57 protein-coding genes, 1 tRNA gene and 1 pseudogene (2 of these 59 running past the window's edge) are annotated in these 115,343 nt (G+C 46.9%); 39 read left to right on the top strand and 20 right to left on the bottom strand.

The window, feature by feature from the left end:
* The 8 genes from MKX30_RS04625 to aspS form a co-directional block, all read left to right on the top strand.
* Nucleotides 1-7,110 carry the 3' portion of an amino acid adenylation domain-containing protein gene (locus MKX30_RS04625; RefSeq protein ID WP_341062488.1) on the top strand. 4,029 nt of this gene lie to the left of the window's left edge, so the window shows 7,110 of its 11,139 coding nt (coding positions 4,030-11,139); the start codon falls outside the window, past its left edge; the stop codon is at nt 7,108-7,110.
* Nucleotides 7,094-26,800 carry an SDR family NAD(P)-dependent oxidoreductase gene (locus tag MKX30_RS04620; RefSeq protein ID WP_341062487.1) on the top strand — a complete coding sequence of 6,569 codons (19,707 nt, stop codon included), beginning with the start codon at nt 7,094-7,096 and terminating at the stop codon, nt 26,798-26,800. Before MKX30_RS04625 ends, MKX30_RS04620 begins: the two co-directional genes overlap by 17 nt.
* A 50-nt stretch (nt 26,801-26,850) precedes the next feature.
* A complete protein-coding gene (locus MKX30_RS04615; protein ID WP_341062485.1) occupies nt 26,851-40,236 on the top strand; it encodes an SDR family NAD(P)-dependent oxidoreductase in 13,386 nt (4,461 codons plus the stop codon).
* 31 nt (nt 40,237-40,267) lie between these two features.
* On the top strand, nt 40,268-49,138 hold the full coding sequence (locus MKX30_RS04610; RefSeq protein WP_341062484.1) for a type I polyketide synthase: 8,871 nt from the start codon (nt 40,268-40,270) through the stop codon (nt 49,136-49,138).
* Between the two features lie 60 nt (nt 49,139-49,198).
* Nucleotides 49,199-50,074, top strand: coding sequence for an SDR family NAD(P)-dependent oxidoreductase (locus MKX30_RS04605; RefSeq protein ID WP_025718361.1), 876 nt, complete (start codon nt 49,199-49,201; stop codon nt 50,072-50,074).
* A gap of 61 nt (nt 50,075-50,135) precedes the next feature.
* Complete coding sequence (locus MKX30_RS04600; RefSeq protein ID WP_071558497.1) at nt 50,136-51,089, top strand: acyltransferase domain-containing protein; 954 nt, start codon at nt 50,136-50,138, stop codon at nt 51,087-51,089.
* Nucleotides 51,090-51,120: 31 nt separating this feature from the next.
* On the top strand, nt 51,121-53,394 hold the full coding sequence (fabD, locus tag MKX30_RS04595) for an ACP S-malonyltransferase (RefSeq protein ID WP_341062483.1): 2,274 nt from the start codon (nt 51,121-51,123) through the stop codon (nt 53,392-53,394).
* Nucleotides 53,395-53,458: 64 nt separating this feature from the next.
* Nucleotides 53,459-55,228, top strand: a complete 1,770-nt coding sequence (gene aspS, locus MKX30_RS04590; protein WP_341062482.1) for an aspartate--tRNA ligase — start codon at nt 53,459-53,461, stop codon at nt 55,226-55,228.
* Between the two features lie 184 nt (nt 55,229-55,412).
* Here aspS and MKX30_RS04585 read toward each other — a convergent pair whose 3' ends face one another.
* Nucleotides 55,413-57,356: a serine hydrolase domain-containing protein gene (locus MKX30_RS04585; protein WP_068941447.1), complete on the bottom strand. Its 1,944-nt coding sequence runs from the start codon at nt 57,354-57,356 to the stop codon at nt 55,413-55,415.
* A 257-nt stretch (nt 57,357-57,613) separates the two neighbouring features.
* Here MKX30_RS04585 and MKX30_RS04580 point away from each other — a divergent pair, with 257 nt between their 5' ends.
* The gene (locus MKX30_RS04580; protein ID WP_023989381.1) at nt 57,614-59,674 is read left to right on the top strand and encodes a glycosyl hydrolase 115 family protein; all 2,061 of its coding nucleotides are present in this window, start codon (nt 57,614-57,616) and stop codon (nt 59,672-59,674) included.
* A gap of 167 nt (nt 59,675-59,841) precedes the next feature.
* Here MKX30_RS04580 and MKX30_RS04575 read toward each other — a convergent pair whose 3' ends face one another.
* A complete protein-coding gene (locus tag MKX30_RS04575; protein WP_175405281.1) occupies nt 59,842-60,024 on the bottom strand; it encodes a hypothetical protein in 183 nt (60 codons plus the stop codon).
* A gap of 10 nt (nt 60,025-60,034) precedes the next feature.
* A complete protein-coding gene (locus MKX30_RS04570) occupies nt 60,035-60,289 on the bottom strand; it encodes an MFS transporter (RefSeq protein WP_023989379.1) in 255 nt (84 codons plus the stop codon).
* Between the two features lie 91 nt (nt 60,290-60,380).
* Here MKX30_RS04570 and MKX30_RS04565 point away from each other — a divergent pair.
* Nucleotides 60,381-61,258, top strand: a pseudogene (locus MKX30_RS04565) (LysR family transcriptional regulator).
* Nucleotides 61,259-61,344: 86 nt separating this feature from the next.
* Here MKX30_RS04565 and glpK read toward each other — a convergent pair.
* From glpK to MKX30_RS04545, 4 genes are read right to left on the bottom strand one after another with little or no spacing between them, the layout of a single operon-like run.
* On the bottom strand, nt 61,345-62,862 hold the full coding sequence (gene glpK, locus MKX30_RS04560) for a glycerol kinase GlpK (protein WP_341062479.1): 1,518 nt from the start codon (nt 62,860-62,862) through the stop codon (nt 61,345-61,347).
* A gap of 12 nt (nt 62,863-62,874) precedes the next feature.
* Nucleotides 62,875-63,810 carry a transketolase family protein gene (locus tag MKX30_RS04555; protein ID WP_023989377.1) on the bottom strand — a complete coding sequence of 312 codons (936 nt, stop codon included), beginning with the start codon at nt 63,808-63,810 and terminating at the stop codon, nt 62,875-62,877.
* A 2-nt stretch (nt 63,811-63,812) separates the two neighbouring features.
* Nucleotides 63,813-64,658, bottom strand: coding sequence for a transketolase (locus MKX30_RS04550; protein WP_341062478.1), 846 nt, complete (start codon nt 64,656-64,658; stop codon nt 63,813-63,815).
* 54 nt (nt 64,659-64,712) lie between these two features.
* Nucleotides 64,713-66,176 carry an L-fucose/L-arabinose isomerase family protein gene (locus MKX30_RS04545; protein ID WP_023989375.1) on the bottom strand — a complete coding sequence of 488 codons (1,464 nt, stop codon included), beginning with the start codon at nt 66,174-66,176 and terminating at the stop codon, nt 64,713-64,715.
* Between the two features lie 311 nt (nt 66,177-66,487).
* Between MKX30_RS04545 and MKX30_RS04540 the strand changes: the two genes are divergently transcribed.
* From MKX30_RS04540 to MKX30_RS04490, 11 genes are all read left to right on the top strand, one after another.
* The gene (locus tag MKX30_RS04540; RefSeq protein WP_023989374.1) at nt 66,488-67,558 is read left to right on the top strand and encodes a LacI family DNA-binding transcriptional regulator; all 1,071 of its coding nucleotides are present in this window, start codon (nt 66,488-66,490) and stop codon (nt 67,556-67,558) included.
* Nucleotides 67,559-67,600: 42 nt separating this feature from the next.
* Nucleotides 67,601-69,550 carry a BglG family transcription antiterminator gene (locus MKX30_RS04535; protein WP_028540520.1) on the top strand — a complete coding sequence of 650 codons (1,950 nt, stop codon included), beginning with the start codon at nt 67,601-67,603 and terminating at the stop codon, nt 69,548-69,550.
* Nucleotides 69,551-69,728: 178 nt separating this feature from the next.
* A complete protein-coding gene (locus MKX30_RS04530) occupies nt 69,729-70,088 on the top strand; it encodes a PTS lactose/cellobiose transporter subunit IIA (protein ID WP_023989372.1) in 360 nt (119 codons plus the stop codon).
* Nucleotides 70,085-70,384 (top strand): PTS sugar transporter subunit IIB, encoded by a 300-nt coding sequence (locus MKX30_RS04525; RefSeq protein ID WP_023989371.1) that lies wholly within the window; start codon nt 70,085-70,087, stop codon nt 70,382-70,384. Before MKX30_RS04530 ends, MKX30_RS04525 begins: the two co-directional genes overlap by 4 nt.
* Nucleotides 70,385-70,428: 44 nt before the next feature.
* Complete coding sequence (locus MKX30_RS04520; RefSeq protein WP_076159405.1) at nt 70,429-71,838, top strand: glycoside hydrolase family 1 protein; 1,410 nt, start codon at nt 70,429-70,431, stop codon at nt 71,836-71,838.
* A 45-nt stretch (nt 71,839-71,883) separates the two neighbouring features.
* Nucleotides 71,884-73,188, top strand: a complete 1,305-nt coding sequence (locus MKX30_RS04515) for a PTS sugar transporter subunit IIC (protein ID WP_341062477.1) — start codon at nt 71,884-71,886, stop codon at nt 73,186-73,188.
* A gap of 71 nt (nt 73,189-73,259) precedes the next feature.
* A complete protein-coding gene (locus MKX30_RS04510) occupies nt 73,260-74,546 on the top strand; it encodes an apiosidase-like domain-containing protein (RefSeq protein WP_075154429.1) in 1,287 nt (428 codons plus the stop codon).
* A 123-nt stretch (nt 74,547-74,669) separates the two neighbouring features.
* Nucleotides 74,670-75,329, top strand: coding sequence for an S-layer homology domain-containing protein (locus MKX30_RS04505; protein WP_341062475.1), 660 nt, complete (start codon nt 74,670-74,672; stop codon nt 75,327-75,329).
* Between the two features lie 274 nt (nt 75,330-75,603).
* Nucleotides 75,604-76,272 carry a uracil-DNA glycosylase gene (locus MKX30_RS04500; protein ID WP_279832453.1) on the top strand — a complete coding sequence of 223 codons (669 nt, stop codon included), beginning with the start codon at nt 75,604-75,606 and terminating at the stop codon, nt 76,270-76,272.
* A gap of 16 nt (nt 76,273-76,288) precedes the next feature.
* On the top strand, nt 76,289-76,711 hold the full coding sequence (locus tag MKX30_RS04495; protein ID WP_023989366.1) for a hypothetical protein: 423 nt from the start codon (nt 76,289-76,291) through the stop codon (nt 76,709-76,711).
* Nucleotides 76,712-76,831: 120 nt separating this feature from the next.
* Complete coding sequence (locus tag MKX30_RS04490; protein WP_028540525.1) at nt 76,832-78,718, top strand: Ig-like domain-containing protein; 1,887 nt, start codon at nt 76,832-76,834, stop codon at nt 78,716-78,718.
* 69 nt (nt 78,719-78,787) lie between these two features.
* Here MKX30_RS04490 and MKX30_RS04485 read toward each other — a convergent pair whose 3' ends face one another.
* On the bottom strand, nt 78,788-79,090 hold the full coding sequence (locus tag MKX30_RS04485) for a hypothetical protein (protein ID WP_013310964.1): 303 nt from the start codon (nt 79,088-79,090) through the stop codon (nt 78,788-78,790).
* 387 nt (nt 79,091-79,477) lie between these two features.
* Nucleotides 79,478-79,672 (bottom strand): hypothetical protein, encoded by a 195-nt coding sequence (locus MKX30_RS04480; RefSeq protein ID WP_013310963.1) that lies wholly within the window; start codon nt 79,670-79,672, stop codon nt 79,478-79,480.
* 140 nt (nt 79,673-79,812) lie between these two features.
* Between MKX30_RS04480 and MKX30_RS04475 the strand changes: the two genes are divergently transcribed.
* Nucleotides 79,813-80,250: a NucA/NucB deoxyribonuclease domain-containing protein gene (locus MKX30_RS04475; protein WP_023989364.1), complete on the top strand. Its 438-nt coding sequence runs from the start codon at nt 79,813-79,815 to the stop codon at nt 80,248-80,250.
* Between the two features lie 5 nt (nt 80,251-80,255).
* Here the strand turns inward: MKX30_RS04475 and MKX30_RS04470 are convergent, their stop codons facing one another.
* Nucleotides 80,256-80,408: a hypothetical protein gene (locus tag MKX30_RS04470; protein WP_023989363.1), complete on the bottom strand. Its 153-nt coding sequence runs from the start codon at nt 80,406-80,408 to the stop codon at nt 80,256-80,258.
* A gap of 114 nt (nt 80,409-80,522) precedes the next feature.
* Between MKX30_RS04470 and MKX30_RS04465 the strand changes: the two genes are divergently transcribed.
* From MKX30_RS04465 to MKX30_RS04435, 7 genes are all read left to right on the top strand, one after another.
* Nucleotides 80,523-82,343 carry a sensor histidine kinase gene (locus MKX30_RS04465; protein ID WP_316243933.1) on the top strand — a complete coding sequence of 607 codons (1,821 nt, stop codon included), beginning with the start codon at nt 80,523-80,525 and terminating at the stop codon, nt 82,341-82,343.
* Entirely contained in the window at nt 82,318-83,943 is a 1,626-nt protein-coding gene (locus tag MKX30_RS04460) for a response regulator transcription factor (RefSeq protein ID WP_023989361.1), read from the top strand. Before MKX30_RS04465 ends, MKX30_RS04460 begins: the two co-directional genes overlap by 26 nt.
* A gap of 136 nt (nt 83,944-84,079) precedes the next feature.
* Entirely contained in the window at nt 84,080-85,762 is a 1,683-nt protein-coding gene (locus MKX30_RS04455; protein ID WP_160789540.1) for an extracellular solute-binding protein, read from the top strand.
* Nucleotides 85,763-86,006: 244 nt separating this feature from the next.
* Nucleotides 86,007-86,897 carry an ABC transporter permease gene (locus tag MKX30_RS04450; protein WP_025718416.1) on the top strand — a complete coding sequence of 297 codons (891 nt, stop codon included), beginning with the start codon at nt 86,007-86,009 and terminating at the stop codon, nt 86,895-86,897.
* 27 nt (nt 86,898-86,924) lie between these two features.
* Nucleotides 86,925-87,803, top strand: a complete 879-nt coding sequence (locus tag MKX30_RS04445) for a carbohydrate ABC transporter permease (RefSeq protein WP_023989359.1) — start codon at nt 86,925-86,927, stop codon at nt 87,801-87,803.
* A gap of 28 nt (nt 87,804-87,831) precedes the next feature.
* The gene (locus MKX30_RS04440; RefSeq protein WP_341062474.1) at nt 87,832-89,919 is read left to right on the top strand and encodes a beta-galactosidase; all 2,088 of its coding nucleotides are present in this window, start codon (nt 87,832-87,834) and stop codon (nt 89,917-89,919) included.
* 102 nt (nt 89,920-90,021) lie between these two features.
* Entirely contained in the window at nt 90,022-91,074 is a 1,053-nt protein-coding gene (locus MKX30_RS04435) for a glycoside hydrolase family 53 protein (RefSeq protein WP_028540530.1), read from the top strand.
* A 96-nt stretch (nt 91,075-91,170) separates the two neighbouring features.
* Here MKX30_RS04435 and MKX30_RS04430 read toward each other — a convergent pair whose 3' ends face one another.
* The 4 genes from MKX30_RS04430 to MKX30_RS04415 all read right to left on the bottom strand — a co-directional run bounded on the left by MKX30_RS04430 (nt 91,171) and on the right by MKX30_RS04415 (nt 97,657).
* Nucleotides 91,171-92,934 carry a methyl-accepting chemotaxis protein gene (locus tag MKX30_RS04430; RefSeq protein WP_341062473.1) on the bottom strand — a complete coding sequence of 588 codons (1,764 nt, stop codon included), beginning with the start codon at nt 92,932-92,934 and terminating at the stop codon, nt 91,171-91,173.
* A gap of 325 nt (nt 92,935-93,259) precedes the next feature.
* Nucleotides 93,260-94,219: an AEC family transporter gene (locus tag MKX30_RS04425; RefSeq protein ID WP_341062472.1), complete on the bottom strand. Its 960-nt coding sequence runs from the start codon at nt 94,217-94,219 to the stop codon at nt 93,260-93,262.
* A 98-nt stretch (nt 94,220-94,317) separates the two neighbouring features.
* Complete coding sequence (locus MKX30_RS04420) at nt 94,318-96,036, bottom strand: NAD-dependent malic enzyme (protein ID WP_023989354.1); 1,719 nt, start codon at nt 96,034-96,036, stop codon at nt 94,318-94,320.
* A 379-nt stretch (nt 96,037-96,415) separates the two neighbouring features.
* Nucleotides 96,416-97,657: a nitrate/nitrite transporter gene (locus MKX30_RS04415; RefSeq protein WP_069080023.1), complete on the bottom strand. Its 1,242-nt coding sequence runs from the start codon at nt 97,655-97,657 to the stop codon at nt 96,416-96,418.
* 419 nt (nt 97,658-98,076) lie between these two features.
* Here MKX30_RS04415 and nirB (MKX30_RS04410) point away from each other — a divergent pair, with 419 nt between their 5' ends.
* Both nirB (MKX30_RS04410) and nasC read left to right on the top strand, forming a co-directional pair.
* Nucleotides 98,077-100,251, top strand: coding sequence for a nitrite reductase large subunit NirB (gene nirB, locus MKX30_RS04410; RefSeq protein WP_341062471.1), 2,175 nt, complete (start codon nt 98,077-98,079; stop codon nt 100,249-100,251).
* Nucleotides 100,252-100,337: 86 nt separating this feature from the next.
* A complete protein-coding gene (nasC, locus tag MKX30_RS04405) occupies nt 100,338-102,518 on the top strand; it encodes an assimilatory nitrate reductase catalytic subunit NasC (RefSeq protein ID WP_341062470.1) in 2,181 nt (726 codons plus the stop codon).
* A gap of 127 nt (nt 102,519-102,645) precedes the next feature.
* Here the strand turns inward: nasC and MKX30_RS04400 are convergent, their stop codons facing one another.
* Entirely contained in the window at nt 102,646-103,719 is a 1,074-nt protein-coding gene (locus tag MKX30_RS04400) for an anthranilate phosphoribosyltransferase (protein ID WP_023989350.1), read from the bottom strand.
* Nucleotides 103,720-103,738: 19 nt separating this feature from the next.
* The gene (locus MKX30_RS04395) at nt 103,739-104,341 is read right to left on the bottom strand and encodes an ANTAR domain-containing response regulator (RefSeq protein WP_023989349.1); all 603 of its coding nucleotides are present in this window, start codon (nt 104,339-104,341) and stop codon (nt 103,739-103,741) included.
* 446 nt (nt 104,342-104,787) lie between these two features.
* On the opposite strand from MKX30_RS04395, the gene nirB (MKX30_RS04390) reads away from it, so the two are divergent.
* Both nirB (MKX30_RS04390) and nirD read left to right on the top strand, forming a co-directional pair.
* Nucleotides 104,788-107,220 (top strand): nitrite reductase large subunit NirB, encoded by a 2,433-nt coding sequence (nirB, locus tag MKX30_RS04390; protein WP_028540536.1) that lies wholly within the window; start codon nt 104,788-104,790, stop codon nt 107,218-107,220.
* Between the two features lie 12 nt (nt 107,221-107,232).
* The gene (gene nirD / locus MKX30_RS04385; protein ID WP_025724005.1) at nt 107,233-107,562 is read left to right on the top strand and encodes a nitrite reductase small subunit NirD; all 330 of its coding nucleotides are present in this window, start codon (nt 107,233-107,235) and stop codon (nt 107,560-107,562) included.
* Nucleotides 107,563-107,852: 290 nt separating this feature from the next.
* Here the strand turns inward: nirD and MKX30_RS04380 are convergent.
* Nucleotides 107,853-107,924, bottom strand: a tRNA-Val gene (locus MKX30_RS04380).
* 141 nt (nt 107,925-108,065) lie between these two features.
* On the opposite strand from MKX30_RS04380, the gene MKX30_RS04375 reads away from it, so the two are divergent.
* Both MKX30_RS04375 and MKX30_RS04370 read left to right on the top strand, forming a co-directional pair.
* On the top strand, nt 108,066-108,509 hold the full coding sequence (locus MKX30_RS04375) for a GNAT family N-acetyltransferase (protein WP_023989346.1): 444 nt from the start codon (nt 108,066-108,068) through the stop codon (nt 108,507-108,509).
* A gap of 90 nt (nt 108,510-108,599) precedes the next feature.
* Nucleotides 108,600-108,836 carry a DUF3892 domain-containing protein gene (locus MKX30_RS04370; protein ID WP_023989345.1) on the top strand — a complete coding sequence of 79 codons (237 nt, stop codon included), beginning with the start codon at nt 108,600-108,602 and terminating at the stop codon, nt 108,834-108,836.
* Nucleotides 108,837-108,958: 122 nt separating this feature from the next.
* Here the strand turns inward: MKX30_RS04370 and MKX30_RS04365 are convergent, their stop codons facing one another.
* Nucleotides 108,959-109,717, bottom strand: coding sequence for an MBL fold metallo-hydrolase (locus tag MKX30_RS04365; protein WP_341062469.1), 759 nt, complete (start codon nt 109,715-109,717; stop codon nt 108,959-108,961).
* Between the two features lie 201 nt (nt 109,718-109,918).
* On the opposite strand from MKX30_RS04365, the gene MKX30_RS04360 reads away from it, so the two are divergent.
* Together MKX30_RS04360 and MKX30_RS04355 are read left to right on the top strand one after the other, a co-directional pair.
* Nucleotides 109,919-110,476, top strand: a complete 558-nt coding sequence (locus MKX30_RS04360; protein WP_023989343.1) for a hypothetical protein — start codon at nt 109,919-109,921, stop codon at nt 110,474-110,476.
* 79 nt (nt 110,477-110,555) lie between these two features.
* Entirely contained in the window at nt 110,556-110,861 is a 306-nt protein-coding gene (locus tag MKX30_RS04355) for a DUF1292 domain-containing protein (protein ID WP_007431055.1), read from the top strand.
* A 105-nt stretch (nt 110,862-110,966) separates the two neighbouring features.
* On the opposite strand, the gene MKX30_RS04350 is transcribed toward MKX30_RS04355, so the two are convergent.
* Nucleotides 110,967-112,442 (bottom strand): aminotransferase class I/II-fold pyridoxal phosphate-dependent enzyme, encoded by a 1,476-nt coding sequence (locus MKX30_RS04350; protein WP_013310938.1) that lies wholly within the window; start codon nt 112,440-112,442, stop codon nt 110,967-110,969.
* Nucleotides 112,443-112,629: 187 nt separating this feature from the next.
* On the opposite strand from MKX30_RS04350, the gene MKX30_RS04345 reads away from it, so the two are divergent.
* Entirely contained in the window at nt 112,630-113,913 is a 1,284-nt protein-coding gene (locus MKX30_RS04345) for an MFS transporter (protein WP_023989342.1), read from the top strand.
* Between the two features lie 25 nt (nt 113,914-113,938).
* Here the strand turns inward: MKX30_RS04345 and MKX30_RS04340 are convergent, their stop codons facing one another.
* Complete coding sequence (locus MKX30_RS04340; protein WP_025724011.1) at nt 113,939-114,571, bottom strand: YktB family protein; 633 nt, start codon at nt 114,569-114,571, stop codon at nt 113,939-113,941.
* A 279-nt stretch (nt 114,572-114,850) separates the two neighbouring features.
* On the opposite strand from MKX30_RS04340, the gene MKX30_RS04335 reads away from it, so the two are divergent.
* Nucleotides 114,851-115,343: the 5' portion of a hypothetical protein gene (locus MKX30_RS04335; RefSeq protein ID WP_339200343.1), read on the top strand. 107 nt of this gene lie beyond the right edge of the window; only the first 493 of its 600 coding nucleotides appear in the window; its start codon is at nt 114,851-114,853; its stop codon lies beyond the right edge, outside the window.

Raw genomic sequence — 115,343 nt, 5'->3', positions numbered from 1 at the left:
TTAACAGAGCAGGACAAACTACTTGCGGTGACAACGTATTGCTTTGATATAGCGGGACTGGAATTATATCTGCCTTTGATTAAGGGGGCTCAATGCTATATTTGCAGCTCCAAAAACATAAAGGATGCCGAAAGACTTAAGCGGGAAATTCAAAGAATAAAACCGACAATTATGCAAGCTACTCCTGTGACTTGGACCCTGCTCTTTCAAGCCGGCTGGAAGAACGAAGAGAACATGAAAGTTCTCTGCGGAGGGGAAGCCCTTTCGGAAACGTTGAAATCTTATTTTGTTCATAACAGCTGTGACGCATGGAATATGTTCGGTCCGACTGAAACCACAATTTGGTCTACAATTCAAAAGATCGACGCTGATAAGCCTATTTCGATCGGTAAGCCTATTGCAAACACCCAGATTTACATTTTGGACAAACATCTTAGACCTGTGCCTGTTGGTCTTCCGGGAGAGCTTTTTATTTCGGGCAGCGGATTGGCCAGAGGCTATTGGAACCAGCCAGAGCTTACGGCTGAAAAGTTCATAGACAACCCATTCAATCCGGAAACCAAGCTCTACAGAACTGGAGATTTATGCAGGTGGCTTTCGGACGGCTCTATTGAGTATGTGGGACGGATGGATTATCAAGTGAAAATTCGCGGGTTTCGGATCGAGCTGAGTGAAGTTGAAGGTCAGGTCAGAACATATCCAGGAATCGATGATTGTGTCGTGATTGCCAAGGAACAGGAGGGAAATAAGCAGCTTATTGCCTACTGTTTGCTGAACAATTCCGAGTCCGGTAAGCCTCCTCTCGATCCGAAGGAAGTGCGAAACTATTTAAAAACTTTCTTGCCTTTTTATATGATACCAGCATTTTTTATAGAGCTAGATAAGCTGCCTTTGACCCCTAATGGGAAAATAGATCGAAAAGAATTAATGAATCGCAGGATCGAGTTAGCAACAACAAGAAAGATCCATTTACCACAATCGGATGTTGAACATCAGGTTCTAGTGGTGTGGAAAAAACTTCTGAATGTTGATGATCTAAGTACAGATGATGCTTTCTTTGACGTAGGCGGGAATTCTTTTTCAGCAGCAGAGATGATCGGAAGGGTCAAGGAATTGTTGGAATGCGATATTTCGGTGACAGCATTGTTCAAGTATCCGACAGTTAAGGAACTCAGTGCCTACATTACAGAAACAAGAAGCGAGAATGTTGATTCTCAAACGGAACAATCACATACACCGGAACAAACAGATACAGCTGAAAATACAGCCTTACCGAAAATGGATTCAGGCGAAGATGACCTCAAGCCACCCTACCCAGATTACTTTGAGGATAGTCTCGCAATTATAGGGATTTCATGTCATTTTCCAGGGGCCAAAAACCATGCCGAGTTTTGGAGCAATTTGAGGGCAGGGGTGGAGAGTGTCCGCTTCTTTTCCGAGGAAGAATTGGTTGGATTAGGGCTGGAAAAAGAAATCGTCGGGAATCGAGGCTATGTTCCCGGACGATGCACAATTGAAGGAAAAGAGTATTTCGACCCTGAGTTTTTCAGCTTATCACAGAAAAATGCAGAGTTTATGGATCCTCAAATGAAATTGCTGTTGCAGCATTCATGGAAAGCCGTTGAGGATGCTGGCTATATTAGCAAAGAAATTCCTGAAACCAGCGTGTATATGTCGGCAAGCAGCAGTTTCTATCAAGCATTTATCCCAAATTTGGCGTCGCAATCACCTAATGTCCTGAAGAACGCGGATGAATATGTAACCTGGATTTTAGCACAGGGTGGGACAATTCCTACTATGATCTCTCATAAATTGGGATTTAAAGGTCCGAGTCTGTTTGTGCACTCGAACTGCTCTTCCTCATTAGTAGGATTGCGTCTGGCTTCGCAAAGCCTGTTATCCGGTGAAGCCAAATACGCTTTAGTCGGAGCATCCACGATCTTTCCTTTTACCAGTGTAGGCTATGTGCATCAACCCGGCTTGAATTTTTCCAGTGACGGACATATTAAAGCCTTTGACGAGTCGGCAGATGGAATGATTGGCGGAGAAGGGGTTGGGGTTGTTCTACTGAAGAAAGCGCCAGATGCCATTAGAGACGGTGACCATATTTACGCGCTTTTACGGGGAGTAGGTGTGAACAACGATGGAACCGACAAATTAGGGTTTTATGCCCCAAGTGTCAAAGGTCAGGCTGAGGTTATTCAGAAGACGATAGAATCAACCCGAATTCATCCCGAATCTATCAGTTATATCGAGACGCATGGAACTGGAACAAAATTGGGCGATCCTGTTGAATTTGCCGCCTTAAATGAAACGTACAGGCAGTATACAACCAAAAAACAATTTTGCGGTATTGGATCGGTCAAAACCAATATCGGGCATCTGGATACTGCAGCAGGTTTGGCGGGGTGCATTAAAGTTGCTTTAAGCTTATACCATAATGAGATTCCTCCTTCACTTAATTACGAAAAACCAAACTCTGATATCAATTTTCCTGATTCACCCTTTTATGTTGTTGATAGTCTCCAAAAATGGGAGAAGGCGTCGTCTCCTCATCGGGCGGCGTTAAGCTCCTTTGGAATAGGCGGAACTAACGCTCATGCCATTTTTGAACAATTTGCAGTCAATGCTGAATCAGAACGATTTAAAGATAGTTCTGTGAACGAAGAAGCTGTCTATCTGATTCCATTATCTGCAAGGCATCATCATCGGCTTAAAGTGTATGCACAAGAGCTTTCAGATTTTTTGATAGCTTCTGAAGACATTAATTTGTCGGATGTATCCTTTACGCTTCAGACAGGACGAATGGCAATGAAAAACCGGGTAGCTTTTATCGTAAAGAATACGAGCGAGCTGGTACAAAAGCTCCAATCGTTCACGAATGAACAAGAACCTATCGAGGACTGCTGGAGGGGAGAAAACAATCAGTCAAAAGATTCAGTGCAATTATTTGAACAGGAAGAAGTTTTCAAGGAATTAATGAGCAAATGGATTGCAAATCGTGAAATGAACAAGCTGGCAGAGTTGTGGACCAAAGGCTTCTATATAGATTGGCGATTGCTATATTCCAATGTCATACCGAAAAGAATAAGTCTACCTACGTATCCTTTTGCTCAGGAGCGCTGTTGGGCTCCTGAGGTTGAGGCCGGAGCAGTAAGAACCGAAACAGTGGATGCGCCTGCGATTAGCCGTACACTGCTATTTGAGCCTGCCTGGAAGGAGCAGGACGTACCACTGGAAGCCGAAGCCCCTGACTATGATTGGCGAATGGTCTTGCTTTGTGAGCCGGAAGAAGCTTTGCACGAGCGACTCGAAGCGAGCTTGAATGGAGCTGCGCAGGTGCTTGCCTTTCAATCCGGAAAAGGCCGGGTCGATGAGCGGTTCCAGGCCTATGCTGTTCAGGCCTTTGAGAGCATCCAAAGTATGCTCAAAGACAAGCCGAAGGGAAGAGTATTGGTCCAAATTGTGGTGCGGAACGCCGGGGAAGGACGGCTCTTTTCGGGACTTTCGGGACTGTTGAAGACAGCCCGTCTGGAAAACCCGAAATTCGTCGGGCAGCTGATCGAAGTGGATCAGGGAGAACAGGCGGAAGGTATCCTGGCGAAGCTGGAGGACAACAGTCGAAGCCCGATGGATGGCTGGATTCGCTATGAGGAAGGTCAACGGAAAACCGCTTTTTGGAGCAGGCTCGAAACATCTGGGCAAAAAGAGGAGCTTCTATGGAGAGATGGTGGGGTCTATCTGATCACCGGCGGCTCCGGCAGTCTGGGGCTACTGATTGCAGAAGAGATTTCCCGGCAGACGCGAGCAGCGACCTTCATTTTGACGGGGCGGTCGCCGCTGGACCAAGACAAGCAGACGAGGCTGCAGGAGCTGGAGGCTTCAGGGGCCAGCGTGGTGTACAGGCAAAGCGATATCACCGATAGGAAGACGGTTATCGATTTACTGAACAGCATCGAGCAGGAATATGGGCGTGTCCATGGGATCATCCACTGTGCAGGGGTGATTCAAGATAACTTCATCATCAAGAAAACAAGGGAAGAATTTATAGAAGTGCTGGGACCGAAGGTGAGCGGACTGGTCCATCTGGATGAGGAAAGCAGTGGCCAGAACCTGGACTTCTTTGTGCTCTTTTCTTCCATATCGGGTAGCCTGGGCAATCCGGGACAGGCTGATTATGCGACCGCTAATGCCTTTATGGATGCATACGCCGAATACCGGAACGCACTGGTAGGGGCCAAGCAACGGCGGGGACAGACGTTATCTATCCGCTGGCCGTTATGGAAAGAGGGCGGAATGCGGATCGATGCGGATTCGGAACAGATCATGACGCAAAACATGGGCATTACAGCCATGCAGACCTGGTCGGGAATGAGGGCGTTGTACCAAAGTTTGGCCTCCGGCAAGGAGCAGGTGATGGTCATGGAAGGGGAGCCCGAGAAGATCGAGACCTACCTGACGAAAGCCTTCTCACAGGCCGGTGTCCGTGCCATCCAGGCAGCTGTACCTAACCAGGCAAGCGTACCTATGCTGGATGCAGGCTTGCTCTACGACAAAACCTTGCATTGTCTCAAGGTGCTGTTTGGAGAGGTGACCCGGCTGAGCGTCAGCAGCATTGAAACCAATGAACCGCTGGAAACCTATGGAATCGACTCGATCATGATTACCCAGCTCAATGCCAAGCTGGCGGGCTTCTTTGGAGAACTGTCCCAGACGCTGTTTTATGAGTACCAAACCTTGCGTGCTTTGACGGAATATTTTGTGGCGGAATACCCGCAGGAGTGTATGCAGTGGACCGGGATGAGCCGTGACATGCAGCCTGTAGAGGAAATACTTGCGGCACCGCTGTATGCCGAGGAAGAAGCCGTGCCGGCTGAGGCAAAGGCGGAAGCGAAGCCTGTCCGAAGCTTGGCCGGGTCTGCTCGTGCGGAAATGCGTGAACCGATAGCGATCATTGGGATGGCTGGAAAGTATCCCTGGTCCAGAGACATGAACGAATATTGGGAAAATCTAAAAGCAGGGAAGGACTGTGTCACCGAAATCCCGCGTGAGCGCTGGACGATGGAAGGGTTCTTCCATCCTGATCCACAGGAAGCGGCGGTGAATGCAAAAAGCTACAGCAAGTGGGGGAGCTTTATCGAAGGTTTTGCAGAATTCGATCCGCTGTTTTTCAATATTTCGCCACGGGAAGCACTCGGTATGGACCCGCAGGAAAGGCTGTTCATTGAAGCCTGCTGGGAAGCACTGGAGGACGCGGGCTATACTCGGGAGCAGCTTGTGGTGCGGCATAACCGCCAGGTAGGCGTATTTGCCGGAATTACTAAGACGGGCTACGAGCTCTATGGGCCGGAATTATGGAAGAAGGGAGCGCAAATATTTCCCCAAATATCCTTTAGTTCGGTAGCAAATAGGATTTCGTACCTCTTTAATTTGCAAGGGCCAAGCATGCCGATCGATACGATGTGTTCGTCCTCGTTGACTGCGATTCATGAAGCCTGTGAGCATCTGTACCGCGGAGAATGCGAAATGGCTATTGCAGGCGGAGTAAATCTGTATCTCCATCCGCTCAGCTATGTCGGACTTTGCGCCAACCACATGCTGTCGATAGATGGGCAGTGCAAGAGCTTCGGCAAAGGAGGCAATGGATTTGTCCCTGGAGAAGGCGCGGGGGTCGTCCTATTAAAGCCGCTGTCCAAGGCGATCGCTGATGGGGACCTCATCCATGCGGTGATCCGGGGGACAAGCATCAACCATGGAGGCAAGACCAACGGCTATACGGTGCCGAACCCGACAGCCCAGGGGGAACTCATCCGAGCGGCACTGGAGCGAGCGGGGGTACATGCGCGGACGGTCAGCTATATTGAAGCTCACGGGACAGGCACGGAGCTGGGAGACCCGATAGAAGTGACGGGTCTGACCCAGGCATTCAGGAAGGATACGCCGGATACGGGATTCTGCGCCATAGGCTCTGTGAAGTCCAACATCGGACACTTGGAGGCGGCAGCGGGCATCGCCGGGGTTGGGAAAATCATCTTGCAGATGAAAAACCAGACACTGGTTCCCAGCCTGCATGCCCAAGAATTGAATCCGAATATCCATTTCGGTCAGACGCCGTTCGTCGTCCAGCAGGAGCTGGGGGAATGGAAGCGGCCGGTGGTTGAGATCGATGGAGAGACGCGGGAATACCCAAGGATTGCCGGGATTTCATCGTTTGGAGCGGGAGGCTCCAATGCACATGTCATCATCGAAGAGTACATTGCAGAAGAGAGGGTGCCGATGAGCGTTACGGCTCAAAAGCCTGCGATCATCGTATTGTCGGCCAAAAATGAAGAACGACTGAAAAAGCAGGCCGAGAGATTGCTAGCCGTTATACGGGAAGGACAGCTCAGCGAAAGCAGTCTGGCCGATGTGGCATACACGCTCCAGGTGGGACGCGAGGCCATGGAAGAGCGCCTGGCAGTGATTGCAGGGTCTATGCAGGAGCTGGTGGACAAGCTGGAAGGATTCCTGGAAGGACGGGACGGAATCCCTGAGTTGTACCGGGGCCAGGTCAAACGGAATAAGGAGGCGCTGACGGCGCTGGTAGAAGATGAAGACATGGAGAAAATGATTGCTGCCTGGATAGGGAAAAGGAAATATTCGAAGGTTGTTGATCTCTGGGTCAAGGGACTAGCAATGGATTGGAACATGCTTTATGGGGATGCCAAGCCGCGGCGAATCAGCCTGCCGGCCTATCCTTTTGCGAGAGAGCGGTACTGGATCACGGATATTAAAACTAAATTGGCTTCCATTGAATCTGCAGATGCTGTAAAGCCAACAGATTCGTTCATTGCCCAAAAGACACTTGCCAAAACGGCAAATGTTTCGGAAATGAATAAGGAAGACATCGATGCTTCAAATGCCAAAGCTATTCCTTCGTATATCCAAAACATCCAGAGTCATATTTCTGCCAGTGTGAAAATAAAGAAGATGCCAGATCTTTCTTACCTAGCGGCTGCATACGAGACAATGTCCTCGACTACAGTCGACAGCAAAGCTTACTCGGAACAGGACGGAGCGACACGAGGGGCTGAACGGGAATGGAGGCTTACAGATGAAGGAAATGAATGATATCTTATGCAGGCTGTTATGGAGCCATTTGCGCTTGATGGGATTATGTCCATATGCGCAAATGGAAAAGAAAGCTATGATCGCAGATTTTAAAACAAAAACCGCCTTACTGAATTTATACGATCGTTGGCTTGAAGAAAGCATAGAGATTTTGGTACGGAATCAGTATTTGTATTGCAATGGAGAGTCATATAGCGTAGCGGGTACCGCTTCGGTCGATCTGCAGGCTGTATGGAAGGAGTGGGAATGGAAGAAAGGGGCATGGCTGAAAAATCCGGATCTCTCAGCCTGGGTATTTTTGGTAGAATCAACCTTGCGCAAACTGCCGGAAATTTTAACCGGGAAAATACCAGCCACCGATATCATTTTTCCTAATTCCTCTATGAAACTGGTAGAAGGTATATATAAGAACAGTCCTGCAGCGGATTACTTTAATGAAGTGTTGGGAGATATCGTAGTTTCCTATCTGAATGAGCGGATTAAGCATAACCCGTCGGTACCGATTCGAATCATTGAAATTGGCGCAGGCACTGGAGGTACTAGCGCTTTGGTCTTCCAGAAGCTCGAACCTTATCGGAAGCATATTCAAGAATATTGCTATACCGACAAATCCAGAGCATTTTTATTACATGCACAAAAAGAGTACGGTCCGCAAAACCCTTACCTGACTTATCAGATTTTTAATGTGGAAGAGTCGGCTCAGGGACAAGATATCGATACAGGTGGATATGATATTGCGATTGCCACCAATGTATTGCATGCCACTCGGAACATTCGCCAAACGTTACGCAATGTCAAAGCAGCGCTGCGAGAAAACGGTCTGATTCTTATAAATGAAATCAGCGGTAACTCTCTGTTAAACCATCTATCCTTTGGCCTTTTAGAGGGATGGTGGCTTTATAATGATCCGGAGCTGCGCATTCCAGGCTCTCCCGGGTTATATCCCGAAAGTTGGCGAAAGGTATTGGAAATGGAGGGTTTCCGGTCCGTTTTCTTCCCTGCTCAGGAAGCGCATGATATAGGTCAACAAATTATTGTGGCGGAAAGCGATGGTCTGATTCGGAACAAACAGGAGCCTGAACACGACAAATCTCAAATGAAACAGCGTGACGAAGGAATTCGATCAGATATTGATGTAACAAGCGAGATGGCTGAAGAGTATGTCCAGGAGCTTATCGTAGGGAAGCTGGTAGAGGCTTTGAATGTGGACTTTACTATGATTGATATTCATGAGTCTTTCGCAGATTATGGCCTGGACTCCATTCTTGGCGTCAACTTTGTGCAGGCTGTCAATCAGGGGCTGGGGATTCATTTGCAAACCACCGACATCTTCGATTACAGTTCGGTAAAACAACTGACGCTATACATTTTAAGCCAATATGGAGATAAAGTTTCACAAGTCTTGGACCAGAGCGCTAATCCAATAGACAACATGGAAGATGCAAGTCGCGACATCCAAAAACTTAAAGACACGGATTATACGATTCATCCTGTTGAAACGGCAAGTATATCCTTTGAGCCGGACAGACCCAATAAGAAGGATAAAGAGAGAGCTTTAACACCAAGGGAGCCCATTGCGATTATTGGAATGAGCGGGCGGTTTGCTGGATCAGATAATGTATATGAGCTTTGGAATCACCTTAAGAACGGTGACGATTTAGTGGAAGAGGTAACCCGATGGGATCTTTCGAAATACCAGGAAAAACATGCAAGCTATTGCAATCACGGCAGTTTTTTGGGGGATATTGATAAGTTTGATCCGCTTTTTTTCAATATCTCGGGACTGGAAGCGACCTATATGGATCCGCAGCAGCGATTGTTTCTGGAGGAAGCGTGGCATGCTCTGGAGGATGCTGGCTATGCAGGTACAGGGATGGAGGGTCGCCGCTGTGGAGTGTATGTGGGTTGTGCCGAGGGAGATTACCAACAATTGCTGGGTGAAGACCTGCCTCCACAAGCGCTTTGGGGTCATATGGGTTCCGTGATTCCCGCTAGAATATCCTACTACTTGAATCTTCACGGACCAGCAATAGCTGTAGATACAGCTTGTTCCAGTTCGTTAGTTGCAGTTCATCTGGCTTGCCAAAGCTTATGGACCGGAGAAACGGATATGGCTTTAGCGGGTGGTGTCTATATTCATACGACCCCTCGCTGCTATTTGTATGGTGACAGGGCAGGGATGCTGTCTCGCTCGGGACGCTGCTATACCTTTGATGACAGGGCAGATGGAATGGTTCCGGGAGAGGCGCTTGGCGCGATTGTGCTCAAGCGACTTCATGAAGCTGTTGCTGATGGAGACCACATCTATGGAGTGATTTCAGGCTCGGCGATCAACCAGGACGGCACCACGAATGGACTTACTGCGCCAAGCCAGAAATCTCAGGAGCGACTCGAGCAAAATGTATACGATACATTTCATATCCACCCAGAGCAAATCCAGATGGTGGAAGCACATGGAACTGGCACCAAATTGGGAGATCCCATTGAATATCAGGCACTGACTCGAACCTTTAGAAAGTATACCGACAAGAAGGAATATTGCGCCATAGGGTCCATTAAGACGAATATTGGCCATACGCAAATTGCGGCAGGAATTACGGGAATGATCAAACTGTTATTGTCATTAAAGAATAAGCAAATTCCTCCTACACTTAATTTCCGGTCGGGCAATTCAAACATTCAGTTTGCGGATAGTCCTTTTTATGTCAATACGTATCTGCAGGACTGGGAAGTTGAGCCTGGAGTCAGACGCTGTGCAGCGGTCAGCTCTTTTGGTGCCAGCGGTACGAATGCTCATATGGTCATAGAAGAGGCTCCACAGACGGAACGGAGACATTCCGAAAAGCCAGGTTATTTCATTCCGTTGTCGGCACGGACTTCAAAACAATTGCGCCAGCAGGTAGAGCAACTGCTTGCCTATTGCGAACAGGAGCCTAAGGCGGATTGCGGTAATATGAGTTATACATTATTGCTTGGGAGAAAGCACTGTAATCATCGTCTTGCCTGTGTTGCCCGTAATCAAGGCGAGCTTGCCATGTCCCTTAAAAAGTGGCTGGAAAAAGGCAGTGCTTCTCAAGTTTATCATTCTGAACTGCACGAAAAAGATCAACGCATACAAACATCTTTGAAAAGATACGGGGATGAATGTATTTACAATTGTCAAAACGCAAGCGATACCCGCGAGTATTTGGAGCTTTTGACTACGATTGCAGATCTGTATGTTCAGGGATATTCGTTAGACTTTGAGTGCTTGTTTTCAAATGAACAGTACTCTAGGATTCCGTTGCCAACTTATCCTTTTGCAAAAGAGCAGTATTGGGCGCCTAGGAGTGAGGACGAAATTACAGGCGGCAGAGCGGCAGAGCGTGAACCAAAATTAACGGTCGCCAGAGCTGCGGAAGCGCCTGCCGTTACGAGTAGTCGTACACTGCTATTTGAGCCTACATGGAAAAATCAGGATGTACCGCTGGAAGCCGAAGTCCCTGCCTATGATCGGCGAATGGTCTTGCTTTGTGAACCAGACGAAGCTTTGCACGAGCGACTTGAAGCGAGTTTGAACGGAGCTGTGCAGGTGCTTGCCTTTCGATCCGGGAAGAGCCGGATTGATGAACGGTTCCAGGCCTATGCTATTCAGGCCTTTGAGAGCATTCAAAGCATACTCAAAGACAAGCCTGAGGGGAGGGTGCTGGTCCAAATTGTGGTGCGGAACGCCGGGGAAGGACGGCTCTTTTCGGGACTTTCGGGACTGTTGAAGACAGCCCGGCTGGAAAACCCGAAATTCATCGGGCAGCTGATCGAAGTGGAACAGGGAGAACAGGCGGAAGGCATCCTGGCGAAGCTGGAGGATAACAGCCGTAGCCCGATGGATGGCTGGATTCGCTATGAGAACGGACAACGGACAATCGCTTGCTGGAGCAGGCTTGAAACATCTGGGCAAGAAGAGGGGCTTCCATGGAGAGACGGTGGGGTCTATCTGATCACCGGCGGCTCCGGCAGTCTGGGGCTACTGATTGCAGAAGAGATTTCCCGGCAGACGCAAGCAGCGACCTTCATTTTGACGGGCCGGTCGCCGCTGGACCGAGACAAGCAGACGAGGCTACAGGAGCTGGAGTCTTCAGGCGCCAGCGTGGTGTACAGGCAAGCCGATATCACCCATAGAAACACCGTTATCGATTTATTGGACAGCATTCAGCAGGAATTTGGACGTGTCCATGGGATCATCCACTGCGCAGGGGTGATTCACGATAATTTTATCATTAAAAAAACTAGTGAAGAATTTATGGAGGTGCTGGGACCGAAGGTAAGCGGACTGGTCCATCTGGATGAGGCAAGCAGTGGCCAGAACCTGGACTTCTTTGTGCTCTTTTCTTCCATATCGGGCAGCCTAGGCAATCCGGGACAGGCTGACTATTCGACCGCCAATGCCTTTATGGACGCATACGCCGAATACCGGAATGCCCTGGTAGGGGCCAAGCAACGGCGGGGACAGACGTTATCCATCCGCTGGCCGCTATGGAAAGAGGGCGGAATGCGGATCGATGCGGACACGGAACAGATCATGACGCAAAACATGGGTATTACAGCCATGCAGACCTGGTCGGGAATGAGAGCGTTGTACCAAAGCTTGGCCTCTGGCAAGAAGCAGGTGATGGTCATGGAAGGAGAACCTGAGAAAATTGAGGCCTACCTGGCAAAAGCCGTTTCACAGCCCGATGTCCATGCTATCCAGGCAGCTGTCCCTATCCAGGCAACTGCGCCTAAGCTGGATTCGAACTTGCTCTACGATAAAACCTTATATCGACTCAAGGTGCTATTGGGAGAGGTGACTCGGCTGAGCGTCAGCAGCATCGAAGCCCATGAGCCGCTGGAGAGGTATGGAATCGACTCGATCATGATTACCCAGCTCAATGCCAAGCTGGCGGGCTTCTTTGGAGAGCTGTCCCAGACGCTGTTTTATGAGTACCAAACCTTGCGTGCTTTGACGGAATATTTTGTGGCGGAATACCCACAGGAGTGCATGCAGTGGACCGGGATGAACCATGACATACAGCCTGTGGAGGAAACACTTGCGGCACCGCTGTATGTCGAAGAAGAAGCCGTGCCATCTGCGGCAAAAACGGCAGCGAAGCCCGTCCGAAACTTGGCCGGGTCTGCCCCTGCGGAAATGCGTGAACCGATAGCGATCATTGGGATGGCTGGAAAGTATCCCTGGTCCAGGGACATGAACGAATATTGGGAAAATCTAAAAGCAGGGAAGGACTGTGTCACCGAAATCCCGCGTGAGCGCTGGACGATGGAAGGGTTCTTCCATCCTGATTCACAGGAAGCGGTAGCGAATGGAAAAAGCTACAGCAAGTGGGGGGGCTTTATCGAAGGATTTGCGGATTTCGATCCGCGCTTTTTCAATATTGCGCCACGGGAAGCACTCGGTATGGACCCGCAGGAAAGGCTGTTCATTGAAGCCTGCTGGGAAACGTTGGAGGACGCGGGCTACACCCGGGAACAGCTTGCGTTGCGGCATAACCGCCGGGTAGGCGTATTTGCCGGAATTACCAAAACGGGTTTTGATCTATACGGACTGGATTTATGGAGAAAAGGAACACAAATATACCCTCACACATCCTTTAGTTCAGTGGCCAACAGGATTTCGTACCTCTTTAATTTGCAAGGGCCAAGCATGCCGATCGATACGATGTGTTCATCCTCGTTGACCGCGATTCATGAAGCCTGTGAGCATCTGTACCGCGGAGAATGCGAAATGGCTATTGCAGGCGGAGTAAATCTGTATCTCCATCCGCTCAGCTATGTCGGACTTTGCGCCAACCACATGCTGTCGATAGACGGGCAGTGCAAGAGCTTCGGCAAAGGAGGCAATGGATTTGTCCCTGGAGAAGGCGCGGGGGTCGTCCTATTAAAGCCACTGTCCAAGGCGATCGCTGATGGGGACCTCATCCATGCGGTGATCCGGGGGACAAGCATCAACCATGGGGGTAAGACTAACGGCTATACGGTGCCGAACCCAACAGCCCAAGGGGAACTGATCCGGTCGGCACTGGAGCGAGCGGGGGTACATGCGCGGACGGTCAGCTATATTGAAGCTCACGGGACAGGCACGGAGCTGGGAGACCCGATAGAAGTGACGGGTCTGACCCAGGCATTCAGGAAGGATACGCCGGATACGGGATTCTGCGCCATAGGCTCTGTGAAATCCAACATCGGACATCTGGAGGCGGCAGCGGGCATCGCCGGGGTTGGGAAAATCATCTTGCAGATGAAAAACCAGACGCTGGTTCCCAGCCTGCATGCCCAAGAATTGAATCCGAACATCCATTTCGGTCAGACGCCGTTCGTCGTCCAGCAGGAGCTGGGGGAATGGAAGCGGCCGGTGGTTGAGATCGACGGAGAGACGCGGGAATATCCGAGGATTGCCGGGATTTCATCGTTTGGAGCGGGAGGCTCCAATGCACATGTCATCATCGAAGAGTACATTGCAGAAGAGAAGGTGCCGATGAGCGTTACGGCTCAAAAGCCTGCGATCATCGTATTGTCGGCCAAAAATGAAGAACGACTGAAAAAGCAGGCCGAGAGATTGCTAGCCGTTATGCGGGAAGGAAAGCTAAGCGAAAGCAGTCTGGCCGATGTGGCATACACGCTCCAGGTGGGACGCGAGGCCATGGAAGAGCGGCTGGCAGTGATTGCAGGGTCTATGCAGGAGCTGGTGGACAAGCTGGAAGGATTCCTGGAAGGACGGGACGAAATCCCTGAGTTGTACCGGGGCCAGGTCAAACGGAATAAGGAGGCGCTGACGGCGCTGGTAGAAGATGAAGACATGGACAAAACGATCGCTGCCTGGATAGGGAAAAGGAAATATTCGAAGGTTGTTGATCTCTGGGTCAAGGGACTGGCGATGGATTGGAACATGCTTTATGGGGACGCCAAGCCGCGACGAATTAGCCTGCCGGCCTATCCTTTTGCGAGGGAGCGGTACTGGATCACGGATATTATGAGTCCATCTGTAGAAAGAGTCTCTTCTGTAGAAAGAGCTGTTACGGAAGCTCAGGAAAAGGCAATTCCCGTCCAGACTCATGCGATGCAGCCAACAGCCCTAATACAACCCGGTTTTTTGAATAGTTCTGAAAAACCAAGCGGCATATCCTTACCGAATTTGTTGGACCATCAGCCGCACCTAAGCAAGTCTGCCAACCAGGAGGGGACAACGATCATGTTAACTTCACTGGAGGAGACATCGCACACATTAGAGGATGAGAAGAAGACGGAAGCGCTGTCGTCTATTCCTTCTGCAATATCGGCGGAAATATTGCAGGAGGAGCTGACAACAAGCCTGGCGCAGGCTTTATATATAGATCGGAGCGATATCGATTCGGTTAGAAACTTTGTTGATCTTGGATTGGATTCCATTATAGGCGTAGAGTGGGTTCGTAGCATTAATAAGCATTACAATACAGCCATAACAGCGACAAAAGTCTACGATTATCCAACCATCCGGGATTTTAGCAAATTTGTTGAGAAGGAATTGTTGAGCAAATCAATTGCGCCATTCTCTGCCCAGTCTATTTCGGATCATTCTCCAGCAGAGTATTCACTGTCATCCGTTGCATTAGAGCCGGAGAAATCGGCAGAGGCTTCCATTCAGGTGAATTTGATGCCGATTTCGTTTGAAAAGCAGGCGCAGGCCAGCATGGCTGAGTGCAGCGCCTCTGCAGAGCTGTTACAGGAAGAGCTGACGGTAAGCCTGGCTGAGGCTTTGTATATGGAACGGAGCGAGATTGAGGCGGATAAAAACTTTATAGATACCGGACTAGATTCCATTATAGGCGTAGAGTGGGTTCAAAATATTAATAAACGATATGGTACATCTATAGCAGCGACCAAGGTCTACGACTATCCGACCATTCACCAATTCGCTGCATATTTGGCACAAGAAATCAATAAGCGTGGAGGAAGCTCCAATCAACAGTCCTTGAGCACAGTCCCGGACACGGACAAGCCTATTGCGAAAGTCCATTCGAAGGGACCTGACACGCTGCAATGTTCCCCAAGGCTATCGCCTAAGGAGGATTCCGAGCCATTCCACCTGGTAAAGGTAGCAGAGGATTCATCGCCTATGCCTTTGGAAAATAAAGACGTAATTGCAATTGTCGGGATTTCGGGAAGATATCCTGGTGCGGAAGATGTGCAGCAATATTGGGATAATCTCGCTCTAGGCAAAAATTCCATTACTGAGATCCCGAAGGACCGTTGGGATGTAAGCCAATATTATGATCCTCGTCCAGCGCAAGAGGGGAAAATCAATTGCAAGTGGCTGGGTGTTTTAGAGGATATGGAATATTTTGATCCGTTATTTTTCAATATTTCTCCTACCGAGGCGGAAGGGATGGATCCCCAGCAGCGCATTTTTATGCAGGAAGCATATAAGGCAATTGAGGATGCAGGCTATAGTGGCTCACAGTTGGGAAATAAAAAATGCGGGGTTTACCTTGGAATTTTAAATAATGAATATAGTATGCTGCGGTACAAGCATCAAGCGCAGTTCACCAATACTACTGGGAACAGTAACGCTATTGCAGCGGCTCGCATCTCTTATTTCCTCAATCTGAAAGGTCCGGCCATATCCGTAGATACGGCATGCTCCTCATCGCTGGTGGCAACCCATCTGGCCTGCCAGGCGTTATCTAACGGAGAGATAGAAATGGCGTTGGTTGGCGGGGTGTCGCTATATCTGACTCCTGAATCGTATGTAGGCATGTCTGCATCCGGAATGTTGTCGCCAGATGGCCGGTGTAAAACGTTTGACAATAGCGCCAACGGCTTTGTTCCGGGGGAAGGAGTAGGGGCGCTGGTTCTGAAGCGGCTGAAGGATGCTGAGGCTGATCGGGATCATATATACGGAGTTATTATCGGGTCCGGAATCAATCAAGATGGAAAAACCAACGGGATTACCGCTCCAAGCACAAACAGCCAAATTGAGCTGGAGCGGGAAATATACAACAAATATCAGATTGAGCCTGAAAGCATTAGCTATGTTGAAATGCATGGGACAGGAACCAAGCTGGGTGACCCTATTGAATTGGAAGCTTTATCAACCGCCTTTAAAGAGAAAACCGATCAGAAGAACTACTGTGCCATAGGTTCGGTAAAAAGCAATATCGGGCATACTTCTGCAGCAGCGGGCATAGCAAGCGTGCAAAAGGTGTTGCTATGCATGAAGCATAGAAAACTAGTACCGACACTGAATTTCAAGAACCCGAATGAGCATTTTGATTTTGATAATTCTCCTTTTTATGTAAATACAGAATTGAACGCCTGGGAACCTTCCCGCGGGAACAGAAGGCGCGCCGCTGTGAGCTCTTTCGGATTTAGCGGTACGAATGCCCATCTTATTATTGAAGAATATCGTCCCGGGACTGGAACATCTGCGACTTCACCAGCCGCCGCCGATATCCATAATCCCGTTCTCTTCGTTTTGTCTGCTAAAGGTGAAAAGCAACTAAAAACGTATGCCGAAAGAATGAGGAGCTTTATTGCATCCCGGGAAAATCTTAACCTCTCGGATATGGGGTATACGCTGCAAGTGAGCCGCGAGCCGATGGATTACCGGCTGGCTTTTGTGGCAGATTCAAAAGAGGCATTGCTAAAAGCGCTCGAAGGATTTGCGAATCATGATCTGCTTGCTGGCGTCCTAACGGCGCAGGTGAAAAAGAGCAAAGACGGGATTGTGATGTTTGAGGCGGATGAAGATGCCAAATCGTTGCTTGAAACCTGGATCAAGAAGAGAAAACTGAAAAAAATAGCGGAGTTGTGGGTAAAGGGGCTAACTATTGACTGGAACAAGCTGTATGGGGACATCAAACCTTACCGGATCAGTCTGCCGACCTATCCTTTTGCGAGAGAACGCTGCTGGGCGCCTGAGCTTGACAGCAAGGCAGGCAAAGGCATGACTTCTGTCACTGCTGCTTCGCTCCATCCTTTACTGCATCGAAACACCTCCGATTTCTCGGAGCAGCGGTTCAGTTCGACTTTTACAGGCCAGGAGTTTTTCCTGAAGGATCATGTGGTGAATGGACGCAAGGTTCTATCTGGGGCTGCTTGCCTTGAAATGGTCCGGGCGGCCGTGGATCAGGCAACAGGATATGATGAGGGCGGGCCAACCGGAATTTGCCTTAAAAACGTGGTTTGGGCACGGCCTATTATCGTAGAGGATGGGCCACTACAGCTACACATCGGACTTTTCCTGGATGATCATCAAGAGATTTCCTATGAAATATATGGGGAGAGCGCAGAAGCTGATGCAGGGATTGTGATATATAGCTACGGCAGTGCTACACGAAGATCGGCTGTGGAGGTCCCAACACTGAATATTAAAGACTTGCAGAATGTATGCAGTCGGAACTTCGACTCCACACAATTGTATGGAGTTTTCAGGGATATGGGAATGGATTATGGCCCTGGACATCAAGGGATTGAGATGGTGTATGCGGGAGAGGGTCAAGTGCTGGCTAAGTTATGCTTGCCGGCTTCCGTTTCTGACAACCAAAGCAAATTTGTCCTGCATCCAAGTATGATAGATTCGGCCTTGCAGGCAACCGTAGGCTTGACGCTGGGGTCTGGCGAGATCAAACCTTCTTTGCCTTACGCCATTCAAGAAGTTGAAATTATAAAAAATTGCAGCTCCATCATGTGGGCGCTGATTCGCTACAATGCAGACGGTCTAGCTGAGGAAAAGGCACAGAAGCTGGATATTGACCTGAGCGACGAAACTGGAGCCATCTGTGTCAGGATAAAAGGATATTCATCAAGAATTCTGAATAGGGACTTGATTTCCTCGGATGTTCAGTCAAATTCCAGTAACTTGATGCTTGAACCCGTATGGAAAGAGCAAGGGATTGCTCTAGGGGCTGAAATGCCCGTATATGATCGCCATGTCGTGTTACTCTGCCAGCCGTCCGAGATTTCCCGTGAACAAGTTGAAGCTCGGATGGACGGCGTGCAATGCATTGTACTGCAACCCGACCGAAACGGAATCGCGGAACAGTTCCAGCATTACGCCGTCCAGGTGGTTGAAGAGATTCAAAGCATTTTCAGGGAAAAACCCAATGGCAAGGTGCTGATCCAGATTGCCATAAGCGGACAGGAGGAGCAGCAGCTTTTCTCGGGACTTTCCGGTCTTTTAAAAACGGCCCGGCTTGAGCATTCAAAACTGGTAGGTCAGTTAATAGAACTGGGACAGGATGAGGACTGGGGAGCAATCATAGACATTTTAAAAGAAAACAGCCGTAGCCTCGAGGATATCCAGATTCGGTACGAGAAAGGCACACGGTGGGTTTCCTGCTGGAACGAAGTTCACATCTCTCAGGAAGCGGCGGGTAACCCGTGGAAGGATGGCGGAGTGTACCTGATTACTGGCGGTGCCGGTGGATTGGGACTCATTTTTGCCAAAGAGATTACGGATAAAGTCCATAAAGCCGTCTTGATTTTAACGGGGCGTTCCGCGCTGGATGAGGGCAAACGGGCTGAGATAAAGAAAATGGAGGCATTAGGGGCGCGAATAATATACAGACAGGTCGATGTGACTCAGGAGCAGGCGGTGACCGATTTAATCCAGGAAATTCAGGAGGAATTCGGAAACATCAATGGCATCATTCACAGTGCAGGAGTCATTCGTGACAACCGCATACTCCAAAAAAATAGCGAGGAAATGCTGGAGGTTCTCGCACCCAAAGTAATAGGGACAGTGAATCTGGATCAGGCAAGCAAGAATCTGCCGCTTGACTTCTTTGTTCTATTTTCGTCTGTAGCCGGAGGATTAGGTAATCAGGGACAGGCAGACTATTCTGCAGCTAATGCGTTTATGGATGCTTATGCCGGATACCGGAACACTCTGATAGCATCTAAGCAGCGCCAGGGTCAAACGCTATCCATCAATTGGCCGCTATGGAAAGAGGGTGGGATGCGTATTGATGAGGAAACGGAGAAGCTGGTAAGGCAGCGTACAGGCATGAGCGGCATGTCAACCTCTTCCGGCGTTCAGGCCTTGTATCGTGGCATGATCGCGGGCGTTGATCAGGTTATGGTGATGGAAGGCAATCTCGCAAAAATGAAGAAAAGCATGGGTTTAATCACGACTCCAGAGATTAGGCAGCCTGAAAAGGTGACAGGAATTTCAGAAGCTTCCCCTAAAAGCAATGCCGTACCGGATCTGCTGGACAAGGTACAGGCCGCTATGATACAGGCCGTGTCAAAATTGCTGAAAGTCAAACTTGAAGATATTGATGAACATGTAGAACTGAGTGAGTATGGCTTCGATTCCATCCTACTCACACAATTTACCAACAACATCAATCACTTATACCGACTTGAGCTGACGCCGGACATATTTTTTGAATACACAACGATTCATGACTTCACCAGGTATTTGGTGGACGAATATGATGCCGTGCTTGGCGAGCAGTTTGCCGTGCATGCCCGGATTGAGCCTGCTGTCCAGGCCGTGGAGGATGATAGGGAAGACAGTACCCACGTTAGACGGCAGCGTTTCCGGTTTGCAGGCGGGAATGTGTTGTCCATGCCGCAACAGACTCAGGCTGTTCCTGAACCTATTGCCATCGTGGGAATGAGCGGTGTATTTCCCATGGCTCGGGATGTGGATGAGTTTTGGAAAAATCTTGAGGAAGGCAGGGACTGTATCACTGAAATCCCTGAAGATCGCTGGGATTGGAAGACGTATTACGGTGACCCTGAGCAGGAGGCCAATAAAACAAACATCAAGTGGGGCGGGTTTATTGAGGGGATCTATGAGTTTGACCCGTTATTCTTTGGAATTTCACCACGGGAAGCCGCACTCATGGACCCGCAGCAGCGTCTGTTGATGACCTATATCTGGAAGGCGATTGAAGATGCAGGCATTCAGGCAGGGAGTCTGTCGGGAACCCGCACAGGAATCTTTGTAGGTACCGCGAACAGCGGCTACAGCGGTATGATCTATCAGGGAAATGTGGGTGTCGAGGCGTATTCCTCCAGCGGTATGGCACCGTCTGTTGGGCCCAATCGAATGAGCTATTTCCTTAATATTCATGGTCCGAGTGAGCCTATCGAAACGGCTTGCTCCAGTTCGCTGGTGGCCATTCACCGAGCCGTTAGAGCCATAGAGGATGGAAGCTGCGAGATGGCGATTGCAGGCGGTGTCAATGTGATTATCACGCCTGAACTCCATATCAGCTTCAACAAAGCAGGAATGCTGTGTGAGGACGGTCGGTGCAAAACCTTCTCCGATAAGGCCAATGGCTACGTGCGTGGTGAAGGGGCCGGCATGCTTTTCCTGAAAAAGCTGAAGGATGCAGAGAAGGACGGAGACCATATTTATGGTGTAATTCGGGGTACTGCCGTCAATCACGGAGGCCGGGCCAATTCCCTGACAGCTCCTAATCCGAGGGCTCAGGCGGATGTGTTGGTAAATGCATATACAAAGGCCGGAATCGATCCAAGGACTGTCTCTTACATTGAGGCCCACGGGACAGGCACCGAGCTGGGCGATCCGATTGAAATTAACGGACTGAAAGCAGCTTTCAAAGAGCTTTATGAGAATACAGAGGGACCCGGGATCACAGAATCCCATTGCGGATTGGGCTCGGTGAAGACCAATATCGGACATCTGGAACTGGCTTCTGGAATCGCGGGTGTCATAAAAGTACTGCTTCAGTTAAAGCATAAAAAGCTGGTCAAAAGCCTTCATTGCGAGGCAATTAATCCCTATATAAAAGTTGAAGGTAGTCCGTTCTATATCGTTCAGGAGGCGCGGGAGTGGAAGCCACAGCGGGATACTCAAGGGAAAAATATTCCTCGAAGAGCGGGTGTTAGCTCCTTTGGATTCGGGGGTGCCAATGCCCATTTGATAATCGAAGAATACATTCCTGGAAAGCAGGCGCAGAATTCTATTACCCTTACCACCCCAAAATCGGCTATTGTGGTGCTGTCAGCCAAGAGTGAAGGACAACTGCTAGAGCAGGCGCAGCTATTACTAGCTGCAATCGGGGAGCATCCGTTCACAGACAGCAGTCTGGTAGATATAGCGTATACCCTTCAGGTGGGGCGCGAAGCAATGGAAGAACGTTTGGCTTTCGTTGTAGGCTCTCTCCGGGAGCTTGAAGAGAAATTGAAAGGATTTGTGGAAGGCCGGGATGGTATCCACGGCTTACACGTGGGACACGCCAAACGCCATAAAGAAGAAAATAGAGCTCGTGAAGACGGAGAGGGTGCAGGCACGACGATTGATGTTTTGGTTAGCGAAGGCAGCTATGGAAAAATCGCAGACCTTTGGGTAAAAGGAGTCGCAATTGACTGGGCCCTGTTGTACGGAGAGGCTAAACCAAACCGTATCAGTCTGCCAACCTATCCCTTTGCCAAAGAACGATATTGTATAACCGATATCAATAAACGGACGGGAGCAAGCGGTGTTGTGTTGGAACGGGAGACAGCAGTCGGCATTCATCCCTTACTTCAGCGTAATACGTCCGATATTTATGGACTGCAGTTCAGCTCCATTTTTACGGGGAAGGAATTTTTCCTGTCTGACCATGTGATAAGGGGGCAGAAGCTCTTGCCTGGAGTGGCCTACCTTGAAATGGCGCGGGCGGCAGTAGAGCAGGTTGCAGGATCTCCAGAAGATAAGTGGACGTCCATCCGGTTAAAAGATGTGGATTGGATCCGTCCAGTTGTGGTTGGGGAGGAGTCGGTTGATGTCAGTATTGGGCTCTATCCGCAAGATGGCGGGGAGATCGCCTATGAAATTTACAGCAAGTCTGGAGCAACGGACACCGAGCTGGTGGTGCATAGTGAAGGCAGGGCAGTAATTGTTCCGGTGGCAGAGGTCCCTGCTATAGATATTAAAACCTTGCTGGAGCAGTGCAGTCTGGGCTCCGTTTCATCCCGTCAGTGCTATGAGGCGTTTGCGGCGATGCAGATTTCCTATGGGCCGGGACATCAGGGAATTGAGAAAATATATATCGGAGTGGGTCAAGCGCTTGCCAAGTTGTCCTTGCCTTCTTCCGTTTACCATACGATGGAGCATTATGTGATGCACCCCAGTTTGATGGACTCCGCTCTTCAGGCGACGATAGGCTTGATTATGAGTGCAGGTGATCGCAAAGCTTCCATTAAGCCAGCTTTACCATTTGCATTGGAAGAGTTAGAGGTATTTAACAGATGCACATCAGAGATGTGGGCCTGGATCCGTAATAGTGAAGACAGCAGGCAGGATGGCCCGCTGCAAAAGTTAGATATCGATTTGTGTGACGAGCAGGGGAATGTTTGTGTGAGGATGAAGGGATTTTTATCACGAGTTGCTGAAAGAGGGACAGGGGCACCAGAGGAATGGACTGCACCGGAGACTTTGATGCTTGAGCCTGTGTGGGAAGAACAAGCGATTGCTCTGGAAGGAACAGCACCTGACTATCAACAGCATCTGGTAATTTTATGCGAACCGGGATATATTTCCGGGGAAATTATTGAATCGCAAATGAACGGGGTGCAGTGCCTCATTCTCCAATCCGAAGAGAAGAGCATTGATGCACGGTTTAGGACTTATGCGACACAGGTGTTTGAGGCAATTCAACATATTCTTAAAACGGAATCCAAAGGCAAAACATTGGTTCAGCTTGTCGTTCCGGTGCAGGATCACCAACAGGTATTCTCGGGACTTTCCGGACTCTTAAAAACAGCATGGCTGGAGAATCCAGTACTGGTTGGCCAATTGATAGAAATGGATGTGGAGCAGGATCCAGCAGGTCTGATAAATATCCTGCAAGAAAACAGTCGCGGTTCTATAGAACCACATATCCGCTATCAATCAGGTAGACGGCATGTTGCCGTATGGACGGAAATTAAAGCCTCCGGGGAAGCGATCAGCATTCCGTGGAAAGACAGGGGAGTATATTTAATTACCGGCGGAACCGGAAGTCTCGGTTTGATTTTTGCCGAAGAAATTACACGACAGGCCAGGGATACCGCTTTAATTCTTGTCGGACGCTCCCCGCTTCGTGGTGACACCAAAGCAAGGATTGAGGAGATAGAGGCTTTAGGTGCAAGAGTAGTATTCCGACAAGCCGATGTCGCCGATAAAAGGGCCGTTGAAGTTTTGATTCGGGATATTCAGGAAGAGTTTGGGAAGCTGGACGGAATTGTGCACAGCGCAGGAATGGTTAGCGATAATTTCATTATTAAAAAAACACGGGAGGAATTGCAAAACGTTTTGGCACCAAAGGTTACGGGATTGGTGAATCTGGATCAGGCTTGCAAGGAAATCCCGCTGGACTTCTTCATCCTTTTTTCATCCGTTGCAGGGAGCCTCGGGAATATAGGGCAGGCTGACTATGCTGCTGCCAATGCCTTTATGGACGCCTATGCCAAGTACCGTAATACGCTGGTAGAGCGAGAACAACGCCAGGGGCGGACGATTTCAGTCAATTGGCCACTCTGGAAAGAAGGCGGAATGCGTATTGATGGGGAAACAGAAAAGATCATGGAAGGGATGGGGATGTTTGCAATGGAGACTGGTGCAGGAATTCGGGCTTTGTATCAGAGCCTGGCTTCCGAAAAGAATCAAGTCATGGTGTTGGAAGGGCATGCCAGTCAGCTAAGAGAAACGCTCCTGCAGCAACCGTCCCTGAATCAGGCTGGAGATGCCTCCTCTATGATAAGGGAAAGCGAGATGGGTTCGGTCATCGGACAAGACCTGCTTGCCGAAAAAGCGGCAAATTATTTAAAGCAATTGCTCGCTACATCCATCAGGCTGCCGGCAAGGCAGATTGAAACCGATGCCCCTATGGAGAAGTACGGCATTGATTCCATTATGATTAAACAGCTAACCCGTGAGTTGGAGAAAACGTTTGGAACACTGCCCAAAACTTTATTTTTTGAATACCAGAATATCCGGGAATTGACCCAATATTTCCTTAAAGTCCACCAGAAGCAGCTGATTAAATTGCTTGGAATCGAGACAGAGGTCAACCCTGCGAAAGAATTCAAGCCTTCTACGATGGAAAACGACCCGGGAAGGTCACTTTCTGATAGTCGGAAGCAATCGCGTTTCATGCCAGTTCAGGCAAGTTTCCAACCGCAACCGAAAAGAGCAGGCGAATCAGAGGAAATTGCCATTATCGGTTTGTCGGGCATGTATCCCGATGCAGAAAACATACGGGAATTCTGGAACAATCTGCGCGATGGGAAGGATTGCATTACGGAAATTCCCAAAGATCGCTGGGATCACAGCATGCACTTTGACGAGGACAGGAACCAGTCCGGAAAAGCTTACAGCAAGTGGGGAGGCTTTATCAAAGGTGTGGATCAGTTTGACCCCATGTTTTTCAATATCTCTCCTAGAGAAGCACAGATAATCGATCCTCAGGAGCGTCTATTCCTGAAATGCGTCTATGAAACGATAGAGGATGCAGGCTATACCCGGGAAGCGCTTGGACTAGAGCGGGGCCTTGGGCAGGATAGGAATGTGGGTGTTTTTGTCGGGGTCATGTATGAAGAATACCAGCTTTATGGGGCACAGGAACAAGCTAGGGGCAGAATGATTGCCGTTCCTGGCAATCCGGCTTCCATCGCAAATCGGGTATCTTATTTCTGTAACTTCCACGGTCCGAGCATGGCTGTGGACACCATGTGTTCTTCTTCATTGACGACCATTCATCTGGCCTGCCAAAGCTTGCGACAAGGCGAGTGTGAGCTTGCCATTGCTGGCGGCGTCAATGTATCCATTCATCCGAACAAATACCTGATGCTTGGGCAAGGCAGGTTTGTATCGAGTAAAGGACGGTGCGAAAGCTTTGGACAAGGCGGAGATGGATATGTGCCAGGAGAAGGCGTAGGAGCCGTACTGCTCAAACCACTGTCCAAAGCTATTGCAGATGGCGACCATATATATGGGGTCGTAAAGGGGACCTCGGTGAATCATGGAGGGAAGACAAACGGATTCTCAGTTCCTAATCCCAATGCGCAGGCCAGTGTAATTGGAAGGGCCTTTAAGAAAGCAGGAATTAACCCCAGAACCATTAGTTACATCGAAGCGCATGGCACCGGGACATCCTTAGGTGACCCCATTGAAATCGCCGGATTGCAAAAAGTTTTCCAGGAATATACGGAGGATAAGCAATTTTGCGCAATCGGATCGGCAAAATCAAATATTGGGCATTGTGAGAGCGCGGCAGGGATCGCCGGAGTTACAAAGGTGCTCCTTCAGCTCAAATACGGACAAATCGTGCCTTCATTGCATTCAAAAACACTAAACCCGAATATCGATTTTAGCGATAGTCCTTTTATAGTTCAGCAGGAGCTGGGAGAGTGGAAAAGACCCGTCGTCACAATGAATGGGAAGACAGTTGAATACCCAAGAATCGCAGGTATTTCCTCCTTTGGCGCCGGAGGCTCCAACGCACATGTGCTCATTGAGGAATATATCCCTGAGGAGCAGGAGACTAGACAAGTTACCATTCCACTGCAAAATCCGGCAATGATCGTGCTGTCGGCGAGGAATAAAGATCGACTGGATGAACAGGTGCAAAGACTGCTTGCTGAACTCAAAGAGCCGGAATACTCGCAAACCAGCCTGGAGGATATAGCATTTACTCTGCAGGTGGGACGGGAAGCCATGGAAGAACGGTTAGCAGTCATAGTTAAGTCTACCCGTGAGCTTACAGAAAAGCTGGAGAGTTTTTTAGCGGGGAATGAGGATATTGACGGGCTGTATTTGGGTCAGGCAAAGAAGAATAAAGACATCCTAGCTGTTCTTGAGGCAGACGAAGACATGGCAAAAATGGTGGATAGTTGGATAAGCAAGGGGAAGTATACAAAGCTGGCGGAGCTTTGGGTGAAGGGGCTACTCTTCGATTGGACTAGACTTTATGAGAATACCAGCCCTCGTCGGATTAGTCTGCCAACTTATCCATTTGCCAAGGAGAGCTATTGGATCTTCGCGCGTGGGGGCGAATCCCGGGACGTCGAGGCGGAAACTCCTGTAGTCGATGTGTCGGTACAAGAGTTCGTTTCCAGCCCTCCTGCAGTTAACCATAGCAACGATAATGTGCAGAGACAGGCTTTGGCGAAAGTACCTGAAAAACCGCAGGGCATTTTGCTAAGCTCCGTTTCCAACATCCAGATGGTAGCAGATAAGCCAGAAAAGTCAGCTGTGCTGGCAGAATCCAAGCCTGCCCCGCCGCAACCTGAGGCCAAGCCTTCTTCGCCGCCGCCCGTTGTTGCCAAGGATGAGGCAAAGCGGTCGACATATGCGCCAACGGCTGTACGGATAGAAACATTGGAGAAGGAACTGGTAGAAAGTCTTGCGAAATCCTTGAGTATGAATGAAATGGATATTGGCCGGGATGATCAATTTATTGATATGGGACTGGACTCCATTATAGGTGTAGAGTGGGTGCAGGCTGTGAATAAACGCTTTGGAACAGCTATTCCGGCAACCAGAGTGTACGACTATCCTAACATTAAAGAATTCTCCAAATTTTTGGCAAAGGAATTGAACAAGTCGGCGGGAGATACAAATCAGGATCCTACAGAGCCGAAGCCTAAGCAGCCCATGCAAGTCTTGTTACAGAAAGTACTGCAGGGTGAGTTAGATTTTGAACAGGCCGACCAGTTATTCAACCAATTACACTCGTAGACAGCCAACATGATATTTGTCCTATTTCATACAGCTAGGAGGACATGTTTATGGATTCAAAAGATATTTTTCGTGCGGTGCAAGCAGGGGAAATCAATTATGAAGATGCTGAAAAACAATTGCTTCAATTTATTGGCGAGCTCCCGGATGAATCATTGGAAGCCAGTCCACAGGAATTATCAGAAGGACGGGCTTTCACGTTGCAACCATTGGACAGCTTCCACACGTCGGAGGATGGGCAGGAGATAAGCGCCCCCCAAATGAAGGTACAGTCTGTGGTTGAATTGCAGGAATTTGAGCACGGGATTGTCTTGTTGAAAATGAAGGACACGGTGCACAAAAATACATTTTCCGATGAACTGATTATTGGCCTGAATCAGGCGTTTGAGACAGTGCAGGCTAACGAGAATTATAAAGTTGTGATTCTGACGGGATATGACACCTACTTTGCCACAGGAGGCACCCAAGAGGGGTTGCTGGCTATCCATGAGGGAAAGGCGAAATATAGCGATACCAATGTTTACAAGATTGCTTTGGATTGCAAGCTGCCCGTCATCGCTGCTATGCAGGGACATGGGATTGGTGCTGGCTGGTGCATGGGGATGTTTTGCGATTTTATCGTGATGAGTCGGGAAAGCATCTATACTACTAACTTTATGAAGTACGGCTTTACTCCCGGAGCGGGTTCGACCCTGATTTTCCCTGAGAAATTCGGGGTTAGTATGGCACAGGAAATTCTATTTACAGGTACTAGATATAGTGGTTCGGAACTGGAAACCAAAGGGGTTCCTTTTCCGGTTGTACCGAGGAATGAAGTGGTGCCGCACGCCATGCAGCTGGCAAGAAAACTGTCTGAGTCTCCCAGGGAGTCATTAATTGAGCTGAAAAACCATATGGCCCAATCGATAAGAGAAAAGCTGGCGGCTACTATTGAAAAAGAAATAAAAATGCAGGATAAAACGTTTCTGAATCAGCAAGAAGTTAAAGAACGGATTCAATTCGCCTATGGACAGCTGCCGAATAGCAATGATTCCCACAAAACGGTCAAGCATGCTGATTCTAAAAAAGCTATGCTAGATATGCCGCGCGGTCAGGAACATAAGGAGTCTATCGCAATTATTGGTATGGCAGGGCAATTCCCGGAATCAGGGACTTTGGCTGAATTTTGGGACAATCTGGCTCAGGGCAGGGATTGTATATCGGAAATCCCTTCAACGCGATGGTCAATCGATGAATATTACGATACCGATCCCAAGGCTCAGGGAAAAACCTATAGCAAATGGATGGGTGTTTTAGAGGATGTAGATAAATTTGACCCGTTGTTCTTTAATATATCCCCTGCAGAAGCAGAGATGATGGATCCTCAACAGCGCCTATTTCTTGAAAGCAGCTGGAAATGCATTGAAGATGCTGGATTAAATCCAGCCTCACTGTCGGAGAGCCGTTGCGGTGTTTTTGTAGGTTGTGCAGCCAGTGATTATGGGAGGTCCATGAGTGGGCAGGGGCTAAATGCGCAGGTTCTTATGGGAGGGTCGCCTTCAATTCTATCCGCTCGGATTTCGTATCTGCTAAATTTGAAAGGTCCTTCTTTGGCTATTGATACCGCATGCTCTTCCTCTCTGGTGGCTATTGCTGAAGCCTGCAACAGTCTCCTTTTAGAAACAAGTGACCTTGCTTTGGCAGGCGGAGTCATGATTATGGCTGGTCCGGGGATGCATGTTATGACTAGCAAGGCAGGAATGCTGTCCAAGGATGGACGGTGCTTTACCTTTGATGCCCGTGCAAACGGGTTTGTCCCCGGAGAAGGAGTTGGGGTCATTTTATTAAAACGGCTCTCTGATGCAGTCAGAGACAAGGACTCCATATATGGAGTTATTCGGGGATGGGGAATGAACCAGGATGGAAAAACCAACGGAATAACTGCCCCAAGTGTAAATTCACAAATCTCGCTGGAAAAAGACGTATATCGACGGTTTAACATTCATCCCGAAACCATCTCCATGATAGAGGCCCACGGAACAGGAACAAAGCTGGGTGATCCTATCGAGGTGGAGGGACTTACGGAATCATTCCGATCCTATACAAGCAAGAAGGGCTATTGCGCATTGGGGTCACTGAAAAGCAATATGGGTCATATGATGACTGCGGCCGGAGTGGCCAGTGTGATGAAAGTGCTGCTGGCCATGAAGCACCACCAATTGCCGCCTACCATTCATTTCGAATCCTTAAATGAGCATATTTCTCTGGAGGATAGTCCGTTCTATATTAACACCAGCCTGCAAAGCTGGGAGCCCGAACCGGGAGTACCCCGGCGTGCGGGCGTAAGTTCTTTCGGATTTAGCGGCACTAACGCTCATATGGTTATTGAAGAATATGTTCCTGTAGTCTCTGCGGTGAATCTACCCCCAGTGGGTAAAGACAACCCGGGACTATTTGTGCTGTCCGCTAAAAGTGAACAATCCTTGAAAACCTATGCAGCAGATATGATGAATTTTGTTAAGTTGCACGAAAGCGTTAATCTCACGGACCTGGCCTATACCTTGCAAGTGGGAAGAGAGGCCATGGACTGGCGTCTCGCGTTTTTGACGGATTCAAGAGAAAATCTGATAGATGAACTTGAACATTTTATTAACGGAAACTCGTCGGAAAAAGTGCTGATCGGCCGTGTGAACTATCCAGGTGGCGGAATCGAACTCTTGGATTCGGACGAAGACACCGGAACCCTGGTTCGGGCCTGGACTGAGAAGAAAAGACTTGATAAGGTAGCCAAATTGTGGGCCAATGGCGCAAGCATTGAATGGAACGCACTTTATGGAGATATCAAGCCCAGACGAATCAGTCTGCCGACCTATCCTTTTGAAAGGGCACGCTATTGGTTATCCGAAACAGACACTGGACAAGGCAGTGTAAATCTGGCTATGACTGCCCAAATTCATCCTTTATTGCATCAGAATATTTCCGATCTCTCCGGACAACGTTATAGCTCTACTTTTACAGGCCGGGAATTTTTCCTGTCAGACCACAGAATCAAGGGTCAACAAACATTACCCGGGGTGGCTTACCTCGAAATGGTGCGAGCAGCTGTAGAAGAGGCAGTGGGGGCCGTAGTAGAAGGCGGGACCCATATTCAGCTGAAAAATATCGTATGGGCTCGGCCTGTGGTTGTAGCAGACGGACCGGTCAGGGTACTCATCAGTCTATATCCCCAGGACAATGGAGAGATTGCGTTTGAAGTATGCAGCGGGATGGAAGGAACCGACGCTGAGGGCATTATACACAGTCAGGGAATGGCTGTGCTGGAGAGGGCTGGCGAGCTACAGTATCTGGACCTGAATGTCTTACGGGCAGACTGTACCCGCACACCACTTTCTTCAAGCCAATGCTATGAAGCTTTCAAAGCCATGGGGATAGACTATGGACCCGCACACCGTGGCATTGAGGCAATCTTTCGAGAAAAGGATTACGTGCTGGCCAAGCTGTCCCTACCATCCTCTGTACTCCATACTCAAACTGAATTTGTACTGCATCCAGCTTTGATGGATTCAACTTTGCAGGCCACAATCGGCTTGGTAATGGGTTCGGAAGAAAATTTGCCTGTAGGCAAGCCAGCGTTACCCTTTGCTTTGGAGGAACTGAAGATTTCCGAAAAATGCACTCCAGTGATGTGGGCCCGGATCTCTCACGATGGGAGTGAAGAGACGTCGAATGGATTAAGCAAGGTGGATATTGATCTGTGCGATGAGACCGGAAAGATTTGCGTGCAGCTCAAAGGACTTTTATCCAGAGCTTTGGAAGGAGATGTGGGGCAAGCCAGCATCACTGAGGATATGGGTACACTGATGCTTGAGCCTGTCTGGCAGGAGACACCTGTCACCACAGGGGTGAACGCTAACGAAGATATCCAGCATGTTGTGATCCTGTGTGAAGTGGATGGTATCTCCGGGGAGGATATTGAAGCCCACATGGATGGTACTCGCTGCCTTGTTTTACAGTCCTCCAGCATGGATATGGACAGTCGGTTTGAAGATTATACCATTCAGATATTTGAAGAATTGCAAAGCATCCTGCTAGACATCCCCAAACAGAAAGTTTTGATACAGCTTGCAACCCGCGCTCGGAAGGACCAACAGGTTTATTCCGGGCTCTTTGCAATGCTGAAAACCGCTCAAAAAGAAAATCCGAATGTCATGGGTCAGCTGCTTGAGCTTGATGTAGAGGATAATGTCGAAGGAATCATTGAGAAACTACAAGGGAACCGGAGTGGCCTGCATAACGAACGGATACGGTACCAAGGGGACAAACGACAGGCTTTAATGTGGCAAGAAATTGAAGCCTTACGTGAAGATGCAGACCTGCCGTGGAGAGATGGTGGGATCTATCTCATTACTGGTGGCTTAGGTGGCCTGGGGCTTATTTTTGCCAGAGACATTGTGCGCAATGTGAAAAACTCCACCGTCGTATTGGTGGGTCGGTCATCACTTTCTGCGGACCAAAAGGCTCTGTTAAGCGAACTGAGAGCGCTGGGCGGTCATATAGAGTATCAACAGGCAGATGTGGGCCACAACGAATCGGTTACCGGGTTAATTCATGGCATCGTCGAGCAATTTGGCGGCCTTAACGGTATTTTGCACACAGCCGGAGTGATTCGGGACAACTTCATCATCAAGAAGACTAAAGAAGAGGTTAGAGAAGTGCTGATTCCGAAGGTCTCAGGGGTGATGAATCTGGACCAGGCCAGCAGAGACCTGCCTCTGGACTTCTTTATCTTATTTTCTTCTGGCGCAGGAAGCCTTGGCAATGTAGGGCAGGTTGACTACTCCGCTGCTAATGGCTTTATGGATGCGTATGCCTCCTATCGAAATGCTTTGGTGACAGTAAAGCAGCGCCAGGGGCAAACGCTGTCGATAAACTGGCCTCTGTGGAAGGATGGAGGCATGCATGTCGACCTGGAAACGGAAAGGGCGATGCAAGGCCTGGGCATGATTGCCATGCAAACGGAGAATGGAATCAAAGCTTTGTATCAAAGCCTGTCTTCCGGCAGAAGTCAGGTTATGGTGATCGAAGGGTATCCCCAAAGGATTAAAGCGGCAATTCTAGGCCAGCTCTCGGAAACTGATGTCTCAGGCCGATCTGTAATGGAAAGCGGGGGAGCATCGCTTATCGGAGAAGAATGGCTAAGGGAAAAAGCGGAGGGTTATTTGAAAACGGTACTTTCAACCGTGATCAAGCTGCCCGCTGAAAGTATAGATGTCAATGCACCAATGGACAGGTATGGGATTGACTCGATACTGGTTATGCAGCTTACCAATGAATTGGAAAAGACTTTCGGCTCACTACCGAAAACATTATTTTTTGAACACCAGAATCTCCGGTCATTGACGGGTTATTTCCTTGAATCGTATCGCGGTCGGCTGATTGATGCTGTAGAAGCGACAGAGAAGAATACGGCTCCTGATGCAGGCCCGAAAGTACCTATAAAAGCAACCATAGAGCCTTTAGCCTCGATATCGGCTAATCGTAGGCGTCCATGGCTTTTCCCGACAGGTATACAACCACATCAGGAGAAGAAGGCATTAGACATTGCAATTATCGGCGTGTCGGGGAGATATCCGGGAGCATTGGGTATCCGAGAGTTCTGGGACAACCTAAGGGATGGAAAGGATTGCATTACAGAGATTCCTAAAGAACGCTGGGATCACAGTCTGTACTTTAATGAAAACAGAGGCAAGCCCGGAAAAACCTACAGCAAGTGGGGAGGGTTCATCGATGGAGTGGACTGGTTTGACCCGTTGTTTTTCAATATTTCGCCAAGGGAAGCGGAAACGATGGACCCGCAGGAGCGCTTATTCCTGGAATGCGTTTATGAAACGATAGAGGATGCAGGTTATACGAGAGAAACCCTTTGTGCAGAGCGGGAGCTTGGCGGCATAGAAGGCAATGTCGGGGTTTACGTCGGAGTGATGTACCATGAGTATCAACTCTATGGAGCCCAGGAACAAGCCAAGGGAAGGATGATTGGACTTCTCGGGAATGCCTCGGCGGTTGCCAACCGGGTATCGTATTTTTGTAATTTTCAAGGGCCAAGTATCGCTGTAGATACCATGTGCTCCTCGTCACTGACATCAATTCATATGGCCTGTCATGGACTACAGCATGGAGAATGCGAACTGGCAGTAGCAGGAGGGGTCAACGTCTCCATCCATCCTAACAAATACCTATTGTTGGGACAGGGAAGTTTTGCATCAAGCAATGGGAGATGTGAAAGCTTCGGACAGGGAGACGGATATGTACCGGGAGAAGGAGTCGGGGCTTTGCTGCTCAAGCCATTAGCCAAGGCCATAGCAGACGGAGACCGGATATATGGAGTTATCAAAGGAACTGCAGTGAACCACGGGGGGAAAACCAACGGCTATACCGTACCTAACCCCAATGCACAGGCCCGTGTGATTGGTCAGGCAATTAAGGAGGCAGGAATCAACCCCAGAACCATCAGCTATATAGAAGCCCATGGAACAGGAACTCCACTGGGAGACCCGATTGAAATTGCAGGCTTACAGAAGGCCTTCCGGAAATATACCGGCGATAAGCAGTTCTGTTCAATCGGGTCGGCGAAGTCTAATATCGGGCATTGTGAGAGTGCTGCTGGTATCGCCGCGGTGACAAAGGTGCTTATGCAGTTGAAATATAAACAAATCGTGCCTTCGCTACATGCAAGTACCTTAAATCCCAATATCGACTTCAGCGATAGTCCCTTTAAAGTTCAGCAAGAATTAGAAGAGTGGAAAAGGCCTGTAGTTGCCATCAACGGTGAAACCAGAGAATACCCAAGGGCAGCAGGAGTATCGGCCTTTGGTGCTGGGGGCTCTAACGCTCATGTGGTCATCGAAGAATATATTCCAGAAGAAGCTAGTCAGCAGCAAGCTGCTCCTGCATCCCTGAATCCTGTCATAGTCGTGTTGTCGGCCAAAAATAAGGAAAGGCTGGACGAGCAGGTGCAAAGATTGCTGTCTGCACTCAGAGAACTGAATGACCCGCATACAAGTCTCTCAGATATCGCCTACACGCTGCAAATCGGGCGAGAAGCGATGGACGAACGTCTGGCGATCATTGCAAAATCCATCCAAGAGCTTGACTGGAAATTGGAAGGCTTCCTACAAAAAAAGGAAGGCGTAGAAGAACTGTATAGAGGACAGGTAAAGCGTAATAGAGGAGGGCTTGTCACTCAGGAAGTCGATGAAGATATGGCTAAAATGATTGATGCATGGGTGGACAAAGGGAAGTATGGAAAGCTCGCTGAACTTTGGGTTACGGGACTGATTTTGGATTGGAACAAGCTTTATGAGGATGTGAAGCCTCGCAGGATGAGTCTGCCAACCTATCCTTTTGCCAGAGAAAGCTATTGGATACCCGTACATGAGGAAAAGAGCGCCGCAATAACAGAAGCCGCTTCGTCCCAATCATCCTTTTTGACACCTTTACTGCATCAGAACACTTCAGACTTTCTGGAGCAGCGGTTCAGTTCAACGTTTACAGGCGAGGAATTTTTCCTCAAGGATCATGTTGTGAAAGGCCAAAAGGTTCTGCCTGGCGTAGCCTATCTTGAGATGGTACGGGCGGCTGTAGAACGTTCCACAGGAGATATGGACAACAGCACAACAGGAATCCGTTTGAAAAATGTAAACTGGATTCGGCCCATTGTGGTGGACAACCAGCCAGTTCCTGTACACACCAGGCTCTCTCTGGAAGACACCGGAAAAATCAGCTTTGAAGTGTATAGCGGGCAAGTAGGAAGCGAAAGAGGGCATACCGTGCATAGCCAAGGTGATGCGGTGCAGGTTTGCGTAGAGCAAAAACCGACACTAAACCTTAAGGCGTTACAGGCAGATTTTGGTCAACACAGGTTTAACGGATCGCAATGTTATGAAATCTTCGAGGAAATGGGAATGGATTATGGCCCGGCATACAGATGTGTGGAGAAGGTATATACACATCCGGGCAGGGTACTAGCCAAGCTGGCATTGCCTTCCTTCATTTCTAATATGGCGGACAGCTTGGTTCTTCACCCCAGCTTGCTGGATTCGGCCTTGCATGCATCCATCGGGCTAATTATGGGCCAAGAAAACGGAGGGTTGCCGGGTAGCGCTGTACCAGCTACGCCTCATATGCCGTTTGCCCTCCAAGAGATTGAGATTTATGGGGCATGCACCCCGAACATGTGGTCGTTGATTCAATACAGCGAGGGCAGCAAGAAAGAAGACAAGGTACAGAAGCTTAATATTGACTTGTGTGATGAGGAAGGAACTATTTGCGTCAGAATAACAGGATTATCCACCCGGGCGCTGGACGGAGAAGTCGGCATTGAAAATGCACAAGGCGCAGCGGCAGGAGAAAGTGCCGCCGACCCGCTTGTAGGATCCGTAATGCTCATCCCGAAATGGGACCCTGCTGCTGTAAAAAAAGATGTCGTTTCCCCGTCACCGACAGACCGATTGGTCATTGCAGGTGGTACTGACAAAGACAGACAGGCCATCCGGGAGTATTATCCTAGGGCGCATTTCTTGGAGCTTCAAGCGCACGATTCCATTGAAACAGTTGCCTCAAAGGTAGAAGAATATGGAGCCGTTGACCATATCCTGTGGATTGCACCCTGTGTTTCCGTCGAATCGGTGACTGCCGAGTCCTTGATCAAGGAACAGGAGCAGGGAGTCCTTCTCTTCTTTAGAATGGTCAAAGCGATGCTTTTATTGGGATACGGGACGAAAAAGCTAGGCTGGACAACGATAACCAATCAAGCTCAGCCGATGGATCAGAACGATACAGTCAACCCGACTCACGCAAGTCTTCATGGGCTGGTAGGCACCATGGCCAAAGAATATCCGAACTGGAAAATCCGTATCCTTGACCTGCAATCCGATGATGACTGGCCGCTATCCGATATGTTTACGCTGCCTTCGGACCGACAAGGAAGGATGTGGGTTTACAGAAATGGGCAGTGGTACCGGCAGCACTTGGTCCCATTCAAACAGACTTCAGGTTTAAAAGGACAGACGCTATACAAAACCGGAGGCGTCTATGTGGTCATCGGGGGTGCCGGCACTATCGGAGAGGCTTGGAGCAAGTATATGGCCTGTACCTACCAGGCCCAGATGGTGTGGCTAGGCAGAAGGCAAAAGGATGCCTCTATCCAGGCCAAACTGGACGGATTTGAAGGCCTGGGACCTGTTCCATGCTATATCACGGCGGATGTAGCAGACGAAAGGGAGCTGCAGCGGGCATATGAGGAAATAAAACAGCGGTACTCCAACATAAACGGAGTGGTCCACTCAGCCATTTCATTTTTGGAGAAGGGCTTGGAAGATTTGACGGAGGAAGAGCTCCGGTCAGGGCTTTCAGCAAAGGTTGATGTAAGTGTACGCATGGCTCAGGTCTTCCAAAATGAGCCGTTGGATTTCGTATTGTTCTTCTCTTCCATGATTACCTATGTAAAGAATCCGGGACAAAGTAGCTATGCTGCCGGAAGTACCTTTAAAGACGCGTTTGCGCATCGTCTTTCGCAGGAATGGCGTTGTCCAGTGAAGGTCATGAACTGGGGATACTGGGGGAGCGGCGAAAACAATGCCTCTCAAAATGGAGGGCAGGAGGTAGAAAATTACTCCAGACTGGCGCAAATAGGTGTTGGGCTCATTGACCCGCAGGAGGGGATGGAGGCGCTTGAGACGCTTCTTGCCTCACCGATAGACCAAATGGGGCTTATGAAAACAACAAGACATCTGGAGATGGAAGGGACTAATCCGACGGAAGAGATTGATCTCTACCCGCCTAATTCGGATCCGAATCTCAGGGATATTCAGGAAAATATTGCTACAGCAATACAATCAAGAAGCCATTTTATCGAAAACTATGCTGCAGACGATATGGGCGACCTCCAGGAAAGGGAGATGGAACATCTCCTAAGCAGGTTGTTGCGGGAGCAGCTCTTGTCCATGGGGTTATCAGGGACAGATCGTCAGTCTGTCGACGAGTTCAAAAATAAACTCGGACTACCTGAGCTATATGGCAAATGGCTGAAAGAGAGCATGGAGATTTTGGCACAGATGGATAACGACCTATCAGGTAGAAACTCCAGCTTGACGGATCGAGATGATGTCTGGCAGGAATGGGAAGAGCGCAAGCGTACATGGCTACAATATCCGCAGATGAGAGCAAGGGTTAATTTGGTTGAGACAACGCTACGGGCTTTACCGGAAGTGCTTACCGGAAAATCGCCTGCGACTGAAGTCATCTTTCCCAATTCCTCAATGGAACTAGTGGAAGGAATTTATAAGAACAATCTGGTGGTGGACTACTTTAATGAAGTACTTGCCGATACTACTGCCGCTTATATCCAGGAGAGGATTATGGCCGACGCCGCTGCGGAAATCAGAATTCTGGAAATCGGCGCGGGCACCGGAGGGACCAGTGCCACGCTATTCCTGAAATTGCGCCCATACCGCAAACACATTCAGGAATATTGCTATACCGATATTTCCAAAGCCTTTTTGATGCACGCGGAAAAAGAGTATGGGCCGCATAATCCGTATCTCAGCTACCAGATTTTTAATGTTGAAGAACCTATTGCTGGGCAAGGTGTTGAGACGGGTAAATATGATATTGTCATTGCCGCTAATGTACTTCATACCGCAAAAGACATCCGCCAGGCGTTACGTAATGCTAAAGCGGTTTTGAAAAGCAACGGCTTGCTCCTGCTCAATGAAATCACAGGTAGTAGCGTGTTTACCCACCTTACCTTCGGATTGCTAGATGGCTGGTGGGCGTATGAGGATCCGGAATGGCGTATTCCTGGATGCCCAGGGCTTCACCCTCAAATATGGGAAACCGTACTGGACAAAGAAGGTTTCCATGCAGCGTTCTTCCCGGCGCAAGAGGCGCATGATTGGGGCCAGCAGATTGTTGCAGCCCAAAGCGATGGCTTGGTTCGGCAAAAGCGACAGCACAAACGAAGATCAATATTGATAGAGAAAAGAACCGTAGAAACGGTATCAGTGAAGCAACGAACTCAACCCAAAATAGAGGTAGAACATGTGCTGCGTGAAAAAAGTACGGCGTACTTTAAACATTTGCTTGGTGAGACGCTAAAAATGGAACCGGGAAGTATCGACTCAACGGTTGCCCTGGAAGAGTATGGAATCGACTCGATATTGGTTGTGCAAATCACAAATGTTTTGCGTGAAGTCATCGAGGATTTTGCCAGCACGCTGTTTTTTGAGTACAACACCATAGATGATCTAGTAGCATACCTTCTTCAAACGCAAAAGGACTCGTTGAAGAAGCTGGTAGGAATGAAGGAACAGGAGTTGACCGAAGAGACTTCCAGAGTTGAAGAGGTCCCTGCTTCACAATTACTCGCTACTGTCCCAATGAAGTTTGACCGGGGAGGGCGTTTCCTTAAGCCTTCTGACAGCACAAAGGAAAAGCCAACGACACGATCCTCCAAAATTAGGGATGTTGCGATTGTTGGGATGTCAGGACGCTATCCGGGAGCTCGTGATATAGAGGAATATTGGAATAATCTAAGAGAAGGTAAAAATTGCATAACTGAAATTCCGAAAGACCGTTGGGATTGGAAGACCTACTTTGACCAAGAAAAAGGGAAAAGGGGCACAATCTATACGAAATCGGGCGGTTTTATCGAAGGCATTGATTTATTCGATCCGCTATTTTTTAAGATTTCTCCCGCAGAAGCCGAAACAATGGATCCGCAGGAAAGACTTTTCCTGGAAGCAGCATATGCAAGCATAGAGGATGCTGGGTATACCCCTGCCAATCTTTGTGAGAGTAGAAGAGTCGGTGTATTTGCAGGCGTTATGAACGGGAATTACGGTTTGGGACCTCAATATAATTCCATCTCGAATCGGGTTTCCTATCATTTGGATTTCCAAGGTCCGAGTATGTCCTTAGATACCGCTTGCTCTTCCTCATTGACGGCGATCCATTTGGCTTTGGAAAGCCTGTATAGCGGTACAAGCGAGTGTGCCATTGCCGGGGGAGTCAACTTGATTGTAGACCCTATCCACTATATCAAGCTGTCGGCTATGACGATGCTTTCTAAAACGGGTGAATGTAAGTCATTCGGAGATCAGGCAGATGGATTCGTCGACGGAGAAGGTGTCGGCGCGATCGTGTTGAAGCCGTTGGAGAAGGCCATTGCAGATGGCGACCATATTTATGGAGTAATCAAAGGGAGCATGCTTAATGCTTCAGGTAAAACCAGCGGTTATACAGTACCTAGCCCTCAAGCTCAATCCTGGTTGATTGAAGAAGCGCTCCAGCGTGCGGATGTCGATGCAAGGACAGTTAGTTATATTGAAGCCCACGGAACCGGTACAGCTCTGGGAGATCCTATTGAAATTGCAGGACTGACAAGGGCTTTCGAAAAATTCACAAAGGATAAGCAGTTCTGCGCCATAGGGGCGGTCAAATCCAATATAGGCCATTGTGAGAGTGCAGCAGGCATTGCAGGAGTGACTAAAATATTGTTGCAGCTAAAGCACAGCCAGCTAGTACCATCCTTACATTCAAGGAAGTTGAACCCTGAAATTAATTTCAACAATACTCCATTTATCGTTCAGCAAAGCCTGGAGGAATGGAAGAGACCGGTAATTACAACCGATGGAATCACAAAAGAATATCCAAGACGGGCTGGAATATCGTCTTTTGGTGCAGGCGGGGCAAACGCCCATATCGTGATTGAAGAGTATATTCCCGAGTATCAGGAACAGTCTGGAGCAGAATCCGCTTCTCAGGGACCTGTCATGATCGTGTTGTCAGCCAAGAGCAAGGAGCAGCTTAAGGAAAAGGGACGGCAGCTGCTGAATGCTCTTCAGGAGCAGCTATTCTCCGCAAGCCTATCGGATATTGCTTACACGCTTCAGGTGGGGCGCGAAGCGATGGAGGAGCGTTTAGCCATACTTGTGGAATCTACCGCAGAGCTTGAGGAAAAATTAAAGAGTTTTGTGGATGGACGCCATAACATGCTCAACCTGTATAGAGGACAGGCTAAACGTAACAGAGAATCGTTGTCTATTTTTTCGGGGGACGAAGACTTGCAACAAATGATCGATCTTTGGATTTCCAAAAAGAAATATACCAAGCTTTTGGAGCTGTGGGCCAAAGGGATAAATTTGAATTGGAAAAAACTTTACACAGGGAAGATGCCTCACCGTATCAGCCTGCCTACCTACCCTTTTGCTAAAGAGCATTACTGGACTTCTGAAAGCAAGGATCAAGTAAAAGCCTATGTATTATTTTCGCAAGGTGAGAGCGATGTAGACTTTGATGATATATTGTGCGGCAGACTCTTGGATGAAATGATGAACGATACCCTGTCTGTTGATGAGGCTGCCAGTGAAATCCTCAATATATGTATACGTAAATGAGAAGTTTCTACGTGCTGGGAGGCAATAGAAGATGAAGGATTTTTTTCAATATATTCTAGGCGAGGTAAAAAGCGGACGGATACAGAAAGAGGATGCCATTGTAAAAATACGCCAATTTCAAGCTCAAATGGTTTCACATGAGGCCCCGCAAAGCGGAACAAGGACTGCGGGGTCCTTGGCGGATACGGGAGTCCTTATGCTTGAGCCTTTCTGGAAAGAGCAAGTTGCTCTCCAGAAAGTGGCACGCCCTGAATTTAGCCAGCATCTGGTGGTGCTTTGCGAACTGGATCATTTCGCGGAGCGAAGCATTGAATCGCTCATGAAAGGAACCCGTTGCATCAAGCTGCATGCCAGCCAAAGCAGCATGGATGAACGCTTTCAGGCGTATGCCCTCCAGCTGCTCACGGAAGTGCAAATGGTTCTCACAGAGGAATCCAAGGGTAGCGTACTGATACAGATTGCAGTTTCCGCACAAAGCGCACAGCAACCTTTCGCAGGACTATTGGGATTACTGCAGACAGCTGAGAAAGAAAACCCGAAAATCGTAGGACAATTCGTAGAATTGGAATCAGCAGGTCTGGAAGAAATGATTGAGAATTTAAAAGAGAACAGTCAATATCCAAAGGATAAAAGAATACGGTATGAGGATGGTAAACGTTTGGTTCTCGGTTGGAACGAGATGAAACCCACTGAGACAACGGGAAGAGTGCCCTGGAAGGATCGGGGGACTTATTTGATTACAGGTGGTGCAGGAGGTTTAGGACTTATTTTTGCGGAGGATATCGCCCAGCGAGTCAGGGAAGCCACGCTAGTTCTTGTAGGCCGTTCAAATCTAGACGAAGGCAAACAGGCCATATTGGAGAAGTTGAAGGCGCTGGGGACCCGCGTTGAGTACAGACAGGTAGATGTAGCACGGAAGGAAGAGGTCTCCAAATTGATCCTTGAGATCAGGGAAGAGTATGGAGGCCTTGATGGTATCCTTCATAGTGCTGGAGTAATACAGGATCGTTTTATTATGAATAAATCACAGGAAGAGTTCGCGGAAGTAATGGCACCAAAGGTTGCCGGACTGGTGAACTTAGATCAGGGGACCAAGGAGCTACATCTGGATTTCTTTATTCTCTTCTCCTCAATAGCTGGGATTATGGGCAACCCCGGTCAAGCCGACTATTCTGCCGCTAATGCCTTTATGGATGCCTATGCCGCGTATCGAAACAGCCTTGTATCCTCAAAGGGGCGCAAAGGGCAGACGCTATCTGTCAATTGGCCTCTTTGGAAGGATGGAGGGATGCATGTGGACGATGACACGGAGAGGGCTTGGCAAAGTATTGGCATGGTAGCCATGCAAGCTTCAAACGGTATCCAGGCTTTATATAACGGTCTGGCCGCTGGCCTGAATCAGTTATTAGTAATAGAAGGTGAGCAATCCAAATTGCAAAAGTATTTCCTGGCGTCCCAACCACAGGAGAAAGAATATGTTGAAGAGTCAGCTTCTTCAGAGGTGAATCTTGAACTGCTTCTAGAAAAAACCTTATATCAGCTAAAACTATTGTTTGGAGAAGTTACCAAGCTGAGCATTGACAAGATTGATGTCAGCGAGCCTTTAGAGAGCTATGGCATTGACTCCATCATGATTACAAGGCTTAATCAAAAGCTGCAGGGCATTTTTGGAGAAATATCAATGACCTTGTTTTATGAATATCAGACGTTGGAGGCAGTGGCCGAATATTTTATTGCTGATTATCACAAGGAATGCGTACGGTGGACAGGACTCGGAAGCCCGATAAAGACGGAAGAGAAATCCGTCTCCATTTCCGCAACCTTGCATGCTGCCAGCGAGTTTTCTTTGTCAACCCTGCCAAAGGAAGAAAACAATCGTATCCGCAACACGGATACTAACAGAGACCGTGTGAAACACGAGCAAATAGCGATTATTGGTATAAGCGGACGATATCCGCAGGCCAAAAATATGGAAGAGTACTGGAGTAATTTGGAACAGGGCAAAGACTGTATAACAGAAATTCCTGCGGAACGCTGGAAGAGGGAAGGTTTCTACTATTCTGACATCAAAGAAGCGGTTGAGAAGGGCAAAAGCTATAGTAAATATGGAGGATTCGTGGAGGATTTTGCAGATTTTGATCCTCTCTTCTTTAATATATCTCCCCGGGAAGCAATGAGTATGGATCCTCAGGAGCGAATATTCCTGGAAGAATGCTGGAAGGTTTTCGAGGATGCAGGATATAGCAGGGAACAGCTCGCCGAACAGTATAATGGCCGGATTGGCGTCTTTGCAGGAATTACGGGAACGGGGTTCAATCTATATGGACCAAAGCTGTGGGAACAAGGACAACCCGTATTTCCGCGAACCTCCTTCAGCTCGGTAGCCAACAGAATATCCTATTTCTTGAACTTAAAGGGGCCCAGTATCCCGGTTGATACCATGTGCTCTTCCTCATTAACTGCAATTCACGAGGCCTGTGAGCATATCTATAACGGTGAATGCGAGATGGCTGTTGCTGGAGGAGTCAACTTATATCTTCATCCTTCAAGCTATATCTTTCTCAGTACGATGAGAATGCTATCGCCTGAGGGGCGGTGTAAAAGCTTTGGGGAAGGCGGGAATGGATTTGTCCCTGGCGAAGGTGCAGGGGTTGTGCTGCTCAAACCTTTGTCACGAGCCATTGCAGACAAGGACCATATCTATGCGGTTATTCGGGGAACCCGTATCAACCATGGAGGAAAAACAAACGGGTATACCGTGCCTAACCCGGTAGCACAGGGTGAACTGATTAGAGAGGCTTTTGATAAAGCAGGCGTAAATGCCCGGGCAGTCAGTTATATTGAGGCCCACGGTACTGGAACGGAGCTCGGTGATCCTATTGAAGTCACCGGGCTTACCCAGGCATTTAAGAAAGATACGCAGGACACGGGGTTTTGTGCTATCGGCTCGGTAAAATCAAACATAGGCCATTTAGAGGCGGCCGCAGGGATTGCAGGCATCGCTAAAATCATCTTGCAAATGAAAAACCGGAAAATTGCCCCTAGCCTGCATTCCCAAAAACTGAACCCTAATATAAACTTTTCCAAAACGCCATTTGTAGTCCAACAGGGACTTTCTGAATGGGAGCGTCCGATAGTGGAGGAGGATGGCGAACAACGGGAATACCCGAGGATCGCCGGGATATCTTCCTTTGGAGCCGGTGGGGCTAATGCCCATATTGTCCTTGAGGAATACCTCCCTGCGGAACAGGATGACTTTCAAAATCCCTTTACTCCTCCAAGACCGGTCGTCATAGTTCTGTCGGCAAAAAGTGACGGAGCATTGAAGGAGCAGGTAAGCCAATTGGCTGCTGCAATGGATCGGAATGAGTTTTCCGATCACGATCTGGTGAATGTGGCTTATACCTTGCAAACAGGACGTGAGGCGATGGAAGAGCGCCTCGCTGTGGTCGTTGAGTCAGTGGAGGAACTTAAAAACAAGTTGCGGGACTTTATTGGAGGAAGACAGAGTATTGCACACCTTTACCGGGGACAGGCCAAGCGGGACAAGGAGAGCTTGAACATGGCCTCAGAGGAGAAAACGCTTGATGAAACGGTTGATTTACAGATTCTAGCGGAAAAGTACGGCAGAATCTCAGACTTGTGGGTCAAGGGTGTCCGTATTGATTGGAGCAGACTTTACGGTAATGTCCAGCCCCGCCGTATCCCTTTACCCACATATCCTTTTGCCAGAGAACGATATTGGATACATGTAGATGAAGAAAAGCCGTTCGCCAATGTGGCTGCACATCTACATCCATTACTGCATCAAAACACCTCCGTACTTTCTGAGCAAAGATTTAGTTCAACCTTTAGCGGCCAGGAGTTTTATCTGAAGGACTCCGTAGTTGACGGAAAGCTTGTCCTGTCAGAAGCGGCATGCCTTGAAATGGTGCGGGCAGCGGTGGAGCAGTCGTTAACAGTACAGGAGAAGGGTCAGGCAAACATCATTATTAAAGATATTGTATGGACACATGCTCCCGCTATAGGAGATCAGCCGTTAGAAATACATATAGGGCTCTTTCCGGGAGATCAAGGAGCGATTGGCTTCAAAATCTATAGCAGATTAACAGAAGCCGGGGACCCTGTCTTACACAGCCAGGGTAGTGCCGAACTGAAGATGCTAAATGAAGCGGAAACGTGGGATATACAGGCTTTGCAGATGGAGTGCTTTCAGCATGTTTCGCCTGGGATAGACGATGAAGCAGTGTGGGGCATGGGAGCCGACTACAGTCCGGAACATCAGGCCAATGAACAAGTGCATATAGGACAGGGGTTAGTGCTGACCAAGCTATCGTTGCCTTCCGGTATTAGGAATACTGAGGGCTTATTTGTTTTGCATCCCTTTATAATAAATGCTGCTTTGCAAATGCCGCCGGCATACTTGTTTTCGAATGATGAAAATATCATGCGGCCTTCAGGCATTGACCCTCTACAGAAAATACGGCCGACTGCCATTGAGAGACTCGAAATTTTTCGGGAATGTCCCTGTGAAATGTGGGCGTTGATCCGGTATAGCAGAGGAAGCGGGGCTGGTCATAATACGCAGAAGTATGACATTGATTTGTGTGATGAGGCAGGCCAAGTCTGCGTGCGTATAAAAGGATGCTCCTACAAGGTAGTGGGCGCATGTGAGAAAACACCTGGTGTAATGATGCTCCAACCCTTCTGGAAAGAACAGGCGGTTGCGGAGGACACGATGGTTCCCACTTACGAACGACATGTGGTAATGCTTTGCGAAACAGATACCATTGCTGCAGGAGATATCGAGTTCTCCTTGGCAGGAATGGAATGTATCACTCTGCAATCCGGTATGGAAGAGGTTGATCGGCGCTTCGAAAAGTATGCCGTCCAGGTTTTTGAAAAAATAAAAAGTATCCTGAATGACAAACCCAAAGGCAAGGTGCTGGTGCAGATTGTAACGATGCCTCAGCATGAAAAGCTGCTTTTCGCTGGGCTGTGCGGCATACTCAAAACTGCGCAAAAGGAAAATCCAAAGATCTATGGTCAGTTAATTGAAGTTGAGGGTACAGAAAAAATGGAAGGGCTCATTGAAATACTAAAGACGAGCAGCCGACACCCTGCGGATAGCCGCATCCGGTTTGCAGAAGGCAAACGTTGGATTCCTGTCTGGAGTAAAGCAGAAATGCCGTCAGAAACACCGGATATTCCATGGAAAGACCGCGGGGTTTATTTGATTACTGGAGGAGCAAAGGGTTTAGGTCTTATTTTTGCTAAAGAGATTGCGCGTCAGGCCAAGGAAGTGACTTTGATTCTTACTGGACGTTCCCTACTGGATCAGGACAAGCAGACTTCATTGGAGGAATTGAAGGCATTGGGCGCCTGGGTAGAATACAAACAGGCGGATGTCACGCGGAAGGAAGCTGTGCTTGGCTTAATTGAAGATATCAAACAGACATACGGCGGAATCAACGGCATCCTGCACAGTGCTGGAATAATCCAGGATAACTATATTATTAAAAAGACTAGCCTGGAATTCAGGGCAGTGCTAGCGCCCAAGGTTACGGGACTGGTAAATCTGGACCAAGCCAGTAAGGACATTGCTCTTGACTTCTTTATCCTTTTTTCGTCAGGTTCGGGAGTGGGTGGTAATGCAGGTCAGTCTGACTATGCTGCCGCGAATGCTTTTATGGACGCATATGCCTGGTACCGCAATACCTTGGTAACCTCCATGGAGCGTACAGGCAAAACGCTGTCCATCAATTGGCCGTTATGGAAAGATGGCGGAATGCGGCCTGACCAGGAGACGGAGAAGGCCATGCAGAAGGTGGGTATGTATGCGATGAGGACAGAGACAGGAATGAGCGCCCTGTACCAAAGCATAGCCTGTATTTCGGATCAGGTCATGGTGATCGAAGGAGACGTAGATCTAATCAGCACAATGATGGTCATGGAGGGACAGCTTGAAGAAAGCGGTAAAGCATCTCGGGATCAGGCGCTCGGGTCAGAAGCTAACATCGTTCCCTCCACAGCAAACAAGACAGAGCCCGGCCAAGAAGAAGACCTGTTGCGTGAAAAGACGGTCCATTACTTGAAGACTCTGCTTTCAACGTCCATCGGCCTGCCCGTATATCGAATCGAAGAGAATACACCTTTTGAGAATTATGGGGTTGATTCTATAAAGTCTATGGAGTTGACCGATCAGCTGGAGAAAACGTTCGATCAGGTGTCGAGGACTCTATTTTTTGAATATCCGGATATCCGGAGTTTAACGGATTATTTTGTGGAAGCCTATCGAGGCCAATTGATTGCTTTGTTTGGTATAGATCAGGTAGCGGTGGCAGGCGCGAAAGCTGACACAACTGTTGCAGCAAACAAGGAAGTGTCCGGCAGAGAAGCGGACCTGCTGCGTGAAAAGACGGTCCATTACTTGAAGACTCTGCTTTCATCGTCCATCGAACTGCCCGTATATCGAATCGAAGAGAATACACCTTTTGAGAATTATGGGGTTGATTCTATAAAGTCTATGGAGTTGACCGACCAGCTGGAGAAAACATTCGATCAGGTGTCGAGGACTCTATTTTTTGAATATCCAAATATTCGAAGTTTGACGGAATATTTTGTGGAAGCCTATCGAGACCAATTGATCGCTTTGTTTGGCATAGATCAGGCAACAGCTGCGGGTGAAAATGCCGAACCAACTTCTATAACAAATAAGGCAGTGTCCAGCCAGGAAGAAGAGCTGCTGCGTGAAAAAATGGCAAGTTACCTAAAGAGCCTGCTCTCTTCGTCCACTGGACTGCCGGAACATCGCATTGAAGAGGACAAAAATCTGGAAAACTATGGTGTTGACTCCATAAAGTCAATGGAATTAACCGATGAGCTGGAAAAAAACTTCGGCCCGCTATCGAGGACCTTACTTTTTGAATATCCGAATATCCAGAGTTTAATAGAATATTTCCTGGAATCGCATCGAGGCGAATTGATTGAATGGTTTGGTATGGAGCAGGTAAAAGCCCCTTCTCCGATATTCCGTCGTCCCCAATTTTCGGCAACCGAGGTAGAGGCTCAGGAGGAGAAGAAACAAGAAACAGGAGCGATGGACATTGCTGTCATCGGGGTGTCCGGGAAATATCCAGGGGCGGAAAATCTTCAGGAGTTCTGGAGCAATCTCCAAGATAGCAAGGACTGCATTACCGAAGTTCCAAAAGACCGTTGGGAGCACGATCTTTATTTTGACAAGGAGAGAAACAAGCCGGGAAAAACCTACTGCAAGTGGGGCGGTTTCATGGAACGAATAAGCCTGTCAGAGCCAGCATTCTTTCATCTCACCCCCTATGAGATCAGTTTAATGGACCCGATGGAGCAACTTTTCCTGGGAATAATATGGAATTTGCTTGAAAGTGCAGGATATACGCGAGAGGCATTACAGAAGAAGCACCAGAACAAGGTTGGCGTCTATGTGGGCGCTACGTATCACAAATACTGCTCCTGTGATATCGAACCGGACTCTGCCCAACGGGTAACATCATTTGGGTCTGTTGCAGTCGCAAATCCCATGTCGCATTATTTCAATTTCCAGGGACCGAGCATATCCATTGATACGATGAGCTCTTCCTCAGCTGTAGCTGTCCATATGGCATGTGAAAGCCTGATCAGGGGAGAGTGTCAAATAGCGGTAGCTGGCGGGGGGAATCTATTGACCAGTCCCAAAAAGTATATTGAATCCAGTCAAAATCAGTTGATTGGAAGTCATGAAGATAGCAGAAGCTTTGCAGATGGGGATGGGTACCTTCCAGCGGAAGGAGTTGGAGCGGTACTCTTAAAACCGCTTCATAAGGCTGTACAGGATGGAGATTGCATTTTAGCGGTTATTAAATCCACGGCAACCAATCATGGGGGACATAGCAATGGATATACAATCCCTAACCCAAATGCGCAGGCGCAACTAGTCGAAGAAAACTTTTTGAAAGCCGGTATAGACCCCCGGACGATCAGTTATGTAGAGGCAGCCGCAAATGGTTCTATATTGGGAGATCCTATTGAACTTGCTGCTTTGAATAAAGCATTCCAGAAATTCACGACCGAGCAGCAATTTTGTGCCATTGGCTCAGTCAAATCCAATATAGGGCATGCAGAAGCGGCTTCGGGAATATCACAGCTAACCAAGGTCATATTGCAATTGTGGCATCGAAAACTGGTTCCTACCATTAAGGCCGAGAAGCTTAACCCTAATATTAATTTCAGTAATACTCCATTTTATTTGCAACGGGAGGTTCAGGAATGGGAGCGGCCTGTAATTGAGATTCAGGGAGAAGAACGGGAATTCCCGTTGCGGGCAACCGTAAGCTCCTTTGGTGCGGGAGGCTCTAATGTGCATTTCATTCTGGAAGAATATATCCCTTCAGAAAAAGACAACATTCATTTGCGAGTGGCAGATCAGCCCCAAGTGGTGATTCTCTCGGACATAAACCGTGAGAGACTGATGGCGCTTGCCAATCAATTACTGGGATATTTGGAGCAGCAGAGCGATGATGCCTTACAAGATATTGCTTTTACACTTCAGACAGGCCGCGAAGCGATGATATGCCGGGCGGCAATCGTAGCGAATACGCGGCAGGATCTACTCACGGGTCTTAGGGAACTTCTCGAAATAGCCGATAGCGGCAACGGGCCCGAAGGGGCATCTATTCCTTTATTTATAGGAGAAAGCGCAGAAGACTCAAACACGAGTGCGCTTCTCTCAGGGAAAATAGGAGAGACCGTTTCTCAATTGCTGCTAGAGGAGAAAAATATGGAAAATATAGCGATGTATTGGAGCCAGGGGGGCAGGATTTCATGGGAGGCACTCCATGAGGATAAAGATGTTCGCAGAATCCCCCTACCGATAACCCTGTTTTAAACATAAACAGGGAACCGATCACTATCAGATGGAAAATACAAAATATTCTGGAGGTAAATCATGAGGGAATTTAAAGATAAGATAGCCGTAGTTACGGGAGCCGCCAGTGGGATTGGCCGTGCTATTGCGGACCGATGTGTAAATGAGGGCATGAAGGTCGTCCTCGCGGATATTGAGGAGGAGGCCCTTCTAAGGGCCGAAAAACAATTGAAAGACATGGGTGCAGAAACGTTATCCGTGGTGACGGATATTTCCAAAGAAGCTGATATACGTGCATTAGCGCAAAAAACGGTTCAGACATTTGGAGCTGTGCATCTTTTGTTCAACAATGCAGGAGTGGACGCCGGCACGGGCTGCTTATTATGGGAAAATACGGTGGCGGATTGGCAGTGGGTAATAAACGTAAACATATGGGGGATTCTCTTTGCAACTGAAATTTTTGTTCCTATTATGCTGAAACAGAAAACCGCATGTCATATTGTGAATACAGCATCCATCGCCGGGCTATTGTCCGGCCCTGGTAATGGCATATATAGCGCGTCAAAACATGCCGTTTTAAGCTTGTCTGAAACGCTACACCAAGAACTCAGATTGATAGGTTCCAATGTAGGGGTTTCAGTTGTCTGCCCCGGGTTCGTACGCACCCAAATTATGGATGCGGAACGAAACCGACCGACGGAGCTGAGTAAGCAGACCGGACTAGGAAATCTTCCCCCGGAAAGACAAGTCATTAATCAATTGGCCCGCAAGGCTGTCCAGAATGGAATACTTCCAGAGGATGTAGCAAATCAGATGTTTGAGGGAATCAAAAAAGGGCAGCTATATATCATAACAGAGCCGAAATTCAAACCTGCAATAAGACAACATATGGAGAATGTTCTTAACGAAAGCAATCCCACACCTTCCCAAATGCAATTAGTTCGCAATTTACTGTGAAATATTCGTTTTAAATGGTTTTATTGGGATTTTATCAATGAGTATGTTGTGGGAGGTTAGAATGGACAGATCTGTGATTTTTATGTTTTCAGGCCAAGGCTCACAATACTACGGCATGGGAAGAGAATTATTTAAGTTAAATCCAGTTTTCCGAAAATGGATGACCAAGCTGGATGAGATTCATACGGATATTACAGGCAGGTCCGTATTAAAAATGCTGTACGACGACAACCGTGGGAGAGGAGACCTGTTTGATAGTCTGTTATATACTCACCCCGCAATTTTCATGGTGGAGTATGCCCTCACACAGGTATTACTGGAAAAGGGGATTTATCCTGATTACGTTTTGGGTTCCAGCCTCGGTGAGTTTGCATCTGTTGCTGCGGCTGGTTGTATGAGTTATGAAGATACTCTTCAATGCCTTGTCAAGCAAGCAGAAATGGTAGAAACCTACTGTCCAAAGGGTGGCATGCTGGCCGTAATTGGCGACCTCAGTCTGTATGACCAAATATCCGTATTGAATGCCAACTCAGAGTTAGCATCAATCAACTATGACTCGCATTTTGTCATTTCTGGAAGCTGTGAGGAACTGGAAGGAATTGAACGCTACTTGATAGCAAATGAGTTTATATGTCAAAGATTACCGGTCCAGTTTGCTTTTCACTCTTCCTTAATGGACCCTATAGCCTTGGAATATACAGCGTATTTAAAGCTTAAGCCCCTAAGGAATCCGACTATAAATATGGTTTCATCTATGTACGGAGGAAAGGCGACATCCCTTGACAACCGTTTTCTTTGGGATGTCACTAGAAAACCTATCCGTTTTCGGAACGCTTTAAAATGTCTGGGAGACGGGGACGGGGTCATCTATATTGACCTTGGCCCCTCGGGCACTCTTGCTAATTTTGTGAAGTACAATTTTGGTAACAAGAAAATGGCAAGTATTTGTTCTATTCTTTCACCTTTTCAAAACGATATGAAAAATTTGGATCGTCTATTTGAAATATTCGACTAATATGCATTCACTAGCAAAAAGGAGGACACAAATGATCGCATATCTGTTCCCTGGACAAGGGGCTCAAGCCAAAGGCATGGGAGTAGGACTATTTGACGAATTTCAGGAATTGGTTGCAAAAGCGGATGCTATTCTTGGTTATTCTATTAAGAAACTGTGTCTTGAAGATCCTGCCAATCAACTAGGACAAACGGATTTTACCCAACCGGCGCTATTTGTCGTAAACGCTTTGAGTTATCTTAATAAATTAAAAGAGACTGGAAGAAAACCCGATTATGTTGCAGGACATAGCCTAGGTGAATACAATGCCTTATTTGCCGCAGAGGCATTTGACTTTGAAACGGGCTTGAAGCTGGTTAAAAAAAGAGGAGAACTGATGGTCAAGGCTACTGGTGGTGGTATGGCAGCGGTCATAGGCTTGAACGAGGAAGTATTTAGAGAAGTTATCGAGAAAAATAATTTAAGGGAGATTGATGTTGCTAATTTTAATTCGCCAAGCCAGATTGTCATCTCAGGACCGAAGGACATGATTGAGCAGGCGCAGCCAATTTTTGAGGATGCAGGAGCCACAAACTATGTGATTTTAAATGTAAGTGGAGCATTTCACTCCAGGTATTTGGAAGATGCCAGACAGAGATTTGAGGCCTATGCGTCACAGTTCGAATTCTCAAAATTGAAAATACCAGTCATTTCAAATATCTATGCCAGACCCTACAGGCAGCAAGATGTAAGGAGTACGCTGATCAACCAGATCGTAAGTCCAGTCAAATGGTCGGAAAGTATAAGATATCTAATGGGTAAAAATGTAACCCAGTTCATACAGGTTGGGCCTGGAAAAGTCATAACAGGGTTGGTTAACGCAATACAACGAGACGCAGAACCGCTGATTGTGAGGGAGGATGAGGAACGTAGCGAGCAGGTACAGGAAGTAAAGTCGAAGAATAGTATATCCGGCCAACGATTTACGGCGGAGTCTCTTGGTCATAGCGAATTCAAACAATATTATGGACTTAAATACGCGTATCTTATGGGTTCGATGTATAAGGGAATATCTTCAAAAGAGATGGTCGTAAAAGCAGGTAAGGCAGGAATGATGGGATTCTTTGGGGCAGGGGGAGTCAAGATTGGGGCCCTTGAGGAAGCTATAAAGTATATTCAGCAAGAATTGAACCAAGGCGAAGCCTATGGAATGAATCTTATTCATGTTCCCGATCACCTGGAAATAGAAAATAACATCGTTGATTTGTACATAAAATACGGTGTTAGAACTATTGAAGCCTCTGCGTTCATGAGTATAACGCCTTCTTTGGTAAGGTACAGATTGAAGGGTTTGAAACGAAATGAAAAGGGGATCGTAACACCGCAGAACAGGATTATAGCGAAAGTATCAAGACCCGAGGTTGTGGAGGCATTCTTGAGTCCTGCGCCTCAGAATATCGTAAATAAACTGCTCGAGGAAAATAGGATAAGCCGGGATGAGGCCCGGATGGCGATGGAAATTCCTATGGTAGACGATCTGTGTGTCGAGGCTGATTCAGGCGGGCATACTGATCATGCTGTTGCATATGTACTGGTTCCGTTAATGCTTAAAATGAGGGATGAAGCGTTACTTAAGTATAAATACAATAAAAGTATAAGGGTAGGGGCAGCCGGGGGGATAGGGACTCCACAAGCTGCTGCGGCAGCGTTTATACTGGGTGCGGATTTTATCATGACAGGCTCAATCAACCAATGTACGGTTGAAGCAGGGACAAGTGATGATGTAAAGGATTTGCTCCAGCAGTTAAATATACAGGATACAGACTACGCTCCCGCAGGGGATATGTTTGAAATGGGAGCGAAAATTCAGGTTATGAAAAAAGGAGTTTTTTTCCCGGCCAGGGCGAATAAATTATATGATCTTTACCGTAATTATAACTCCATAGATGAAATTGATAGCGGAACCAAAAAATATATCGAAGAAAAATATTTTAAGAAGAGTATTGAACAAGTATATGAAGATATTAAAGCTTATTACCCGGCTGAGATCATTGAAAAAGCTGAAAGAATTCCTAAACGTAAGATGGCGTTGATATTTAGATGGTACTTTACTTATTCTACACGACTTGCAATGAATGGAGACAAACACAGTAAGGTTGATTATCAAGTACACTGCGGACCAGCCCTTGGCGCTTTTAACCAATGGGTCAAGGGAACAGTCTTTGAGAATTGGAAGAACAGGCATGTTGATGAAATAGGACAAAAAATAATGGTTGAAACTGCGGAATACCTGAATGAGAGGTATAAAGCTTTAACGATAATGTGAGTATATGTGTGGAGAAAAATAGAAATCATTAAGATGATAGGGATAAAAGAAAGTGGGGTTTTTCATGCATAGTTATAGGACTCATAACTGTGGAGAATTGGATCAAAAACATGTCGGCGAAGTAGTGAGAATTGCAGGATGGATAAAAAATATGCGTGACCATGGCGGGGTTATTTTTATTGACCTTAGGGATCATTATGGAGTAACGCAGATTGTTGTTTCTGATAATAACGAATTGAAAGATTTTGTATCAAAGATCAGCAGGGAGTCAACCATTTCTGTTACAGGCACTGTATGTAACAGATCTGAAAATACGATTAGTCCCACTATGAAAACCGGGCATATTGAGTTAGCTGCTAATGAGATAGAAGTTTTAGGGAAGGTAGTGAATCCATTACCTTTTGAAGTATCTTTAGCAAATGAAGCTCGGGAAGATTTAAGATTAAAGTATCGTTTCTTGGATCTACGGAATGAAAAAATACACAATAATATTATACTTCGTTCTAAAGTAATTCAAAGTATCAGAAGAAAGATGATCGATTTGAATTTTTTAGAGATCCAGACACCTATCCTGACAAGTTCATCTCCAGAAGGCGCCAGAGACTATCTAGTTCCTAGTAGAGTGCATCCAGGCCAATTTTATGCCTTGCCTCAGGCACCTCAACAATTTAAACAATTATTAATGGTTTCGGGCTTTGATAAATATTTTCAAATTGCTCCTTGCTTTAGAGATGAGGATGCAAGGGCAGACAGATCACCCGGCGAGTTTTATCAGCTGGATTTGGAAATGGCTTTTGCAACACAGGAAGATGTCTTTAATGTAGTTGAAAATATGCTATATGAAGTTTTCTCTGAATTTACAAATTTTAAAATTTCAAAGCCTTTTAGCAGGATTCCATATCAAGAAGCCATGCTCAAATACGGGAGCGATAAACCTGATTTAAGGAATCCATTAATTATCCATGATGTTACAGAGCTGTTTACAGAGACTGATTTTAAAGTATTTAAAAATAAAACGATAAGAGTTATTGCTGTTCCTGGTTGTGGAGCACAGCCAAGAAGCTTTTATGACGATATAGTAAACTTTGCTATTGAGGCTGGAGCGAAAGGCCTCTCATGGATTAAGTTCAACGATGATATGTCTCTTAGTGGCTCTATTGCAAAATTCATCTCTGAAGAGGTGAAAAACGAATTAATACATGTTACGCAAGCTAGTTCAGGATATGCACTGTTTTTTGCTGCTGATCAACTTGAAAATGTCGAAAAAATAGCCGGTGCTGTCAGAAATCAATTAGGAAAAAGACTGGATTTGCTGGAAAAGGATATATATAAATTTTGCTGGATAGTTGATTTTCCTATGTTTGAATTGGATCCTGATACTCATAAAATTGGGTTTAGCCATAATCCTTTTTCGATGCCACAAGGTGGTATGGATGCGCTGCTGAATATGAATCCTCTTGATATCCTAGCGTACCAATATGATATTGTATGTAATGGGATTGAACTGTCCTCGGGTGCTGTCCGTAACCATGATACGGAGATTATGGTAAAAGCCTTTGAGATTGCAGGTTATACATATGGAGATATCAAGAGTAAATTTCCTGCACTCTTTAATGCTTTTCAATTTGGGCCGCCGCCTCATGCAGGTATAGCACCTGGAATTGATAGGATTGTTATGATCATTGCAAATGAATCGAATATCCGAGAGGTTATTGCTTTTCCAATGAATAGCAAAGCGCAGGATCTATTAATGGGAGCACCTTCGGAGGTTACTGAGAAACAATTGAGAGATGTTCATATAAAATTGGTAAATACTCAGCCAGAAACAGAATAAACAGATTCAACAACATACTGAAAGCAAAGGCTGAATTCGGCACGTATTTGAATCTCATTGAGTGTGTTAAAAACTCTCCCTGCTAGATGCAGAGGAGAGTTTTTTTATTTAGCTCAGATTGGGGTTGTTCATTTTGCAATCTTCATCGGTACACTGGAAGGTATGGCAGGCTTGTCGAGTGGAGCTATGCCAAAAAGTAGAAATTATAGGAATACAGGAAAATCGAAATAGCTAGAAACGAAAGAATCAGCGTCGCGGTGTATACCTTTCTTAACAATGTTGTTTTGGTAACATTGCATCTTCTTACAGCAAGATAAGCGGCCGGTACAAAGGCAAGCCCAAGTACCCAGAAAAAGATAATATTCAAATTGAAATTGGACATAGGCTGAAAGGGGTCGCCTATCAATTGGATGCTGGAAGCAATGAGATTGACGATCACAAGCAGACCCAGCAATGGTATTACGGTTACACTGTCAGGGAAGGGAAGCCGCGAAGTACTCTTCTGCTTTCTTGCGTCCTTGAGCTTCCGCAGCCACCCTGTAATACCAAAAACAAACCCAAGCGCAAACCAAATGCCGCATGCCCCCACTAGAATATAACTGAAAATGGATGTTTGCAGGAAGGAGATCGGCAATTGGTCATCGATCACTCCATATGACAACTGCGTCACTTTACCATCGGCATTGGTTAAGAAAAAAAGACGACTGATGTTTAAGCCCGCGTAATCATAAGAAGTGCTCCCAGGAGTCACACGTTCAAAAAAATAGGGTTTGGTTTCTACATAATCAACATGAATATTCATGGATGGAATACTCAGAGTGATTCCGCCATTGCCGTTGGCTGTGACCACTTCTTCCGCATTGGATAATACGGGTATAAGCTTCAATATACCAGATGATACTGCACGAGCAGAACGGTATTTTCCCGCCACATCCGCGCTATGCTTCAACGTGCTATCCGCTTGCGGAGTAGCGTGGGAATCCCCAACAAACAGGTCAATGAGTTCGCTTCTTGCACCGGACATTTCATTTTCCACATTGGTCAGGATGCTGATCCCAAAGTTTTGATCCGGCACGATAGAGACCAGAGAGGAGAATGAATCTGTATTTCCACCGTGCTCGATAACACGATAATCTCCCGCGAACCGTTCCCAAAAGCCATGGGCATTCCCCGGAAGCTCGGGATAGTGGGTATATGAAGCCTCATGCATTTCTCGCAGGGTTTCATTCTTGTTGAATAGCGAATATTTTAAGGAATGCTCCATGTTCAGATGAGCAAGCATAAAATGAGCCATGTCCTCCGAAGTAATGTTTAACGCACCCGCCGGCACATCATTAAAGAAAACATTGGGCTTTGCCACCCAGTTTCCATCCTTCTTGGAGTAGCCTGTTGCTTTATGTTCGATAACCTCTGGGATAAGATCATATCGTTGTGTAAAGTAAGAATGTTTCATGTCTAGAGGCTCAAATATATGTTTCTGAATATAGGTTTCAAAAGGCATTCCGGATACACGTTCTATAATATAACCGGCCAGGTTGGTCCCATAGTTGGAATAAGCAATCACTGTTCCAGGCTCATAAATCTGTTCAGGCTGATTTCTGGGTGCGATATGCTCCTTGAGAGACCTAAGATCAGCAGGATCATGAACCAAAAGTTTTTCCAGGTGCTCCTCAAAACCTGCCGTGTGGCTCATCAGTGATTTCAGGGTAATAGGCTTATCAAAAGAAAGCTTGAGAAAGCCGTCAGGCAAGTATGTGCGGATGTCCGTATTCAAATCCAGCTTTTCCTGCTCAACCAGTTGCATTACTGCCGTCCAGGTGAACAATTTCGATACTGAACCGGCCTCCATATAGGTTGTTTCCGTACTCATGGGTGTTTGTTTCTCGATGTTTGAGTATCCGTAACCTTTTGAAAAAACAATTTTCCCGTCCTTTACTATGGAAACCGCAGCACCAGGAATCGCTGTTCCTATATATTTTTTCATAATTTGATCTGTTCTGTTTTCGATTTCGGAAATCGGAATTCCAGAGGGCGTGGTTGGAACGGACCCAGAAGCATATGCCTGGACCGGGATAAATGCCATCAATGCCAACAGGAACAAAGAGGCAAATCGTTTTTTCAATTTCATATCAAGTCTCCTTTTTGCTGCACTTGAATCTTTAAGGGCAGTCTGTTTTTTGGAACATTTTTAGTGTAGCAATCAAGTCTTTCTTATTTCTCTCCTGTTCCTTACTTTTTTCTTTCTCGAATTAAGCTTCAACTCTCAAGTGATTTACCGAAAAAAAGCTATATTTACGTTGGAACAGCTTTATATGTATGTTGCCAACCTATAAAATAAAGAGAAGAAGAATCCTCATAGTTGAAAAAAATAGGAGATGACAATAAATGAAAGCTTGTGAACCTCTAACTATTTCATCTGAAAGCGGATACAATCTTCAAACCGATGAAAGTGTGCCAATTGCCCACGCTTGGAACATGATTGCGCGAGATCATAAGCAAGTGTTTGGCCGCAAGCCATTGCAAACAGAAGTAGAGCCCTCGATCATTATCCGTTATGCGCAGGAAGGAGATAGCTGCCCGCATTGGCCAGAGGGCTATTGTCTGCGTTTTGTTGCTGGTAGCAAGGGAACGGTACTCCATATTATTGGCCGTGATGAATTAGGAATTATTTATGGACTGCTTCATTACAGCCGTTTCGCTCTGGGTGTGGAGCCGTTCTGGTTCTGGGCGGAGCTTCTCCCGCCTAAGCGGGATACCATCGTTTTGCCAAGTCAGAATGTTGACAGTATACCGTCCAAGGTCCGATATCGGGGATGGTTTGTCAATGATGAGGTATGCTTGATTGGCTGGAAGGAAGATTATCCACCAACGGAGCAGGTGTGGCAGCCCGTTTTTGAAGCGTTACTGCGGTGCGGTGGAAATATGGTGATTCCCGGAACCGATTTACCACGCACAGGTATCCATCATAAGCTTGCAGCAGACATGGGCTTATGGATCACACATCATCATGCCGAGCCGTTGGGGGCGGAAATGTTTTTGCGCGCCTTTCCGGGTAAACAAGCTAGCTACAGAGAGCATCCCGAGTTGTTTGAACAGCTGTGGCAGGAAGCGATTGAACGGCAGAAGGAAGAGAAAATTGTATGGGTATTGTCTTTTCGCGGGCAGGGTGACAAGCCTTTTTGGGAAGATGATCCTTCCTTTAATACGCCGGACAAACGCGGACAATTAATATCGTATGTGGTTCGCAAGCAGTACAATATGATCTGTGAATTTGTGGAGCAGCCCGTGTGCTGTATGGCGATGTATGGTGAGATTGCCGAGTTATACAAGCAGGGGCATATTGAAGTACCCGAAGGGGTGATCAAAATATGGGCAGACAATGGTTACGGTAAAATGGTATCTCGGCGCCATGGGAATCTCAATTATCGTGTACCAGCATTGCCCGAGGCGCAGGATGGGGGCAAGAATGGAGTATATTACCATGTGACCTTCCACGACTTGCAAGCGTCGAACCATCTTACCCAATTTCCCTCCTCTGCCAGCTTGATTGTAGAGGAATTAACGGCAGCGTTTACTACAGGGGCGGACGAGTATCTCCTGGTCAATTCAGGTAATATTTTGCCACATGTATATACGCTGGATTTAGTAGCAAATTTATGGACGAAGGGTAAAGTGAATACTGAAGAGCAGCTTACTGATTTTATCGGACGGCTGTACAGTAGTCAGCTTCAAGAGATTTCCCAATTATACAGGGATTATTCCCGTTGCACTATCGATTATGGCCCGCATAAGGATGATCGAGCAGGGGAGGAATTCTATCACCATCCGGCTCGGCAAATTATGGGGTATTGGCTACAAGGCAAAGAAAGCAGTGATGAACGGCTGTACTGGGCTACTGGAGAAAGGCCTTTTCCTGAACAGGTACGCTGGTTCAAGGAAAAAGCCGAGTCGGCAATCCCGGATTGGGTTGAACTACGAGAGCGGTGTCTACGAATCATGAAGCAGTTGTCTGAAGATGAATGTCGCAGGCTGTATAATCAACTGCTTGTGCAGATTGAACTGCATCTGAGTGGTTCACGTGGACTGGCAAGCTTATGTAGCGCTTATGGGCTGTTCCTTGAAAAAGATTATCCACGAGCTTTTATACAAGCTTCTCATGCCGTTTGGAGCTACCGGATGGGTAAAGAAGCGTTATCGCTCGCAGGAACTGGAAGATGGGAGCATTTCTACCGGGCAGATTGGTTAACCAATCTAGATAACACTATTTCTCATGCGGACACTGTGCGGAGATTTCTTCGTCTTCAGGGAGACAGTCCGGATATGTTCCTGTGGTCCAAACAATATTTAATGCCAGAAACAGAGAAATATATCTACCTGGAGAATACGCATCGCAAGCCCCTTCCCGATGATGAGTTGGCACGCTGTCTGGAGAAGGTATTATATTAAAAGGATCTTAGAACTTGTATGACTTCTGATAAAGAACCTTCCAATCCATGAAGTTAGATGGACAGGAAGGTTCTTTATAACCTGATCTACATATTCGTTGAGCTTCTTGCCAAGTGTGGATGTGATTCTCAGCCATCAACCGTCAATGTTTTTATAGGGCAATAGGTCTATTTCTTGGGGGAGAACTCGTGATTCTTAGCACGCCACGAAACTATGAAGGCAAGTAGCATAAGAATCAGTAACGCCCACGGGAAAGAGCTGCTTCCAAGTGTCTCCAGAAGAATTCCGCCAAGCAAACCGCCTCCACCAATGGCCAAATTCCAAGCGGTTACAAGCATAGACTGTGCCACATCCGCGCTCTCACAAGGCAACAGTTAAATAGACAACAGCAGGTTGGTGACTTCCGATTCCCAGCGCTAAAGATGCGATAGCGAAGCCGAAGGTACTCACAAGTACCAGTAGACGCAGCCAGCGGTCAATGAATACACCGATCAACCCGATTCCGGCAACAGAAGTTATTCCAAAAATAAGCAGCAACACATCTGTTTGGGAAGCCAGTCCAGCTTGATTTAGATAGGGAGCGATATAGGTGTAAAGAATATTATGCGCTAGCACCCAAATTAAAACGACAGTTAAAGGTATATTTTGATATAACTGAAGTACTATTATTTCATGGAGGGAATAACCGTATGGTTATAACGGGTGTATGTCTGTGAATATGAATCATCTTGAAGTGTTTATGAAGGTTGCGGAGAAAATGAATATGACGGAGGCTTCCAAAGCGCTGTTTATTTCCCAGCCTGCGGTTAGCAAGGCTTTGATCCAATTTGAAAATACTTTGCAGTGAAATTGTTTATTCGCGACAAGCAGAATGGACTCGCACTGACCGAAGTGGGAAAAGAAATGCTGAGTCTGGCCAGACAAATGAAGGAAATCGAAGATAAAATGGTTCAGCTTGCGTGTCAGGAGAATAAGCTTTTACGCGGTAAAGTAAAAATAGGCTCCTTCCCGGCAGCCTCTACGAACTTGCTTCCAGAAGCGATCTGCTTATTCCGCTCCCAATACCCCGATGTCACCATTGAACTGATGGAAGGAAACTCGAATCAAATTAAACAATGGGTGGAGGATCGCACTGTTGAAATTGGAATAGTAGCTTCTCCTTTCGATCATTATGACGTCCATATTCTTGAACACGATTCCATGGTTGCTATCATGCCGGAGAATCATCCATTGCAAGCAGAACATGAGGTTTCTCTGGAACAGAACAGGAACGACCTTATCTTCTGTAAAGGAGGACATGAATCTGCTGTGTTAAACACCTTGCATGAGCAGCAAATTCCTTTCCAGGAGAGTCTCACGGTCCAAACGGCTGAAACCTTAGTCCATATGGTCCAAAAAAAGTTGGGCATTGGCATTATATCGAAGTTTACGCTTTGCTCGGTGTCCCATACACTAATCGTTAAAGAGATCATTCCCCAAATTTCGCGGGATATCGGAATTATCGCGCATTCTTTTGATGAAGCGACCCCGGCAGCCCGTGAGTTTGTAAAAGCGTTGGGTCAGTTATATCGTTCGAGTGAGTAACTTAATAAAAGGGCCTTTGTAAAAGCAAGGGCCCTTTTTGTTTGGTTTGTATTGGGGAGATATGAGGAATGGAGTACAGAGATTATTTATAAAACGGGAGATTCATGCTGTTGTTGCAATACAGACTGAACAGCCCGCTGCCAGCCAGTATAATATTTCTCTCTGGTAGCCTCATCCATCTTTGGTTCGTATGCTTCATACATTTTAAGATTGGAAGCGATTTGCTCTGGATCGGACCAAAAGCCTGTGCCGAGCCCACCGAGATAGACCGAACCCATGGCCGACAGCTCGGCACATGTGGATCGGGTCACAAGGTTGCCCAGAATATCGGCCTGAAATTGCATCAGCCAAGTGTTGGAGGAAGCCCCGCCGTCCGTGCGCAGGCCGACCAACTCAATCCCGGACTGTTCCTGAATAAACTCTATAGCGTCCCGTACTTGGTAAGCGATGCTCTCCAGCGCAGCCCGGACGATGTGTCCTTTGCCAGTTCCACGGTTCATACCGATAATTGCCGCCCGGGCGTAGGGATTCCAATAGGGAGCGCCCATTCCGACAAAGGCAGGCACAAGATAGACGCCATCGTTTGCAGGAACGCTTTCGACTAAGCGCTGCATTTCCTCAAAGGTAGAGAACAGTCCTAAGTTGTCCTGCGTCCATTTGATGCTGTCGCCTGTTGTCCGGATGATGGCTTCAAGCGCATACGTAACAGTTCCGCTGGCCCCCCAGGCGATAGCGGTTACAAGTCCGTCACCGCCATCCACCGGATGATTCCCTACGTTCATTAATACAGAGGTACCCGTGCCAAAGGTTGCTTTGGCTGTTCCGGGCTTGAAACACAGATGCCCATACAATGCCCCTTGTGAATCCCCAATGACGCCCGAAATCGGTATTTTCTCATTGAAAAGGTCGCAATCTGCCGTATATCCGAAAATAGCGTCGGATGGTTTAACCTCAGGCAGCAGGGAAGAAGGAACGGAGAACAGCTGGGCAAGCTCTTCATCCCACTCCAGCGTGTGGATATTGAACAGCGATGTACGGCTGGCATTTGTAAAGTCGGTTGCATGGTTTTTACCGCCGGTAAGCTTCCAGACCAGCCAACTGTCCATGTTCCCTGCAAGTAGCCTCCCTTCAGCCAGCAGGTTGGCAGCTCCCTCCGTATGTTCAATGATCCATTTGAACTTGGCAGCGGAGAAATAAGGGTCAAGCATAAGCCCTGTTTTGGCGTGGATGGTTCTTTCGTGGCCAGCTTGCTTCAGCTCGGCGCACAGGTCCGCCGTACGTTGGCATTGCCAGACAACAGCATTATATATTGGCTGACCAGTCGTCTTATCCCACACCAATGCCGTTTCGCGTTGATTGGTGATTGTCAGCGCAGCTAGTGCGGACGGGTGGACGCAGGCTTGCTCCAATACGCTGCGGGCCGTTATTTTGACATTTTCATAAATTTCGAGCGGATCATGCTCTACCCAGCCGGGATGGGGGTAATATTGCTTATGCTCCATCCCGCTGCGGGCGATTACTGTACCCTGATGGTCTACAAGGAGTGCTTTGGTGCCTGAAGTACTCTGGTCGATGGCCAATATATATTGTTGATTGTGCTCCATATGCTTCGCCCTCTACTTATTAATCAATTCGAATGCAATTTGTTTGATATTGTCACCCGTAATGCCGTAGTGGTGGAAAACTTCCGCCGATTTACCGGCAATCGCCGGCTCATCCGGGATGCCGAGCACTCTCATAGGAACCGGGTGATTCTGCACAACAACTTCTGCCACGGCTGCGCCGAGACCGCCGTAAATGCTATGTTCCTCAACGGTAATGATGCGTCCAGTTTCACGTGCAGCGGTAATGATCGCCTCTTCATCCAGCGGCTTGATTGTATGCATGTTGATTACCCGGGCGGATATGCCTTCGTCGTTGAGTGCCTTGGCGGCATCGAGTGCGATTCGCACGGTTTCACCGACACCAATAATTGTAACGTCGTTGCCTTCTCTCACAGTTATAGCTTTGCCTATTTCGAATGGGTAATCATCGGTTTCGTAAACGTCCTCAACGGGATTACGCCCGATTCGCACGTATACGCCGCCGTCATATTTTACAAGCGCTTCGGTCAGTTTCTTCGTTTCGTGACGATCAGCAGGCAGGACAATCGCCAGTCCCGGAATTGCCCGAGCTACTGCGATATCTTGCACGGAGTGGTGTGACATGCCAAGCGCCCCGTAGCTGACGCCTCCGCTAATGCCGATGAGCTTCACATTTGTCCGCGAATAAGCAACGTCAACTTTGACTTGTTCAATACTGCGCATACTGAGGAAGCAGGCTGGTGAAGTCACAAACGGTTTTTTGCCGCTGTGGGCCAGGCCTGCAGACATGCCTACGATATTCTGTTCGGCAATGCCGACCTCGACGAACTGCTGCGGGAACGTATTGGCAAAGGGAGCCATTGCAGCAGAACCGCGCGAATCGCTGGCCAGTACCATGATATCACGGTCGTCTTTGGCCAACTCCAGCAGTGTGTCACAGATTACTTGGCGATTAGGAATTTTATTCATGCTTAATGCACCTGCCCTTTCTGCGTCAATTCTTCGATCGTTGCCTTTAGCTCTGTGAGAGCCAGCTCCAATTCTTTATCATTAGGCACATGGTGATGCCATGCCGGGACATTTTCGGCGAACGATACGCCTTTGCCCTTGGTGGTATTGGCCATAATTAACGTTGGCTTTCCGGCTACTTCAGGGGCGGACCTGAATGCCTTAAGCAATTCTTCCATATTGTTGCCGTTGATAGAGACGACGTTCCAGCCGAAGGCAGTCCACTTCTCTTCCAGCGGCTCCAGTCCCATGACTTCTTCGGTAGCACCGCTGATCTGGAGTCGGTTGCGGTCGATAATGCCGATCAGGTTATCCAGCTTATAATGAGAGCCTGCCATAGCGGCTTCCCAGTTGGAGCCTTCGGCCTGTTCGCCGTCTCCCATTAAACAAAATACACGGTAAGGACGGTCATCCCGCTTGGCAGCTAGTGCCATGCCTACGGAAATGGGCAGGCCGTGGCCGAGGGCCCCGGTGTTCATTTCAATCCCTGGAACCTTGTTGTTCGGGTGGCCAATGAGTCGGGTGCCGAACTGGCTATAGGTCTCCAGCTCTTCTTTTGGGAAAAAGCCCCGGTCGGCCAGAATACACCATAGAGATTCTACTGAATGCCCTTTGCTGGCGATAAAGCGATCACGGTCATCCCATTTTGGATTAGCAGGATCAACGTTCATGATTTTATAATATAAAGCCGTTAAAATGTCTGTATTGCTCAGCGATCCCCCCGTATGTCCCGTTTTGGCGCGGTGAATGATGGTTAGCAGGTCCATGCGGATTTGTGCGGCTTTTACTTTCAGTTCCTGGATTTCCATAATGTCCTCCTCAAGATAGGTATTAAAGGGATGGGCTTTGTCGCTTTAGACGTCTCAAACGTGAAGGTTCGGGCGCTTATTACGGGCGAGATCGGATCCTCTAAGCCAGCTTTGAATTTCCTGTTCCGTGGGATCGACCGGATCAGGCGTCAGGCCGGGTATATAATTGCAGGCCTCATAAATGGCCGGGATCACATTGGCATGGATACCTACGGAATGATGGACGTAAGGCCCTTTTACGAGTTTTTCCTCCCACAGCGGCCAATCGTTTACTTCCACCCATACGTAGGAGCCGCGGGTATAAGGACCTTCAATACCCCGGGCACGCCCGAGGAACATGGAGTACTCACCGTGGTCGCCGTCAAATCGGGCAATGGTCATACCGCCACCGCGGATTTCGCCTTCATGAGTTCCGGGAGAATGGTCGTCGAAGAGAAAATGTTTGCGTAACTTCGGTTTGTTCTCTACGGAGAGCGAGACCGGGAAATTGCCACAGTGGAAGAGAAGTTCGCCGTTATCATTCTCAGGATGTCGAACAGTAATATCTGCGAAGAAGGTTGGCAATGTGTTCATGGAGGCAGCCTGCACCATAATGGAAGTAATGGCTCCATGGATATCTGTTTCACAAGTAACCGGAATTTGTTCGTCAGTCAGGATTGCATTGGCCAGACACGGCATAATAGATATGGCATCCTGCAAAGAGGACCAGCACTGAATTGCGATAGCGCTGCTTCCCGTCTCACGGGCGAAGGATTTCATGGCGACCTTTAAAGCGGCTATCCGTCTTACATCATCTTCGGTCACTTCACTGTAATCGAGTTTTTCTTTAATGTAATCCATCGTTTCCAGAAGCTCTGAGCTATTGCTGGAGGCGATTTTTTTGGTTCTAAGCTGAATGTCGACAATGGTAATGGGATGAATCTCAATGCCGAAGCGTTCCAGCAGTTCGCCTTCATTGCACATCATCGTCCAGAATGAAGCGGGGCGGGGGCCAATCTGGAGAATGCGTAAGCTCTTGAATTGGCGCACGACGTTGGCGGCCGCCACAAAGTTGGTAAAGCCTCTTTCGAAAACCGGATCATTCACCCAACTGTTCGTTACATAGGTGAAGGGAACGTTGAATCTTCGCAGCACTTTACCTGTGGCGAAAATACCGCATTGGGTGTCGCGAAGGCGCATGCCGTCCGCAAGCGGCGCTTCATCCCGCGGTCCCCACAGCAGGACAGGCTTGCCGAGCGCCTTGCCTACACGAGCTACAGTATCTTCTGTACCAAAGTTGCAATGTGGGAAAAAAACAGCGTCGACTTCTTCTTCTTTGAATCGCTTTGCGATTAAATCCGCGTTTATATGGTCGTCATACAGCAAGCCTTCCTCATTAAGGCCCTCCAGGTCTACAATGTCGATATCCATGCCAAAACTCTCAATTTTCTTGCGAATTTCCACTTTGTACTTAAAGGCATCGTCGGCGCTGAACGTAAATCGGCGCGTCGGAGCATAACCCAACTTTAATTTCTTCATGATCATGTCTCCTCTGTACTTGAATAAACAACATTTGCTGAACAAAATAGAATAAATAAACTAAACAAAACCAAATTAGTTTAGTTGTAAAAACTAAATTCAGTGACTATTTCTATGTCGAGGCCATAGTAACATCGAATTAAAACGGTGTCAATTAATTATTTAGTGATATTTAGTTATAAAAACTAAAAAAATAACTAAACAAATATAAATAAATTCAGCTAATTATTGCATCGCATCTCAAATCGGTGTAAACTTCATTTATTCACTTCACTGCTGTGTTCATCTTATTTAGAATGGAGAATTAGGGCATGAAAATGGAAGACATTGCCAAGCTGGCCAACGTATCCAAATCAGCTGTTTCACTGGCCTTCAGCGGCAAGCCGGGTATTGGCCCGGATACGCGTGAACGTATTCTCCAGGTAGCCCACGAGGCAGGATACAGTCCCAAAAGCAAGACGATAACGGCTTCAAGAAGTGATAAGTCCTTGCTTTTTCTCGTGTGTACAAATTCGGGCATTGTCCTTGAGGAATACTATCAACAGCCATTTTTTAAAGAATTAATCCAGTTTATTGAGGAACGTTGCCGACAAAAAGGGTATTCGTTGATCTTCTCGACGGTCGACGTAGAATTTTTCCAGAGGGATATCCAGATGGTTGCAGAGGAGAAACGCAGTGCAGGCACCATTGTTCTGGGAACCAATCTGACCCGTGAGCAGATCAGTGATATTCATGGCAAGCTACCGAATCTGATTGTGCTGGATACCTGCTTTGATACGCTTCCCGTACAATTTATCCAGATTAATAATGTTATGGGTGCTTATCAGGCAGGAGCTTATTTATGCGACATGGGTCATACCTCAATCGGTTATATTGCTTCAAATGTACGAATTCATAATTTTGAGGAACGTAAACGCGGATTTTTGGCGGCACTCATGGAACGGGGGCTGAAGATTCCGGAGGCACAAATGCTGGCTGTAGCGCCAACCATTCTTACTTCGCAGGAGGATCTGAATCGGCAGTTAACCGTTTATCTGGAGAGCGGGAAAACTTTGCCGACGGCCTGGTTCTGCGAATGCGACTATATTGCTATCAGCGCTATGAAGACCATGAGCGAGCTTGGCATCCGGGTGCCGCAGGATACTTCAATTATCGGCTTTGACAACATTACGGAATCGGTCATTGTTACGCCGGAGCTAACGACCATTCATGTAGAAAAAGAAAGAATGGCCGTTCTGGCTGTCGATCTCCTGACCGATACTATTGAGCAGGGAACGCAGGTTACAGCAAAAATCACAGTGGATACGAAATTTGTAGAGCGCAATTCCTGTGCTGCTCCTGCCACTTTCGTACCTAAAGGCGAGCTAACCGAGCAGGCCTGAGTAGAGGATAGATTTTGACAAAAGAACGGGGGGTCACCTTGAATGAATACGCGAATGGTTTCGATTCTACAGCATTTGCTGGCTGCGGACACTCCTGTCAACAGCGAGCATCTGGCAAAGTTGATCCAGGTTACTTCACGTACCGTACGTAGCGATATCAGAGAACTGGATGAATTTCTGGCCAAGCATGGAGCATCGATTCAGCCTGTTCGTTCAAGGGGGTATGAACTGAAAATCACGGACGACCGCAGCTTTCGTACGCTCCTACAGCAGTTGTTCCTGTATAACGAACCGGATGATCCCAATTCTCCTGAATACCGACAGCGTTATTTAATCTCGCGCCTCCTGCTTACAGAAAATTATTTGAAGCTCGAAGAGTTGGCGGATGAGTTATACATTAGCAAATCCACCGTACAAAATGATTTCAAAGAGGTTAAGCATATGCTACAGGCTTACGGAATCGGCATTGATAAGCGCCCGAATTACGGTGTCAAGCTGAGGGGCGACGAGGTTCGCTTACGTTTCTGCATGTCTGAATTCATCGTCAACCGTTCTGAAGAAGAAAGGGCTGGGGGCGTGGAGGCCGCATCGAGAATGGTTACCCCTTGGGAAATGACACTCATTCGAGGTATTATTCTGGAGCAAATCCAGAACCACGGGGTCACTTTGTCGGATGTTGCCTTCAACAACCTGTCCATTCATATCGCTATAGCTTGCAAGCGTATTCGCGATGGGAACCGGGTCGCGATGCTTTCCGATGAAAGGGAAGATTTTCGGGCTACCGAGGAATTTCGAGCCGCTGAACATATTGTTAGCCACATTGAAAAGCAAATGGATTTGACCTTTCCGGAGGATGAGGTTGCTTATATCGCCATGCATCTGGCCGGGAACAAGTGGTTTGAGGGAGTTACGGAGCAACAGACAGAAGAGACAGGGCCTCAGAAGCTCTTGGATCGGGGAATTTATGAGCTTGGCAGAGAAATGCTGGCTGAAATTGACAGGGGCTTTAACCTGAATATCAGCCGGGATCAAGAACTGTTAATGGGCATATGTCTTCATCTGAAATCGGCGCTAAACCGCGTAAAATATAGGATGAATATCCGTAATCCGATGCTGGATCATGTGAAGAATAATTATCCTTTGGCTTTTCAGGCGGGGGTCATAGGTGCCAAGTTAATCGAGAGCAAACTGAATTTGACCATACCAGAGACAGAAATGGGTTATTTGGCGATTCATATCGGGGCCGCCATGGAAAGGCAGCAGATGAACAACAGACCTAAACGCTGCCTTGTCGTATGCACTTCGGGTGTTGGAAGTGCCCGCTTGCTGTATTACAAGCTACGTAGCAAGTTCGGTGAAAGGCTTGAGGTTGCTGGCACGACCGAGTATTACAAGTTGCAGCAGGTTCCTTTGCATGGCATTGATTTTGTGGTAAGCACAGTTCCAATCCCGCAGACATTATCCGTTCCGGTCGTGGTAGTTCAGACTCTGCTTGGCGGCGGTGACATCGATAAGATTGAAGAGCTGCTGACGGATGAAAACGAATTTACTTTCCGCTACATTATGGAAGAGCTTGTATTTCTGAGACATAACTTTACTACAAAAGAAGAGGTTATTACTTTTTTGGGAGAAAGAATGCATGCTTCCGGATTGATCCGCTCTTCCGAGGGATTCATCGGATTGGTGATGGAAAGGGAAAATGCTGCTCCTACGGCTTACGGAAATCTGATAGCCATTCCTCATCCTATTATTCCGCAAAGCAACCGGACGGTATGGGCGGTCTGTACACTGAAATCTCCCATAGATTGGTCCGGCAAGCCCGTGCAGTTCGTCTGCCTGCTCAGTATTAACAAAAACGGCGACGAGCCTCCGGCGAAAATGTATAAGCATCTGATGGGACTACTCGACGACTCGGATATTATCCAGCAAATGCTGGAATGCAAAACCTACGGGGATTTTGCTCAAATTATTGTCAAACATAAACTGTATTAAAATAAAGCTCTGCACGACATCTGCTTGGATTTTGAACAAGCATCGTGCAGAGCTTCTCTATTTTTTTCCATTGTAAGCATTTCCGCTTCTAGTGGAAAAGGGTTGCGTTTAGAAGTCGGCAAGAATCGTATACACTGAATCTGTAAGCTAAAGAGATGAAATGCATGAGGTGAATTCAATGGATGAGTATCAGGAAATCATAATGGGACTTATAACAAATTCGGGTATTGCGAAGAGTAAAGCTATGGAAGCTATCAGCTTTGCCGAGAAGGGTAATGCGGAGCAGGCAGCAGAATGTCTTGAAGAATGCAAGAACGAGCTGGTCCAAGCGCATAAATCGCAGACGCGACTGATCCAGCAGGAAGCGGGTGGGACAGCTCATGAAGTGACACTGCTAATGGTGCATGCACAAGACCATCTCATGTCTGCCATTACGACCAAGGATCTGGCGAGACATATCGTGGAACTTTACAGCAGATTGAACCGTTACGAAGCAACAGTATCCATCACACCATTATCGGGGAGGAATAACCAATGAAACAAATTACGCTTGTATGCGCAGCAGGGATGTCTACAAGTATGTTGGTACAAAAGATGCAGAAGGCTGCACAGGCTCAAAATGTTGAGGTTGAAATCAGAGCTACTTCCGAAAGCTCTTTTAAAGAGTATGCGGACAAAACGGACGTATTGCTGATAGGACCGCAGGTTGGCTACTTGGAAGACGATTTTAAAACCAAATACGAGCCTAAAGGCATCAAGGTAAGCGTAATCGACAGAATGGATTATGGCATGATGAATGGTGAAAAAGTACTTGCCGAAGCCTTAAATCTATAATCGTCTGTACATATAGATCAACACTTTTTCATTGGAGGTGTTAAATGAAATATCATAAATTGAAAGCGTTTGATTCCAATTTTCTATGGGGTGGATCGACCTCGTCCTATCAGTTTGAAGGAGCATGGAACGAGGACGGAAAAGGGCCGTCTGTTATTGACACCCGTCCGCCCCGGGAAGAGATCACTGATTATAAGGTGGCAAGCGATCATTACCATCACTATAAGGAAGACATTGCCTTACTGGCGGAAATGGGCTTTAAGGCTTATCGCTTCTCGGTGGCCTGGACCCGCATTTATCCGCAGGGAACAGGGGAATTGAATCCGAAAGGCATACAGTTTTACAACCATTTAATTGATGAGTTATTAAAATACGGGATCGAACCGATCGTGACCATGTATCATTTTGATCTTCCGGCAGCTTTGGAAAAAGAAGGCGGATGGTCGAACCGTAGTACAATCAACGCATTTGAAACGTATGCGAAGACATTGTTCGAACACTTTGGGGACCGGGTGAAATATTGGTTAACTATTAACGAACAAAACATGATGATTTTGCACGGTTCCGCTTTGGGAACGTTGGACCCGAACCTGAAGAATCCGAAAAAGGAATTGTATCAGCAAAATCATCATATGCTTCTGGCTCAAGCCAGGGCGATGATTCTGTGCAAAGAAATGTTACCTGAAGCTAAAGTGGCACCGGCCCCTAACATCTCGTGCGTATATCCAGCGTCTTCGCGTCCGGAAGATGTGCTGGCGGCTGATAACTTCAACGCAATCCGCAATTGGTTATACCTTGATATGGCGGTGTTTGGCCGTTACAATACGCTGGTCTGGAGTTACTTCGAGGAAAAAGGCTATACGCCTGAGATTCAAGAAGGGGATATGAGCATTCTGGCCGCCGCGAAGCCAGACTTTATCGCTTTTAATTATTACAGCTCTGCAACGGTCAAAGCCAGTACCCAGAATTCGGTAGAAAAAGGCGGGATGGGAGATCAGCAAATCTCAGTTGGAGAAGTGGGTGTTTTTGCTGGGAGTGGAAATGAGTATCTGGAGCGAACGGAGTTCGGCTGGGGAATTGATCCGGCAGGCCTGCGTGTTACTCTTAGGAAGATCTATGACCGCTACCAGCTACCGCTGATCATTACCGAGAATGGACTGGGGGCTTTTGATTCCTTGGAAGAGGGCGATGTTGTAAGAGATGATTACCGCATCGATTACTTACGCAAGCATATCGAGCAATGCCAGCTGGCTATTACGGACGGGGTGAAGCTGTTTGGTTATTGTCCTTGGTCCGCAATTGATCTGGTCAGCACCCACCAGGGAGTAAGCAAACGTTACGGATTCGTCTATGTTGACCGGGATGAGTTCAACCTGAGACAATTGCGGCGGATTCGCAAGAACAGCTTCCATTGGTACAAAAATATGATTTTCTCAAATGGAAGCGCTCTCTAGATTATTGTTCAACAGATGAAACTCTAAAACAGGAGTTGAAGGAATATGGCTAACGAAAAAAAACTATCGTATAAATTGCAAAGATACGCTGGGAAAATTCAGCAAAATCGCTATATGAGCGCTATATCAAATGGACTGATGTCCACCCTTCCTTTTTTGATTATTGGAGCATTTTCGACGCTTTTCTCCGCACTTGCCTGGGAGCCTTACCAGAACCTCATCGCACCCATCAAGGGTATTATCGGATTAGGATCGACGATGACAACTGGCATCGTCGCCCTCTATGCAGTCTTCTTCATTGCCTACAGACTGGCGCAAGCTTTTGACAAGGACCCACTGGTTCCCGCAGCAACGGCACTGCTCTCGTTTCTTATTTTGACGCCGATCCAAACATTCGATAAAGTCCGGGCGCTTCCACTTCAGTGGCTCGGTGCGCAGGGTTTGTTTGTCGCCATGTTGGTTGGCTTGCTCGCTTCCCGATTGTATATCTGGATTGTCGATCGCAACTGGACCATTAAAATGCCCGAAGGAGTACCGCCTACCGTTGTCAAAACATTCTCAGGATTAATTCCGGCGATACTCGTAGCTATGGTATTCGTTATCGTTTCCGGTCTATTCATGCATACGTCATTCGGTACGGTCCATGAGTTTATTTATACCTATCTGCAAGTGCCACTGGAAGGACTGGGTGGATCACTGGGGGCTATGATTGTCGCCCTCATCATTATGCAGGTGCTCTGGATGTTTGGAATCCACGGTGCAATCGTAACGCTTGCCATCGTCAAACCGATCTGGATGAGCCTGGATCTTGCCAATCTCGACGCTTTCCAGGCGGGAGCTCCGCTACCGAACATTATCGGGCTGGCTTTCTGGTATATCTTCTCAAACTATGCGCCGATGCTGGGCTTCGCTCTCCTGCTGGTCTTCTTGGCCAAGAGCAAGCAATTACGCACGATTGGCAAGCTCGGCCTTCCGGGGACTTTCTTCTCGATTCACGAGCCACTCAATTTCGGAATTCCAGTTGTTTTGAATCCGCTCCTGGCTATTCCGTTTATCAGTTCTCCTATCGTCTGCGCCGTCCTCGGTTATTTTGCGACAACTGCGGGCTTGCTGCCTGCGCCCATCGGAATTTACCCGGCATTTGGCACTCCGATTTTTGCTCTGGGCTTTATTGAGGGGAGCTGGAGACTTGCAGTTGCACAGCTTTTGCTCATTCCCGTTTGTATGCTGATTTACTATCCGTTCTTTAGAACGCTTGATAAACAAGCGTTGAACAGGGAACGCGAAGCACAGGAGAAGTCAGAGCAGGAGGGAACGGCTGGAGCCCAAGCTAGTATCGTTACTTCATAAATGAGCAATAAAAGGGAAAGCGGCGAACTGTTCGCCGTTTTCTGTCATTACAGCAATAAGGGGGATGCCATATGATAAAGCTTGGCATAGCGGAGAATAAACGTTACTTTGTCAATGAAGGAGTTCCATTTTTCTATCTGGCGGATACCGTCTGGAGCGCATTTACCAACATCTCACTGGAGGAATGGGCTGATTATCTTGACTACAGAAGTAGCCAGGGGTTTAATGTTCTGCAAATCAATTTGCTGCGGCAGTGGGATGCCAGCGGCAGTGATTTGGATTACGAACCGTTCGAACGGATTGAGGACGGGAGCTACGATTTTTATTCGCTGAATCCAGACTATTTTGACAGGGCGGAGACAATGGTCGAGATGGCGGTGAGCAAGGGATTTGTACCCGCGCTTGTTTTGCTTTGGTGCAATTATATCCCGGATACATGGGCGGCCAAGCTTCGTGATGAGAAAAAGATGCCTCTGGAGGCGGTAGAACCGTATGTGCGTTACGCGGCAGACCGATTCTCAAAGTATCACCCTATCTATATTGTGAGCGGGGATACCGACTTCCCGTCAGAGCGAGCGAACGAGTATTACCGCACCACACTTCACGTTGTGAAGACACATAGTCCGGAGTGTTTGACTACTCTCCACATTCAGGGGAGACTGGCGGATCTGCCGGATGAGTTCATTAACGATCCTAATTTGGACTTTTACATGTACCAATCAGGTCACAATTCGCAGTTTCAGTCCAAGGCCTACACCTTGGCGTTGGACTTCTACAACAAGCGGGTAACACGGCCTGTGCTAAACTCGGAACCTTGCTACGAGATGATGGGATACAGCCGGAGAGAATACGGTCGTTTCGGCCGTGCCGACGTGCGTAAAGCTGCATGGCAAAGTCTTTTGTCCGGTGCGGAAGCCGGCGTAACCTACGGAGCACATGGAATATGGAGCTGGCACAAAAAAGGGAAACGCTTTGGAGTTACCGGGGAAGGTTTTGATAGCCCCTATGAATGGCAGGCTGCCCTTAAATTTGAGGGAGCGTGGGATTATGGATTCGCGAAGTGGCTGTTCCAGATGTACGGACTGGTAGATTTGCAGCCTTGGAACATAGTACTTAAAAACACGGAAGAGATTCGAGTTGCCTCAACCAGAGGCTTCGAAAAAATTGCTATTTATGTGCCGGTGAACACGGTCCTGAAGCTAGACGCCGATCTCAGAGAATATGACTTTACGATTATCGACCTGGAATACCGCCGATTTGCAGCAGCTTCGGTAGCGTTTCAGGGCAATGTAACGGTTATTGATATGCATAATTTTGAGGGGGATGTCATCGTGATTGGCGTGAAAGATAAGAATTGAGCATTCGGGCAATCTTCATTCAAATCTCTGTTAGATATCGCTTGCAACCTTTCCATCCTGAACTACGTCAAAGAGGTTGTTAATGGCCAGGCGGCCTAATTCAACTACAAGGTGGAACTTGACATGAACATGAGAAAAAGTGCATTTGCAGCCATTACAACTGTAGCCATTTTGTCCTTCTCCGTTGGAGGTCAAATGTCTGCGGCAGACCGTCAATTCAAGGATTTGGACAACGTAAGCGGCAAAGAAAAAATTATATCCCTTAAAGATCAGGGTCTGCTCAAAGGTGCCTCTGACACGCAGTTTCTCCCGTCATCTAAAGTGACCGCTGCCCAGGGCATTCAGTTGATCTCCGGCGGACTCCAGCTCAGTTTGGCCGCTATTGATTTTAATAAGGCGCCACAGGCCAGCGGACTGTTTACCCATGTTAAGGATACTGCATGGTATGCCGAAGCCTTTATCAACGCTCATTATAATGGTGTGGTTATTCCAAAGGATATCGTTCCTTCAAAAACCCTGACTAAGGAAGAGTTCACCCACATGCTGATTCAGGGCATGGAAAAAGCAGGCGCTCTTCCAATGATTAAAATCGCACCTGCGAATATTGCGGATGACAGCGAACTGGAGCCTTCTTACCAAGGTAGCATTCAACGCTCGCTAGTCTACAAGGTCAATACCTTGGATGCAAATGAAAAGTTTCATCCAAAAAGCGAGATTACACGTGCCGAAGCTGCTGTTATGTTATATAATGCGCTGGAGTATCTGAACACTCATAAGGCTTAACCGACTGTTCTGAGCAACCCCTTGATTTTTACGAGGTAACGTGCGGATTTGGGCTTACAGTTACTTGACACCCTTATCGTTAATGCTATAATAAGGAAATCGAATTTAGATCCAACGGTAGCTGATTATCGTATGGTTTCTATCCTGGTCCTTCGGCATGTAACACAGGTAACGAATAAATAAGCTGGCTCCGGATGAGGGAGACCAGCTTATTTTTTTGTGAATAAAACGTTTAAATATTTCGGGACCTATATAGTGAGAGGAGACGGGAGTTATGTTTGGAAATGACTGGGATGATGTACTACGAGAAGAGGTCGAAAAGCCATACTTTAATGAATTAAGGTATACGTTAGCCAGAGAGTACAAGTTACATAAGGTATATCCTCCAAAAGAAGACTTGTTTTCCGCACTTAAATTAACGCCATTTCATCTGACCAAAGCGGTTATATTGGGACAGGACCCCTATCATGGAGAGGGACAAGCCCACGGCTTGAGCTTTTCCGTAAGACCAGGTGTGCGTACACCGCCGTCTCTGCAAAATATATATAAAGAGTTGCGTGATGATATTGGCACTCCTATTCCCAATCAAGGATACCTCGTTCCTTGGGCTGAGCAAGGTGTGCTGCTGCTAAACAACGTGTTAACCGTGCGTGAAGGACAACCGCAATCTCACCAGGGAATAGGTTGGGAACGTTTCACGGATGCTGTCATTGAAGCGATTAATGAACGTGAGCAGCCAGCAGTGTTTATTTTGTGGGGAAGCCATGCTCAGAAAAAAGCAAGCTTCGTGAATACCAGCAAGCATTTGGTGCTGAAATCCGTTCATCCAAGCCCATTGGCGGCTCACAGAGGCTTTTTTGGCAGCAAGCCTTTTTCGCGTACCAATGCATTTTTGCAGGAGCATGGAATGGAGCCTATTCGGTGGGAGATTCCTAACCGCTAGCACTGGAGGTGAGGACATGCGTCAGTGGAAGGGACGTCAGGTCATTTTATATCACGGCAACAACGGTCATACCCAGAAGGTGCGCGGCACGCTTGAAAAATGGGATGATATACGAAAGTGTGTTATTTTAGGCCCGAAAATGCTGGCTATTCCTTTTGAAAATATTACGCATATTACCATGCTTCCTCCGGGGCGTGAACGTAGAAGCCGCCATCCGGCGAAGCTGAACGCTATCGGTTATGTAATGAGCGTTCCGTTACAGTTTGATAATGCCATTCATTTTCAGTCGGCGGTGACGATTTGGAGAGAGGATCAGCTGATTGCTTATAATGTAAAGCTGGTTAGCCACTCGGCACACGATGTAATTCTTGAAGATGGACAAACCTTATCTAAAGAAGAGCATTTGTTTGTAGTAAGGTCACTACGTGGAGAACTTTAACTGTAATTATTCACCTTTTTTTGATGAAGGGTTCAATTTAGTTAGCTGCTAACCGATAAAAGTAATGGGATTGTTAATTATATCCTATTTTATAGAGATGAAACTAAGGGAGAGAAACGAATGGAGCGTATGAAACGTATGAGCAAACGGAGTACCTTCTTACTTGCTTTGCTGATGTTTGTATTTGCAGCATGGCCAGCGGGTTTGATCCGGGCTGAGGAGAGCACGACTTCCACGGTACAGTGGGACAGTCAAAATCCGACTACATTGAATCTGGGTGGAAGCCCCGCTCAATTAAAAGTGTGGTCATTGACAGAAAAGGGCAAAGAAGATGTTACACAAAAAGCAGAATGGATCTCTGGGGATTCAAGCATTTTAAAGGTAGATAAGGGACTCATTACTCCTGTGTCAAAAGGGCAGATTAAGATTGTTGCCACATATGAGCAGCAAACGGTAAGTACAACGATTACAGTAAAATCGCCTTACAGCAAGCTGCAATTAAATCCGTCTAGTCCCATTAATTTGACGATTGGTGGAGAATCAAAGCAATTGACTGCTCAAGGTGTACTTACTGGAGGTGGGACGGAAAATGTATCCGGTGTCGAATGGACTTCTTCGAATGCGGCTGTTGCTACCGTTGAAGATGGTCTGGTTCGTCCACTTGCCAAAGGCGTGACTTACATTAAAGCAAGCAAAGATGAACTCAAAGCACAAACGATTGTGTATGTGCGTTCTTCTTCACAGGCATTAGTATTGAATGCAACTGGGTCCAAATCGGTCTTTCTGGGTAGCTCTCCAATTCAGGTTAGTGCAACCGATGTCAACCTGACTGGCGGCAAGACAGATGTGACCAACACGGCAGAATGGACTTCCTCCAATCCGTTGGTTGCCACAGTCGAGCAAGGTAAAATCACACCGATGGATGCAGGCAATTCGACGATTACAGCGTCCTATCACGGTTTGAGCAAGACTCTGAAGATTAATGTACTTCCGACGGTTGAAAAACTGGTTTCAAGCAAAGCCAGTCTGACTCTCGAAACAGGAGGCAAAACTTCTCTTCCGAGTATATCTGCTTATTTGGTCAATGGGGCTAAAAAAGCAGTTCAATCCGATGTAAAATGGAGCTTAAGCAGTGAAAGTGCAGTTAAAATAGCAAATGGTAAGCTGATTGCAGTGAACCCAGGCAGTGCAACATTGACAGCAACGGTAGGTGCACTCAAACTGGATATTCCAGTGACTGTGCAATACAAAGTGCTCAAGCTGACCGCTTCTGAGAAAAAATATGTATTGGTTGCAGGCCAAGAAGCAAGTATTCCGACAGTAAAAGCACACATGGCTGGTGGCGGAATCCTGGATGTTACCAATCAGGTAAGCTGGGTAGGTACAACAGCCGCAGTTACAGTAGCAAATGGTAAAGTAAAAGCGGTAAATGGCGGTAACTCTGGAATCAAGGCTATGTATATGAACAAATATGTGAAAGTACCTGTCATTGTGGAAGGAGCCATTTCTACATTGACACCAAGCTTTTCGAGTGCTGATATGAATTTGAAAGGAAGTAAGTCCATCAAAGTCATCGGCATATATACGGATGGTAAAAAAGCTACGCTGAGCAGTAAAGTGAAATGGACATCATCGAATGCTTCCGTAGCGATCGTAAAAGGCTCTTCCATTAAAGCCGTTGGAATTGGAACAGCAACAATTACGGGCACATATCAAGATAAGTCGTTTAACGTTGAGATCAAGGTCACACCTAAGCTGCTCAAACTGGTATTGAGCAATAAAAACCTGAAGCTGCCTAAAGGCTCCTCTCAAGTGCTTAGTGTGAATGCAGTTTATGATTCAGGCGCTACTACCAATGTGACAAGCTCAGCGGTATGGACATCTTCCAAACCGTCGATCGTACAGGTTACTGGCGGTCAGGTGAAGGCGATTGATACTGGAAGTTCCAGTATCAAAGTAGTCTATGGTGGTAAGACTGTAGCGACATCGGCCAGAGTGTTAAAATAGTCTACGCATATTGCCACATCCACTTATACAAAATAACCCCCGGTCCAAAGACCGGGGGTTATTTTCAGCTTATTCTACGCCGTCCTGATAATGATTTTTCCAGTGCTTATCGCCTTTGTGTGCGAAGTCTTCAACTGTCTTTTCCAAAGTAGCTACCAGTTGGGCTTTAATCTCAGAAATTGTGTCTCGGAACAGTCTTTCTTCCGTACCATTGATTTTTTCACCATATAGAGCCTGAGCGGCTATAAATTGACGATGTTGCTCCACAAAACTGTCAATCGAATGCAATGCATGCTCCACGTATTGGGAAATGCTATGATGCTCGTTAGGCAGTTGCAATTTTAATTCATGAACTCTGTTTAATAATGCCATGATGATCACCTCGTGCGTTTTGTTATGTCAATAATTATACATCATTTTCGGAAAACTTTCATTAAATTTTGATTAAAATGTGACTTTTATTATGTCATGATTGCATTTTCACTGGTGATCAGGCCTAATTTTCGGAATTATTTCATTCTTTCCTTTGTGTCGTGATTTTAAAATTTAATATATATGACACGAAGATGATATAAGAGCAAGCTGCGACAGCTGTCTTTCTGACATGTTATAATGGGGGAAAAGCCCAGTAGGAAAGGTTGTCATTATGGTATGAAGCTTTTTAAAGGTTTATTTTGGGGGATTCTGATCAGTCTTCTCCTGTGGTGTGCCTTGTTTGGGCTTGTCCGCTGGATGTCTCATTAAGTCGCTTCTTGTATCTTATACAATAACTCTTGCGACTGTATCCACGTCATTAACGGAAATCGTATATACGTGTTCGTCATCATAGAGCTTGAATTGCTGAGTTTCTTGGTCAGATAGGAGCTTAGGCCAGCCAATTACGGTACTTCCATTCAGTAATCGGATTACAACGGCTTGCATTTGGCTCACGGCCAGTTTGATCTCATCGTTCATTCGTACAACCTCCTCTCTATACTATTTGTCGTCGAATATTCAACCTTTTTTTATAGTCAGTAAGGGGTTACAAAAAATAAAATCCAGGGATTACCTTAGTTGAAGGCATCTACTGGAATAGCTTGAAGGGAAGAGGGAAATTGAAGAAAAAATTGCTAAGTTTTATAGCTTTAGTGCTGCTAGCTTTGGGCGCGTACTGGTTTGAAGGAGGCAATCTTCTTACAAAAATGACAGGAGAGAACCCGCCTTCATCGGCTCAGGTTACGCTGCAATTCCCGTCAGGTCGTTACCCTGAAACGGCGCAGCATATTAAGGAAGCCATTCAGGCGGGAAAATCACCGGTATGCACAATTGACCGTGAAGGAGCCGAGCAAAATCGCAAGCATTCGCTTGCAGGTGTTCCCACTCGTAAAGGATACGATCGTGACGAATGGCCGATGGCTATGTGCTCAGAAGGTGGCAAAGGTGCAAATATCAAATACATAGCCCCTAAGGATAATCGTGGGGCAGGATCATGGGTCAGTCACCAATTGGATGAGTATGAGGATGGAACTCGTGTGAAATTTGTTGTGAAATAGTGCTATTACTTTTTATTACCTTGGGCTGTTTCCTGTCTGGCCTTAATCAACGCCAGAAAATCAAAAAAATCACCTAGTGTATTGAAGCCGGCACCTAAAATGGCCAAGTCTTCAGCGGATAGTTGGTTAAACCATTCCATTTGCTTAGCATCAAACATATTATCACCGCCAACCATTGATAATGTATAGTATGTACTGACGGCAACGAAGGTCAGGGCTCTGGCATACCATTTAAGTATGCTTGTTTTTTGTGCAGAGGATGTGTAGAACTCATGTTTAAATTTAATTTTTATACTAAAATCGTCTCCATCGTTATCGTATTGCTTATACCTATGCTGATCCTGTATGTCTATTCTAATCAGACAACGACAGGTGTATTACGTGAGGAGCTGAATCAATCTAATTATAATCAGCTGACTTTTTTTCAAAACCAGGTGAATACGAATATTGAAATGATTTCCTCCTGGCCGCATCTGCTGATTCATGATCCCGATGTAGCCAGTTTTCAAGCGATTTTTTTGAAGGACAAGGTTCTCAATCTGGATGGAATTAACCTTGTCAAACGGATTCAAACCAAGCTTGGGCTTCAGGAAAGCTCTTCTAATTGGAGAACCGGGCTAAGTATCTATTCTCCTTCGCTTGGACGGGTTGTATCGGAGAATGGAGCAGGTTTATATGACCAGAAAAAACTAAATCAGCTGATAAAAGACGGCTGGCAGGTATCCAAAAAAAGATCATACGGGAAAGACCAATTTATATTTTCATTGTATACATTATCCCCGTTTTCTTCACTTGGTAATCCAGAAACCGCTAACACGATTATTAAGGTTGAATTTGACAGCAGTAATATTCAGGACATGCTTGACCGCTTCAAAGGTGATGGTCGAAAGGAGCCTTTTTATTATAAAAAAGGCGTAGGAGTGATCTTTAATCGTACTGCAAATGAAGAGCTGTCTGGAAAGCTGATTTCTAAATTGGAAAAAATGGGACTCCATGAAGTTGATAATCTGACTGTGAAAATTGGAGAAGAAAGCTACCTGGTTCATGCCGTTCTTTCGCAAACGACTGGTTGGTATTTGATTGATTACATGCCTTTGTCCGATATGATGTCTCCGATTTACTCATCGAATCGACTATTTTATATAACTGTTGTTGGCTCGCTGCTGGTAGGCTTGATTGGTGCTTACTTGCTTCATTCACAGGTACAAGTGCCGATTCTTCAGCTTGTGCGGGCATTTCGGAGATTAAAGGATGGAGACTATGCTGTTCGATTAAGTCTAAGGGGGAGTCACGAGTTTGCTTTCCTGTCTAGTCAATTTAATCTGATGGTCGAACAGATTCAGGAGCTGTTTGAGAAGGTGTATGTTGAGCAGCTACATGTCAAGGAAGCGCGACTAAAGCAGCTCCAGTCACAAATCAATCCGCATTTTTTTTATAATTGTTTTTCGTTTATTACAAGTATGGCAAAGCTGCGCAATCATGAGGCGGTTGTAGCCATGGCTCATAATTTATCCAGGTATTATCGGTATACGACAAGACAGGAGCGGGATTTGGTTCCATTGTCAGAGGAAGTCGAGTTTGTTCAATATTATTTGAACATACAGCAGATGCGTATGCCAAGGCTAACGTTTTTAATTCATGTTTCTTCACAAGCCAGCAGTCTGCTGATTCCGCCGCTTGTAGTGCAGCCACTGGTGGAAAATGCGGTGCTGCACGGGATAGAGCCTCAAGCGGAGGGTGGTATAATTCATATTTTAACCGAGCGTGTTGGCTCGTATATGTACCTGATTGTGGATGATAACGGACTCGGTTTGAGTAGAGAGGCTATAACTGCCCTGACATCAACGCTTGACAAGCCTGTGGAAGAGGATCATGGATACGGTTTGTGGAATGTGCATCAACGCATGCGATTACATTTTGGGGAAGATGCAGGACTGGAATTCTCTTTGTCTCCATTGGGAGGATTGCGTGCAGTTTTAAAATGGTCGATCTCAACAGAAGCAGAGCATGCGAATGGTTTAATTGAGCCTTCGCCAAATTCGAATATAGTTAAAACGGAGGGACCAGATGGTTCAGATATTACTAGTAGATGATGAGAGTTATGTAACAGAAAGTCTGGCAGCTACCATTCCGTGGGAGACGCTAGGCATCGAGAGGGTTCATCAAGCGGCTTCCGCATTAGCAGCGGTGGATGTGCTGGAAGCGTACGATATTGATATTCTGGTTACGGATATTCGTATGCCTGGCATGACGGGACTGGAGTTGATTGTTGAGGTAAACGAACGATGGCCACATATCCGAAGTTTGTTACTGACAGGCTATGCCGATTTTGAATATGCTAAAAAAGCGCTCCAGCTTAAGGCTTTTGATTACATTTTAAAGCCGGTGGATGATGAAGAGTTTATCAAATGTGTGTCAGCTGCCATGGATTCGCTAAAGGAAGAATGGGAAGCATTTGACAAGGTCCATCAATTACAATATAGCCGCAGAAACGATTTTGGTGTACTGCGGACCCATTTGATGCATGATTTGCTACTCGGGCGTGATTTGCCAGTACCAAAAATAGAGAGCAAAATGTCTGAGTACGAAATCAAGCTACGCACGGGACATCCTGCCAGTATGCTGCTTATTCAGCTAGGGAAGCATTTTTCTGATATGGACTATCATTCAGTGTCCTTAATTGAGTATGCGATTGGAAATATTGCCGAAGAAGTGTTCGCACCTGATTTTCACGTTTGGCATTGCAAAGCGCCGCATGATTGTTTAATTGTATTAATAGAAGGAAATTGGAATTCATTTCCTGAACGGAGTGCGGATGAGCAGAATCGTTTTTTGAGTGCGGCGATTGAGACCTTTCGAAAAAATGTGAGCAATTACTTGAAAGGGGAGATTTACGTTGCATTAACCGGATGGTTTAAGTTTCCAGAGGAACTGCCTAAGCTATATCAGACAGCAATTAGATCCTTATACTGGAACCATCAGGAGGAGACGGATACACTGCTATTCATAGAAGAACAGACAGAACAGCCACACAGCTCAGTTAAGTCACTGGAGGGGCTTTATATGCACCCTACGCTTACTCATCTGCTAGAGTCCAGGCAATGGGAAGAGGCCGAAGCGAAAGTGAGCCGTGTATTTGGAAAAATGGAAGAGGTGGGATACACACGCGAGCATTTATATGAGCTGTTTATTTCGGTGACGAGCGCCTTTATGTATACAGCGCACAAACAAGGACGTTTCATTACACAGATGGATCAAGTAGGCTTCGATCCGTTACATGCGCAGAAAATGGTTCATTCGTTCCCTCACCTCAAAGAGTGGATACTTTCCATGATGAACAAACTTAAATCTGAATGGTCCGCAAGCGAGCAAAGCGCTAAAAGCTATGTGGTCAAGCAGGTTCAGGAGCTCATCTCCCAGGATAAAGGTCAGGAGCTGTCTGTTAAGACGATTGCCGATCAGGTTTATCTTCATCCAGTCTATCTGTCTAAAATTTATAAAGCTGAAACCGGAGAAGGTTTGGGTGACTATATTATCCGAATGAGAATGGAGCGGGCTCTTTATTTGCTTAAATATTCCAACAAAAAAATATACGAAATTACGACGGAACTGGGCTATCAGAATCCCCAATATTTCAGTAAGATGTTCAAAAAGCATTACGGAATGACTCCGCATGAATTTCGGGACCAGTAAAGATGGGACCAGTAAGGACGAAACCAGCAAAGATCAGTTGGGAAAGGTGCAGAAATATTTATTTTGTGACATAGGCTGCGAAGAAAAGCCCTCTTATAATAAAAGAGTAGAAAATGATTTTTAGAGGGGGAACAATATGCGAGTTCATTCGAAAAAAAAGTTGTTGTCGTTGCTCGCCGCAACTATGGTATTAGGAGTTGGCCTTGTGGGCTGCTCAGGAGCAGGAAATGGTGGGAATGCGGACAGCACAGCTAAAACTGAAAACGTATACAAAGAAAAATACAATCCGGAAGTCACAATTTCCACGGTATGGGGTGTAGATCCCGCCTTAAAATTTAAAAATGGTGAATCTATCGAAAATAATATTGCGACAAAATGGGCTAAAGAGAAATTCGGTATTAATATCAAATCACTCTGGTCCGTCACAGATACGAATGGTGCATTTGCTACGAAGCTGCGATTGGCTATGTCCTCCGGTCAGGAGATGCCAGACGTGGTTGTATTGGGGACGGAGAATGAGCAACTGGCACAGGACATGATTGATTCCGGTATGTTTGCAGAGGCTGGTCCGTTGTTTGACAAGTACGCTTCGGATTCCTGGAAGCAGGCGATGAATCAGGATACGAACGTATGGAATCAGTATAGCCGAGATGGCAAAAAAATGGGCATTCCTGTGCTTGATTTTGCCTATAACCATGATTATGTATTGTGGGTACGACAAGATTGGTTGGATAAGCTGGGTATGAAGGCTCCAGAGACGATGGATGACTTGGAAAAAGTGATGGATGCCTTTAAAAATAAAAATCCGGACGGACTGGCTCCGAACAAAGTGATTCCGCTCAGCATCGGTTTCAAAACATCCATGAACACTTGGATGGGTGACCCATCCTGGATTTTCGGGGCATATGGCACTCTACCTCAGCAGTGGAACAAAGGCACAGATGGCAGTTTGGAATATGGCTCCGTGCAGCCTGGCATGAAGCCGGGTTTGCAAAAGCTGAGCGAGTGGCTCAAAAAGGGATATATTCCTCAGGAAGCAGCATTGTGGGATGAAAATAAAACGTCAGAACCTACAGTCGCAGGAACAGCCGGTATGATTCCTGGACCATATTGGATGAGCGGCTGGCCGCTTCAGGATACAGTCAAAAATGCGCCGGGTGCCGTGTGGAAGCCGATCAAGATTCCAGCGGGTCCTGACAACAAAGCCATGCGCCACGGAACGCAATATACCAATGGTGTTGTACTAATCAACAAACAAATGCAGCATCCTGAAGCTTTTTTCACTTATCAAAATTATTTGTTTGACCATTATGCTAATGCCAAACCGGACGGCGATTTGTCGAATGGGCTGTTTAAGGGCTACGATTATGATTTGGATGCGGGCGGAAAGCTAATGTCTATCGATAAAATACCAGGCGGTTATGTAAACTCTTTTCGTTATTTGCTGGTTCGTGATGGCGCGCGTATACCTGATGCCCAAATGAAGGCTTTGTTAAGTTTGGCTAACGGCGCAGAAGCGAAGACCCGTCTGGAGAAAGATGTAATGGTGAATTACGGGAAAGATACTCCTGCAGCTGCCAAAGTGCTTATGGAACAGAAGGATATCTCCATGAAAGATCAGTTCACGGGCCCTACTACGCCAACCATGAAGGCTAAAAAGGACTATCTGGATAAGATTGAAAGTCAGACCTTCAATGAAATTATTTATGGCAAGCAGCCGATCTCTGCTTTTGATACCTTTGTACAGACGTGGAAAACAGCTGGTGGCGAACAAATTACAAATGAAGTAAACGAATGGTATAAAAGCGTCGAAAAGTAAAATCATGATGTTGTAATAGTTAGGAGGGCTGTCCCAAGGTGGACAGCCTTTTTACTACAGCTTTATCAGGATTGAGTAGAAATGAATGTGCTATTATGATGTGTGTGAAAAAAAATTTTCATTCGTTTGGCGAACTTAAAAAATGATTGCTTTTGTGCCATGTATGTTGGTTTTTTGAACTGTTGGGACAGCGAAAACGCTTTTATAATTGAAGTATACCATGAGAGTTACAGGAGGAACTGCAATGAGAAGTCTGCAACGTACGTGGCCATTTCATATCATGCTGCTGCCAGCCATCATTTTCTTAATTGTATTCAGCTACATTCCGATGGGCGGCATCGTGATGGCCTTTCAAAATTACAAACCTTGGCTAGGCATAACTGGTTCCGAGTGGGTTGGACTGGATAACTTCCGCTTTTTGTTTCAACGGGAGGACAGTCTTCAAGTCGTCTGGAATACACTAATTATTGCTGTGTTAAAGATGTTTTTCAATCTGGTGGTTCCGTTTGTTTTTGCTATACTGCTGAATGAAATTCGCAAGGTCGGCCTTCAGCGATCCATTCAGACACTGGTTTATCTGCCACACTTTCTTTCGTGGGTCATCTTGGGCGGAATTCTGATTGACCTGTTGGCTACAGATGGATTTATGAATCGTATTCTCGGTAGTTTCGGGATCCAGCCTATCTTTTTTCTGGGAGAAAATAACTGGTTTCGGTTTACTGTCATTGTATCGGATATATGGAAGGAGTTCGGATACAACACCATCGTATTTCTTGCTGCACTGGCGGGTATTAATCCTTCGTTGTATGAGGCTTCTGAAATGGATGGAGCGAGCCGCTGGAGACAGACGCTGCACATCACTGTACCTTCGTTAATTCCGATGGTAGTCGTTGTTGGAACGCTTGCACTTGGCAATGTACTGAATGCCGGTTTTGACCAGATTTTCAACCTTTATAATCCGCTGGTTTACCAAAAAGGCGATATTATTGATACATTCGTCTACCGGACAGCGTTAATCAATGGGGAAATGGGCTTTGCCACCGCAATCGGCTTGTTCAAATCCGTTATCAGTATGATTCTCATTCTGATATCTTATCGACTTGCTTACAAATGGGCAGGTTACCGCATATTTTGATTCCACGAGGCTGAAAGAGGGAGAGTCATGTATCATAAAACAACGCCATATCGCATCTTCAATGTGTTTAACATTTGCTTGCTTGTGATTTTGTCCATCATGTGTATCGTTCCGCTGATTCATGTGTTGGCGGTATCATTTAGTGCTAAATCAGCAGCAGATGCCAATCTGGTTGGGCTGTGGCCGGTGCAATTTTCATTAGAAGCCTATAAGAAGACGATGAATAACCCAATTTTTCTGCACTCTATCTGGATTTCTGTCTGTCGGACTGTATTGGGAACCGGCTTAACATTGCTTATTACCTTTTTAGCTGCTTATCCACTTTCAAAGGAAACATCTGTGTTCCGTAGCAGAAACGTATATTCATGGTTGTTCGTATTCAGCATGATTTTTAACGGTGGTCTGGTTCCATTCTATATGGTTATTCAAAAGATCCATCTTATGGACAGCTTCTGGGTACTTGTTTTGCCAGGAGCGGTCAACACATTTCTGGTCATCCTTATGTTGAACTTTTTTAGAGGAATTCCTAAAGAGATGGAAGAGGCCGCATTGATCGACGGAGCAGGACATTTTCGGACATTGTTTAGTATCTTTTTACCGATATCCCTGCCTTCCATTGCCACGATTGCGCTGTTTAGTATGGTATTTCATTGGAACTCCTGGTTTGACGGTCTGCTCTATTTGAGCAATGCAAAGGACTATCCGCTGGCGACGTTCCTGCAAACTGTAATTATTCAGAAGGACATGAGTTCCATGAGCATGAGTCCCAAAGAGATGGAATTACTTTCTCAAACGACGGTTAATGCTGCGCAAATTTTCATTGGTGCAGCGCCTATTCTCATTGTATATCCATTTTTACAAAAGTATTTTGTTAAAGGTATGACGCTAGGTTCCGTCAAAGAGTAACAGAATTCATAGAAGGAGATGATTTGTAGTGACGAATCAAAACATAATCAAGTACCCTCCCATTAGTGAGCGAGTTCCACGTATGCTGCATGGCGCGGACTATAACCCGGAGCAATGGCAGCATTACCCTGACGTGTTAGCGGAGGATATCCGTCTAATGAAACTAGCCAAATGCAATGTGATGTCTGTCGGTATTTTCTCATGGGTTTCATTGGAGCCTGAGGAAGGTGTATTTACGTTTGAGTGGCTGGATCGTATTCTGGATTCGTTTGCTGAGAACGGAATCTATGCTTTTTTGGCCACTCCTAGTGGAGCAAGACCAGCCTGGATGTCACAAAAATATCCTGAGGTGCTGCGTGTGGAGGCTAACCGTGTCCGTAACCTGCACGGGTTTCGCCATAATCACTGTTCTACATCGCCTGTTTACCGGGAAAAAGTACGTATCATGAATACGAGGCTGGCCGAGCGTTATGCTAACCATCCGGCTGTGATTGGCTGGCATATTTCCAATGAATTTGGTGGAGATTGCCACTGTGATTATTGTCAGGAGGCATTTCGGGCTTGGGTCGAGGATAAATACGGTACGCTGGACAAGCTTAATCACGCATGGTGGACAACCTTTTGGAGTCATACGATTACAGATTGGAGCCAAGTTGAGTCCCCGGCACCTCACGGTGAAACACAGGTCCATGCCCTGAATTTGGACTGGAGACGGTTTGTGACCGATCAGACCGCAGATTTTATCAAACATGAGATTGTGCCGCTCAAGGCTGCAAATCCAGCAATTCCGGTCACAACCAATTTAATGGAGTTTTTTGAAGGGTTGAATTACTGGAAGTTTGCTGATCTGCTCGATGTTATATCCTGGGATAGTTACCCAACATGGCATGACCGTGAGGGAGATGATAGCCGTCAGGCTGCTAAAGTGGCCATGATGCACGATATTATTCGTTCAATCAAGGGAGGCAAGCCTTGGATGCTCATGGAGAGTACGCCGAGTTTGACGAACTGGCAAGACGTAAGCAAGCTGAAGCGACCAGGAATGCATCTGCTATCGTCTTTACAGGCTGTGGCACACGGGTCAGACACCGTTCAATATTTTCAGTGGCGGAAAAGTCGCGGTTCGAGTGAAAAGCTGCATGGTGCGGTTGTCGATCATGTTGGACATGAGCACACTCGTGTATTCGGAGATGTGACAGAGGTTGGCAATGCGCTGGAAAAATTGGAGGAGGTTATCGGTACTTCTGTACCGGCGGAGGCCGCAGTCATTTTTGACTGGGAGAACCGTTGGGGAATCAACGATTCACAGGGACCGCGGAACAAAGGTGTGAAATATGAGGAGACAGCTGAAGCGCATTATTTGGCACTTTGGGAGCAGGGAGTGCCCGTAGATGTCATTCATATGGATGCAGATTTCTCCAAATACAAACTTTTGGTAGCTCCGATGTTGTATATGGTCCGCAGCGGTGTGGGGGAGCGTATACAGAAGTTTGTTGAAAACGGTGGTGTTTTCGTAGCAACTTATTGGTCTGGTATTGTAGATGAACATGATTTGTGCTTCCTTGGAGGCTTTCCGGGTCCGCTTCGTAAGACGCTGGGGATCTGGTCGGAAGAGATTGACGGATTGCATGATCATGACCGTAATCACATTTTACCGGTTGAAGGCAATGAGCTGGATCTGCAAGGGGAGTATGAAGCTGTAGAATTGTGTGATCTCATTCATACGGAGGGTGCAGAGGTACTGGCTGTGTACGGCTCAGACTTTTATGCAGGACGCCCGGCTTTGACGGTGAACCGTTTGGGAGAAGGAAAGGCTTATTACATCGCATCACGCAACACCGGACTGTTCCACAGTCATTTTTACAGAAGTTTAATTGATGATGCAGGAATTAGTAAAGCGCTCAATGTGAAGTTGCCTCATGGAGTGAATACGGCGATTCGTACCGATGGGGTTCATGATTATATTTTTATACTGAATTTCACGCATGAGCCGCAAAAGATTACGTTGGATGGACGAACTTATGTGGATATGCTTGAAAATCATGAGATAGAAGACGGCAGCGTTCAATTGGATGCCTACGCTGTTAAGGTTTTAAAGACAGAGCGCAATAAATAGAACATGATATTAAAGTGTGATCTCTGTCGTTTTCCCGAGTGAGGGAACTGGTAGATTGGTCAGAGGCAATGAGAAGTATACAATTCGGATGGGAGATGACTTATGAAAACAGGTAACCGCACGATGGTATTTGCGATGTTGATCTTGCTATCCAGCTTATTGTATCCGTTCGGCTCTGTAGGGTTGGGTGCGGCTTCGGCCGCCCCTGCTTTCGCCAAAGGAGCAGATATAAGCTGGGTAGCAGGAATGGAAGCGCAAGGTATGACTTGGAAGGATAAAAAGGGTGTTCGTCGAGATATACTGCAAATTTTGCGAGATGACTATCAGATTAACTCGGTACGTATCCGTGTGTGGGTAAATCCTGACATGAAAGATTATGCAAGCGGATACATGAATGCCGAAAAGGCAGCAGAACTGGCGCAGCGAGCTAAAAAATTGGGTATGAGCGTTATGCTGACTCTACATTATAGTGATTCCTGGGCAGATCCAGGGCAACAGAACAAACCTTATGCGTGGCGCAATTTCACATTTACACAACTCATGGATGCAGTCTGGTCTCATACGGTCTATGTTATGAACACGATGAAAAGCAAGGGGGTAACACCGGACTGGGTGCAGATCGGTAATGAGACGAACAATGGAATGCTCTGGGAAGACGGCAAAGCTTCGGTGAACATGAAAAACTATGCCTGGCTCGTCAATACAGGTAATAATGCTGTAAAATCGGTAAGCAGCAGTACCAAAACGATCGTACATTTAGCCAACGGGGATAACGGTTCCGTGTTGAACTGGAATATCGGCGGACTGATTGATAATGGAGCTCAGTTTGATCTCATCGGGCTGTCTCTGTATCCGTCTCCTTCTGACTGGCAGGGCAAGGTGGACCAGACGATTACCAATGCCAATAGCCTCATTGCCAAATACGGTAAAGGCATTGTCATCAGTGAAATCGGGATGGAATATAACGAACCTGCAGCTTCCAAGGCATTTATTTCTGCAATCAAAACGAAGGTTCGGAACATCGGAGGTGGCAAAGGTACAGGGGTATTTTATTGGGAGCCGGCTGCAACTCCAGGTTACAATCAGGGTTATAACAAAGGTGCTTGGCAGGCTGACGGTAAGCCAACCTCGGCTTTGGAAGGATTTGTAAATTAAGAAGTGTGTAAGAGTATATCAAAGAACCTCTAGTTCGCTTTCTATGCAGACTAGAGGTTCTTTATTGTTATCTTGAGTTACTTGGAAGTTATAAAATTAGGCTTCCCGGTTCACCTTGAAGAACGAAATGAGCTCTTCCAGCTCCCCGGACATCAATGTAAGCTTGTCAGAAGCTTGGACAATAGAAGCCATAGACTCAGCCTGTTCTCCAATGGTATGCTCGATTTGTTTGCTGCTGCCGACTGTTTTGCTAACTGTCGAAGACAGCTCGTCAGAGGTAGCTGACATTTCCTGCGTGCTGGCCGAGATCTGCTCCGTTGCGCTGGATACCTCCTGAATTTGTGACGACACTTTATTAGACGCATCTAAAATTTCAGAGAACATTTCGCCTGTCTGCTTCGTAACTTCCAGCCCAATGTGAACTTCTTTTGTACCAAGGCTGATGCCTTTTACAGTCTGCTCAATTTCTCTTTGGATTTCTTCAATGAGCTCTGCAATTTGTTTGGCAGACTCTTGAGACTGTTCAGCCAAATTACGCACCTCTCCCGCTACGACTGCAAAACCTTTGCCCTCTTCACCGACTCTGGCAGCTTCAATAGAAGCGTTCAGTGCAAGCAGATTCGTTTGACTGGCAATGCCTGTAATGATGCTGACGATATTGCTGATTTCGTTAGAACGGTTCTGCAGCGCATTAACGGAATCAGCTGTACTTTCCATTGTAGTGGAGATGGAGTCCATTTGAGCGGAAAGCTTTTGGGCTACCTGATTGCCTTCAACGGAGCGTTTTTCCATAGAATAAGCTTGATCGGCTACGGAAGAGGAGCTTTCGGCAATCGTTTGGATAACTGTCGACATTTCATTCATAGATCTGGAACTTTCAAGTGCTGCGTGATCCTGAGCTTCAAGTCCCTGGGTTATTTCCTGAATATTGCTGTTAATGACGTTCGTATTCATACTGTTTTTCTCGCTAATGCTTAACAATTCCTGGGCAGATCCCGTAACTTCTTGTGTCGTATCCTGTACTTTCACCATTGTATCGTTAAGGCGTTTGATCATAGAATTGAATTTTTGATTGATAATGCCAAGGTCGTCCTCGCCTGTCTTGATTTTTACATTCAGATTACCCTCGCTGACTTCCTCAATTCCCTTCATCAAGCTACGAATCGGGGATAGGGTCCGTTTTACCAATAAATATTGGATCGTTAAGAAGATCGCAAGGAACAGAATGAGCAATGACACACCATATACAAGCAATTTATGAAGTCCGGTAGGTACAGAGCTCGCGTCTACGTCAAAGTATATCGCACTTGTGATTTTACCGCTTTCATCTGTAATTGGGTAAACAATGGTAGTCCATGTACCATATTCGTCCGAGTAAAAGCTGCTCAATGATGATTTATTGGATTGAAGCATTTTATTTACAGCTTGTGCATTTTCGTCAGGAAGAGTATACATATCCCCAATATCCAACTTCAAGTCTTGGAAAGCTTGGACTAAATTTGTGGGAACGCCAATAATGGAGGTTTGATTTCCTTCTGTTAGTTCTGTGCCAAATATGTAAGCTTGGGCAACATTAGGATAAAATGTGTGGATAGAATCTAGGAATTTGCGTAAATCCTGTTGAGCAGAACCGTTATAATCTTTTTCGCTTAATGCTTGTTGTACTTTTGTTTTGTCAACATCTTCTGCCCATTTTTTAGTCAATACTTTAACTTGGTCTTGCAGCTGCGTGGTGAGAATGTTCTTTTGAAGTATATAGCTGGATGTGATGAGAATAGCACCTATTAATACGATGTTAAGAAAAGAGATTAATAGATTTTTACCAAAAAAGGACATAGTTCTCCACTTCAAGTTTTTCACGTTTTCTTCTCCTTTGAATTAGCAATTTAGTTTCATATACAACCTACCCCATATATATTTCGACAATTTGCTTTCTAAATGTTAGGTATTTATTAAAAGGGAGAGTAGAAGGTTATTCAAAAAGAACGGCGGCCCCTAGTAAATGAAACGATGGGACCGCCGCTTGTCGGCAAAACTGGATTTTATGTTGTTTTTCCAACTCAATTCTTACTAAATCACTTTATTGTTCAAACAATATTTAAAAAATAAGATAAATGTGAGCAAACGGGTATGCTTTATACCTATAAATACCTGGATTGCATTGAGGGTTCTTAAGTTTCTGTCCCTATAAAAGAAGTGAAATGAGTAAGGGTAGTGAAATGAGCGATAAGACTGAGCTAATAACAAATGAAGATGCAGCTTCCGTTTCCAGTGTTTCATAACGGGTAGCAATCATAGCGGCCACAGCCGAGCCGGGAAAAGCGACAAGCAGTACGGCTTTGGTTACATCCTCATGGGATAGTCCTATCAGAACAGCAATACCGAGCATAACAATAGGCATCACGATGGCTTTCAGCACAGCGATGCTAAGTGCTTTTGGACTGAACGTAATCTTTTTGATACCAATGGTTACCCCGATGGCAAATAGGGCTGTACCAGCAGTAATATTGCCGATTTGATCAAACATGGATTGCAAAAGTTTCGGAGCGTGGAATCCACATAGAGTCAATACGACACCAAACAAGGGTACGCAGGCAAGCGGCTCGCTGAGTCCATGAAGGACTGATTTCATAGTGACTTTAAATAAGTTGCCTTTAGTGCCGTCGGATTCTGTTGTTTTGCGCTGACCGACCGTTCCCAAAATACTTGCAAGCGGATCAAGAATGGCATTAACGACGATCCCAGTAATCGCAATCGGGATGGCGACTGCCGCACTTCCGAACAAGCTGCCCAGAACCGGAATTCCCATGAATGCAAAAGAAGGCTGTGTCGAATTCAATGCGAACATGGAGGATTCAGTCAGGCCTTTTTTGGCAATTAAGCGATAAACAATGAGCAATACAATATAAAAGCCGATTACACCAAGTAGCAAAGCCACAAGAAAGGGCCACTTTTGAATCAATGTCTCTCTTGGTGTCGTCGTAATACCAATAAACAAGTGTGCAGGTAGAGCAAACTTCGTCACGAGTGTATTTAATCCCTTAGAAGAAGCAGTGTTAAAAGCCTTAAACAATCCTGCGAAATAACCAATTAAAATGACAAAGAAAATAGGAATTAAGATAATAAAAATATGACCTGTAGCCATGATGTCGCCTCCAATGAAGATGTCCGCCAAAAAAGGCGGACATCAGTTAAATAATCACTTTGCGTATGCAAGTACAAATTTGATGTTGTCGCTATTTTTTAAACCAGGACCGCTTCCTGACCATATTGTTTGATTGGTTTATATTTGCAGTCCCACATCGCATCTCGAACCGCTTGTGCGATATCGTCCGGTTGATGACGCGCTACTCCATCCTGAACTGCTGCCTTAGCTACAGCCACGGCTACCGCTTCAGATACTTCGCGTAATTCATTGATTTTTGGCAGCAGGGAAGCACCAGGCTGCGACAAATCAACCATTTGAGCTACTGCATGGGCAGCTGCTGCAAACATGCTATCTGTTATAATTTTGGATTTTACCACGATTGCGCCAAGACCAAGACCCGGGAACACAAAAGCATTGTTGGATTGCCCAATTTCAAACTTAATATTGTTATAGATCACCGGCTCAAAAGGACTTCCTGTTGCAATGAGGGCTTTTCCTTCGGTCCAGTGGATCAAATCTTGCGGAGTTGCTTCTGCCAGTGGAGTCGGGTTGGACATAGGCATAATAATAGGACGTTCTGTATGTTTGGCCATTTCTTTAACGATTTCCTCACTAAATGCCCCAGTAACACCGGAAGTACCAATCATAATCGTCGGTTTTACGCGGCGAATGACTTCAAGCAGTGGGATTTTGCCATCCTCAGCATGTTCCCAGTCACGGCATTCTGCAACATCACGCACATAAGGGACTTGGAATGGAAAAAGTCCTTCTGTTTCGTTGGTAAGCAGGCCACGGTAATCATAAGCCCAGAAGTTACGTCTTGCTTCTGCTTCTGACAGTCCTTCCAGCATCATGGCTGCGCTAATTTGGTCTGCATTGCCGATTCCAGCAGCTCCTGGGCCAAAGACTAGAACCCGATGCTTGCTCAGTGGGATTCCGGACAATTGAACACCGGACATTACACCTGCGAGCGTAACCGCTCCAGTACCTTGAATATCGTCATTAAAAGTCAAAATACTATTTCCGTACTTATTGATAATGTTCCGTGCGTTGACATTGCCCAGATCTTCCCAGTGCAGCAGGGCATTCGGGAAAAAGGAAAGTGCAGCTTGAACATAAGTGTCAATAAATTGGTCATATTGTTCTCCACGTACACGCTTATGACGATTCCCCATATATAAAGGATCTTCCAATAGCTTCTCGTTGTTTGTACCTGCATCAAGAACAACTGCCAGTACTCGGCTAGGATCTATACCAGCAGCAGCAGTATACACAGCAAGCTTACCAATAGAGATATTAATACCTCCGACTCCCCAGTCCCCGATTCCCAAAATACTCTCGGAATCTGTGGCTACGATCAGGTCGATATCATCAGGGTCTAGGTTCAAATTCTTAAAAGCCTCTCCAATACCCGCCAGATTATCAATAGATAAATACATACCACCAGGTTTGTGATATTCATGACTGTATTCCTGTATAGCCTGGCCTACTGTTGGTGTATAAACAATCGGGAGCATTTCGCTTAGGTGCTCAGAGAGCAAACGATAATAAAGGACCGTATTCCGGTTAAAAAGATCATTTAACGCAACATTTTTACGCAAATTATCCGGTTGGCTCTGAAATTGCTCGTAAACCCGTTGAACCTGCTCCTCAATAGTTAATATCGTAGGAGGAAGGAGACCGTCAAGTCCAAGCTGTTTCCGTTCTTCCAGGGTAAAAGCTACTCCTTTATTCAGCAGTGGGTTGGCAAGTAGATCTTTTCCGGTTAATTTAGTTTCGATAGATCCGTCTTCCGTAAAATGAAAAGCACGCATTTCCAATTCCTTCTTTCTAAAAAATTACATTTAATTAATCCTTGAACAATTCGTGAACAAGTATACGCCTTATTTTAAACCAAGTGAACAAGTATGTTGTGTGAAAAATGGTTATATAAGTGTTTACATAAGAAAAATTATGAAAATGAAAGCGATTTTCAATGTTTTTTGAATGAAAATTTCATTTGATTTTCATGATATTTTCGGAAAATCTTGATTGAATGTGATAATTATCGTAGTTTTTTAGGTGTAGTTCGATTAAGCGTGCATGAAAAATAGCTTAACTTCATTTTATATAAACGAAGTTAAGCTATTTTTTGGCTATAGGGATGGTTGAGGGACAAAATTCAATGCTTCGCAGCTCAATGTTTAATGAACATCAGGCATTTAATTCTCCGATGCGATTGACGGCTTCATCAGTAACTGTAGCAGAGCGTTGCATCCAGCTGTTACGCCATTTCAATTGCATTATGATGACGAGGGTAAAGGCACAGAACGTGATTAGGCTCAGAGAGATAAAGCCCGGCATATAGGAACCCGTTGATTTGTACAGATGACCCAGTATAAGGGGGAGGAAGTACCCGCCTATGCCACCAGCAGCGCCGACAATGCCGGTCATGAGCCCGATTTCGTTGCCGAACCGCTGCGGAACGAGCTGGAATACGGAGCCGTTGCCAGCGCCAAGGCACATCATGCCTACGAACAGCAGCACAACTACCACGGTAAGTGGCGGTAAAAACGCAATGCCGGCGAGCGTAATCCCGGCTCCCGCATACAAGTACATTAACATGCGTGAACCACCAATCCGATCGGACAAAAAGCCGCCTACAGGACGAAAGAAGCTTCCGGCAATCACACAAACGGTCGCAAAATCGGCGGCATGTACCGCGGAGAGGCCATATTGGGTATTGAAGAAAATAGTCAAATAATTAGAAAGACCAACGAATCCGCCAAACGTCACGCAGTAAAAGGCACAGAATACCCAGGCATCCCTCTGTTTGAGCACCGAAGCATATTGCGACAGACTTTTTGGTGCCGGGCGGTGAGGGCTGTTGCGGGCAAAAATACTGAACAGAATGAAGACGGTTAAGATGGGGAGGATAGCCAATCCGAAAACGGCTTCCCAACTGCCAAAATGTTGAGCAATGCGGTTGGCGAACAAAGTCGCAAGGACGGTACCGCTATTACCAGCACCGGCAATTCCCATAGCCAAGCCTTGATGCTCTTTGGGGTACCATTGACTTGCCAACGGCAGCGCAGCTGCAAATGATGCTCCGGCTACACCCAGGAGCAGGGCAACAACGTACAAGTGCTCCAGCGAATCAACCCACAGCCAGCCGAGCAAGAGAGGGATTATCGTAACAAGCATACCAATCTGTCCCGTGAGCTTCGGACCGATATAATCTGACATGAATCCGAGCACGAGCCGCAGCAGGGAACCACCGAGTATGGGTAGGGCGACAAGATTGGCTTTTTGTACAGGGTCCATTGGATAATCATTAGCAATTACAACGGCCAACGGTCCGATCATTCCCCATATCATAAAACTGATATCAAAATACAGAAAGGAGCCAAATAGGGTGGGCTTGTGTCCGCTTTTCCAGAAATTTTTTTTGTTCATTCTCCATCTCTCCTGTTCTAATTGTTGTTCTTTGTCTGCAAAATGTAATTTGAACATGAAAAAGCCGCAAATCGCCCCTACATGGTATCTAGGAAACGGTTTGCGGCTTCATTGCCGTGGTTGACACACCTCATTGTGAGTCGACTTGGTATGATCACGTTGGAGTGATTTTAATCAAATTATAAAAAAGGATCTGTTTTATGTCAATATACGTAACACAAAATCGCAAAAAAATTAAATATAAGGCGAAAAATATAGCATTCATGTATTGAATATTGACATGACATTCACAATTCAGTAATCTTAGATACATATCGGCACAACGATGTGCCGACATTTACGGCAACGGTGCCCTTTTCCATTGAATGGAGAAGGGCTTTTTCTGTCTTATTTTATTGGGAGAATGGGGCTGGTTTAATATGATGAAAAAACTGGTCGTCGTCGGCAACGGTATGGCAGGCATCAAATGTGTGGAGGAAATACTCGTTTTGGAGCCAGAGCGGTTCCAAATCACGATATTTGGTGCAGAGCCCCGTCCCGGGTACAACCGAGTGCTCCTGTCCAAAATGCTTCAGGAGGAGAGCTCATTTAAACATATCGTTACCCATGACTGGGACTGGTATGAAGAGAACGGGGTAAAGTTGTACGCGGGTGAACGCGTCTGTCGTATTGATGTTGCAGCCGGGATGGTGGAAACGGAATCCGGTATGAAAGAACCTTATGACATGCTCATATTGGCAACGGGCTCATTGCCTTTCATGCCGCCCATTCCCGGAGCTCGAAAACAGGGAGTAATCGCTTTTCGTGATGTGAATGATTGTGAAACCATGGCGAGATATGCCAAAACATACCGCAAGGCCACGGTTATCGGAGGGGGGCTGTTAGGACTTGAAGCCGCTCAAGGCCTACTGAATCTAGGGATGGAAACTGAGGTTGTTCATAATGCGCAGTGTCTTATGAACCGTCAGCTTGACCGGACGGCGGCTGTGCTTCTGCAGCGAAAGCTGGAGCAACAGGGCATGAGGTTTCATTTGGCGAAGGAAACGGTCAACATCATAGGCCGAAACAGGGCGCAAGGATTGATGTTTGCGGACGGGGACAGGTTGGAAACGGATTTGGTTGTGCTGGCGGTTGGTATCCGACCGAATATCGAATTAGCTCAGGACAGCGGTCTGACCGTAAACCGTGCCATTGTCGTGGATGATTATATGCGCACGAGTATTCCTGGTATTTATGCCGTCGGCGAATGTGCTGAGCACCGCGGGATTTCATACGGGCTAGTGGCGCCGCTATATGAGCAGGGCAAAGTGCTGGCAAAAGTTATTTGTGGTCGTGAAACGGCTCCCTATGAAGGGACGGTTCCGTATGCGCAGCTCAAGGTAGCGGGAATCCATGTGTTTTCCGCAGGAGACATTCGTGATGAGGGAAACGAGACAGCAGTCATGGAATATAACGGGATGCTGAAGGTTTATAAAAAAGTGATGATGCACGGCGGTGCTGTCACTGGCGCCATTTTGTTCGGAGATACGGCGGAAAGCACCTCGCTGCTCGGAATGGTACAGCGCGGCGCACCCGCTACAGAGCTAACATCCCGGGATAACGGCGGAAGCAAAGCGGAGGATGCGGCAGCCGCACTGCCGGAAGAGGAAACGGTATGTGCGTGCAACGGCGTGAGTAAGGGGGCTATTTTGCGAGCGATCACTACGGATAAGCTGAAGACGGTGGAAGAGGTGAAGAGCCGGACCAAAGCATCCGGTTCCTGTGGGGGCTGTCGGCCGCTGGTGGCTGCACTGGTCAAAAATAGTTTGTCCCAATCGACAGTTTCCGGACCTGTAGTTACTCCGACCGCCCAAGAAGTAGTCCCTGTGTGTGGATGTACGCATTACGATCATGACTCGCTTAAAACAGCTATGGTGGACGCAGCCTGTCAGACTCCAGATGAAGTAGTGTCCCGTCTCGGTTGGACTAGACAGCAGGGGTGTGAATTGTGTCGGCCGGCTGTACTTTATTATTTGGAATCCCTTGGGTTGCGCGACAGATCTGCGACAAATCCATTAGGTGCTGGTGTTGTGGTTCAGGTCACACCGCAGTACGGAGGAGAAGCGCCCTCTGCGGATCTGCGCGTTACGAACCTAAATGCCGAGAATCGGGCTTTTGTTGAGTCGGACCTGATGGATCAGGCATTTGTAGAAGTAGCCTGGCTCAGAGAGCGGTTGGTAACTTTATGGGGAAGTCTCGCATTGCCCGCGTTGGTTACAGTTGCTATTTGTCCTGGATCGGCGTATCCGGCAGGTGTACTTGTCCACGATATTGGAATATCCCGATCTCCAGTAGGCTGGGAGGTTTATGCCGGTGGCCATGCAGAGCATCCAGTTCGCCAGGGGCAGCTGCTTGGATTGGAGGAAGACCCGGCAGAAGCGGTCCTGATGGCTGTAGCCTGCTTGCAAATATACCGACATAGTGCCCGGTATGGGGAGAAAATGTGGGAGTGGATTGAAAGGACTGGCGTTCTGGCATTACGGGAAAGTGTGCTTGACGTTGCTCTTCGAAGTGGACTGGCGGGTAGCCTGCGGACCACAATGCTGACAGGATGATGTGATGGGTTGAGTTCAGTTGTGGCGATATTCTATCGTGTGCAGACAATAAAATTCCGAAAAATGGCGAAGGGGAGGTGACTTTGATGTGTCAGTCAGGAGAAGGCAAACCGGAAGCTGGGCTACATGTATCGTCAGTAATGGATACGCAGTGCCCGTTTTGCAGCGTGCAATGTAAGATGACCGTTAGTGCGGGTACGGAGACACTTGCGGGTATCATCCGTACAGTGTATAAGGCGGAAGGGAAGGCTAATGCAGCCTCGCAGGGTAGGCTGTGCATCAAGGGAATGAATGCGCATCAGCATGCGACTCATGCGGAAAGGCTGGTACAGCCCCTCATACGCAAAGAGGGCAAACTTGTTCCCGTCAAGTGGGAGGAGGCGTTGGATACTATAGCTAGCAGTTTCTCTACGCTACTGTCCACACAGGGTCCCGATGCAATCGGAATTTACGGTGGAGGTTCACTCTCCAATGAAACGACTTATTTACTCGGTAAATTTGCCAGGGTGGCTGTAGGTACGCGATATATCGATTATAACGGGCGCTTCTGCATGTCGGCAGCGGCATCCGCTGGCAGTGAAGTGTTTGGCGTTGATCGCGGACTGACCTGCAGACTAGCTGATATTCCGTTGGCTCGTTGTATTGTGCTTGCAGGCACGAATATCGCTGAATGCCAGCCGACCTTAATGCCTTATTTTCATCAGGCGAAGGAAAACGGCGCGTTTGTCATTGTAATTGACCCGCGCGTGACGCCAACGGCGGCGGCCGCCGATCTGCACCTGCAAATCAAGCCAGGTATGGATGCTGTACTGGCCAATGCCATGCTAAAGGTCATCATGGACGAAGGATTTGCGAATGAAGAGTTTATCCGCAAGCGGACCAACGGCTATGATCAGCTGTTGACTCATTTGAAGGGTGTGGATCTGAACGAATCAGCTGCGCTGTGTGGAATTGAAGTAGAAATGATCCGGCAGGCAGCACATGCCTTTGGCAGTGTGGAGACCGGCATCGTTTTTACGGCCAGGGGTGTTGAACAGCAGACAGATGGACATATGGCGGTGCGTGCATTTCTTAATCTGGTGCTGGCCACTGGCAAGATTGGAAGGGAAGGGTGCGGTTATGGAGCTATTACAGGTCAGGGAAACGGGCAAGGGGGGCGAGAGCACGGCCAAAAGGCTGACCAGCTTCCTGGTTACAGATCGATTGAGGATGAAGAAGATCGAGCCTATGTGGCGTCCGTGTGGGGAGTAAAACCAAGCAGTTTACCGGGTAAGGGAGTGTCCGCCTATGAAATGATGGAGCTTGTCCATCAGAGAGAAATCCAAGCTTTGTTCGTGATGGGCTCTAATCCTGTTGTATCTAACCCGAATGTCCGGCTGGTGGAGGAAGCCCTCAAAAAGCTGAATCTGCTGGTTGTGGCGGATATGTTTCTCACTGAAACCGCGCGGATGGCCGACGTTGTTTTGCCTGTGACGTCTTATTTGGAGAATACGGGGACGATGACCAATCTGGAGGGCCGCGTTCTGCTACGGGAAGCGGCGAGGTCCGCACCAGGCGAGGCTAGAGATGACTGGAACATTTTGTGTCAGGTAGCTGCAAAGCTAAACAAGGGCAGCTATTTCTCGTACAGGGATGCTGAGCATATCTTTGAAGAACTGCGGCTTGCCAGCCGGGGCGGTCCTGCCGATTATTATGGGATCACATATGACAGGTTGCGTCGTGAAGAAGGGGTATATTGGCCATGCCCGTCTACGGACAGAGCCGGTATGGATACGATGTTTCGGGAAACCTTTGCCCATTCCGATCAAAAGGCTGTTTTTACGGTGGTTGAAAGCTGTGGAGCAGGAGAGGAGATATCAGAGGAGTACCCGCTTATTTTGACGAACGGCCGCGTGCTGGCTCACTATTTGACCGGTGCACAAACGCGCAGAAGTCCGTCGCTGGCCGCGCGAGAGATTGAAAATTATGTGGAAATTCATCCGCGGACAGCGCGACGCTGGCATATCAGGGACGGGGAGTGGGTAGAAATAGCATCACAGCGCGGTAGCTTCACTGTCCGCAGCCGGATCAAACCACATATCCGCGAAGATACGCTCTTCGTGCCCATGCATTGGGGTGGGATACAAAATGTAAATCGGGCGACCCGACCCGATCTTGATCCGTTCTGCCGGATGCCTGGCTTCAAAACGGCTGCTGTACGCATCCGTCCCCTTCACCTGGCCGTAGCCGCGACCAGTGCAGATAATGGGGAATGGTCTGAGTTCTAGAGCAGGACTGAGTAAGTGACTTTTTCTTTGCATAAAAGGCCAGCCCCCTTTGCATGAGTGAGGGAGCTGGCCTTTTTGGGTTGGACAGTTTAGGGCCCGCAATCCCTAGACTGCGTGACGCCAATAATTATAAATGCATTCGGGTTTCGGATCTGCTTGCTCCTGTTTTTATTTCTTTTCTGAGCATAGCTTCCCGCCAGTGACAATACAAACCCCAGGCGTCCCCGTTTTCTAGCAGCGGTTTGCAGGTATACAAACCTTCCTCTATGGAGTCGACTCGCCCTGCAACGAACAGTCGGACCGCACTGTTGAGTAACACTTGATTCGAAAAGGCTATAGAAGCTGTGCCTTGTAGCACTTCCTCCGTAATGCGTAGTTGTTCAGTGGGGGTCCAGTTATGCTCGGGTACCACCGAATCCAGCCCGTACATTTCCGGATCAATAACCTGTAGTGATACCTCGCCGTTAGCAAGCAGGTAAGTCCGGGTCGGCCGATCGATGAACAGATCCTCCGATCCTTCGCTCCCCTGGACGATCAGAGCCCTGCGGTAATTCAGATTTTGCATGAGTTTTGCCGTCTTCTCGAACACAGTATTGTGGAAAACGCCGAATACAATATACGGGGAAGAACCGTAATCAACCAGTTTCTCGGCAGTATTCAGCACTGTGCGAAGCCCCAGCTCTTCGCGAATGGGCCGCATATCTCGCAGGGGCGCGCACCACTGTTCGGAGGCAACGAACAGTACACCAGTCAGCTTCGCGGCATGAATGGCGGTTTCACGTGTCATGTTCCGGGACGTTACCCCCATTTCCTGCAGTAAAAGCGGGAGCGTAACACCCCATTTGGGAGGGAGAGGTGCACTGCCATGCATCGTTACAGGAATTCCGCATGAGGCGAGTAGAAAGGCCGTTGCGAAGGTGGCGATAAATGAAGACTTTCTGCCATCGTACGGACCGGCGAAATCAATCCCTTCCTGCATCGGAAAGCGATGGGTATATTTACGGCAGATGTTTACAAATGCTTCCAACTCGGCAACACTCTCCATTTTAATGCGCTCCGCGGCAAAGAAAGCTCCGATTTGAGCAGGGGTTGCTGACTGGGTCATAATAAGTTCGGCAGCAGCTTCGGCTTCGGCGTAATTCAGATCCCGGGCGCCCCTTTTGCCGCGACCAACTTCTTTTAATATTTCAATGATATTCATGTTCGGACCCCTTTCAGATTTATGCTTTTAGCATTTGCTGTGCTTTGACGATGGAGATGGCCACATCAACGATACGTTTGCGTTCGTTCATTGCTTTTTTGCGTAGCACATCATATGCTTCCGCTTCCGGGATACCGTTTACTTCCCCAAGTATTCCTTTCGCCATATCAATCCATTTGCGTTCTTCCAGCCGAGCGGTCAGTTGCTTGCGTTCACTTTGCCAGTGCTGGCGTTCAAAAAAGCGTTTGGCGCTAAAATGAAGAGCCCAATTCAGCTCATGGGCTGCCATAGAAGGGGTTAGAATGCCATCGACAGTGACATCAGCTTCACAGGCCTCTGTCGATGATAGCGCTGATTCTGCGCTGCACCACCAGAGCAATGGGATCGCTTTGGCTTGCTCCAGCCTGCCACTCCATATGCTGATAGTGCCGACAGGTATGTTTAGTACCGCCGCGTCTGCATTAAGAATTAGCTGTTTGATTTCAGATTCATTGCGGCAGGGCAGGGTTAGGTATCCGTTGGACTCTAAAAGGTGCTCAGGTCCTGCCTGCCATGAGGAAACGGCGTGTGTCTGCTCAGATACATAGTCAGAATGTAAGTGAATTACCAACAAGGAACGCAAGCGGGCTCCTCCTCTCTGTAACATGAAGGGTAGTTAGCGATGGGGATAGTAATCATTGATAACAAATATGACATAAGATTTTGTCTGCCTGCTTATTTTTTTCATCATCATCAAGCTAAAACGGACTTTTAAACCATTTTGGCGTGTTTTGGACTGAAAATCAATCCTAATTTTGTAGGGGAGTGATATTTTATACGTCATAGATATGTTACATGGTGATAAAATATAATTTTTTATAAGTTAATGCGTAAGGAATGTTGACATATCATTTGAAGCATTATATATTAGCTACAATACTTTTTAATTCCATACTCTGATGGATACAACGGCGTATTCGATGAAACGGCAATGGAGCCTGTTTTCTCATGTGGAGGGATATTTTGAATCCCCATATGTGAAGCAGGCTTTTTATGTTTTGAGGATACAAATGGAAGGGAAGTGACCTGATGAACGATATCCAAAAGTTAGTGTTGATCGGCAACGGAATGGCGGGGATACGCACTCTCGAACATTTGCTGAAGCTTGCACCAGGTAGCTATGAGATTACGGTATTCGGGGCCGAGCCCCATCCAAACTATAACCGGATCATGCTGTCCTCCGTTCTGGCGGGAGGGGCTGGTTTGCAGGATATTGTCATTAACGACTGGAGTTGGTATGAAGACAACAATATTCGATTGTATACCGATGATCCTGTCACAGCCATCAATACGGAAAAGCAGCAGGTGACGTCGCGCTCCGGCGTATGCATCTCTTATGATTTGTTGTTGTTGGCAACAGGTTCTAAAGCCTTTATTCTGCCGCTTCCAGGGGCCGACAAGGAGGGTGTTATCGGTTTTAGGGATATTCGTGACTGTGAAACGATGATGGAGACGGCAAAGACGCACAAAAAAGCAGCTGTTATCGGCGGCGGATTGCTTGGGCTAGAGGCAGCTAGGGGGCTGCTTAACTTGGGGATGGACGTCACAGTTATTCATATTAACGGATATATTATGGATCGGCAGCTGGATGAGGCTGCTTCCCTTATGCTCCGGCGCGAGCTGGAGGAGCAGGGAATGACTTTTCTGGTCAATAAGCGAACGGCGGCTATTACGGGCCGTCGTCGCGTGGAAGGATTGAAATTTGCCGATGGCAGTGAGCTGGAAGCAGACTTGATCGTTATGGCGGTAGGCATCAGACCAGACATTGAACTGGCGGTGTCGGCGGGAATTCCTGTAAACCGTGGCATCATCGTAAATGATTACATGGAAACGAATGTCCCTGGCATATACGCCGTTGGCGAATGTGCAGAACACCAGGGAATCACTTACGGACTGGTAGCTCCATTATATGAGCAGGGTGGTGTGCTGGCTCAGCGGCTCGCGGGAATGGAGACTCCCGGCTACAGTGGTTCCGTCACTTCTACAAGGTTGAAGGTATCGGGTGTCGACGTGTTTTCAGCAGGGCATTACAAGGATGAACCGGGAACACGTTCCCTGCGGTATCAGGATGATATTGGCGGCGTCTACAAAAAAATCGTGATCAAGGACGAAAAACTGATCGGAGCCGTTCTGTTTGGGGATACGTCTGACGGAGCCATGCTGTTTTCTTTGATCAAAAGTGGCGGGTCGGTGGTTGGCCGAGAGAAAGAGTTATTACTTGGCTTCAATCCCGGTCAACCTGAAGCTAGTGGCGCCATGATGCTGGAGCAGATGCCTGATGACGAAATTGTATGCGGATGTAATGGTGTATCCAAGGGTGACATTGGAGAGGCGGTTGCGGCTGGCTGCCGGAGTGTCGGGGAGATTAAGGCATGTACGAAGGCATCGGCATCATGTGGCGGCTGCAAGCCATTAGTGGAGGGACTCTTACAGCTATACGCAGGCGCAGAAGCCGGAGAAACGCTGAAAGAGGGGATTTGTAGTTGTACGACGCTTGACCGGGAAGCGATCATTGATGGCATTCGGGAGATGGGATTGAAGAGCGTGAAAGAAGTGATGAATGTGCTGGGATGGAACGAACCGGAAGGTTGCACGAAATGTCGGCCGGCCCTCAATTATTATCTAGGTATGGTATGGCCGATGGATTATGAGGATGAGAAGGAATCCAGATTCACGAATGAACGGTACCATGCCAATATACAGAAAGATGGCACCTATTCTGTCGTGCCCCGCATTTATGGAGGAGTTACTTCACCTGCCGATCTGAAGAAAATTGCTGCTGTCGCAGAAAAATACAATGTGCCTCTGGTTAAATTTACGGGTGGCCAACGTCTTGACCTGCTTGGTGTGAAAAAGGAGGATTTGCCGGGGATCTGGGCCGAGTTGGATATGCCGTCTGGATATGCCTATGGAAAGACGCTGCGAACGGTTAAGACGTGCGTAGGTAACACCTTTTGCCGCTTTGGCACTCAGGATGCTATGGGTATGGGCATTCGGTTGGAAAAGGCATTTGAACGGCTGAATGCGCCATCCAAAGTCAAACTGGCTGTATCTGGTTGCCCGCGTAACTGCGCTGAAGCGACGATAAAGGATTTAGGCGTCGTTGCTATTGACGGTGGCTGGGGGATCTACGTTGGAGGTAACGGCGGTATTAAGGTTCGGGCAGCTGAACTGCTTTGTACCGTTAAAACCGAGGATGAAGTAATGGAATGGACCGGTGCCTATCTGCAGTATTATCGCGAGCAGGCCAATTGGAACGAACGCACAGCCCATTGGGTGGAACGGGTCGGAGTTGAATCCGTCAAACAGGCACTCGCGAATGCAGAGACGAGGAAACAACTGGTGACCAGAATTGAAGAGACGTTAAGCACGACGACTGATCCGTGGCACGAAATTATTCACAACGAAGAGCTGCGCAAAAATTTTGTACAGTTGCCGGAACTTAAGGCAGTAACGGAATAGGGGGCTGACAAAATGGAGACCAATACGACAACCAACAGAGTCAGAATAGCTGATCTGAACGAAATTGACCGACGTGGAGCAAGGACAGTTCGCATTCATAATACAGAGATAGCTGTATTCCGTCTGAGCGATGGCAGCGTGCATGCGCTTGAGAATCGTTGTCCGCACAAAGGGGGGCGGTTATCCGAAGGAATGATATGTGGCTCAGCGGTCCATTGTCCGCTCCATGACTGGAAAGTTGACCTTTCCACTGGCCGGGTGCAAGAGCCGGATACTGGATGTGTGACTGCTTACCCCACGGAGATTGATAGTGAGAGCGGGGCGGTTTATATCGTAATCTAAGAGTTCTATACGTATTGTGCTGATGGTTCTGCTTTTTTTCTTCTATATAATAGAAGGATCAAGGTGAAAGGCTTTGTTGAAGAAGTGGTGTTGTTAAAGTGCAATGATCTGAGTATACAGAAAAGTCGACCCTATTTTTTCGGGCGGCTTTTTTATCTTATATGTATGATTTAAATTAAAAAATAGGTTATTGCTAAATCTTAGTCAATGACCTATCTTCTTTTCTTAGGATAACTCGCTTTATCTCTAGACAAATAAAAAAAGCCTTGAGAATCAAGGCTTTTGACGAATAGGACGGATGGGGATCGAACCCATGACCCTTACCCTGTCAAGATAATGCTCTCCCGCTGAGCTACCGTCCTGCGGTTACTAGATAATATCATGTATTAACCATATATGTAAAGTGAAAAAATAGAAGTCAGCCTGTACTTCATGATCATTTATATATATAATTCGAATTTAGCGAGTTTGCAATTTGGAATTAATGATAGGGGGAACAGATGATGGCCGCAGAAATTATAAGTGTAACAACAGAGGAACAGCTACAAGAGGCAATATCGATCCGTACCAAAGTGTTTGTCGAAGAGCAAAAGGTTCCTCTTGATTTAGAAATTGACCATTATGACAAGCTGGGAGATACGGCCCATCATTTGCTAATTTGTGAACATGGTGAAATGGTGGCCACTGGTCGATTGACATACTATGAGGAAGATACAGCTAAAATGCAACGTATTGCCGTTCTCAAGGAGCATCGTGCCGCAGGCTATGGACGTGTATTACTGCTAGCACTGGAGGAACGTGCACGTGAATTGGGGTTAAGATACTCGCTGCTAGATGCCCAATGCCAAGCCGAGAGGTTTTACGAAAAGCTCGGTTATGAGACGATCTCCGATGAACCTTTTGACGATGCGGGAATACCGCATGTACGTATGCGCAAAAAGTTGTAGTCGACAGCGTAAGGTGCATACAAATCTGTACAATGTGCATGCTAGTAAAAGTTCCTCCACTATAATACTATGGATAAGGAGCGATACAGTATGGCTGATACAGAACGAGAGCAAATTACAGCAGTACGTAAAGACGGGGATGGCGACCTTACGTCTTTTCAGACATCTACCGGTCGGGTTTTAGATTATAACCAAGCATTGAACGAGATTGAAGCAGGCTCAATTGCAGGCGTTAACGTTTTCAAGGCCAAGGATGGAAGCAAACGAATTCGTGGAGATGCCGATGGAGATCCATCTAATAACCTGGATCAACTGCCATTGTTCTGACCTTAACTCGCAACATTAGAATACAAGTTCATCATTATATTCAAGAACAGCAAGCCGCCTGGCTATCCTTTGTAGGAAAGCCAGGCGGCTTTTTGTTAATTGTTCAAACTGTATTTAGCATGCTACTCTGCACGTTCCAACTCTGTAAGTTGATATACTCGTTGCTGCTCCAGAAAGGACATGACTCCTGCTTTCTCCCTGAATTGTTCCATATCATCACTATAGTGCATCAGATGAATCCGCTCTTGAAGAGATGGCGCCAAGCTTAGCAGCTCGTCCAACGTCGTATGGACTTCTCCAGCGCCTTGTAATTGAACCTCGTGCAGAATACTCCGACATCCTCGTTCATGCACCAGATGATGAAGCAAATCAGGGTCAAAAATTATATCTGCACTATAAAAAAGGCGGTCATTAATGAATATTGAATAACTGTTTTTACCCGGAATATGCCTTGTAGGGATTAGCTCCACCTGGATACCCGATACTAATGTAGTGGGTACACCAGGCGTTATTACGTTTACCTCGAATACATCTTCAAGCTTGTCAATCATACCTTGCTGTGACATTCCGCCCTTGAGCGTATGTTCCCACAAAGGGTGGATTAGTGGTTCGGCGATATAAAGTAGAGGCTTGCGACGATGGAGAATGTTCATTTGAAAACCGAATTCCTCCAAACCTCCGACATGATCTGCGTGAATATGTGTGATTAAAATTGCGCCAATATCAGGCAAAGGGACGCCCATTTGGTGTAATGCTAAAGAAGCGGTTGTACCGCAATCGATCAGCAGTTTGCCTTCTCCGCTGTCCAGCAGCGCGTTGTTGTTGTAATAATGCTTGGCAAAGGCACTGCCTGTGCCAAGCATTTGTATCGTTAGGCTCATTATGGATTATCCCTCCGGACTTTGTGTACTAGGACATTCTACAGTCGTATTTTATCACCTATGCTGCTGGAACTAAAGATTTGGCTCCTTATGTAAAAACTTTGGACAATTTGTGAAACACAGCGCAACTTGTGCGGCTGAGCTAGGTATAAATGTACGACAGAAGGTTTTAAACAGATAACGATGGAGGGATTAGTAGTGATGAAATGGAGAAAAGTGATGGCCCTAGTGATGGCCTTTTCAATAATGGGAGGGACCGCCATTTCGGCGGAATCCGCCAAGGACCAAGTGCAGTTGATTATTAATGGAGAAGTGTCAAAAGATGGCGCAGTTGTCATTGATGGGAAAACCTATGTGCCCATCCGTGATTTTAACGGACTTGTAAATTTTGATCCATCCGGTGGAAAAGTTGTTTTCGACCAGCCTAACGTGCATATGTTCCTGTTCAAGGGAGATACGGTGTTTGGTAACGTGAATAAAGGCAATAAAGTGAAATTTAATGTATTCAGTCAAATTGATACCTTGAAAACAGATATCTCTGGAGTGAAGGTAGCGATCACCGACCCTTCAGGCAACGTGAAGGATATTCAGTCCCAAGATATCAAAGGAGCGCAAAAGGATAACTTCTGGTTCCGTACGAACGACTTTACGTATGATTTCAAAACAGCAGGGAATTACCGGGTTGGTTTCTACATTAAAGAGAGCAAAGACGGCAGCTATACCCTGGTGTCCGAAAAAGTCATTACAGCGATAAATTAGGCATACCACAAATTGACCTGCACCCTTGATCATGTTACGATACGGGGGAAAATAAAACAATTTGAAGGTAGGTATTTCCATGAGTGATCACAAACATGAACACGGTGAAGCCTGCAACCACGATCATGACCACGAACATGAAGAAATGGTTCTTACGCTAACTGATGAAAATGGTAAAGATGTAGAAATGGTGCTGGTAGAGACCTTTGACGTAGAAGATCACGTTTATGCTCTTCTGCTTGAGCGAGGCAATCCCGAAGCGGATGGCATTATTCTTCGTATGGAAGAAGAAAACGAAGAAATGGTGCTTTACAATATTGAGGACGAAGATGAGTGGAAACGTGTAGAAGCCGCATATAGCGAGCTTGTTGCCCAATACGAATAGAATTGGATGTAGCAGCTGCATAGCTCTTTAAGAAAAAGCCCCCAAATGGGGGCTTTTTTTGTTGGCTATCAACATATTTTGTAAGCATGTGTTGACAGTTCAATATTATGAAATAGCGTCAGTCTCGACGATAACCTTCACCTGATGTACTGTTCGGTCCTCAGGTCCTTTAACAGGCAGGCCTACTTCTACATGATCAACAATATAATCAATATTGTCCTGCGAAATAACTTCTCCTGGCAGTAAGATCGGAATACCAGGTGGATACACATAAATGAATTCTGCAATAATGCGGCCAGCAGATTCCTTGAAAGGCACGATTTCCGTATCTCCATAAAAAGCGTCTCTTGGAATAAGGGAGAGCTGAGGAATATCCGGTATCTTTACAACCAGTTCATGCTCCTGACCTGTGGAATAGTGCAGAGAAGCCAGCTCACGCAGAGCTTTCAACAAAATTTCAATTTCCTCTTTGGTATCACCAGGGGTCACCAAACAGAGAATATTGTACATATCGCTAAGCTCAACCTCGATATTGTAGTGATCTCTCAGCCAATTTTCGACATCGTATCCGGTAAGACCTAAATGACGGATATGAACCGTAATTTTGGTTGGATCATAATCGTAGGTAGCTTCCGTGCCGAGAATTTCACTACCAAAGCAATATAGTCCTTCAATCTTGTTAACCTCTGAGCGGCAATATTCAGCCAAATCAAGGGCTCGTTGTGCTATTTCATGACCGTTAAGTGCTAGGTTGCGTCGGGATGTGTCCAAGGAAGCCAACAGGAGATACGAAGTGGATGTCGTTGTCAGCATACTGAAAATCGTTTGTACACGTTGTGGGTTAACGTATCCGTTTTTCGTATTTACATTCAAGATCGAGCTTTGTGTCAAGGAACCGCCCAGCTTGTGGACACTTGTAGCTGACATGTCTGCTCCCGCCTCCATGGCGGACATCGGTAGATCAGGATGAAAATGAATCAGTACCCCGTGAGCCTCATCGACCAGGACCGGCACATTATAGCTGTGAGCGAGATCTACAATTTCTTTTAAGTCGGCGCACACACCGTAATATGTCGGGTTGATAACAAGGACGCCCTTGGCGTCAGGGTGGCGTTCCAATGCCCGGCGTACGGACTTGGTTGTAACCCCGTGGTGAATACCGAGATTTTCATCACTGACTGGAGAAATGAATACTGGTTTTGCACCAGCAAAGATAATGGCAGACATTATAGATTTGTGTACGTTTCTGGGTACAATAATTTTATCACCTGGCAAGCAAATGGACATAATCATGGTGATGATGGCTCCGCTTGTCCCCTGTACACTGTAGTAAGTATAATCTGCTCCGAAGGCATCTGCTGCAAGCTTTTGGGCTTCTTCGATGACACCTGTTGGTTGATGCAGATCGTCCAATGGAGCGATGTTGATCATATCTATGGAAAAGGCATTATCCCCCATAAATTCGCGAAATTCCGGATCTGCTCCGACTCCCTTTTTATGACCTGGGATGTGAAATTGAACCGGGTTGCTCTGAGCGTGCTTCTTCAAAGCAGTAAAAAGCGGGGTGTTGCTTTGATTCATTAGTGTTGTCACAACCTTTCGTGCAGGATTTCGACAATCCTGTGCAAGTGATAATAGAACAAAATTGAGTATAGCAGTTTGAAGTAGGAATGCAAGCGATTGAGGGCGCATTTATTTGCGAAAGAGTGGAGTAGGCGGAGAACCCGGTCTTTATAGCCAAAAAACGAAGGTGGAGGATGTGGATTAGATGTGGCAAAAAGGACGAAAAGAAGCTCCGCAGCGGCTGTGGACTCCTTTTTTTAGCAAATTGTGGGTTTTGGTATTTCTAGTCGAATTTATGAAAGGATCTCTTCTGGTATCCATCCTTCCGGTATATATGGGAGAAACGCTTGGTTTGTCAGCCGGGATTATTGGTTTAGCCTTTTCACTTCAATATTTTGGAGACAATGCGTTCCGGGCACCGGCGGGCTGGATGGCTGAACGGCTTGGTTACCGTGGAACGATGTCGACCGCACTGTTGTTTACGCTTGTAGCTATTATTATGCTGAGCGTACTGTCAGAGCCCGTGTGGCTCGTCGTCGCGTGTCTGCTGCTCGGTCTGGGTACTTCTCCGCTCTGGCCTTGTGTTATGACCGGAACGACCGAAATGTCCGGGCCTAATAACAGCAATGGCGCGGCGATGGGCACACTGGAAATTGCGTCTATGGGCGGAACGGGATTGGGTCCGCTCATTATGAACTTCGCCATATCCCACTATGGGCATTCTTACGGCATGGTGTTCATGATTTTGATAGGATGCAGTGTTGTATTGTTGTTGGTTGCTCTCATGCTGCCAGGACCGAAAAGGTCTGCTAACAAAGGTGACCTCGAACAGAGCGCTCTAGTGTCGTCTGATGGGCACATAAAGCAGAAGCGGGGAGTTCTGAAAGGAATCCAGGAGACGATTGGCGTGCTCAAAACAAAGCTTAACGTCAATCCGTTAATTTACCCGGCGCTGTTTTTGCAGTCTTTTGTTATCGGTTTAATCAGCCCGGTACTGACGCTATACGCTCGGACGGACCTCGGGATTTCACCAAACCTGTACAGCGTCCTCCTGATTGCAGGCGGTGGGGTGACTGTGCTGGCACTGATCCCTTGCGGCAAGTTGGTCGACCGACTTGGAACGGAGTATTTTCTACATGTTGGTTTTTTGCTAGCCGGAATTACACTGTTTCTCTTTTCAATCGTTCGCTCTATTCCGCTGGTGTTTGTATCCGTAGCGCTTATTGGTTTGGGATATGCGCTCATTTTGCCTGCATGGAACACATTTCTTGCCCGACTGATTCCGGAAAGCGAGCGAGCAACGGTATGGGGCTTTTTTTTAACACTTCAAGGCTCCGGCATGGTTATAGGCCCGCTCGTTTCAGGAGTGCTATGGGACCGTGCCGGACACACAGCACCATTTATCATCAGTGGGGTCGTGATGCTGCTCATGTTTGGCTGCCACCTGGCTCTGGCGCGTAATCCACGCAGGAAGACTGTGGAGGCCTGAACAGCACCTTGAAAAGCGGCGAGGGCTACTCTTTCGAGAAAGACATTCGGTACAGCGGCAGTAAATGCTCAAAGGTAGAACGCACAGCCTGTAATAATGCAGCCCCGTCGCTGGCGAGTGGATCTTCTCGGTCAATACGGATTCCACACATGACCTCCGCTTTTTTTACCTGTTGCAGCTTGTGGATGATCGTTTGAAAATCTTCATTATCCATGTGTTGTTGTTCTGTGCCTTCTGGAGCCATATGATCCATGGACCAGTAAAAATGATCCGGTAGGTTAGAACGTACATCACTCAGGTTGGCTTCGAGCGCCTGGGCAAATGTAGCTTTGTTCGGGCTTTCATAAATAATTGCGAAGATGACGAAAAGATGGGAAGCGAACATGCCTACCTCAAAATGCGGCAGCGCCTTGTATCCGCGCTTGTTTGCCGCCCAGGCAACCCAAGTATCTTTGGGGGGATTGACTTTCCGTCGTGCATGCTTGGCAACGTGAACGTGCATAGGCTCCCCACATAAGTCTGTCAGGAACGGGGCCAATTCCTCGCCAATTGCCTCCAGCTTGGGCCGAACCTGCTGAATCAGCACTTCCATACGAGGCTCCAACCCCGGTATTTCAAAAACATCGAAGTCCTTTGCAGTAAATCCACTAAATGTCATTCCTTTTCCTCCTGTAACTGGGTTAGGCCATGTCGTGTGGCGTAATATGTCCGATTATAGCATAATGCCGCCGGGCGTGGCCGACTTTAGACCAGGTTTGAAACAAGCATATAAGGCAAAAGTAGGATTGTGCGCTGTTACTCATAAAAATAGGTCAAATAACCAAGTACCCTTACATAAAATGAAGTATAAAATAGAGCAAGGGAAGATCAAGCGGGAAAGCCGCAGGCTTGCTGTAGCCGGACTTCTTGAATCGGACTTGAAAAAGGAGGGAATGCCGTGAACAAGGGCTGTGAGGTAGAATATTGCAATCTAGAGCTCCGGTTTAGCCGTCGGCATATCCATAATCTGATCAAGGATTTGATATCGGAAGGGTATTCGCTGTACTGGAGCGAGGATGAGTCGTACCTGGTTTTGTCGGTGAGAACCGGGCGCAAGCTGGTGAAGCTCCGTTTTCAACAGCTGCGCACAGGACACTACAAGTTGGCTGGAGATTATGTAATCCGCGATGCCAAGCTGGCTGAGTGGTTGGAGAAGCTGATTGGAAGCACCCGAGGTCATGCCATTGTCAAAAGAGTTAAGGATCATCATATTTTAGTAGAAAATATTTTGTTCGGTGAGGTTATTCGTCTGGTCGAGGTTACAGGCTTTAAGCAGCGTGTCATTTATCAGAAAGGACCGGTGCTGTCCGCACAGGAAATGGAGGATATGTACGCTTCCAATGAAGGGGAAACCCGGCTGCTGCTGCTCAAAATGGAAGTAGACGATGAAT

It is taken from the genome of Paenibacillus sp. FSL P2-0173, assembly GCF_038008045.1.
GTDB classification, from domain to species: Bacteria; Bacillota; Bacilli; order Paenibacillales; family Paenibacillaceae; genus Paenibacillus; species Paenibacillus polymyxa_B.
Note: the sequence above shows the minus strand (reverse complement) of the source record. Positions and strands in the feature narration are given on the sequence as shown.

Excerpts from the sequence above, each read along its gene's own strand:
- MKX30_RS04620 (WP_341062487.1), top strand. The coding sequence starts at position 7,094 with ATGAAGGAAATGAATGATATCTTATGCAGGCTGTTATGGAGCCATTTG.
- MKX30_RS04615 (WP_341062485.1), top strand. The coding sequence starts at position 26,851 with ATGGATTCAAAAGATATTTTTCGTGCGGTGCAAGCAGGGGAAATCAAT.
- MKX30_RS04610 (WP_341062484.1), top strand. The coding sequence starts at position 40,268 with ATGAAGGATTTTTTTCAATATATTCTAGGCGAGGTAAAAAGCGGACGG.
- MKX30_RS04605 (WP_025718361.1), top strand. The coding sequence starts at position 49,199 with ATGAGGGAATTTAAAGATAAGATAGCCGTAGTTACGGGAGCCGCCAGT.
- MKX30_RS04600 (WP_071558497.1), top strand. The coding sequence starts at position 50,136 with ATGGACAGATCTGTGATTTTTATGTTTTCAGGCCAAGGCTCACAATAC.
- fabD (WP_341062483.1), top strand. The coding sequence starts at position 51,121 with ATGATCGCATATCTGTTCCCTGGACAAGGGGCTCAAGCCAAAGGCATG.
- aspS (WP_341062482.1), top strand. The coding sequence starts at position 53,459 with ATGCATAGTTATAGGACTCATAACTGTGGAGAATTGGATCAAAAACAT.
- MKX30_RS04585 (WP_068941447.1), bottom strand. The coding sequence starts at position 57,356 with ATGAAATTGAAAAAACGATTTGCCTCTTTGTTCCTGTTGGCATTGATG.
- MKX30_RS04580 (WP_023989381.1), top strand. The coding sequence starts at position 57,614 with ATGAAAGCTTGTGAACCTCTAACTATTTCATCTGAAAGCGGATACAAT.
- glpK (WP_341062479.1), bottom strand. The coding sequence starts at position 62,862 with ATGGAGCACAATCAACAATATATATTGGCCATCGACCAGAGTACTTCA.
- MKX30_RS04555 (WP_023989377.1), bottom strand. The coding sequence starts at position 63,810 with ATGAATAAAATTCCTAATCGCCAAGTAATCTGTGACACACTGCTGGAG.
- MKX30_RS04550 (WP_341062478.1), bottom strand. The coding sequence starts at position 64,658 with ATGGAAATCCAGGAACTGAAAGTAAAAGCCGCACAAATCCGCATGGAC.
- MKX30_RS04545 (WP_023989375.1), bottom strand. The coding sequence starts at position 66,176 with ATGAAGAAATTAAAGTTGGGTTATGCTCCGACGCGCCGATTTACGTTC.
- MKX30_RS04540 (WP_023989374.1), top strand. The coding sequence starts at position 66,488 with ATGAAAATGGAAGACATTGCCAAGCTGGCCAACGTATCCAAATCAGCT.
- MKX30_RS04535 (WP_028540520.1), top strand. The coding sequence starts at position 67,601 with ATGAATACGCGAATGGTTTCGATTCTACAGCATTTGCTGGCTGCGGAC.
- MKX30_RS04530 (WP_023989372.1), top strand. The coding sequence starts at position 69,729 with ATGGATGAGTATCAGGAAATCATAATGGGACTTATAACAAATTCGGGT.
- MKX30_RS04525 (WP_023989371.1), top strand. The coding sequence starts at position 70,085 with ATGAAACAAATTACGCTTGTATGCGCAGCAGGGATGTCTACAAGTATG.
- MKX30_RS04520 (WP_076159405.1), top strand. The coding sequence starts at position 70,429 with ATGAAATATCATAAATTGAAAGCGTTTGATTCCAATTTTCTATGGGGT.
- MKX30_RS04515 (WP_341062477.1), top strand. The coding sequence starts at position 71,884 with ATGGCTAACGAAAAAAAACTATCGTATAAATTGCAAAGATACGCTGGG.
- MKX30_RS04510 (WP_075154429.1), top strand. The coding sequence starts at position 73,260 with ATGATAAAGCTTGGCATAGCGGAGAATAAACGTTACTTTGTCAATGAA.
- MKX30_RS04505 (WP_341062475.1), top strand. The coding sequence starts at position 74,670 with ATGAACATGAGAAAAAGTGCATTTGCAGCCATTACAACTGTAGCCATT.
- MKX30_RS04500 (WP_279832453.1), top strand. The coding sequence starts at position 75,604 with ATGTTTGGAAATGACTGGGATGATGTACTACGAGAAGAGGTCGAAAAG.
- MKX30_RS04495 (WP_023989366.1), top strand. The coding sequence starts at position 76,289 with ATGCGTCAGTGGAAGGGACGTCAGGTCATTTTATATCACGGCAACAAC.
- MKX30_RS04490 (WP_028540525.1), top strand. The coding sequence starts at position 76,832 with ATGGAGCGTATGAAACGTATGAGCAAACGGAGTACCTTCTTACTTGCT.
- MKX30_RS04485 (WP_013310964.1), bottom strand. The coding sequence starts at position 79,090 with ATGGCATTATTAAACAGAGTTCATGAATTAAAATTGCAACTGCCTAAC.
- MKX30_RS04480 (WP_013310963.1), bottom strand. The coding sequence starts at position 79,672 with ATGAACGATGAGATCAAACTGGCCGTGAGCCAAATGCAAGCCGTTGTA.
- MKX30_RS04470 (WP_023989363.1), bottom strand. The coding sequence starts at position 80,408 with ATGTTTGATGCTAAGCAAATGGAATGGTTTAACCAACTATCCGCTGAA.
- MKX30_RS04465 (WP_316243933.1), top strand. The coding sequence starts at position 80,523 with ATGTTTAAATTTAATTTTTATACTAAAATCGTCTCCATCGTTATCGTA.
- MKX30_RS04460 (WP_023989361.1), top strand. The coding sequence starts at position 82,318 with ATGGTTCAGATATTACTAGTAGATGATGAGAGTTATGTAACAGAAAGT.
- MKX30_RS04455 (WP_160789540.1), top strand. The coding sequence starts at position 84,080 with ATGCGAGTTCATTCGAAAAAAAAGTTGTTGTCGTTGCTCGCCGCAACT.
- MKX30_RS04450 (WP_025718416.1), top strand. The coding sequence starts at position 86,007 with ATGAGAAGTCTGCAACGTACGTGGCCATTTCATATCATGCTGCTGCCA.
- MKX30_RS04445 (WP_023989359.1), top strand. The coding sequence starts at position 86,925 with ATGTATCATAAAACAACGCCATATCGCATCTTCAATGTGTTTAACATT.
- MKX30_RS04435 (WP_028540530.1), top strand. The coding sequence starts at position 90,022 with ATGAAAACAGGTAACCGCACGATGGTATTTGCGATGTTGATCTTGCTA.
- MKX30_RS04425 (WP_341062472.1), bottom strand. The coding sequence starts at position 94,219 with ATGGCTACAGGTCATATTTTTATTATCTTAATTCCTATTTTCTTTGTC.
- MKX30_RS04420 (WP_023989354.1), bottom strand. The coding sequence starts at position 96,036 with ATGCGTGCTTTTCATTTTACGGAAGACGGATCTATCGAAACTAAATTA.
- MKX30_RS04415 (WP_069080023.1), bottom strand. The coding sequence starts at position 97,657 with ATGAACAAAAAAAATTTCTGGAAAAGCGGACACAAGCCCACCCTATTT.
- nirB (WP_341062471.1), top strand. The coding sequence starts at position 98,077 with ATGATGAAAAAACTGGTCGTCGTCGGCAACGGTATGGCAGGCATCAAA.
- nasC (WP_341062470.1), top strand. The coding sequence starts at position 100,338 with ATGTGTCAGTCAGGAGAAGGCAAACCGGAAGCTGGGCTACATGTATCG.
- MKX30_RS04400 (WP_023989350.1), bottom strand. The coding sequence starts at position 103,719 with ATGAATATCATTGAAATATTAAAAGAAGTTGGTCGCGGCAAAAGGGGC.
- nirB (WP_028540536.1), top strand. The coding sequence starts at position 104,788 with ATGAACGATATCCAAAAGTTAGTGTTGATCGGCAACGGAATGGCGGGG.
- nirD (WP_025724005.1), top strand. The coding sequence starts at position 107,233 with ATGGAGACCAATACGACAACCAACAGAGTCAGAATAGCTGATCTGAAC.
- MKX30_RS04375 (WP_023989346.1), top strand. The coding sequence starts at position 108,066 with ATGGCCGCAGAAATTATAAGTGTAACAACAGAGGAACAGCTACAAGAG.
- MKX30_RS04370 (WP_023989345.1), top strand. The coding sequence starts at position 108,600 with ATGGCTGATACAGAACGAGAGCAAATTACAGCAGTACGTAAAGACGGG.
- MKX30_RS04365 (WP_341062469.1), bottom strand. The coding sequence starts at position 109,717 with ATGAGCCTAACGATACAAATGCTTGGCACAGGCAGTGCCTTTGCCAAG.
- MKX30_RS04360 (WP_023989343.1), top strand. The coding sequence starts at position 109,919 with ATGAAATGGAGAAAAGTGATGGCCCTAGTGATGGCCTTTTCAATAATG.
- MKX30_RS04355 (WP_007431055.1), top strand. The coding sequence starts at position 110,556 with ATGAGTGATCACAAACATGAACACGGTGAAGCCTGCAACCACGATCAT.
- MKX30_RS04350 (WP_013310938.1), bottom strand. The coding sequence starts at position 112,442 with ATGAATCAAAGCAACACCCCGCTTTTTACTGCTTTGAAGAAGCACGCT.
- MKX30_RS04345 (WP_023989342.1), top strand. The coding sequence starts at position 112,630 with ATGTGGCAAAAAGGACGAAAAGAAGCTCCGCAGCGGCTGTGGACTCCT.
- MKX30_RS04340 (WP_025724011.1), bottom strand. The coding sequence starts at position 114,571 with ATGACATTTAGTGGATTTACTGCAAAGGACTTCGATGTTTTTGAAATA.